Source organism: Pseudomonas sp. B7 (genome assembly GCF_016735645.1).
GTDB classification, from domain to species: domain Bacteria; phylum Pseudomonadota; class Gammaproteobacteria; order Pseudomonadales; family Pseudomonadaceae; genus Aquipseudomonas; species Aquipseudomonas glycinae.
The window spans coordinates 1-111,357 of record NZ_JAERRE010000002.1; the positions used below are offsets into that span (position 1 = coordinate 1).

General features: G+C 61.8%; 112 protein-coding genes, 1 pseudogene and 1 riboswitch (1 of these 114 only partly in view). Of the genes and pseudogenes, 60 read left to right on the forward strand and 53 right to left on the reverse strand.

Going from position 1 to position 111,357, the window contains the following annotated elements; genetic code table 11:
• Positions 1–122: 122 nt before the first annotated feature.
• The gene (locus tag JKA62_RS04745) at positions 123–1,301 is read left to right on the forward strand and encodes an NAD(P)/FAD-dependent oxidoreductase (protein ID WP_011336312.1); all 1,179 of its coding nucleotides are present in this window, start codon (positions 123–125) and stop codon (positions 1,299–1,301) included.
• 156 nt (positions 1,302–1,457) lie between these two features.
• Complete coding sequence (yccS, locus tag JKA62_RS04750) at positions 1,458–3,641, forward strand: YccS family putative transporter (RefSeq protein WP_201816560.1); 2,184 nt, start codon at positions 1,458–1,460, stop codon at positions 3,639–3,641.
• Between the two features lie 6 nt (positions 3,642–3,647).
• Here the strand turns inward: yccS and JKA62_RS04755 are convergent, their stop codons facing one another.
• A complete protein-coding gene (locus tag JKA62_RS04755; RefSeq protein WP_064380188.1) occupies positions 3,648–4,385 on the reverse strand; it encodes a substrate-binding periplasmic protein in 738 nt (245 codons plus the stop codon).
• A gap of 256 nt (positions 4,386–4,641) precedes the next feature.
• On the opposite strand from JKA62_RS04755, the gene JKA62_RS04760 reads away from it, so the two are divergent.
• Positions 4,642–5,094 carry a GNAT family N-acetyltransferase gene (locus JKA62_RS04760; protein WP_011336314.1) on the forward strand — a complete coding sequence of 151 codons (453 nt, stop codon included), beginning with the start codon at positions 4,642–4,644 and terminating at the stop codon, positions 5,092–5,094.
• A gap of 42 nt (positions 5,095–5,136) precedes the next feature.
• Here the strand turns inward: JKA62_RS04760 and JKA62_RS04765 are convergent, their stop codons facing one another.
• Genes JKA62_RS04765 through JKA62_RS04775 form a run of 3 tightly spaced genes read right to left on the reverse strand, consistent with a single transcriptional unit; the run spans position 5,137 to position 8,114 of the window.
• Complete coding sequence (locus tag JKA62_RS04765; protein WP_011336315.1) at positions 5,137–5,433, reverse strand: winged helix-turn-helix domain-containing protein; 297 nt, start codon at positions 5,431–5,433, stop codon at positions 5,137–5,139.
• A 24-nt stretch (positions 5,434–5,457) separates the two neighbouring features.
• Positions 5,458–5,949 carry a M48 metallopeptidase family protein gene (locus tag JKA62_RS04770; RefSeq protein ID WP_064380182.1) on the reverse strand — a complete coding sequence of 164 codons (492 nt, stop codon included), beginning with the start codon at positions 5,947–5,949 and terminating at the stop codon, positions 5,458–5,460.
• Positions 5,950–5,990: 41 nt separating this feature from the next.
• Positions 5,991–8,114 (reverse strand): putative bifunctional diguanylate cyclase/phosphodiesterase, encoded by a 2,124-nt coding sequence (locus JKA62_RS04775; protein ID WP_201816561.1) that lies wholly within the window; start codon positions 8,112–8,114, stop codon positions 5,991–5,993.
• A gap of 351 nt (positions 8,115–8,465) precedes the next feature.
• Between JKA62_RS04775 and JKA62_RS04780 the strand changes: the two genes are divergently transcribed.
• The 3 genes from JKA62_RS04780 to JKA62_RS04790 all read left to right on the forward strand — a co-directional run bounded on the left by JKA62_RS04780 (position 8,466) and on the right by JKA62_RS04790 (position 10,256).
• On the forward strand, positions 8,466–9,134 hold the full coding sequence (locus JKA62_RS04780) for a polysaccharide lyase family 7 protein (protein ID WP_011336318.1): 669 nt from the start codon (positions 8,466–8,468) through the stop codon (positions 9,132–9,134).
• A gap of 413 nt (positions 9,135–9,547) precedes the next feature.
• Positions 9,548–9,907, forward strand: a complete 360-nt coding sequence (locus tag JKA62_RS04785) for a DUF6124 family protein (protein WP_011336319.1) — start codon at positions 9,548–9,550, stop codon at positions 9,905–9,907.
• A 97-nt stretch (positions 9,908–10,004) separates the two neighbouring features.
• The gene (locus tag JKA62_RS04790) at positions 10,005–10,256 is read left to right on the forward strand and encodes a helix-turn-helix domain-containing protein (RefSeq protein ID WP_011336320.1); all 252 of its coding nucleotides are present in this window, start codon (positions 10,005–10,007) and stop codon (positions 10,254–10,256) included.
• Positions 10,257–10,355: 99 nt separating this feature from the next.
• Here the strand turns inward: JKA62_RS04790 and JKA62_RS04795 are convergent.
• Positions 10,356–10,949 (reverse strand): annotated as a pseudogene (locus JKA62_RS04795) (class II fructose-bisphosphate aldolase); the annotation flags it as partial.
• A 280-nt stretch (positions 10,950–11,229) separates the two neighbouring features.
• Between JKA62_RS04795 and JKA62_RS04800 the strand changes: the two are divergent.
• Both JKA62_RS04800 and JKA62_RS04805 read left to right on the forward strand, forming a co-directional pair.
• Entirely contained in the window at positions 11,230–11,748 is a 519-nt protein-coding gene (locus JKA62_RS04800) for a hypothetical protein (RefSeq protein ID WP_011336322.1), read from the forward strand.
• Between the two features lie 75 nt (positions 11,749–11,823).
• Positions 11,824–12,363: a hypothetical protein gene (locus JKA62_RS04805; RefSeq protein ID WP_201816562.1), complete on the forward strand. Its 540-nt coding sequence runs from the start codon at positions 11,824–11,826 to the stop codon at positions 12,361–12,363.
• Between the two features lie 104 nt (positions 12,364–12,467).
• Here JKA62_RS04805 and fba read toward each other — a convergent pair whose 3' ends face one another.
• From fba to tkt, 6 genes are all read right to left on the reverse strand, one after another.
• A complete protein-coding gene (fba, locus tag JKA62_RS04810; RefSeq protein WP_011336324.1) occupies positions 12,468–13,532 on the reverse strand; it encodes a class II fructose-bisphosphate aldolase in 1,065 nt (354 codons plus the stop codon).
• Positions 13,533–13,657: 125 nt separating this feature from the next.
• Positions 13,658–13,990, reverse strand: coding sequence for an MliC family protein (locus JKA62_RS04815; RefSeq protein ID WP_197867243.1), 333 nt, complete (start codon positions 13,988–13,990; stop codon positions 13,658–13,660).
• Positions 13,991–14,046: 56 nt separating this feature from the next.
• On the reverse strand, positions 14,047–14,268 hold the full coding sequence (locus JKA62_RS04820) for a hypothetical protein (protein ID WP_007959706.1): 222 nt from the start codon (positions 14,266–14,268) through the stop codon (positions 14,047–14,049).
• A gap of 34 nt (positions 14,269–14,302) precedes the next feature.
• On the reverse strand, positions 14,303–15,466 hold the full coding sequence (locus JKA62_RS04825; protein WP_201816567.1) for a phosphoglycerate kinase: 1,164 nt from the start codon (positions 15,464–15,466) through the stop codon (positions 14,303–14,305).
• 12 nt (positions 15,467–15,478) lie between these two features.
• Entirely contained in the window at positions 15,479–16,531 is a 1,053-nt protein-coding gene (gene epd / locus JKA62_RS04830; RefSeq protein WP_011336327.1) for an erythrose-4-phosphate dehydrogenase, read from the reverse strand.
• 151 nt (positions 16,532–16,682) lie between these two features.
• Positions 16,683–18,680: a transketolase gene (tkt, locus tag JKA62_RS04835; protein WP_201816570.1), complete on the reverse strand. Its 1,998-nt coding sequence runs from the start codon at positions 18,678–18,680 to the stop codon at positions 16,683–16,685.
• Between the two features lie 271 nt (positions 18,681–18,951).
• Between tkt and JKA62_RS04840 the strand changes: the two genes are divergently transcribed.
• From JKA62_RS04840 to JKA62_RS04855, 4 genes are all read left to right on the forward strand, one after another.
• Positions 18,952–19,947, forward strand: coding sequence for an ArsR/SmtB family transcription factor (locus tag JKA62_RS04840; protein ID WP_201816579.1), 996 nt, complete (start codon positions 18,952–18,954; stop codon positions 19,945–19,947).
• Positions 19,948–19,965: 18 nt separating this feature from the next.
• On the forward strand, positions 19,966–21,156 hold the full coding sequence (gene metK / locus JKA62_RS04845; protein ID WP_011336330.1) for a methionine adenosyltransferase: 1,191 nt from the start codon (positions 19,966–19,968) through the stop codon (positions 21,154–21,156).
• A 143-nt stretch (positions 21,157–21,299) separates the two neighbouring features.
• Complete coding sequence (ligB, locus tag JKA62_RS04850) at positions 21,300–22,976, forward strand: NAD-dependent DNA ligase LigB (RefSeq protein ID WP_011336331.1); 1,677 nt, start codon at positions 21,300–21,302, stop codon at positions 22,974–22,976.
• 98 nt (positions 22,977–23,074) lie between these two features.
• Positions 23,075–23,470, forward strand: a complete 396-nt coding sequence (locus JKA62_RS04855; RefSeq protein ID WP_007959697.1) for a DUF1090 domain-containing protein — start codon at positions 23,075–23,077, stop codon at positions 23,468–23,470.
• Positions 23,471–23,492: 22 nt separating this feature from the next.
• On the opposite strand, the gene JKA62_RS04860 is transcribed toward JKA62_RS04855, so the two are convergent.
• A complete protein-coding gene (locus tag JKA62_RS04860; RefSeq protein WP_011336332.1) occupies positions 23,493–23,942 on the reverse strand; it encodes a c-type cytochrome in 450 nt (149 codons plus the stop codon).
• Positions 23,943–24,070: 128 nt separating this feature from the next.
• Between JKA62_RS04860 and mltA the strand changes: the two genes are divergently transcribed.
• Positions 24,071–25,243, forward strand: a complete 1,173-nt coding sequence (gene mltA / locus JKA62_RS04865; RefSeq protein ID WP_041475449.1) for a murein transglycosylase A — start codon at positions 24,071–24,073, stop codon at positions 25,241–25,243.
• Between the two features lie 49 nt (positions 25,244–25,292).
• On the opposite strand, the gene JKA62_RS04870 is transcribed toward mltA, so the two are convergent.
• Entirely contained in the window at positions 25,293–25,676 is a 384-nt protein-coding gene (locus tag JKA62_RS04870) for an MAPEG family protein (RefSeq protein ID WP_011336334.1), read from the reverse strand.
• 39 nt (positions 25,677–25,715) lie between these two features.
• On the reverse strand, positions 25,716–26,549 hold the full coding sequence (locus JKA62_RS04875) for an EamA family transporter (RefSeq protein WP_011336335.1): 834 nt from the start codon (positions 26,547–26,549) through the stop codon (positions 25,716–25,718).
• 219 nt (positions 26,550–26,768) lie between these two features.
• On the opposite strand from JKA62_RS04875, the gene JKA62_RS04880 reads away from it, so the two are divergent.
• Both JKA62_RS04880 and JKA62_RS04885 read left to right on the forward strand, forming a co-directional pair.
• Positions 26,769–27,938: an MFS transporter gene (locus JKA62_RS04880; RefSeq protein WP_007959692.1), complete on the forward strand. Its 1,170-nt coding sequence runs from the start codon at positions 26,769–26,771 to the stop codon at positions 27,936–27,938.
• A gap of 104 nt (positions 27,939–28,042) precedes the next feature.
• Positions 28,043–29,308 carry a cation:proton antiporter gene (locus JKA62_RS04885; RefSeq protein ID WP_011336336.1) on the forward strand — a complete coding sequence of 422 codons (1,266 nt, stop codon included), beginning with the start codon at positions 28,043–28,045 and terminating at the stop codon, positions 29,306–29,308.
• Here the strand turns inward: JKA62_RS04885 and JKA62_RS04890 are convergent, their stop codons facing one another.
• Both JKA62_RS04890 and JKA62_RS04895 read right to left on the reverse strand, forming a co-directional pair.
• On the reverse strand, positions 29,309–30,196 hold the full coding sequence (locus tag JKA62_RS04890) for a formate/nitrite transporter family protein (RefSeq protein ID WP_011336337.1): 888 nt from the start codon (positions 30,194–30,196) through the stop codon (positions 29,309–29,311).
• A gap of 73 nt (positions 30,197–30,269) precedes the next feature.
• Positions 30,270–30,677, reverse strand: coding sequence for an acyl-CoA thioesterase (locus tag JKA62_RS04895; protein ID WP_011336338.1), 408 nt, complete (start codon positions 30,675–30,677; stop codon positions 30,270–30,272).
• A gap of 197 nt (positions 30,678–30,874) precedes the next feature.
• A riboswitch (S-adenosyl-L-homocysteine riboswitch) is annotated at positions 30,875–30,973 on the forward strand.
• A 22-nt stretch (positions 30,974–30,995) separates the two neighbouring features.
• On the opposite strand from JKA62_RS04895, the gene ahcY reads away from it, so the two are divergent.
• From ahcY to JKA62_RS04915, 4 genes are all read left to right on the forward strand, one after another.
• Positions 30,996–32,405 (forward strand): adenosylhomocysteinase, encoded by a 1,410-nt coding sequence (ahcY, locus tag JKA62_RS04900; RefSeq protein WP_011336339.1) that lies wholly within the window; start codon positions 30,996–30,998, stop codon positions 32,403–32,405.
• 189 nt (positions 32,406–32,594) lie between these two features.
• Positions 32,595–33,440, forward strand: coding sequence for a methylenetetrahydrofolate reductase [NAD(P)H] (gene metF / locus JKA62_RS04905; protein ID WP_011336340.1), 846 nt, complete (start codon positions 32,595–32,597; stop codon positions 33,438–33,440).
• A 147-nt stretch (positions 33,441–33,587) separates the two neighbouring features.
• Positions 33,588–34,400, forward strand: a complete 813-nt coding sequence (locus JKA62_RS04910; RefSeq protein ID WP_011336341.1) for a substrate-binding periplasmic protein — start codon at positions 33,588–33,590, stop codon at positions 34,398–34,400.
• Between the two features lie 222 nt (positions 34,401–34,622).
• Positions 34,623–36,491 carry a DEAD/DEAH box helicase gene (locus JKA62_RS04915; RefSeq protein WP_011336342.1) on the forward strand — a complete coding sequence of 623 codons (1,869 nt, stop codon included), beginning with the start codon at positions 34,623–34,625 and terminating at the stop codon, positions 36,489–36,491.
• A 139-nt stretch (positions 36,492–36,630) separates the two neighbouring features.
• Here the strand turns inward: JKA62_RS04915 and JKA62_RS04920 are convergent, their stop codons facing one another.
• From JKA62_RS04920 to JKA62_RS04930, 3 genes are all read right to left on the reverse strand, one after another.
• Positions 36,631–37,224: a YceI family protein gene (locus tag JKA62_RS04920; RefSeq protein WP_039768113.1), complete on the reverse strand. Its 594-nt coding sequence runs from the start codon at positions 37,222–37,224 to the stop codon at positions 36,631–36,633.
• 32 nt (positions 37,225–37,256) lie between these two features.
• A complete protein-coding gene (locus JKA62_RS04925; protein ID WP_011336344.1) occupies positions 37,257–37,808 on the reverse strand; it encodes a cytochrome b in 552 nt (183 codons plus the stop codon).
• A 277-nt stretch (positions 37,809–38,085) separates the two neighbouring features.
• The gene (locus JKA62_RS04930; RefSeq protein ID WP_201816581.1) at positions 38,086–39,864 is read right to left on the reverse strand and encodes a flavin monoamine oxidase family protein; all 1,779 of its coding nucleotides are present in this window, start codon (positions 39,862–39,864) and stop codon (positions 38,086–38,088) included.
• A gap of 223 nt (positions 39,865–40,087) precedes the next feature.
• Here JKA62_RS04930 and JKA62_RS04935 point away from each other — a divergent pair, with 223 nt between their 5' ends.
• The gene (locus JKA62_RS04935) at positions 40,088–41,494 is read left to right on the forward strand and encodes an adenosylmethionine--8-amino-7-oxononanoate transaminase (protein WP_011336346.1); all 1,407 of its coding nucleotides are present in this window, start codon (positions 40,088–40,090) and stop codon (positions 41,492–41,494) included.
• Between the two features lie 50 nt (positions 41,495–41,544).
• Positions 41,545–42,264 (forward strand): 16S rRNA (uracil(1498)-N(3))-methyltransferase, encoded by a 720-nt coding sequence (locus JKA62_RS04940; protein WP_011336347.1) that lies wholly within the window; start codon positions 41,545–41,547, stop codon positions 42,262–42,264.
• 4 nt (positions 42,265–42,268) lie between these two features.
• On the opposite strand, the gene JKA62_RS04945 is transcribed toward JKA62_RS04940, so the two are convergent.
• Both JKA62_RS04945 and JKA62_RS04950 read right to left on the reverse strand, forming a co-directional pair.
• Positions 42,269–43,171: a transporter substrate-binding domain-containing protein gene (locus tag JKA62_RS04945; RefSeq protein ID WP_011336348.1), complete on the reverse strand. Its 903-nt coding sequence runs from the start codon at positions 43,169–43,171 to the stop codon at positions 42,269–42,271.
• Positions 43,172–43,212: 41 nt separating this feature from the next.
• A complete protein-coding gene (locus JKA62_RS04950) occupies positions 43,213–44,454 on the reverse strand; it encodes a D-amino acid dehydrogenase (protein ID WP_201816582.1) in 1,242 nt (413 codons plus the stop codon).
• Between the two features lie 108 nt (positions 44,455–44,562).
• Between JKA62_RS04950 and JKA62_RS04955 the strand changes: the two genes are divergently transcribed.
• On the forward strand, positions 44,563–45,474 hold the full coding sequence (locus tag JKA62_RS04955; RefSeq protein ID WP_011336350.1) for a LysR family transcriptional regulator: 912 nt from the start codon (positions 44,563–44,565) through the stop codon (positions 45,472–45,474).
• Here the strand turns inward: JKA62_RS04955 and trhA are convergent.
• Positions 45,471–46,088 carry a PAQR family membrane homeostasis protein TrhA gene (gene trhA / locus JKA62_RS04960; RefSeq protein WP_011336351.1) on the reverse strand — a complete coding sequence of 206 codons (618 nt, stop codon included), beginning with the start codon at positions 46,086–46,088 and terminating at the stop codon, positions 45,471–45,473. The two genes, JKA62_RS04955 and trhA, sit on opposite strands and share 4 nt — an antisense overlap.
• A 142-nt stretch (positions 46,089–46,230) precedes the next feature.
• Here trhA and JKA62_RS04965 point away from each other — a divergent pair, with 142 nt between their 5' ends.
• Positions 46,231–47,148, forward strand: coding sequence for a LysR family transcriptional regulator (locus tag JKA62_RS04965; protein ID WP_011336352.1), 918 nt, complete (start codon positions 46,231–46,233; stop codon positions 47,146–47,148).
• 40 nt (positions 47,149–47,188) lie between these two features.
• Here the strand turns inward: JKA62_RS04965 and madM are convergent, their stop codons facing one another.
• The 15 genes from madM to pilG form a co-directional block, all read right to left on the reverse strand.
• Positions 47,189–47,953, reverse strand: coding sequence for a malonate transporter subunit MadM (madM, locus tag JKA62_RS04970; protein ID WP_007953314.1), 765 nt, complete (start codon positions 47,951–47,953; stop codon positions 47,189–47,191).
• Between the two features lies 1 nt (position 47,954).
• Entirely contained in the window at positions 47,955–48,371 is a 417-nt protein-coding gene (gene madL, locus JKA62_RS04975) for a malonate transporter subunit MadL (protein ID WP_007953315.1), read from the reverse strand.
• Positions 48,372–48,435: 64 nt separating this feature from the next.
• The gene (mdcH, locus tag JKA62_RS04980) at positions 48,436–49,356 is read right to left on the reverse strand and encodes a malonate decarboxylase subunit epsilon (RefSeq protein ID WP_201816585.1); all 921 of its coding nucleotides are present in this window, start codon (positions 49,354–49,356) and stop codon (positions 48,436–48,438) included.
• Positions 49,353–49,973 carry a malonate decarboxylase holo-ACP synthase gene (locus tag JKA62_RS04985; RefSeq protein WP_201816587.1) on the reverse strand — a complete coding sequence of 207 codons (621 nt, stop codon included), beginning with the start codon at positions 49,971–49,973 and terminating at the stop codon, positions 49,353–49,355. The genes mdcH and JKA62_RS04985 overlap by 4 nt, the downstream gene beginning before the upstream one ends.
• A complete protein-coding gene (gene mdcE / locus JKA62_RS04990; RefSeq protein ID WP_201816595.1) occupies positions 49,967–50,752 on the reverse strand; it encodes a biotin-independent malonate decarboxylase subunit gamma in 786 nt (261 codons plus the stop codon). The genes JKA62_RS04985 and mdcE overlap by 7 nt, the downstream gene beginning before the upstream one ends.
• Entirely contained in the window at positions 50,749–51,600 is an 852-nt protein-coding gene (locus JKA62_RS04995) for a biotin-independent malonate decarboxylase subunit beta (protein ID WP_201816605.1), read from the reverse strand. Before JKA62_RS04995 ends, mdcE begins: the two co-directional genes overlap by 4 nt.
• On the reverse strand, positions 51,593–51,892 hold the full coding sequence (locus JKA62_RS05000; protein ID WP_201816608.1) for a malonate decarboxylase subunit delta: 300 nt from the start codon (positions 51,890–51,892) through the stop codon (positions 51,593–51,595). Before JKA62_RS05000 ends, JKA62_RS04995 begins: the two co-directional genes overlap by 8 nt.
• A complete protein-coding gene (locus JKA62_RS05005; RefSeq protein ID WP_201816611.1) occupies positions 51,892–52,764 on the reverse strand; it encodes a triphosphoribosyl-dephospho-CoA synthase in 873 nt (290 codons plus the stop codon). Before JKA62_RS05005 ends, JKA62_RS05000 begins: the two co-directional genes overlap by 1 nt.
• Complete coding sequence (gene mdcA / locus JKA62_RS05010; RefSeq protein WP_011336360.1) at positions 52,764–54,434, reverse strand: malonate decarboxylase subunit alpha; 1,671 nt, start codon at positions 54,432–54,434, stop codon at positions 52,764–52,766. The genes JKA62_RS05005 and mdcA overlap by 1 nt, the downstream gene beginning before the upstream one ends.
• A gap of 316 nt (positions 54,435–54,750) precedes the next feature.
• Positions 54,751–55,218: a chemotaxis protein CheW gene (locus JKA62_RS05015; RefSeq protein ID WP_011336361.1), complete on the reverse strand. Its 468-nt coding sequence runs from the start codon at positions 55,216–55,218 to the stop codon at positions 54,751–54,753.
• The gene (locus JKA62_RS05020) at positions 55,211–61,126 is read right to left on the reverse strand and encodes an Hpt domain-containing protein (RefSeq protein ID WP_201816624.1); all 5,916 of its coding nucleotides are present in this window, start codon (positions 61,124–61,126) and stop codon (positions 55,211–55,213) included. The genes JKA62_RS05015 and JKA62_RS05020 overlap by 8 nt, the downstream gene beginning before the upstream one ends.
• A gap of 35 nt (positions 61,127–61,161) precedes the next feature.
• Positions 61,162–63,222 carry a methyl-accepting chemotaxis protein gene (locus JKA62_RS05025; protein ID WP_201816626.1) on the reverse strand — a complete coding sequence of 687 codons (2,061 nt, stop codon included), beginning with the start codon at positions 63,220–63,222 and terminating at the stop codon, positions 61,162–61,164.
• A 13-nt stretch (positions 63,223–63,235) separates the two neighbouring features.
• Positions 63,236–63,775: a chemotaxis protein CheW gene (locus JKA62_RS05030; RefSeq protein WP_201816628.1), complete on the reverse strand. Its 540-nt coding sequence runs from the start codon at positions 63,773–63,775 to the stop codon at positions 63,236–63,238.
• Positions 63,776–63,785: 10 nt separating this feature from the next.
• A complete protein-coding gene (pilH, locus tag JKA62_RS05035; protein WP_011336365.1) occupies positions 63,786–64,151 on the reverse strand; it encodes a twitching motility response regulator PilH in 366 nt (121 codons plus the stop codon).
• A gap of 60 nt (positions 64,152–64,211) precedes the next feature.
• Positions 64,212–64,616, reverse strand: a complete 405-nt coding sequence (gene pilG, locus JKA62_RS05040) for a twitching motility response regulator PilG (RefSeq protein WP_007953330.1) — start codon at positions 64,614–64,616, stop codon at positions 64,212–64,214.
• A 225-nt stretch (positions 64,617–64,841) separates the two neighbouring features.
• Between pilG and gshB the strand changes: the two genes are divergently transcribed.
• The 7 genes from gshB (at position 64,842) to JKA62_RS05075 (ending at position 70,753) form a co-directional block, all read left to right on the forward strand.
• Positions 64,842–65,792 carry a glutathione synthase gene (gene gshB / locus JKA62_RS05045; RefSeq protein WP_201816631.1) on the forward strand — a complete coding sequence of 317 codons (951 nt, stop codon included), beginning with the start codon at positions 64,842–64,844 and terminating at the stop codon, positions 65,790–65,792.
• Between the two features lie 107 nt (positions 65,793–65,899).
• Entirely contained in the window at positions 65,900–66,799 is a 900-nt protein-coding gene (locus JKA62_RS05050) for an energy transducer TonB (RefSeq protein ID WP_011336367.1), read from the forward strand.
• A 59-nt stretch (positions 66,800–66,858) separates the two neighbouring features.
• Positions 66,859–67,431, forward strand: coding sequence for a YqgE/AlgH family protein (locus JKA62_RS05055; RefSeq protein WP_011336368.1), 573 nt, complete (start codon positions 66,859–66,861; stop codon positions 67,429–67,431).
• Entirely contained in the window at positions 67,431–67,868 is a 438-nt protein-coding gene (ruvX, locus tag JKA62_RS05060) for a Holliday junction resolvase RuvX (protein ID WP_007953334.1), read from the forward strand. The genes JKA62_RS05055 and ruvX overlap by 1 nt, the downstream gene beginning before the upstream one ends.
• Before the next feature lie 81 nt (positions 67,869–67,949).
• Positions 67,950–68,453: a bifunctional pyr operon transcriptional regulator/uracil phosphoribosyltransferase PyrR gene (pyrR, locus tag JKA62_RS05065; protein ID WP_011336369.1), complete on the forward strand. Its 504-nt coding sequence runs from the start codon at positions 67,950–67,952 to the stop codon at positions 68,451–68,453.
• A gap of 27 nt (positions 68,454–68,480) precedes the next feature.
• On the forward strand, positions 68,481–69,485 hold the full coding sequence (locus tag JKA62_RS05070) for an aspartate carbamoyltransferase catalytic subunit (RefSeq protein WP_007913665.1): 1,005 nt from the start codon (positions 68,481–68,483) through the stop codon (positions 69,483–69,485).
• Positions 69,482–70,753 carry a dihydroorotase gene (locus JKA62_RS05075; RefSeq protein WP_201816633.1) on the forward strand — a complete coding sequence of 424 codons (1,272 nt, stop codon included), beginning with the start codon at positions 69,482–69,484 and terminating at the stop codon, positions 70,751–70,753. Before JKA62_RS05070 ends, JKA62_RS05075 begins: the two co-directional genes overlap by 4 nt.
• 36 nt (positions 70,754–70,789) lie before the next feature.
• Here the strand turns inward: JKA62_RS05075 and JKA62_RS05080 are convergent, their stop codons facing one another.
• Entirely contained in the window at positions 70,790–71,224 is a 435-nt protein-coding gene (locus JKA62_RS05080) for an NINE protein (protein WP_007953343.1), read from the reverse strand.
• A gap of 249 nt (positions 71,225–71,473) precedes the next feature.
• Here JKA62_RS05080 and JKA62_RS05085 point away from each other — a divergent pair, with 249 nt between their 5' ends.
• A complete protein-coding gene (locus JKA62_RS05085) occupies positions 71,474–72,091 on the forward strand; it encodes a C40 family peptidase (protein WP_039767935.1) in 618 nt (205 codons plus the stop codon).
• A 45-nt stretch (positions 72,092–72,136) separates the two neighbouring features.
• On the opposite strand, the gene JKA62_RS05090 is transcribed toward JKA62_RS05085, so the two are convergent.
• Entirely contained in the window at positions 72,137–73,171 is a 1,035-nt protein-coding gene (locus JKA62_RS05090; RefSeq protein WP_007953348.1) for a type IV pilus twitching motility protein PilT, read from the reverse strand.
• A 56-nt stretch (positions 73,172–73,227) separates the two neighbouring features.
• Here JKA62_RS05090 and JKA62_RS05095 point away from each other — a divergent pair, with 56 nt between their 5' ends.
• The 10 genes from JKA62_RS05095 (at position 73,228) to JKA62_RS05140 (ending at position 80,079) form a co-directional block, all read left to right on the forward strand.
• Entirely contained in the window at positions 73,228–73,914 is a 687-nt protein-coding gene (locus JKA62_RS05095; protein ID WP_108563470.1) for a YggS family pyridoxal phosphate-dependent enzyme, read from the forward strand.
• A gap of 23 nt (positions 73,915–73,937) precedes the next feature.
• Positions 73,938–74,756 carry a pyrroline-5-carboxylate reductase gene (gene proC / locus JKA62_RS05100; protein ID WP_201816636.1) on the forward strand — a complete coding sequence of 273 codons (819 nt, stop codon included), beginning with the start codon at positions 73,938–73,940 and terminating at the stop codon, positions 74,754–74,756.
• Positions 74,757–74,766: 10 nt separating this feature from the next.
• Positions 74,767–75,357: a YggT family protein gene (locus JKA62_RS05105; protein WP_011336374.1), complete on the forward strand. Its 591-nt coding sequence runs from the start codon at positions 74,767–74,769 to the stop codon at positions 75,355–75,357.
• Positions 75,354–75,644, forward strand: coding sequence for a DUF167 domain-containing protein (locus JKA62_RS05110; RefSeq protein WP_011336375.1), 291 nt, complete (start codon positions 75,354–75,356; stop codon positions 75,642–75,644). Before JKA62_RS05105 ends, JKA62_RS05110 begins: the two co-directional genes overlap by 4 nt.
• 65 nt (positions 75,645–75,709) lie before the next feature.
• Positions 75,710–76,849, forward strand: coding sequence for a homoserine O-succinyltransferase MetX (metX, locus tag JKA62_RS05115; protein WP_011336376.1), 1,140 nt, complete (start codon positions 75,710–75,712; stop codon positions 76,847–76,849).
• A gap of 7 nt (positions 76,850–76,856) precedes the next feature.
• Positions 76,857–77,477, forward strand: a complete 621-nt coding sequence (gene metW / locus JKA62_RS05120) for a methionine biosynthesis protein MetW (protein WP_011336377.1) — start codon at positions 76,857–76,859, stop codon at positions 77,475–77,477.
• Positions 77,478–77,503: 26 nt separating this feature from the next.
• Complete coding sequence (locus tag JKA62_RS05125; RefSeq protein WP_011336378.1) at positions 77,504–77,938, forward strand: DUF4426 domain-containing protein; 435 nt, start codon at positions 77,504–77,506, stop codon at positions 77,936–77,938.
• Positions 77,935–78,531 carry an RdgB/HAM1 family non-canonical purine NTP pyrophosphatase gene (gene rdgB, locus JKA62_RS05130; protein WP_011336379.1) on the forward strand — a complete coding sequence of 199 codons (597 nt, stop codon included), beginning with the start codon at positions 77,935–77,937 and terminating at the stop codon, positions 78,529–78,531. Before JKA62_RS05125 ends, rdgB begins: the two co-directional genes overlap by 4 nt.
• Positions 78,528–79,733 carry a radical SAM family heme chaperone HemW gene (gene hemW, locus JKA62_RS05135; protein WP_236676452.1) on the forward strand — a complete coding sequence of 402 codons (1,206 nt, stop codon included), beginning with the start codon at positions 78,528–78,530 and terminating at the stop codon, positions 79,731–79,733. Before rdgB ends, hemW begins: the two co-directional genes overlap by 4 nt.
• A 22-nt stretch (positions 79,734–79,755) precedes the next feature.
• A complete protein-coding gene (locus JKA62_RS05140; protein ID WP_011336381.1) occupies positions 79,756–80,079 on the forward strand; it encodes a DUF3392 domain-containing protein in 324 nt (107 codons plus the stop codon).
• A gap of 66 nt (positions 80,080–80,145) precedes the next feature.
• Here JKA62_RS05140 and trmB read toward each other — a convergent pair whose 3' ends face one another.
• The 4 genes from trmB to JKA62_RS05160 form a co-directional block, all read right to left on the reverse strand.
• On the reverse strand, positions 80,146–80,871 hold the full coding sequence (trmB, locus tag JKA62_RS05145) for a tRNA (guanosine(46)-N7)-methyltransferase TrmB (protein WP_011336382.1): 726 nt from the start codon (positions 80,869–80,871) through the stop codon (positions 80,146–80,148).
• Positions 80,872–80,880: 9 nt separating this feature from the next.
• The gene (locus tag JKA62_RS05150) at positions 80,881–81,675 is read right to left on the reverse strand and encodes a thiazole synthase (protein WP_007953385.1); all 795 of its coding nucleotides are present in this window, start codon (positions 81,673–81,675) and stop codon (positions 80,881–80,883) included.
• A 60-nt stretch (positions 81,676–81,735) separates the two neighbouring features.
• Positions 81,736–81,936 carry a sulfur carrier protein ThiS gene (thiS, locus tag JKA62_RS05155; protein WP_007953386.1) on the reverse strand — a complete coding sequence of 67 codons (201 nt, stop codon included), beginning with the start codon at positions 81,934–81,936 and terminating at the stop codon, positions 81,736–81,738.
• 72 nt (positions 81,937–82,008) lie between these two features.
• Positions 82,009–82,389 carry a DUF423 domain-containing protein gene (locus JKA62_RS05160; RefSeq protein ID WP_011336384.1) on the reverse strand — a complete coding sequence of 127 codons (381 nt, stop codon included), beginning with the start codon at positions 82,387–82,389 and terminating at the stop codon, positions 82,009–82,011.
• Positions 82,390–82,463: 74 nt separating this feature from the next.
• Here JKA62_RS05160 and mtgA point away from each other — a divergent pair, with 74 nt between their 5' ends.
• A complete protein-coding gene (mtgA, locus tag JKA62_RS05165; RefSeq protein ID WP_007953390.1) occupies positions 82,464–83,186 on the forward strand; it encodes a monofunctional biosynthetic peptidoglycan transglycosylase in 723 nt (240 codons plus the stop codon).
• 70 nt (positions 83,187–83,256) lie between these two features.
• On the opposite strand, the gene rpoH is transcribed toward mtgA, so the two are convergent.
• The 4 genes from rpoH to ftsY all read right to left on the reverse strand — a co-directional run bounded on the left by rpoH (position 83,257) and on the right by ftsY (position 87,429).
• Complete coding sequence (rpoH, locus tag JKA62_RS05170; RefSeq protein ID WP_007953393.1) at positions 83,257–84,111, reverse strand: RNA polymerase sigma factor RpoH; 855 nt, start codon at positions 84,109–84,111, stop codon at positions 83,257–83,259.
• 116 nt (positions 84,112–84,227) lie between these two features.
• Positions 84,228–85,253 carry a permease-like cell division protein FtsX gene (ftsX, locus tag JKA62_RS05175; protein ID WP_201816639.1) on the reverse strand — a complete coding sequence of 342 codons (1,026 nt, stop codon included), beginning with the start codon at positions 85,251–85,253 and terminating at the stop codon, positions 84,228–84,230.
• Positions 85,250–85,921 carry a cell division ATP-binding protein FtsE gene (gene ftsE / locus JKA62_RS05180; RefSeq protein ID WP_007953396.1) on the reverse strand — a complete coding sequence of 224 codons (672 nt, stop codon included), beginning with the start codon at positions 85,919–85,921 and terminating at the stop codon, positions 85,250–85,252. The genes ftsX and ftsE overlap by 4 nt, the downstream gene beginning before the upstream one ends.
• Entirely contained in the window at positions 85,918–87,429 is a 1,512-nt protein-coding gene (gene ftsY, locus JKA62_RS05185) for a signal recognition particle-docking protein FtsY (RefSeq protein WP_201816642.1), read from the reverse strand. Before ftsY ends, ftsE begins: the two co-directional genes overlap by 4 nt.
• Between ftsY and JKA62_RS05190 the strand changes: the two genes are divergently transcribed.
• From JKA62_RS05190 to JKA62_RS05215, 6 genes are all read left to right on the forward strand, one after another.
• A complete protein-coding gene (locus JKA62_RS05190; RefSeq protein WP_080511029.1) occupies positions 87,428–87,622 on the forward strand; it encodes a hypothetical protein in 195 nt (64 codons plus the stop codon). The two genes, ftsY and JKA62_RS05190, sit on opposite strands and share 2 nt — an antisense overlap.
• A 151-nt stretch (positions 87,623–87,773) precedes the next feature.
• Positions 87,774–89,129 carry a M16 family metallopeptidase gene (locus JKA62_RS05195; protein ID WP_011336387.1) on the forward strand — a complete coding sequence of 452 codons (1,356 nt, stop codon included), beginning with the start codon at positions 87,774–87,776 and terminating at the stop codon, positions 89,127–89,129.
• Positions 89,122–90,609 carry a M16 family metallopeptidase gene (locus JKA62_RS05200; RefSeq protein WP_011336388.1) on the forward strand — a complete coding sequence of 496 codons (1,488 nt, stop codon included), beginning with the start codon at positions 89,122–89,124 and terminating at the stop codon, positions 90,607–90,609. The genes JKA62_RS05195 and JKA62_RS05200 overlap by 8 nt, the downstream gene beginning before the upstream one ends.
• Positions 90,609–91,217 carry a 16S rRNA (guanine(966)-N(2))-methyltransferase RsmD gene (gene rsmD / locus JKA62_RS05205; protein WP_011336389.1) on the forward strand — a complete coding sequence of 203 codons (609 nt, stop codon included), beginning with the start codon at positions 90,609–90,611 and terminating at the stop codon, positions 91,215–91,217. Before JKA62_RS05200 ends, rsmD begins: the two co-directional genes overlap by 1 nt.
• A gap of 63 nt (positions 91,218–91,280) precedes the next feature.
• On the forward strand, positions 91,281–92,279 hold the full coding sequence (locus JKA62_RS05210; RefSeq protein WP_011336390.1) for a hydrolase: 999 nt from the start codon (positions 91,281–91,283) through the stop codon (positions 92,277–92,279).
• Positions 92,280–92,282: 3 nt separating this feature from the next.
• Positions 92,283–93,113: an AraC family transcriptional regulator gene (locus tag JKA62_RS05215; protein WP_011336391.1), complete on the forward strand. Its 831-nt coding sequence runs from the start codon at positions 92,283–92,285 to the stop codon at positions 93,111–93,113.
• A 4-nt stretch (positions 93,114–93,117) separates the two neighbouring features.
• Here the strand turns inward: JKA62_RS05215 and JKA62_RS05220 are convergent, their stop codons facing one another.
• Positions 93,118–93,972 carry a sulfurtransferase gene (locus tag JKA62_RS05220; RefSeq protein WP_011336392.1) on the reverse strand — a complete coding sequence of 285 codons (855 nt, stop codon included), beginning with the start codon at positions 93,970–93,972 and terminating at the stop codon, positions 93,118–93,120.
• Between the two features lie 27 nt (positions 93,973–93,999).
• Positions 94,000–94,671, reverse strand: a complete 672-nt coding sequence (locus JKA62_RS05225; protein WP_039767914.1) for a TetR/AcrR family transcriptional regulator — start codon at positions 94,669–94,671, stop codon at positions 94,000–94,002.
• A gap of 146 nt (positions 94,672–94,817) precedes the next feature.
• Between JKA62_RS05225 and JKA62_RS05230 the strand changes: the two genes are divergently transcribed.
• The 5 genes from JKA62_RS05230 (at position 94,818) to JKA62_RS05250 (ending at position 99,405) form a co-directional block, all read left to right on the forward strand.
• Positions 94,818–96,248: a coniferyl aldehyde dehydrogenase gene (locus tag JKA62_RS05230; RefSeq protein WP_201816646.1), complete on the forward strand. Its 1,431-nt coding sequence runs from the start codon at positions 94,818–94,820 to the stop codon at positions 96,246–96,248.
• 24 nt (positions 96,249–96,272) lie between these two features.
• Positions 96,273–96,818 (forward strand): hypothetical protein, encoded by a 546-nt coding sequence (locus tag JKA62_RS05235; RefSeq protein WP_011336395.1) that lies wholly within the window; start codon positions 96,273–96,275, stop codon positions 96,816–96,818.
• A 42-nt stretch (positions 96,819–96,860) separates the two neighbouring features.
• Entirely contained in the window at positions 96,861–98,456 is a 1,596-nt protein-coding gene (locus JKA62_RS05240) for a GMC family oxidoreductase (RefSeq protein ID WP_011336396.1), read from the forward strand.
• 115 nt (positions 98,457–98,571) lie between these two features.
• Positions 98,572–99,051, forward strand: a complete 480-nt coding sequence (coaD, locus tag JKA62_RS05245; RefSeq protein WP_003229157.1) for a pantetheine-phosphate adenylyltransferase — start codon at positions 98,572–98,574, stop codon at positions 99,049–99,051.
• 102 nt (positions 99,052–99,153) lie between these two features.
• Positions 99,154–99,405 carry a YfhL family 4Fe-4S dicluster ferredoxin gene (locus JKA62_RS05250; RefSeq protein WP_003195146.1) on the forward strand — a complete coding sequence of 84 codons (252 nt, stop codon included), beginning with the start codon at positions 99,154–99,156 and terminating at the stop codon, positions 99,403–99,405.
• A 38-nt stretch (positions 99,406–99,443) separates the two neighbouring features.
• On the opposite strand, the gene JKA62_RS05255 is transcribed toward JKA62_RS05250, so the two are convergent.
• The 3 genes from JKA62_RS05255 to JKA62_RS05265 form a co-directional block, all read right to left on the reverse strand.
• Complete coding sequence (locus JKA62_RS05255) at positions 99,444–99,767, reverse strand: hypothetical protein (protein WP_011336397.1); 324 nt, start codon at positions 99,765–99,767, stop codon at positions 99,444–99,446.
• 69 nt (positions 99,768–99,836) lie between these two features.
• Entirely contained in the window at positions 99,837–100,649 is an 813-nt protein-coding gene (gene mutM / locus JKA62_RS05260; protein WP_201816647.1) for a bifunctional DNA-formamidopyrimidine glycosylase/DNA-(apurinic or apyrimidinic site) lyase, read from the reverse strand.
• 28 nt (positions 100,650–100,677) lie between these two features.
• Positions 100,678–101,490: an HDOD domain-containing protein gene (locus JKA62_RS05265; protein ID WP_176247728.1), complete on the reverse strand. Its 813-nt coding sequence runs from the start codon at positions 101,488–101,490 to the stop codon at positions 100,678–100,680.
• Between the two features lie 227 nt (positions 101,491–101,717).
• Here JKA62_RS05265 and JKA62_RS05270 point away from each other — a divergent pair, with 227 nt between their 5' ends.
• The 6 genes from JKA62_RS05270 (at position 101,718) to ilvD (ending at position 109,356) form a co-directional block, all read left to right on the forward strand.
• The gene (locus JKA62_RS05270; RefSeq protein WP_201816650.1) at positions 101,718–102,257 is read left to right on the forward strand and encodes a type 1 glutamine amidotransferase domain-containing protein; all 540 of its coding nucleotides are present in this window, start codon (positions 101,718–101,720) and stop codon (positions 102,255–102,257) included.
• 123 nt (positions 102,258–102,380) lie between these two features.
• Complete coding sequence (locus JKA62_RS05275; protein WP_011336401.1) at positions 102,381–103,577, forward strand: class I SAM-dependent rRNA methyltransferase; 1,197 nt, start codon at positions 102,381–102,383, stop codon at positions 103,575–103,577.
• 445 nt (positions 103,578–104,022) lie between these two features.
• On the forward strand, positions 104,023–105,096 hold the full coding sequence (locus tag JKA62_RS05280; protein ID WP_011336402.1) for a SagB family peptide dehydrogenase: 1,074 nt from the start codon (positions 104,023–104,025) through the stop codon (positions 105,094–105,096).
• Entirely contained in the window at positions 105,093–106,049 is a 957-nt protein-coding gene (locus JKA62_RS05285) for a diiron oxygenase (RefSeq protein WP_011336403.1), read from the forward strand. Before JKA62_RS05280 ends, JKA62_RS05285 begins: the two co-directional genes overlap by 4 nt.
• Positions 106,042–107,259: a multidrug effflux MFS transporter gene (locus tag JKA62_RS05290; RefSeq protein ID WP_201816653.1), complete on the forward strand. Its 1,218-nt coding sequence runs from the start codon at positions 106,042–106,044 to the stop codon at positions 107,257–107,259. Before JKA62_RS05285 ends, JKA62_RS05290 begins: the two co-directional genes overlap by 8 nt.
• Positions 107,260–107,514: 255 nt before the next feature.
• Positions 107,515–109,356 (forward strand): dihydroxy-acid dehydratase, encoded by a 1,842-nt coding sequence (gene ilvD, locus JKA62_RS05295; RefSeq protein ID WP_011336405.1) that lies wholly within the window; start codon positions 107,515–107,517, stop codon positions 109,354–109,356.
• Positions 109,357–109,417: 61 nt separating this feature from the next.
• Here ilvD and JKA62_RS05300 read toward each other — a convergent pair whose 3' ends face one another.
• Positions 109,418–110,479 carry a phosphorylcholine phosphatase gene (locus JKA62_RS05300; protein WP_011336406.1) on the reverse strand — a complete coding sequence of 354 codons (1,062 nt, stop codon included), beginning with the start codon at positions 110,477–110,479 and terminating at the stop codon, positions 109,418–109,420.
• A gap of 241 nt (positions 110,480–110,720) precedes the next feature.
• Between JKA62_RS05300 and JKA62_RS05305 the strand changes: the two genes are divergently transcribed.
• Positions 110,721–111,357, forward strand: the beginning of a protein-coding gene (locus JKA62_RS05305; protein ID WP_011336407.1) for an L-cystine transporter. The gene runs 755 nt beyond the window's last position; 637 of the gene's 1,392 nt are visible here — the first part of the coding sequence; its start codon is at positions 110,721–110,723; its stop codon lies beyond the right edge, outside the window.

The window sequence follows — 111,357 nt, forward strand, 5'->3', positions numbered from 1 at the left end:
GAGCCTGCTCGCGATGGCGGACTGTCAGTCAACAACTATGTTGCATGTGCCGACCTCATCGCGAGCAGGCTCGCTCCCACATTGGTTTCCGGTGAATTTGAATTTAGTGTGAGGACACTGTTTTGCGCTCTACCGAAGTCGTGATCATTGGCGCTGGCGCCGCAGGGTTGATGTGTGCACTGACCGCCGCCGGGCGCGGGCGTCAGGTGATGCTGCTCGACCACGCGAACAAGGCCGGCAAGAAAATCCTGATGTCCGGCGGTGGACGCTGCAACTTCACCAACATGTACACCGAACCGAGCAATTTCCTCTCGCAGAACGCGCACTTCTGCAAATCCGCGCTGGCCCGCTACACCCAGTGGGATTTCATCGGCATGGTCGCCAAGCATGGCGTGCCGTATCACGAGAAAAAGCTCGGTCAGCTGTTCTGCGATAACAAATCCAGCGACATCCTCGGCATGCTGCTGGACGAGTGCGATCAGGTCGGCGTCAACCTGCACCTCGACACCTCGATCCAGACCATCGAGAAAGTCGAGGGCGGTTACCTGCTCGACACCACCCTCGGCCAGATCCAGTGCCAGTCGCTGGTGATCGCCACGGGTGGCCTGTCGATCCCGACGTTGGGCGCCACCGGTTTCGGTTATCAGGTCGCCAAACAGTTCGGCCATGAACTGCTGCCGACCCGCGCCGGGCTGGTGCCGTTCACCATCACCGATCAGCTCAAGGAGTTGTGCACCGAACTGTCCGGCACCTCGGTGGATTGCCTGGTCAGCTGCAACGACCAGAGCTTTCGCGAGAACATCCTGTTCACTCACCGTGGCCTCAGCGGTCCGGCGGTTCTGCAGATTTCCTCGTTCTGGGAGCCGGGCGACACGGTGGAGATCAATCTGCTGCCCGATCACGACGCCGCAAGCTGGCTGCAACAGCAAACCGCCGAGCGCCCGAACAGCGAACTGAAAACCCTGCTCGGCGAAATCTTCACCAAGAAAATGGCCAACCTGCTGGCGGACAACTGGTTCGTCTCCAAACCGATGAAGCAGTACACCCATGCCGAACTGGCGGACATCGCCGAGAAGCTGGGCAGCTGGAAAGTCGTGCCGGCCGGCACCGAGGGCTACCGCACCGCCGAGGTAACGCTGGGTGGGGTCGACACCCGCGAAGTGTCGTCCAAGACCATGGAATCGCTGAAAAGCCCGGGCCTGTACTTCGTTGGTGAAGTGCTGGATGTCACCGGGCATTTGGGCGGATTCAACTTCCAGTGGGCGTGGGCCTCTGGCTACGCCGCCGCGCAGTACGTCTGATAAACACAAATCAAACTGTGGGCGAGACTGCTCCCACATTTGTTATCGGTGAAGCTGTAGGGAACACTTTTTGCTGTCAGATGTGATCGGCGCCATTGCGTCGGCGTCATTACTGGCTCAATTTAGCGGCATCGCCTCGGAAGGCCTTCGCACTTCATGTCCTCGACCTCGTTTCGTCAGTCTTTGCGGCGCCTGTGGGCGCTGGATAAATTCAGCTACAGCGTGCGGGTGTTCATCGCCCTGACCGGCAGCATGGCGCTGTGCTGGTATCAGGATGAGATGGGGCTGCTGATCCCGCTGTTCCTCGGGATTATCGCCAGCGCCCTGGCCGAGACCGACGACAGTTGGCAGGGCCGCCTCAACGCACTGGCGGTGACGCTGGTGTGTTTCAGTGTCGCGGCGCTGTCCGTGGAATTGCTGTTCCCCTACCCCATCGTGTTCGTCATCGCTTTGGCACTGGCCAGTTTCGGCCTGACCATGCTCGGTGCGCTCGGCGAGCGTTATGGTGCGATTGCTTCGGCGACCCTGATTCTTTCCGTCTACACCATGATCGGCGTGGATCAGCGCGGCGGCGCGGTCACGGATTTCTGGCATGAGCCTATGCTGCTGGTGGCCGGCGCCGCATGGTACGGCCTGCTGTCGGTGCTGTGGCAGGCGATGTTTTCCAATCAGCCGGTGCAGCAGAGTCTGGCGAGGCTGTTCCGCGAACTGGGCTATTACCTGAAGCTGAAATCCTCGCTGTTCGAGCCGATCCGGCAGATGGACGTCGAAGCACGGCGACTGGAGCTGGCCCAGCAAAACGGCCGGGTCGTCGCAGCCCTGAACAGCGCCAAGGAAATCATCCTGCACCGGGTCGGCAACGGTCGCCCCGGCTCGAAAGTCAGCCGTTACTTGAAGCTGTACTTCCTCGCCCAGGACATTCACGAACGCGCCAGTTCTTCGCACTACCCGTACAACGCCCTGGCCGATGCGTTCTTCCACAGCGACGTGCTGTTCCGCTGCCAGCGCCTGCTGCGCCAGCAAGGCAAGGCCTGTCGGGCGCTGGCCGAATCGATCCAGATGCGTCAGCCATTCATCTACGACGCGAGTTTCGCCGAAGCCCTGAGCGACCTGCACGCCTCCCTCGAACACCTGCGCATCCAAAGCAACCCGGCCTGGCGCGGACTGCTGCGTTCACTGCGGGCACTGGCGGCCAACCTCGGCACCCTCGACCGTTTGCTCAGCGATGCGAGCAACCCCGATGCCCTGGCCGATGCCACCGACAGCAGCCTGCTCGACCGCTCGCCGCGCAACTTCAAGGACGTGTGGATTCGCCTGCGCACCCAGCTGACGCCGACCTCGTTGCTGTTCCGCCACGCCCTGCGCTTGCCGCTGGCGTTGAGCATCGGCTACGGCATGGTGCATTTGATTCACCCGTCGCAGGGTTACTGGATCATCCTCACCACGCTGTTCGTCTGCCAGCCGAACTACGGCGCCACTCGCCGCAAACTCGGCCAGCGTATCTTCGGCACCGCCATCGGTCTGACGATTGCCTGGGCGCTGTTCGATCTGTTCCCGAATCCGCTGGTGCAGTCGTGCTTCACCATCGCCGCCGGCGTGGTGTTCTTTACCAACCGCACCACCCGCTACACTGTGGCCACCGCCGCGATCACGATCATGGTGCTGTTCTGCTTCAACCAGGTCGGTGACGGCTACGGGCTGTTTGTGCCGCGGTTGTTCGATACCTTGCTCGGCAGCCTGATCGCCGGGCTGGCGGTGTTCCTGTTCCTGCCGGACTGGCAGGGTCGGCGTCTGAATAAGGTGCTGGCCAACACCCTCACCTGCAACAGCATTTACCTGCGCCAGATCATGCAGCAATACGCCGCCGGCAAGAGCGACGACCTTGCCTATCGCCTGGCCCGGCGCAACGCACACAACGCCGACGCGGCACTGTCGACCACGCTGGCGAACATGCTGATGGAGCCGGGGCATTTCCGGAAGGAAGCCGACGTCGGTTTCCGCTTCCTGGTGCTGTCGCACACCTTGCTCAGCTATCTGTCAGGCCTCGGCGCGCACCGGGAAACCCAACTGCCGGCGGAAGTGCGCGAACATCTGATCGACGGCGCCGGGGTGAGTCTGGCGGCGAGCATCGATGAAATCGCCCAGGGTCTGGCGAGCAAACAGCCGATTGCGATTCAAAGTGATGAGGAAGAAGCGCTGGCCAATGAGCTTGAGCAGATGCCGGACGAAATCGACGAAGGCCAGCGGCTGGTGCAGACGCAACTGGCGTTGATCTGCCGCCAGCTCGGCCCGTTGCGCACGCTGGCGGCGCACCTGATCAAAGACACAGCCGAAGATTGAGCCGCCTCACATGCCGTGTTGCCTGAGCAGCTTGTCATAGCTGCCATCGGCCTTCATCGACGCAATCGCCTTGTCGAACCCGGCCACGATCTGTTCGTGCTGCGGGTTCTTCAGGCTGACCAGAATATGCAGGCTGTTCTCGCTCAGCGGCTTGGGCAGAAACTCCACCGCGTTGCGCACTTTCGGTGATTCCCGGGCCAGGTAATAGCGAGCGACGTATTCGTCTTCCAGGGTCAGCTTGACCCGGTCCGCCGCCAGCATGCGCACGGCCATGGCAAAGTTATGCACAGGGACTTTCTGCAACGCGGTGTCGGCATCGAACGGCGCCGAATAGGCGTAGCCGCGCACTACCGCAATCGGATAGGTGTGCAGTTCCTGCAGGTTGTTGTATTCGATGGGTGCGTCTTTGCGCTTGAGGAAGCGCACGCGATTGAGCAGGTACTCGGCGGAAAACTGCCCCAGCTTCGTGCGCTCGTCGTTGTACCAGGCGTTGACCAGCACGTCGTAACGTCCTTCGCCAACCCCCATCAACGCCCGCGCCCACGGCACCTGCTCGTAACCGCTGGCATAACCGGCACGGGCCAGGGCCGTGCTGACGATGTCGGTCGCCAGCCCACCGTTGACCAGCGTGTCATCGGTAAAGGGCGGCCAGACGTCGAACACCAGACGCAATTTCTCCGCTGCCGCGCTTTGACCCAGCAACAGCAATCCGATCAAAGCAAAGGCTCGATGCAATCGCGGCATGCTTGAAAATCCTTAGCGGGCGGGCCGCCCGGCGTGTTTTCAGTCAAAACCCCAAGGCCCCTTACCGGCGAATCCCAGGCCCTAACCTTAGCTCATTGAAGCCATCGCACAGCGCTTCCCAGCAGATTACACAAAGTACGGCGGGCCGCGATATTGGAATGATGGCATTTTGGCCTTTGTCACAGATTTCTCAGCCATACAGACATATTTCGGCGCTGCGCTTAGTATCGGGCGATGTAGTTCAAGGAATCGGAAGATGACAATCGAGTGGGTCTGCAAACATCACAGCGATCTGGGACTGGAGCAGCTGTACGCCATTTTGAAATTGCGCTCGGAAGTGTTCGTGGTCGAACAGCGCTGCGCGTATCTGGATCCGGACGGTCAGGATCTGGACGGTGACACCTGCCATTTGATGGGCTGGGACGGTGATCAGTTGGTGGCGTACCTGCGCCTGCTGGACCCGGAATCCCAGGGCGGCGACGTAGTGATCGGCCGCGTGCTCACGGCGCCGGCCGGGCGTGGCAAGGGGTTGGGCCATGAAATGATGGAACAGGCACTGAAACAGGCCGAGAAACGTTGGCCTGAAGTGCCAATCTATCTGTCGGCCCAGGCGCATTTGCAGGGATATTACGGGCGGTACGGGTTTGTGGTGGCGGGTGAGGAATATCTGGAGGATGACATTCCGCACATAGGAATGCGTCGGTCTTGAGATTTCCCCTTCGCGGGCTTGCCCGCGAAGGGACTGCTGAAGTCAGGGATACTCGAGAACAGCCTTGATCTGCCGCAAATTCCGCTCGATCCACCCCCGATCAATCGCCCCCCACTCGCGAATCCGATAGCGCCCCGCATGGTTGCGCGCGCCCTCTTCCTGCTCGAACTCACAGACGATATCCAGATCCGCCAGCGCCGCAATGGTGTCCTGCGCCGTGCGCCGGGGCATGCCGGTGACCTCGGTCAGCGCCGGCACACTGCTGGCCAGGCCGCTGTCGATCAGGTACGCCACGTACAAGCGCCGGTAGAAACTGCTCTTGGTCTTGCTTACTTCCATACCTGCGCTCCGTTGTTTGATGTCTTATTGCATGTCCCGCCACGTCAGGTACACCCGCAGGTCGAACTCGACCTGGTGGTAGCCCGGCAGCATGTGCTCACATAATTTATAGAACGCCTTGTTGTGATCCGACTCCTTGAAGTGCGCCAGTTCATGCACGACGATCATCTTCAGAAACTCAGGCGCGGCCTCCTTGAACAGCGAGGCGATACGAATCTCTTTCTTGGCCTTGAGCTTGCCGCCCTGCACCCGCGACACCGTGGTGTGCAGGCCGAGGGCGCGGTGGGTCAGGTCGAGGCGGTTGTCGAACAGCACCTTGTCGATGGCCGGGGCGTTGCGCAGGTATTCCTGCTTCAAGTCCAGCGCGTAGCCGTACAACGCCTTGTCGCTCTGCACATCGTGGCGGCCCGGATAGCGTTGGCTCAGGTAATCACCGAGGCGGTTGTCAGCGATCAATTGGCGCACCTGATCCTGCAGATTCGCGGGATAGGCCTGGAGGTATTTCAACGCAGTCATGGGGCGGCACGGGTCATGAAAAGGCCGCCAGTGTAGCGAATTCAACCGGCCAACGCGCTCCAGTCGAACGGCTCGGTAAAGCGTGCGGTGTCCTCGGCGACCAACGGCCGCGCCACCAGAAACCCTTGCACGTACTCGCAACCATGAGCTTGCAGCCACTGGTATTGCTCGACGGTTTCCACGCCTTCGGCAATCACCAGTAAGCCGTATTCCTTGCATAAATCGATGACCGTGCGCACCAGCGAAGCATCGCGGGACGAGTCCGGCAATCGGGCGATCAGGTGGCGATCGAGCTTGAGGGTGTCCAGTTCCAGATCGCGCAAATGCGCCAGCGAGCAGGACCCGGAACCGAAATCGTCCAGTGCCACCCGCACCCCGAGATTGCGCAGCAGCTTCAGCTGTTTGCGGGTCTCGTCTGGGTTGATCGTCAGCGCCTCTTCGGTCACTTCCACTTCCATCTGGTGCGGCTGCAATCCATGGCGCTCCAGCACCTGGCGCAATTCGGTGACCAGATTCGGCAGGCCGAACTGGGTGTTGCTCAGGCTCACGCCGATCACCAGATCCTGGGAGAACTCGGATTCCCACGCCTTACGCTGCCCGGCGCTGCGGTGATAGATCCAGCTGCCGAGCCGGCTGATCAACGTTGCCTCTTCCAGCAACGGCAGGAATAGCCCCGGCGGCACATCGCCGACGCTCGGGTGCTGCCAGCGCAGCAGCGCCTCGAAACCTCGAATCCGGCCGTCGCCAATCGCCACCTGCGGCTGATACACCAGATTGAAATCGCGGTTCTCGATGGCGTTGCGCACGCTCTCTTCCAGCATCAACCGCGAGCGCGCGCGGCCGTTCATTTCATGATCGTAGAAGCGATATTGCTGCCGCCCCGCGCGCTTGGCTTCGTACATGGCGATGTCCGAGGCGCGCAGCAAACCATCGAGGTTGTTGCCGCAATCCGGGTAGGTGGCGATGCCGATACTTGCACCCAGAGCGATATCGAGGCCTTCGATCTGCTGACAGATCGACACCCGCTCGATGAGTTTTTCAGCAATCTTCGCCGCTTGTTCGGGGAATTCCAGATCCAGCAGCGCGGTGAACTCATCGCCGCCCATCCGCGCCAGAATGTCGAATGGCCGCAGGCAGGCTTTCAATTGTTCGGAGACCCAGCGCAACACCCGGTCCCCGGCATCATGGCCGAGGGAATCGTTGACCCTTTTGAAGCCGTCGAGATCGAGGTACATCAACACCCAACTGCTGTCCGTGCGCTCGCCGCGCAGCAGCAGGTTTTCCACAGTCTGGTAGAAACCCCGGCGATTGAGCAGCCCGGTCAGCGGGTCGGTGACCGCCTGAAATTCCAGCTGTTGATGCAGATGGCGCACCACCGACATGTCCAGCACCGTCACCACCATCGCGTGCTGTTCACTCGGCAGCGGCGCGCAGGACAAAGCCACTGGCACTTGCTGGCCCGGCGCGGTACGCAGCAACGCGTCGTGTAAGCGCAACGTCTCGCCACGTTTGTAACTGGCATAAAACTCGGAATCGGCCCACAGCGGAATATGCGGTTTCTGCAGGAAATCGAGAAACTCTTGCCCTTCCAGTTCCTTCACCGGCGCATTCAGCAGCCGGGAAATCGCCGGGTTGGCGAAGCGGATCAAGCCATCCTCGGCCAACACCAGAATGCCTTCAGCAGCGTTATCCAGCACCGACGCATTGAAGGCCCGCGCCGATTCCAGATCCTGACTCAAACGCTGCAACGCACGGCGATTGCGCTGGTGCTCCAGCAGCGCCTGGACTTTCGGTTTGAGAATCTGCGGATCGAACGGTTTGAACAGGTAATCCACAGCACCGCTGGCGTAACCCTTTATAACGGCGTCCTGGGACTGCTCGTTGGCGGTGAGAAAAATAATCGGGGTCAGGCGCGTGCGCTGACTGCCGCGCATCAGCCGCGCGACTTCGAAACCGTCCATGCCCGGCATCTGCACATCTAGCAGCACCAGATCGACGTCGTGTTCGAGCAACAGACTGAGGGCTTCGAAACCGGACGCCGCGGTCATCACCTGCCAGTCCTGGCGCTGCAGCAATGCGCGCATGCTGATCAGATTTTCAGGGTAGTCATCAACGATCAAAAGGACTGAGCTGCCTTCACCTGGCTGGGGTTGCGCGCATTCCATGCTGCTTCTCTTGTCGGGACATCTCGTGTCGGGGCATCTCGGATCAGCGTTCCGCGCGGTTCCTCGTGAAAACCGTACAGTCACTGAGCCTTCACTCTAGTCCGGGATCTGTAAAAGCAATAGCTGTCATCCAGCCATCATTTAACCAAACCGGTCATCAGCCGACTAACGGTCACGGCTGCAAGCCCCGAATTCCGGGAAAGGTGGCATTTCGACAGGATGTTGACGCCAATCATCCGCCAGACGGCCGTTAACAAAAAATCCCTCTACGCTTATAAAGGCCGCCCCCAAGAGGCGCGGGCTAGAGCTTCTGGCACGCGCGTGCAAGAGAAACAGAGTGGAAGAACCGACATGATTGATCTCGCAACCTGGAACCTCAGCGTTCCCGTTGGCAGCCCGCCCTACACCGTCGAAACCTCCAAACTGGTGAACGGCTTCAAGGATCAGTACTTCCATTCCGACACCGGCACCCTGTTCTTCTGGTCCCCAGTGACCGGTTCGAAAACTGAAAACGCCATCTACCCGCGCACCGAACTGCGCGAGACCTACAGCAACGGGACATTGCGCAACTGGTATTACCCCGACGCCGACAACCTGCTGCGCGCGACCCTCTCGGTCAACAAGGTGCCCAGCTCCGGCAAGATCGTCATCGGCCAGATCCACGCCTATGAAAGCCAGAAGCCGATGCTCAAGCTTGAATACCAATACAAAGAAAAAACCGAGACCGGCAACCTGGTGATCAAGCTGCGCACCCATCCGGATCAGGACGAAAGCCGGGTCATCACCCTCGCCACCGGGATCAAACTCAATCGCGAGTTCAACTACCTCATTCACCTGAGCCCCGGCGGTGCACTGGGCGTGAGTGCGGCCGGGTATCAGTGGGATTCGCAGATCAGCGCGACGTGGCGCAACAAACCGCTGTATTTCAAGGCGGGCGTGTATGTGCAGGACAACACCGGGTACACCAGCGAGGGTGGGCAGGTGACGTTCTCAAAACTGGACATTGACCACGACAAATAACTTGTGGGAGCTGCGGTGCGACGATTCGACTTGCCAGCGATGGCGCCGGTAGCAGCACCTGAATTAAACGGTCATGTTTAAATCCGCCCGGCGCAACTTCCCGAAGCCTACAACGGCTTGCGTCGCTGCCTACCGGTACGCCAGAATCCGCCGGCTTGTGCGCCTGGAGGGCCATCGGTAACTTGATTCGGGTCACTGATTCGCAGTGATCGGGTTTAGTAGCCCGAGGGTTCGCGAGGCGTATTTGCACTCCAGAAAGTGAGATATCTCGGTATCTGCGCTTGATGGTAGCTGTACGCAGGGCGCTTTCGGGCGCGCCGGTTCGCGTCTCCCCGGTCTACTAACCTGCGTTCAGCTGCCACCCCATCGTTTAGTAGCGATCCGGTGTCGGCTCCATTTCCCGGAGACGAAACATGATTCAATCGACACCTCATCCGCCGGTCACAGACCCGGCCTCCCCCTACGATTCCCTCGACCCCAAAAAACTCAACGAAGCCGCCGAACGCGCCCTCGACCACTACCTCTGCCCCGGCGCCCGCATCATGGCCACGGTCAACGAACCCGACCGCATGTACTTCGCCAACCCCGCCTACAACACCGAATCCCTGCTGGCCAACGCCAGCGAAACCCTCGGCTCCGCCGGCGAAATACTCAACAACTTCGCCGCCACCCTCACTCCCGCCGACCGCAAAACCGCGATTGGCATTGCACAGTTGGTAATGCTTGGAGAACTGGCGGTGAATCAGGCGCTGGATCACGTCGAGCCGAAATAATCCGCTCTATCTAAAAAAACCCGCTTCACGGCGGGTTTCTCGAAGTGAAATGTTGTATTTGCACAACATGAATCTTCAAATGTTGCGGTAGCGGAACATGGACTACGTCTTATTGATCAGCCGTCTAGGTAATCAACTACGCGAAAAACGTATAGCTTGTGGCCTGACGCAAGTACAACTTGCCAAACTCGCGGGGCTGACACGATACAAAATCATCGCTGTAGAGAAAGGCACTCCATCTGTCAGCATGATCGCTTACGCACGCACCTTGGCGGCTCTGGATAGTGAGCTTGTTGTCATTCCAGCGGTTATGCCGACTCTTGAAGAGCTCGCGGAGGTATTCAAATGATCTCCGATTTTTGGATAGTTCTTAATCCACGCAAAAATCATCACCCACAAAAAACCCGCCTCTCGGCGGGTTTCTTTTAAATCAGCTAAACACCCAGTCTCAATTGACCTTGGCGTTCAACTCACCCTTCAGATAACGCTGATACATGCTTTCCAGCGAGATCGGTTTAATCTTCGAAGCGTTGCCGGCAGTGCCGAAAGCTTCATAACGAGCGATACACACATCGCGCATCGCCTTCACGGTTTCGCCGAAGAATTTACGCGGGTCGAACTCGCTCGGGTTGGTGGCCATCAGGCGACGCATGGCGCCGGTGGATGCCAGGCAGCCCAGCTCGCCTTCTACCGAAACGCCGCAGGCGTGAGCCATGGCCACGGTTTGTTGGGTCACGCGGACGTTGTATTCGTAGTCGGTCGGGGTCTTGCCGTCTTCGCCGAGGGAGCCGTCCATCATGACCGAGCTGAAGCCCAGCTGGATCGAGCGCTGGCAGACGTCAGGGCTGGTGCCGTGGTCCTGGTGCATGCACACCGGGATATGCGGGAATTCTTCGATCGCCGCCAGGATCAGGTGACGCAGGAACGGGGCGCCGGCGTATTTGCGGGCACCGGCCGAAGCCTGAACGATCACCGGGGAGTCAGTCTTGTCAGCGGCTTCCATGATGGCGCGCATCTGCTCAAGGTTGTTTACGTTAAAGGAAAACTCTAATCACTTAACTCTTATGGAACAAAAAATAACTTATTGATTTATATATTATATTTAAGGACTAGCTTGCCACCTTTGGCCCATATTCTCCTTGCGTGACAGCGCGGTTGTCGAAGACGGGGCGCCCCCTCCCACGTAGTTCCTCTTTCGGTTTCTTCTAATAAAACAGTATAAAGCTCATAATTTATATTTCAAAAAAAACGCATTACCTGTCAGAAACTACAGTATGCATTTTGTTTCCATTGAAGAACAATAACATCTCAAAACCAATTAAATGGATATTAACATTATGGACATAAATATTATTGTGGTAGCTCACAAAACTTCACAACTTAGCCTTAGTGATGATGCCGGCCCACATAGTAGAGGAACTATTGAAGATATAGACGTAATGAAAAATGTCGTAACCATAAATGACGGATCAGCACTCCAAAAAATCAACTTAGAGACCGTAGTAGGCATAGGACTCTCCCCCGAGGAACTACAAAAATCCACACTTCTCGTCAGATCAAATAACGCAACCGAAATGCCCAACTCCAGCTTTCAGACCCGGCCTTCGACATTAATACAACCGTATACCTGGACGACTGCAAAATTTGAAGGGATATATCCACGCTTCATCCACCATTGGTACTCACCATTACTTGCAAAGTACACCGAATCCGAAATCTCGAAAATCGGTGCCATAGTCCTACTTCCGGTTGATAAAGATAAAATGAATTTACATGAGGATGATCCACATGCGAATACACCCAGCATATACTTTATGGTGACTGCCAGCACACAAACGTAATATATGCTCAAAACCTTGAAGTTAAGAACCCGGATTAAAAGATCAAATAAACGACAGATACGCGAGGAAAAAAACATGAGCAGGCTACCAATTACTAATGGGGCATATTATACAATTACTACCCAGGATGGTAAGACTTTCTCTGGACCTGTGCGAAGTATGAAAGATGGGAAAATATTAATAGGCATTGCGCTTGAGCCGGATCAGATAAACAATATTGAGCCTATATCAGCACGAATTGGCTTTTTTGCAGCTGTAGGAGAGCTTTTCGCTAGCGGGGCAAGCAGTGCTGCCAGTGCTGTCGGAACCGCCGCAAGCGCGGTCGGAACGATTGCTAGTGGTGCTGGAGAGTTATTTGCCAGCGGGGCAAGCGACCTTGGCAATATAATGCATGTTGATGAAGTTGTTGATCTCTATACCAACGGCTGGAACCTTAACAAAGCATTCCAGCGCTCTAAACATGAAGCGTTTTCTCCTCTTGCAACCCCTAAACCACCGCAACCCGATTACTATAAATCGCCAAATAAATTATATTTCCACCCGGCCAAATGCGCTTGTCAAAAGTGCGAAAACCGGACAGAAAATGGGCAATTTCTTTATTCACCAGCTCCTTAACGTTAATTTCCGCTACACCAGAAAAACATGAAACATGAAACAATATTAGTTCAATCATCACAAAAAACCCGCATCGCTGCGGGTTTTTTATAAACGCCTGAGACTTAGTTCACCTTAGCGTTCAACTCACCTTTGAGGTAACGCTGAAACATTGCTTCCAACGAGATCGGTTTGATCTTCGAAGCGTTGCCGGCAGTACCGAAAGCTTCATAACGAGCGATACATACATCGCGCATCGCCTTGACGGTTTCGCCGAAGAACTTACGAGGGTCGAACTCGCTCGGGTTGGTGGCCATCAGGCGACGCATCGCGCCGGTGGATGCCAGACGCAGGTCGGTGTCGATGTTGACCTTGCGCACGCCGTGCTTGATGCCTTCGACGATTTCTTCAACCGGTACGCCGTAGGTTTCTTTGATGTCGCCGCCGTACTGGTTGATGATCGCCAGCCACTCTTGTGGCACCGACGAGGAACCGTGCATCACCAGGTGGGTGTTCGGGATGCGTTTGTGGATTTCCTTGATGCGGTCGATCGCCAGCACGTCACCGGTAGGTGGCTTGGTGAACTTGTAGGCGCCGTGGCTGGTGCCGATGGCGATGGCCAGGGCGTCGACCTGAGTCTTCTTGACGAAGTCAGCCGCTTCTTCCGGGTCGGTCAGCATCTGGCTGTGGTCCAGAACGCCCTCGGCGCCGATGCCGTCTTCTTCACCGGCCATGCCGGTTTCCAGCGAACCCAGGCAGCCCAGCTCGCCTTCTACCGAAACGCCGCAGGCGTGAGCCATGGCCACGGTTTGTTGGGTCACGCGGACGTTGTATTCGTAGTCGGTCGGGGTCTTGCCGTCTTCGCCGAGGGAGCCGTCCATCATGACCGAGCTGAAGCCCAGCTGGATCGAGCGCTGGCAGACGTCAGGGCTGGTGCCGTGGTCCTGGTGCATGCACACCGGGATATGCGGGAATTCTTCGATCGCCGCCAGGATCAGGTGACGCAGGAACGGGGCGCCGGCGTATTTGCGGGCACCGGCCGAAGCCTGAACGATCACCGGGGAGTCAGTCTTGTCAGCGGCTTCCATGATGGCGCGCATCTGCTCAAGGTTGTTGACGTTGAAGGCTGGAACGCCGTAGCCGAACTCGGCTGCGTGGTCCAGCATCTGGCGCATGCTGATAAGTGCCATTGTGTGTCTCTCTCCCGGTTTGGGTCGTTAATCGTGCCAGCCTGCCGGAGCGGCGGCGGCTATTCAAGTGATTGCAGATCGGGGGTTGAGGCCCGACCTGGTGATTCGATAATGCAAATTCTGTTTTATTCGGCTTTGCAGCCCCGGCCGATCAGATCATTGGTGGCGACCCAGTAGACCAGGCCCTCCTCACCTTTGATGTGAAACGCCAGCATGTCGTCGCTGTACAGCGCGCCCGAGGCGCCCGGCTCTTCTTTCAGGCGATAGACCTGATCACCGCCGCCCAGACGCACATCGACTTCCTTGCGGGCGGCATCGGTGTAGCGCCACAGCACCTTGGCCTGGCTGTCGCAGGTCCAGGTGGTCCAGTTATCCACAGGGGCGGAAGACTGGAACGGGTTCCACTGCGCGCAACCACCCAGCAATCCCAGTGCCGCAACGGCGATCAAGCCTTTCATCCGTGTTCCTCGACCGGCAGCGCACGCCGCCGGACTTGAGTAAAGAGTCAGACCGGTCAAGGACAACCATGTTCCTTGGCCGGGGTTTGCGTCTCGTATTTGTCCAGACCGTCCGGGCCCGAGCGCTTGTTCAGCACCGGGTTGGTTTCGGCCTGCCAGTCGGCCTGGTAGCAGCCTTTCTGGGCCTCGCCGGGTGCCGGTGTCGGCTCGGCCTTCGGGTTACTCCCGCAGGCCGCCAGCGTACCGGTCAGCAACAACAGCGCTAACGACTTGACCATCTGAACACTCCTTTGCCTGGCCAATCGGGCGGCCTCAGGCCTTGGCCCGGCTTTCCAGGACTTCAACGGCCGGCAGCACCTTGCCTTCGACGAATTCGAGGAACGCGCCGCCGCCGGTGGAAATGTAGGAGATCTTTTCCGCTACGCCATATTTATCGATGGCCGCCAGGGTGTCGCCACCGCCGGCAATCGAGAACGCCGCGCTTTCTGCGATGGCTTCGGCCAGCACTTTGGTGCCGTTGCCGAACTGGTCGAATTCGAACACGCCGACCGGGCCGTTCCACAGGATGGTTTGCGACGACTTCAGCAGTTCGGCGAAGTTGGCCGCGGTTTGCGGGCCGATGTCGAGGATCATGTCGTCGGCAGCGACGTCAGCGATCAGTTTCACGGTCGCTTCGGCGCTTTCAGCGAATTCCTTGGCAACCACCACGTCGACCGGCAGCGGCACGCTGACCTTGGCGGCGATGGCGCGCGCGGTGTCCAGCAGGTCCGGCTCGTACAGCGACTTGCCGACCGGGTGACCGGCCGCCGCGAGGAAGGTGTTGGCGATGCCGCCGCCGACGATCAGTTGATCGCAGATCTGGCTCAGGCTGTTCAGTACGTCGAGCTTGGTCGAGACCTTGGAGCCGGCAACGATGGCCGCCATCGGCTTGGCCGGGGCGCCGAGGGCTTTGCCCAGTGCGTCGAGCTCAGCAGCCAGCAGCGGGCCGGCAGCGGCGACTTTGGCGAACTTGGCGACGCCGTGGGTCGAACCTTCAGCACGGTGAGCGGTGCCGAAAGCGTCCATCACGAACACGTCGCACAGGGCGGCATATTGCTGGGCCAATTCGTCGGCGTTCTTTTTCTCGCCCTTGTTGAAGCGCACGTTTTCGAACAGCACGATGTCGCCGGCCTTGACGTCAACGCCGCCCAGGTAGTCGGCCACCAGCGGCACTTCGCGGCCCAGGGCCTTGCTCAGGTAGTCGGCGACAGGCTTGAGGCTGTTCTCGGCAGAGAATTCGCCTTCGGTCGGACGACCCAGGTGCGAGCAGACCATCACGGCCGCGCCTTTTTCCAGGGCCAGCTTGATGGTCGGCAGCGAAGCCAGGATACGCGCATCGCTGGTGACAACACCGTCCTTGACTGGGACGTTGAGGTCTTCGCGGATCAATACGCGCTTACCTTGCAGATCGAGGTCGGACATCTTCAACACGGTCATGGGTCGCACTTCCTACGGTTTTTTTGAAGTCGCTGTTTGCAGATAGTGTTCTGCAACATCCAGCATTCGGTTGGCAAAACCCCATTCGTTGTCGAACCAGGCCAGGATGTTCACCAGCCGTGGGCCGGAAACGCGGGTCTGACTGGCATCGACGATGGCCGAATGTGGGTCATGGTTGAAATCACAACTGGCGTGGGGCAGCTCGGTGTAGGCCAACAGGCCTTTGAGCGGGCCGCTGGTGGCAGCGTCGCGCAGGATCCGGTTGACCTCGCCGGCGTCGGTGTCGCTCGCGGTCTGCATCGTGATGTCGAGGCAGGACACGTTGACCGTCGGCACGCGTACGGCTTTGGCCTGAATTCGCCCGGCAAGTTCCGGCAGCAGGCGCTCGATACCACGCGCCAGACCGGTGGACACCGGGATCACCGACTGGAACGCCGAACGGGTGCGGCGCAGGTCTTCGTGGTGATAGGCGTCGATCACCGGCTGATCGTTCATCGCCGAGTGAATCGTAGTGATCGACACGTAATCCAGGCCGACCGCCTGATCCAGCAGACGCAACAGCGGCACGCCGCAGTTGGTGGTGCAGGAGGCGTTGGACACCAGCAGTTCGTCGCCGGTCAGGCAATCCTGATTGACGCCGTAGACGATGGTGGCATCGACATCCGCCTCGCTGGCCATCGGCTGCGAAAACAGCACACGCGGCGCGCCGGCGTCGAGAAAACGCTGGCCGTCTGCGCGGGTGTGCCAGGCGCCGGAGCATTCGAGCACCAGATCGACACCCAGCGACGCCCAATCGATGCCTTCGGGGGTGGCACTGCGCAGGACCTTCACGCAGTGGCCATTAATATGCAGACAATCGCCCTCGACCTTCACCTCGCCCGGGAACCGGCCGTGAGTGGAGTCGAAGCGTGTCAGGTATTCGATGCTGGCCATGTCGGCCAGATCGTTGATCGCGACAATTTCAAACCCTGCCGCCGAGCCTCGCTCGAACAACGCACGCAAGACGCAACGACCGATCCGGCCGTAGCCGTTGAGTGCAACTTTGTAGGGACGCGGTTGAGGCATGGGGTTCTCGATTACCGTGGTGTATCCGTTGATGCGATGGCGCCTGAACCATCGCTATCGCGAGCAAGCTCGCTCCCACATGAGTCATACATAACCCTGTGGGAGCGAGCTTGCTCGCGAAGGCGTCAGTTCAGGCGACACCTTTTCTGGATCAGTCTTCCAGCAGCTCTTCAGCCTGACCCAGGATGTTTTCCAGGGTGAAGCCGAACTCTTCAAACAGTGCCGAAGCCGGAGCCGATTCGCCGTAGGTGGTCATGCCGATCACGCGACCTTCCAGACCCACGTACTTGAACCAGAAGTCGGCGTGGGCCGCTTCGATCGCGATACGCGCGCCAACCTGCAACGGCAGGACCGATTGCTTGTAGCTGGCGTCCTGAGCGTCGAACGCGCTGGTGCATGGCATGGAAACCACGCGCACCTTGCGACCTTGCTCGGTGAGTTTGTCGTAGGCCTGAACCGCCAGGCCAACTTCCGAACCGGTGGCGATCAGGATCAGCTCAGGCTCGCCTGCGCAGTCCTTCAGCACGTAGCCACCACGGCTGATGTCGGCGATCTGGCCGGCATCACGGGTTTGGTGCTGCAGGTTCTGACGCGAGAAGATCAGCGCCGACGGGCCGTCCTTGCGCTCCAGAGCGTTTTTCCAGGCCACGGCCGATTCAACGGCATCGGCTGGACGCCAGGTGTCGAGGTTCGGCGTGCTGCGCAGGCTGGTCAGTTGCTCGATCGGCTGGTGCGTCGGGCCGTCTTCGCCCAGACCGATGGAGTCGTGGGTGTAGACGTGGATCACGCGCAGCTTCATCAGGGCGGACATGCGCACGGCGTTGCGGGCGTATTCCATGAACATCAGGAAGGTCGCGCCGTAAGGCACCAGACCGCCGTGCAGGGCAACGCCGTTCATGATCGCGGTCATGCCGAATTCGCGCACGCCGTAGTACATGTAGTTGCCGCTGGCGTCTTCGGCGCTGACGCCTTTGCAGCCTTTCCACAGGGTCAGGTTGGAACCGGCCAGGTCAGCCGAACCGCCCAGCACTTCCGGCAGCAGCGGGCCGAACGCGTTCAGGGCGTTCTGGCTGGCTTTACGGCTGGCGATGGTTTCGCCTTTGGCCGCGACTTCAGCGATGTAGGCATCGGCCTTCTCGGAGAAGTCGGCCGGCAGCTCGCCGCTCAGGCGACGGATCAGCTCGTTGGCTTCGGTCGGGAACGCGGCGGAGTAGGCAGCGAAACGCTGATCCCACTCGGCTTCGGCGGCGCGGCCTTTTTCCTTGGCATCCCACTCGGCATAGATGTCGGCCGGGATTTCGAACGGGCCGTGGTTCCAGTTCAGCGCCTGACGGGTCAGGGCGATTTCCGCGTCACCCAGCGGGGCGCCGTGGCAATCTTCCTTGCCTTGCTTGTTCGGCGAACCGAAACCGATGGTGGTCTTGCAGCAGATCAGGGTCGGCAGCGGGCTCTTGCGAGCGGTCTCGATGGCGGTCTTGATCTCTTCCGGGTCGTGACCGTCGACGTTGCGGATCACTTGCCAGTTGTACGATTCGAAACGCTTCGGCGTGTCGTCGGTGAACCAGCCTTCGACTTCGCCGTCGATGGAGATGCCGTTGTCATCGTAGAAGGCAATCAGCTTGCCCAGGCCCAACGTGCCGGCCAGGGAAGCGACTTCGTGGGAAATGCCTTCCATCATGCAGCCATCACCCAGGAACACGTAGGTGTGGTGGTCGACGATGTTGTGGCCAGGACGGTTGAACTGCGCGCCCAGGACTTTTTCTGCCAGGGCGAAGCCCACGGCGTTGGCCAGACCCTGACCCAGCGGGCCGGTGGTGGTTTCAACGCCCGGGGTGTAACCGAATTCCGGGTGGCCCGGGGTGCGGCTGTGCAGTTGACGGAACTGCTTCAGGTCGTCGATCGACAGGTCGTAGCCGGTCAGGTGCAGCAGCGAGTAGATCAACATCGAGCCGTGGCCGTTGGACAGCACAAAGCGGTCACGGTCGGCGAACGATGGATTGCTCGGGTTGTGCTTGAGGTAGTCGCGCCAAAGCACTTCGGCGATATCTGCCATACCCATGGGGGCACCGGGATGGCCGCTGTTGGCTTTTTGCACGGCATCCATGCTGAGGGCACGAATGGCGTTGGCACGCTCACGACGGCTAGGCATCGCTGATCTCCTGGGTGTGAATAGATTGAAACGGAAAAAAGGAGGGCATTTTCCCTCACCCGAGCGCCTCGGGGCAATGACAGATAGTCATCCGGAGGCGTTTTTCCCATGGATAACATCGGTTTCGGTTGGTGAAACCTTTCCGCTGTTCGTTTGTAGAGTTAACCGGGCGGTGAGAAGTGCAATCGAATGCGCCATCCATCGAGCAATATCAAAACTTTTTGATATAGACCTTGCGATGCCTTCCGGCCGTCACTAGACTGCCAGCCCTATGAACCTACGCGTGCCTTCCATTCGCCATGACGATTGCGACGAGCTGGCGGCCCTGTGCAAGGCCGGCGGCGATCCGCTGCGGCTGAATGTATTGCGCGCCCTGGCCAACGACTCGTTCGGCGTACTGGAACTGGCGCAGATTTTCGATATCGGCCAGTCCGGCATGAGCCATCACCTGAAGGTGCTGGCGCAGGCGGATCTGGTGGCGACTCGCCGCGAAGGCAATGCGGTGTTCTATCGCCGCGCCCTGCCCCACACCGAGTTGCTGGGCGGCAAGTTGCATGCGGCATTGTTAGAAGAAGTCGACAATCTGGCGCTGCCAGCCGACGTGGAAACCCGGATCGCACAGGTTCACGGGCAACGCGCGGCCAACAGCCAGGACTTTTTCGCAAGGGTTGCAGAGAAATTCCGCGCCCAGCAGGATTTGATTGCCGGCCTGCCGCAGTACCGTGAAAGCGTGCTGGCCCTGCTCGACAAACTGAATTTCAATGGCGCTGCCACGGCCATTGAAGTCGGCCCCGGCGATGGAGCTTTCCTGCCGGAACTGGCGCGTCGCTTCGGCACCGTAACCGCACTGGACAACAGCGCGGCGATGCTCGAACTGGCCCGCCATGTATGTGAACGTGAACAGCTGACTAACGTCAGCCTGCAATTGGCCGATGCATTGAATGGCGTGAGCCTTCAGGCCGATTGCGTGGTGTTGAACATGGTGTTGCACCATTTCGCCGCGCCGGCCGAAGCGCTCAAGCACATGGCCAGCCTGCTGCAACCGGGCGGTAGCCTGCTCGTGACAGAGTTATGTAGCCACAACCAGAGTTGGGCCAGGGAGGCCTGCGGTGATCTGTGGTTGGGGTTTGAACAGGACGATCTGGCCCGTTGGGCCACCGCTGCGGGACTCGTTCCCGGGGAAAGCCTCTATGTAGGCTTACGTAATGGTTTCCAGATCCAGGTCCGCCATTTTCAGCGACCGGCTGGCGACACTCACCATCGGTAAATTCAGGAAAACATCGAGATGAGCGAATACTCCCTCTTCACCTCCGAGTCCGTGTCTGAAGGACATCCGGACAAAATCGCCGACCAGATTTCCGATGCAGTGCTGGACGCCATCATCGCCCAGGACAAGCACGCACGCGTTGCGGTGGAAACCCTGGTCAAGACGGGCGTGGCCATCGTTGCCGGTGAAGTGACCACCAGCGCCTGGGTCGACCTGGAGCAGATCGTTCGTGACGTGATCTGCGACATCGGCTACACCAGCTCCGACGTCGGCTTCGACGGCGCGACCTGCGGCGTGATGAACATCATCGGCAAGCAGTCCCCTGACATCAACCAGGGTGTTGACCGTGCCAAGCCTGAAGATCAGGGCGCCGGCGACCAGGGCCTGATGTTCGGCTACGCCAGCAACGAAACCGACGTGCTGATGCCGGCACCGATCACCTTCTCGCACCAGCTGGTCCAGCGTCAGGCCGAAGCCCGTAAATCGGGTCTGCTGCCTTGGCTGCGTCCGGACGCCAAGTCGCAAGTCACCTGCCGTTACGAAGGCGGCAAGGTTGTCGGTATCGACGCCGTGGTTCTGTCGACCCAGCACAACCCAGAAGTGTCGTACAACGACCTGCGCGAAGGCGTGATGGAGCTGATCGTCAAGCACGTGCTGCCTGCCGAACTGCTGAGCAAGGACACCCAGTTCCACATCAACCCGACCGGCCAGTTCATCATTGGCGGCCCGGTAGGTGACTGCGGTCTGACCGGTCGCAAGATCATTGTCGACAGTTACGGCGGCATGGCCCGTCACGGCGGCGGCGCGTTCTCCGGTAAGGATCCATCCAAGGTTGACCGTTCGGCGGCCTACGCTGGCCGTTACGTTGCCAAGAACATCGTGGCGGCCGGCCTGGCCGAGCGTTGCGAGATTCAGGTTTCCTACGCGATCGGTGTGGCCCAGCCTACCTCGATCTCGCTGAACACCTTCGGCACCGGCAAGATCAGCGACGACAAGATCATCAAACTGGTCCGCGAAGTGTTCGACCTGCGTCCATACGCGATCACCACCATGCTGGATCTGCTGCACCCGATGTACCAGGAAACCGCAGCCTACGGCCACTTCGGCCGTGCTCCGCAGACCAAGACCGTTGGCGAAGACACCTTCTCCACGTTCACCTGGGAAAAAACCGACCGCGCCGACGCTCTGCGTTCCGCTGCCGGCCTGTAATTTTCCTGGCGGTACAAGAAGCCCCGCACGGTTCGCCGTGCGGGGCTTTTTCATGGCCGCGAAACAACCGGCAAAACAGCCGCCCGGCCCGCTTCAAAATCCCGGCTAGCCTTCAGGTATCTCTCTGAGCAAGGACGCTCACGATGCTTGCCACACTGCGCCTGTTTTTGTTTTTCCTGCCGTTTTTCCACCTCCACACCTTCGCTGACGACTGCCCCGACTGGGCCGCCGCCCGGGCATCGAGCGAAGTCGTCGCCCTGCAACAACAGATCGATCGCTGGGACGACGCCTATCATCGCGAAGGCCGCTCGGTGATCGCCGATGAGCTCTACGATCAGTCCCGCCTGCGCCTGAACCAATGGCGCCAGTGCTTCAATCTTCCTTCTCCGCCCGAGCCGTTGCGCACCGCATCAGGCCCGGTTGCGCACCCGGTCGCTCACACCGGTCTGGACAAGCTTCACGACGCGGCGGACATCGCCACCTGGCTGCGCGACCGCCAAAACGTATGGGTGCAACCCAAGGTCGATGGCGTGGCGGTGACCCTGATCTATCGCGACGGCCGATTGCATCAGGCGATCAGTCGCGGGGATGGTGTTCGCGGGCAGGACTGGACGGCATCTGCAAAAAAGATCGGAGCCATTCCGCAACAGCTGACGCAACCGCAGGATCTGCTGGTGCAAGGCGAACTCTACTGGCGCCTGAACGGACACATGCAGGCACGTGCCGGCAGCGCCAACGCCCGCGCCACCGTGGCCGGCCTGCTGGGACGCAAGGATCTCGGCGCGGAACACGCCGCCGGTATCGGGCTGTTTGTCTGGGACTGGCCGCACGGGCCGAGGGACTTGCCGGAGCGAATCACGGCCCTGACACAATTCGGTTTTCCTACCACGGTGCCCTACACCCAGGCCGTCGCCAGCCTGAACGACGCGCAACACTGGCGCGATCACTGGTATCACTCGCCACTGCCATTCGCCACGGACGGCGTGGTTCTGCGCCAGAGCCTGCGACCGCCCGCCGAGCGCTGGCAGGCTCGTCCGCCCTACTGGGCTGTCGCCTGGAAATACCCGTTCGCCCAGGCACTGGCCGATGTGCGCAAGGTGCACTTCAAGATCGGCCGCACCGGGCGCATTACGCCGGTGCTTGAACTGTCGCCGGTGATGCTCGATGACCGGCAGATCAAACGGGTCAGCGTCAGTTCGCTCAGGCGTTGGCAGGAGCTGGACATTCGCCCCGGCGATCAGGTCGCAATCAGCCTGGCCGGGCTGACGATTCCGCGCCTCGACAGCGTGGTACTGCGCAGTACCGAACGCGCCGATCTGAACGTTCCGCTTGCCAGCGATTTTCACGCCCTGAGCTGCTGGCAACCGACACCGGGCTGCGAGAGTCAGTTCCTCGCGCGCCTGACCTGGCTCAGCGGCAAGCAGGGACTGGCCCTGCCGCATGTCGGTCGCGGCACCTGGGAGAAACTTCTCGAAACAGGCCGCCTGAACAGCCTGCTGGATTGGTTGACCCTCGACGGGCCGGAGCTTGCTAACATTGCCGGTCTCGGCGAGCGTAGCAGTGCCCGCCTGCTGCACAGTTTTCACAGCGCCCGCCAACGGCCGTTCGCACAATGGCTCAAAGCCCTGGGGTTGCCACCGACCGGTCAGGCAACACTCGCCGATTCATGGCAGGCGCTGGCACAACGCAACACCGAACAATGGCAGGCAGAAGCCGGGATAGGCCCGGGTCGCGCGGCGCAATTGAGCGCCTTTTTTCGCGACCCGCAGGTACTGACCCTGAGTGAAACCCTGCAAGCCGCCGGCGTCGACGGCTTCTGAACACGCAATCCCCGGCCAGCCGGGAACCCAATGTCCGCCGGAGCGCTCCAACAGCGCAGTGCTTTACCGACCCGATTGCCTTTGCACATGGAGCTTTTATGAAATTTCTCGCACCGCTCGCCCTGTTGTCGTTCTGCGCAGTCCTCGCCGCCCCCGTGATGGCCGACGAAGACGCACCGGGCCTGACCGGTTGTGCTGCCAAGAAGCAGGGCATCATCAATCAGATCGAACAGGCCAAGTCCCGCGGCAACGCCGACCAGCAGGCCGGCCTCGAAACCGCCCTGCGCGAAGTCACCGAGCACTGCACCGACGCAGGCCTGAAGAAAGAGCGCGAAAACAAGGTGCTGGACGCCAAGCACGAAGTGAGCAAGCGTCAGGCCGATCTGGACAAGGCCATGAAGAAAGGCGATCCGGAGAAGATCGACAAGCGCAAGAACAAGCTCGCCGAATCGCGCAAGGAATTGCAGGACGCGCTGGACGAACTCGACAAGTAAGAAAGCCGTGATCCCTTGAACATCAGTGGTCGCGAAACTCTTTATGGCAGGCACTGCAGGCATCTTCGACTTTCTGCACGGCCGGCCCCAGGTTACTGGCCTTGTAGGGTTGAACCTTGCTGGCGATCACCAGTTCACCGGTAGCCGCTTCAAGGCTGCGGGCCATTTCCTGGAAGCGCGCCTGTTTCTGCCATACATCGTCCTTGGCGCTGGTGTGATCTTCTTCGCGCACCTGCGGGAAATGTTTCCACGGCTCATGGGACAACGCATCGAGCTTGACCGCACCTTCCGCAAATTTCGGCCCGTCGAAGGCAATGCGTCCGCGCAGCATGCCGCCCAGGTCTTCGCCGGTCTTGAGCATCTGCTTGAAGATTGCCTTGCGCTGACCCAGCGGGGAATTCGGGTCGACACCGCCACAGGCGGACAAGGTCAGACAGGCCAGCAATACAACAGAAATTCGTTTAAGAGTCATGGTGGCTTCAGGTCACGGAAATCGGCGGCCAGTATCCTCGCGTCACCGCCAAACACCAATAGCCCTATTAACAATAAGGGTTGCTTGAGCGCATGGAGCACTTCAGCAACCGGCACAGGAAATTCTCCATGAACAGCCGCTTCAAGGCCTGGCGTCATCCGCTCCTCGTCACCCTCCCGTTGCTGGCGATCCTCGCCGGATGCACCGGTGGCGACAGCGCCAAGCCGAAAACCCACGCCCTGGCCACGTATTCCAGTGCCACCTGGGAAGCACTGCCAACAGTGTCCGATAGCGATCTGGTGGCCGGTTTCGGTTCCTGGCGCAGCGCCTGCACCCGGCTCAAGGCTGACCCGGTCTGGGGCGCGACCTGTGCGGCAGCCGCCAACGTGCCGCAAAAAGCCGGCGACATCCGCGCGTTCCTCAAGCAGAACCTCGACGTCTTCGGCCTGCGCGCCGAGAACGACAACCCCAACGGTCTGATCACCGGCTATTACGAACCGGTCTATCCCGGCAGCCTGACGCAAACCGCCAGCGCCAACGTGCCGGTGTACGGCGTGCCCGAGGACATGATCATTGTCTCGCTGGACAGCATTTATCCGGAACTGAAAGGCAAGCGCCTGCGCGGCCGCCTCGAAGGTCGCGTGCTCAAGCCTTACGACGACGCGGCGACCATCGAGAGCCAGGGCGTCAAGGCGCCGGTCGTGGCGTGGCTGACCGATCCGATGAACCTGCAATTCCTGCAGATTCAGGGTTCGGGGCGGATTCAGACCGATGACGGCCGACAACTGCGCATCGCCTACGCCGACCAGAATGGTCATCCGTACCGACCGATCGGCCGTTGGCTGGTGGAACAGGGCGAGCTGAAAAAAGAAGAAGTCACCATGGGTGCGATCAGCAACTGGGCCAAGGCCAACCCTTCGCGCATTCCGGAACTGCTGGCGAGCAATCCGAGCTACGTGTTCTTCACCCGCAATCCGGACAGCAACGAAGGGCCACGCGGCTCGCTGAACGTGCCGCTGACCGCCGGTTACAGCGCGGCTGTGGACCGCAAGGTGATTCCGCTAGGCAGCCTGTTGTGGCTGTCGACCACTCGCCCGGACGGCACGCCGCTGGTACGCCCGGTGGCTGCGCAGGACACCGGCGGCGCGATTGCCGGTGAGGTTCGCGCGGATCTGTTCTGGGGCACCGGCGATGCCGCCGGGCAACTGGCTGGCGACATGAAACAGCAGGGGCAGATCTGGATGCTCTGGCCAAAAGGCGCGGCGTTGCCGCAAGTCCCGCAGGTGGCCGACAAGCCGTAAGCGCAACGCAAAAGATCGCAGGCCTCGTCAGCCTGCGATCTTTTCAGGTTCAGATCGAAACGAAGAAGAAGCTGGCAATCAGCACTATCCCGACAAACCACACCAGCGAGCGCAAAGCCGCCCAGTCCGCCAGATAGCAAATGATGTAGAGCAGGCGACTGGTGATGAACAGCACCGCCAGCACATTGACCGTCACCAGCTCTGCCGTGCCCACCAGGTGCGCGACGATCACCGCCGCCGCAAACGCCGGGGTCACTTCAAAACTGTTCAGTTGCGCCGCATGGGCACGACGCGCCACGCCATCCACGCTGTCCAGAAAGTCCCGGGGATCATGATTGTCCCGCAGTCTGAAACCACCCGAGGCCTTGGCCACGACGGTGCACAGATAGGGCAGAAAGATCGCGATCAACACACACCACAAAGCCACCGTCATAACACCGTCCTTCTTTCGAGTTTTAGAGTTGCCGGGCGCTCAGAACTTCATGACCAGCATGCCGATCAGCACCAGCCCACAGGCTAAGAGCCGCGGCCGGCCGAAAGGTTCTTTCAGGTAACGCATGCCGAACAGCACCACCAGGATCACGCTGATTTCACGCAACGCCGCCGCTTCGGCAATCGAGCCCAACTGCATCGCCCACAGCACCAGAGCGTAGCTGAACAACACGCAGAATCCGACCGCCAGCCCCAGCTTCCATTGCTCGCGCCAGAACAGTTTGAACGCCGGCCTTTTCGCTACCCCCGCCAGCAACGGGAATGGCCAGGCACTGAGCAGCGTGACCCAGACCAGGTAATCCAGCGGATGCGACCAGCGCCGCAATGCCTGACCGTCGATGTAGGTGTAGCAACCGATGCACAAGCCGATCAGCGCCACCACCGGCAGCATCGCCCACGGCAAATGTTTCCCGCCGCCGCCCTGCCAGAGCAGGCAAGCCATGCCCAGCGGGATCAGCAGGATTCCGAAGATTTGCTGGGTGGTCAGCACTTCGCCGGCGAAGATCAGGGTCAGCGCCAGTACCACCAGCGGCGACAATCCGCGCATCAACGGATAGACCAACCCCAGATCGCCGACCCGATAGGCCTGGATCAACAGGTAGCGATACAGCAGTTCGAACGCCGCCGACGCCAGAATCCACGGCCAGATTTCCGCCGGCGGCAGGCTGATGAAAGGCATCGCCAGCACCACGAACAACAGCGCCACGCTGTCCATGCAGGCCACCACCAGCAGCCGTTCGGCGCTGAACTTGATCAACGTGTTCCACGCTGCGTGCAACAGCGCCGCCACCAACACCAGAGCTGTCGCCAGCACGTGCCACTCCTTTGTTCTTGTTGTTGAACCTGAGCCAATTAGTCAGATTATTGATTCGCGATGTGTCAGCAGCTGTTTATACTGCAAGCGACCACGCCGCACTCAGTTGCGCACAGACAAATTCCAATAATTCCTGCCTGCCCCGTTCTCGCCCGAGACCGGTCGCCGGCCTGCGTATGCCTGATCAAAGCGTCAAGACTACCGACAGAGACCTTGCGCATGCCACTCGCCTTGCTTGCACTCGCTGTTGCCGCTTTCGGCATCGGCACCACTGAATTCGTCATCATGGGCCTGCTGCCCGATGTCGCTCGCGACCTCGCGGTGAGCATTCCCCATGCGGGCCTGTTGATCACCGGCTACGCCCTGGGCGTGGTGTTCGGTGCGCCGATCCTCGCGATCGGCACCGCCAACATGCCGCGCAAGGCCACGCTGCTGGGCATGACGCTGATGTTCATTCTCGGCAACGTGCTGTGCGCGTTGGCGCCTAACTACGCGACACTGATGGCGGCGCGCGTGGTCACCGCGCTGTGCCATGGGGCGTTCTTCGGCATCGGTTCGGTGGTGGCCGCAGGGCTGGTCGCACCGAACAAACGGGCGCAGGCGATTGCCATGATGTTCACCGGCCTGACCCTGGCCAACGTCCTCGGCGTACCGCTGGGCACAGCACTCGGACAGTACGCCGGCTGGCGCTCGACCTTCTGGGCGGTCTCGGTGATCGGAGTGATCGCGGCCCTCGCCCAATGGCTGTGGTTGCCGAAACACATCCCGATGGACAAGGCCAACCTCGCCAGCGAATTCAAGGTGCTGGGCAAGGTCAACGTGTTGCTGGCGCTGGGTATGAGCGTGCTCGCGTCCACCAGCCTGTTCAGTGTGTTCACCTACATCGCGCCGATTCTGCAGGACATCACCGGCGTCAGCCCTCACGGAGTGACCGTGATGCTACTGTTGTTCGGTGTCGGCCTCACCGGTGGCAGCATGCTCGGCGGACGCCTGGCCGACAGTCGTCTGTTGCCGTCGCTGGTGGGTGTCGCACTGGCGGTGGTGGTGATTCTGGCGGCGTTCAGCCAGACCAGTCGTTCGGTGGTTCCGGCGGCGATCACGCTGGTGCTGTGGGGGATTTTTGCCTTCGCCCTGTGCCCGATCCTGCAACTGCTGATCATCGATCAGGCTCACGAGGCACCGAACCTCGGTTCGACCCTGAACCAGAGCGCGTTCAACCTCGGCAATGCCGCCGGCGCCTGGATCGGCGGGCTGGTGGTGGCCAGTGGCGCGGATCTCGCGGACTTGCCCTGGACCGGCGCGCTGGTGGGCGTGCTGACCGTGCTGACGGCGCTGTTTTTCATCTACCTGCAACGTCGGGGTGTCGCTGCGGTCAATGTGTCCGGCTGATTCCCGGGGGACACCATTGTGTCCCCACCCGGCGTCAGCCCATCCAACCCTTGCGTCCATGAACGGGCGCGATGTCTTTCCACCCCCCATCCAAAGGACCCCGGATGCTTGAACTCGTCGCCGCTTTCATCTGCCTCACCACCCTCCTCACCTTTGTGAATTTCCGCTTCATCGGCCTGCCCCCGACCATCGGCGTGATGGTTACCGCGCTGATGTTTTCCCTGTTGCTGCAAGGCCTGAGCCTGCTCGGCTACCCCGGTCTCGAAGAGCGCGTACAGCAACTGATCGGCCAGATCGACTTCGGCGATCTGCTGATGAACTGGATGCTCTCGTTCCTGCTGTTCGCCGGTGCGTTGCACGTGAACCTCAACGACCTGCGCAGTTACCGCTGGCCCATCGGCCTGCTGGCGACCTTCGGCGTATTGATCGCCACCGCCGTGATCGGCAGCCTCGCCTACTACATCTTCGCCCTGTTCGGCTGGCACGTGAGCTTCCTCTACTGCCTGTTGTTCGGCGCGCTGATTTCCCCGACCGACCCGATCGCGGTACTCGGCGTGCTGCGTACGGCCAATGCCTCGAAGCCGCTGAAGACCACCATCGTCGGCGAATCGCTGTTCAACGACGGCACCGCCGTGGTGGTGTTCACCGTGTTGCTGGGCATCGCGCAACTGGGCGAAACCCCGACCGTCGGCGCCACGGCCATGCTGTTTGCCCATGAAGCCATCGGCGGCGTGCTGTTCGGCGGGCTGATCGGTTATCTGGTGTACCTGATGATCAAGAGCATCGAGCAGCACCAGATCGAAGTCATGCTGACCCTGGCGCTGGTGATCGGCGGTTCGGCGATGGCCACCGAGCTGCACGTCTCGGCGCCGATTGCGATGGTGGTTGCCGGGCTGATCATCGGTAACTTGGGTCGCAACCTGGCGATGAACGACATGACCCGCAAATACCTGGACGGTTTCTGGGAATTGCTCGACGACATGCTCAACGCCCTGCTGTTCGCGCTGATCGGGATGGAGCTGTTGCTGCTGCCGTTCAACTGGCTGCACGTGGCGGCGGCAAGCCTGCTGGCGCTGGCGATTCTGCTGTCGCGCCTGCTCACCGTGGCCCCGGCCATCGTCTTGCTGCGGCGCTGGCGCACCGTGCCGCGCGGCACTATCCGGATCCTGACCTGGGGTGGATTGCGCGGCGGTGTGTCGGTGGCACTGGCACTGGCCCTGCCGTTGGGCCCGGAGCGCGATCTGCTGCTGAGCATCACCTACATCGTGGTGCTGTCATCGATCCTGTTGCAGGGCCTGACCATCGGCAAACTGGTCAAGCACGCAACGCGCGACGAGCCGGCGAGCGCTGCCGAGCCCGCGCACCATTGATCATTTCTTGATCTGCTGCGGATCGGGCTTTTCGGCCTGATCCGCAGACTCTTTCGGCTTTCCGCTTTCACTGCGGATCTGCGCATGACTGATCAGGGCGAAGATGAAACTGCCGCCGATGATGTTCCCCGCCAGGGTCGGCCCGGCGAACACCGCCCAGAAGTCACTCCACGGCAACTCGCCGGCAAACACCAGATACGACACCTCCGCCGACCCCACCACGATGTGCGTGAAATCGCCCAGTGCCATCAGATAGGTGATGAGGATGATGATCCACATCTTCGCGCTCTCCATGGACGGAATCATCCAGACCATGGTGGCAATCATCCAGCCCGAGACGATGCCCTTGGCGAACATCTGACTCGCGTGGTTTTCCATGACCTTGCGGCCGATTTCGAGGAAGGCTACGTCAGTCTTGCTGTCGAAGATCGGCAGTTCGAGCATCACGTAGGCCACCAGAATCGTCCCGCACAGGTTGCCGAACAGCACCACCGTCCACAGCCGGATCAACCGGCCGAAATTGGCCAGGGTCGGTTTGGTCATCACCGGCAGCACAGCAGTCAGGGTGTTTTCGGTAAACAGTTGCTGGCGGGCGAGGATCACCGCGAGAAAGCCTGCGCAGTAGCCGAAACTGGCGATCACCTTGAATTCGTCGCCCTCGGGCAGACGCGAGTTGAGCAGGCCCATGCCCATCAGCGACAGGCCCATGGTCAGCCCGGCCGCGAGCGCCGACCACCACAGCGCGGCGATGCTGCGCTCCAGTTCCTGGTCGCCCTGTTTGCGGATGATTTCATGCAGAACCGCCGCGCGGGGCGGCTGGTTTTTCTCGACTTCGTGCTGTTCCTTGGCCGAGAGATCGGGGGTCTTGCCGTCTGTTGGTGTGGTCATGGCGGGAAACCGGTGGCGGGGTCATAAGGCTACGACACGCGCCGCTCGGCTTCCGTTCGCCGGTGTGACGCGATTACTCGGTAACGGGCACGTCATCCTTGAACTGGTCTTTGACATACCTGATCTCGGTTCGCCCGTGCGGCGCCGGCAAGCCGTCTTCGCCGAGGTTGACGAAGACCATCTTCTCGACGGTCAGGATGCTCTTGCGGGTGATCTTGTTGCGCACTTCACAGGTCAGGGTGATCGAGGTCCGGCCGAACTCGGTGGCGGTGATGCCCAGTTCGATGATGTCGCCCTGGCGCGAGGCGCTGACGAAGTTGATTTCGGAAATGTACTTGGTCACCACGCGCTGGTTGCCAAGTTGCACGATGGCGTAGATCGCCGCTTCTTCGTCGATCCAGCGCAGCAGGCTGCCGCCGAACAGGGTGCCATTGGGGTTGAGGTCTTCGGGTTTTACCCACTTGCGGGTGTGGAAATTCATCTTCACTCCTGAGCGTCTTGCCGAATGATGGGGCCATCTTGGCAGACTGAGCGGTCATGCTCCATGAGGCTTCTACTATGGTCGCGATTGGCGATCTTCATCTGGCCGACAGAAACCCTTTGGAAGATCAGTCTAGACGGCTATAATCGCCCGCGTTTCAAAACGGTAACCTTCACTTGGTACCGTTTTCCCGCCACCTGTCCGAGGGGCGCTGCAGCAGGTTCAACCTGTCAGGCTCGGATGGGGCGTTGACCGGCTCAGGCCGGACACTAAACGCACAACGGCGCCCATTCGCATACATTACGAATGGAGGCTCTCATGAGCGCTGTTATCACGCCTGCCGATTTTAACGATTACAAAGTTGCCGACATATCCCTGGCTGCCTGGGGTCGTCGCGAAACCATCATCGCCGAGTCGGAAATGCCGGCCCTGATGGGTCTGCGCCGCAAGTACGCTTCCGAGCAGCCTTTGAAAGGCGCAAAAATCCTCGGCTGCATCCACATGACCATCCAGACCGCCGTGCTGATCGAAACCCTGGTTGCCCTGGGTGCCGAAGTACGCTGGTCGTCCTGCAACATTTTCTCGACTCAGGATCAGGCCGCTGCTTCCATCGCTGCTGCCGGCATCCCGGTTTTCGCCTGGAAAGGCGAGACTGAAGAAGAGTACGAGTGGTGCCTGGAGCAGACCATCCTGAAGGATGGCCAGCCATGGGACGCCAACATGATCCTCGACGACGGCGGCGACCTGACCGAGCTGCTGCACAAGAAATACCCACAGGTTCTGGACCGTGTTCACGGCGTGACCGAAGAAACCACCACCGGCGTGCACCGTCTGCTGGACATGCTGGCCAAGGGCGAGCTGAAAATCCCGGCCATCAACGTCAACGACTCGGTGACCAAGTCCAAGAACGACAACAAGTACGGCTGCCGTCACAGCCTGAACGATGCCATCAAGCGTGGCACCGACCACCTGCTGTCCGGCAAGCAAGCGCTGGTCATCGGTTACGGTGACGTGGGCAAGGGTTCGGCCCAGTCCCTGCGTCAGGAAGGCATGATCGTCAAAGTCTCCGAAGTTGACCCGATCTGCGCCATGCAAGCCTGCATGGACGGTTTCGAACTGGTTTCGCCGTTCATCGACGGTATCAACGACGGCACCGAAGCGAGCATCGACAAAGCGCTGCTGGGCAAGATCGACCTGATCGTGACCACCACCGGTAACGTCAACGTTTGCGACGCAAACATGCTCAAAGCCCTGAAGAAGCGCGCCGTTGTCTGCAACATCGGTCACTTCGACAACGAAATCGACACCGCTTTCATGCGCAAGAACTGGGCATGGGAAGAAGTGAAGCCACAGGTACACAAGATCCACCGTACCGGCGCTGGCTCGTTCGATCCACAGAACGACGACTACCTGATCCTGCTGGCCGAAGGCCGTCTGGTGAACCTGGGCAACGCTACCGGTCACCCAAGCCGCATCATGGACGGTTCGTTCGCCAACCAGGTTCTGGCGCAGATCTTCCTGTTCGGCCAGAAGTACGCCGACCTGTCGCCAGCCCAGAAAGCCGAGCGCCTGACCGTTGAAGTACTGCCGAAGAAACTCGACGAAGAAGTGGCCCTGGAAATGGTTCGCGGCTTCGGCGGCGTGGTCACTCAACTGACCAAGCAACAGGCTGACTACATCGGCGTGACCGTCGAAGGTCCGTTCAAGCCACACGCTTACCGCTACTAAGAGCAGCTGCGAGCTTCAAGCTTCAAGCGGCAAGCAAGGCCACAAGCCGGGCTTGCCGCGCGAAGCCCGAAAGCTCTGCCCCTATTTGTCAAAACAGTGTCAGGCCGCAAGCTTCAGGCACAAGAGACCAGCGCACCTCCGCTGCTCTTGCAGCTTGAAGCTTGCAGCTTGTAGCTGGAGGTCCCCTCCATGTCCCAAGACCGTCGCTACAGCTTCGAGTTCTTCCCGACCAAGACCGATGCTGGGCATGAAAAACTGCTCGCCACTGCCCGTCAGCTGGCCACCTATAAGCCTGACTTCTTTTCCTGCACCTACGGCGCTGGCGGTTCGACCCGTGACCGCACGCTGAACACCGTTCTGCAGCTGGAAAGCGAAGTCAAAATCCCCGCCGCACCGCACCTGTCGTGCGTCGGCGACAGCAAGGACGACCTGCGCGGCCTGCTGAACGAGTACAAGGCCGCCGGCATCAAGCGCATCGTCGCCCTGCGCGGTGACCTGCCGTCCGGCATGGGCATGACCAGCGGCGAGCTGCGTCACGCCAATGAACTGGTTGAATTCATTCGTGAAGAAACCGGCAATCATTTCCACATCGAAGTCGCCGCCTACCCGGAGATGCATCCGCAAGCGCGCAACTACGAAGACGATCTCGCCAACTTCGTGCGCAAGGCCCGTGCCGGCGCCGACAGCGCGATCACCCAGTACTTCTTCAACGCCGACAGCTACTTCTACTTCGTCGACCGTTTGCAGGCGCTGGGCGTGGACATTCCGGTGGTACCGGGGATCATGCCGATCACCAACTACAGCAAACTCGCGCGCTTCTCCGATGCCTGCGGTGCGGAAATCCCGCGCTGGATCCGCAAGCAGCTGGAAGCCTACGGCGATGACAGCCAAAGCATTCAGCGCTTTGGCGAACAAGTCGTCACGGAAATGTGCGAACGCCTGCTGCAAGGCGGCGCGCCCGGCCTGCACTTCTATTCCATGAACCAGGCCGAACCAAGCCTGGCGATCTGGAACAACCTGAAGCTGCCGCGCTAAAAAGACGTAAACGCAGAACCCGAAGATCGCAGCCACGACGGCGCCTACAGCGCTTTCGCCGCTGCGATCTTTTGCTTTTAACGCCCGAAACAGAGCTTCTGCGGCCAGTTTCTGGCTCTTTCCGGTTTCTCGTCGTAATCTCAAGCCATGCCTTTGATCACGCAGTTATTCGCCGTGCTGGTTTTTGCTTGCCTGAGCTTTGCCGCTCGGGGCGAGAAGCTGCGTATCGTCACCGAGCCGTGGGCGCCGTACGTCTATGAACAAGACGGCAAGAACCTCGGCCTGGACTACGAAACCACCGCCATCGTGTTCAAGCGTTTGGGCATCGAAGTCGAATGGCAGTTTTTGCCATGGAAACGCTGCCTGTCGATGCTCGAAACCGGTCAGGCCGACGGCGCGCTGGACATCTTCCACAGCGACGAACGCGACGCCACCCTGCTCTATCCGAGCGAACCGCTGTCGGACGTCGAGTTCGTGCTGTTCTACGCCAACGAGCGACCACACCCTTTTAGAAGCCTGCAAGACCTCAAAGGCCTGACCGTCGGCACCTCGCCGGGCTATCTGTACAGCCCCGACTTTCGCGAATCGACCCTGTTCACTCGGGAACCGGCCCCGACCCACGAAGCCAATTTCGGCAAACTGGTGCGCGGGCGCATCGACCTGCTGATCACCGATCGCCGCGTGGGTCAGCATTTGCTCGATGAACTGGGCATTCGCGACAAGATTACTGAGAACCCGACCGTCATCAGCCGCCAGAGCCAGTTTCTGGCCGTGCGGCGCAACGCCGGGATGGATTTGCTGGTGCAGCGCTTCGGTGCCGAACTGAAGCGTTTCAAGCGCGAACCGGCCTATGCCGAGCTCAGCGCCCGCTACGGCGCGGCCCCCGCCCTGACGGCGCCGCTGGGCAACGCCACCGCCAGCGGCAAAACCGTTGAGCAGCAGGAAAGCGGCGCGCAGTGATTGCTCTGTTATACTCCGGCGTTCCCGCCAGGCTCACGCCCGGACGCCCGGAACCGTAACAGGCCTCCCGACCCGCTACAGCGCAGCTTTTCAGCCCGCGCGAGCGCTCCGGACGTGCCTTCGGAACCGCAGCAGGACCGGACGGGATTGCGTCCTCTTAAACGCCATTCGCGCCAGGCAAGACTCCCATTGGGCCAAGCCCTAACTAAAACAGGATTACTCATGTCCTTTGCTTCCCTCGGTCTCTCCGAGGCTTTGGTCCGCGCTATCGAAGACGCGGGCTATACCGAGCCTACTCCGGTGCAACAGCGGGCCATTCCCGCCGTGTTGCAAGGTCGCGACCTGATGGTTGCGGCACAGACAGGTACCGGTAAAACCGGCGGTTTCGCCCTTCCGATCCTGGAGCGGCTGTTCCCCAACGGTCACCCGGACAAATCCCAGCGTCACGGCCCGCGCCAACCGCGCGTGCTGGTCTTGACCCCGACCCGCGAACTCGCGGCGCAGGTTCACGACAGTTTCAAGATCTACGCCCGCGACCTGAAATTCGTCAGCGCGTGCATCTTCGGCGGCGTCGGCATGAATCCGCAGGTTCAGGCCATGTCCCGTGGCGTTGACGTGCTGGTGGCGTGCCCCGGTCGTCTGCTCGACCTGTGCGGCCAGGGCAGTGTCGATCTGTCCCACGTCGAAATTCTCGTGCTCGACGAAGCCGACCGCATGCTCGACATGGGCTTCGTCCACGACGTGAAGAAAGTCCTCGCCCGTCTGCCGGCCAAGCGCCAGAACCTGCTGTTCTCGGCGACCTTCTCCAAAGACATCACGGATCTTGCCGGCAAACTGCTGCACAACCCGGAACGCATCGAAGTGACGCCGCCGAACACCACGGTCGAGCGCATCGAACAACGCGTCTTCCGTCTGCCGGCCAGCCACAAGCGTGCACTGCTGGCCCACCTGATCACCGCTGGCGCGTGGGAACAGGTGCTGGTGTTCACCCGCACCAAGCACGGCGCCAACCGTCTGGCCGAGTACCTGGACAAACACGGCCTGCCGGCTGTGGCGATCCACGGCAACAAGAGCCAGAACGCCCGCACCAAAGCCCTGGCCGACTTCAAGGCCGGTGAAGTGCGCATTCTGGTTGCCACCGACATCGCGGCACGCGGTCTGGACATCGACCAGTTGCCACACGTGGTCAACTTCGAACTGCCGAACGTCGATGAAGACTACGTCCACCGCATCGGCCGTACCGGCCGGGCCGGTCGTTCGGGCGAGGCGATCTCGCTGGTCGCACCGGACGAAGAAAAACTGCTGAAAAGCATCGAGCGCATGACCAAGCAGAAAATCGCCGACGGCGACCTGATGGGCTTCGATGCCAGTACCATCGAGGCCGAGAAGCCTGAAGTTCGCGAGCGTCCGGACATGCGCAACCCGCGCAATGCCCGCGGCCCACGCGGTGACGGCCCGAATGGCGGCGGCGGTGGCGGCGGTCGTAAAGACAAAGGCAAAGACAAGGGCAAGGAAAAACCGGCCGGCGAACGTGGCGAGCGTCCAGCCCGTCAACAGAAGCCGCGCGAAGGCACCCCGGCCCGCGAACAACGCCAGCCAAGCCAGCCGCCACGCGCCGCTGCTGATCGCGCTCCGGACGAGTTCCTCGACGACGATATCGATAACTTCGGTAACCGCGTCGACTACGTGCCGAAGCAGGCTCCGACCGGTGGTCGCAACCGTCGTCCAGGCGCTCCGGCGCAAGGCGCAGGTTCAGGCGCACCCCGCGGCGGTCAGTCGCAAGGTCGCCAGAACGGCCCGCGTAACAGCAACGGCTCGAGCACCGGCACGCCGCCAGGCAAACGCAGTGGCCCACGCAACGGTGCACCGCGTGACGGCCAGGGTCGCCGCGACGAAAACTCGCGCAACCGCCGCCCGGCCCGTGATGATCAGCAACGCGCTGAACCGGCCGTGCAGAACCCGCGCAGCAGCGGTCCGAAGATCATGCACAAGGAATCGAAAGCCGACCGCTTCCCGACTCCGGAACAGCTCGATCAACTGCCAAGCCGTCCACGCGGTGAAAAACCGGCCTTGCTGACCCGCAATCGCTAAGTTTTCGACTGCAATGAAAAATGCCCCGGCCTGAAAACCGGGGCATTTTTTTGTGCGCCGCTGAAACGAAAGTGGCGGCAGGCAATAAAAAACGCCCCCGATCGCAAGACCGGGGGCGTTTTTGTATGGTTGGCGAAAATTACTTCGCTTTGACACCTTCGAACGAGATGTACAGGTCGACTTTGTCAGACTGTGGACCCAGGTCCATCATCTTGCCGAAATCAGAACGCTTGATACTGGTAGTGCCTTCGAAGCCGGCACGGTAGCCGCCCCATGGATCCTTGCCTTCACCCAGGAAAGTGGCCTTGACCACGATCGGCTTGGTCACGCCGTGCAGGGTCAGGTCACCGGTCACGTCGGCAGTGTCTTTGCCATCGGCGTTCTTGCCGGTGGACTTGACGCTGGTGGAGACGAACTTGGCATCAGCGTATTTGCCCACGTCCAGGAAGTCTTTGCTGGAGATGTGTTTGTCACGCTCGGCGTGGTTGGTGAACACGCTGGCGGTTTTCACGTCGAACTCGATCTTGCTGTCTTCAGGCTTGGCAGCGTCGAAGCTGAACTTGCCGCTGATGTCCTTGAAGGTACCGGTGATGTAGCTGTAGCCCAGGTGGCTGATCTTGAAGTCGACGAAGGCGTGCTGGCCTTCTTTGTCGACTACGTAGTCAGCGGCCATCACGTTGGCGGACAGGACGGCAGAGCCGATTGCCAGAGCGGCCAGAGTCTTTTTCAACATGCTTTGTTTTCCTTTGGAGTCGAGGTTGAACATCAGGCTTTGCGTCCCAGCATTCGTGTCAGGGTCGCATCACGATCGATAAAGTGGTGCTTCAATGCTGCCAACGCATGAAGGCCGGAAAAAATTACCAGCGCCCATGCCAGGTACAGATGAATCACACCGGCGGTATCTGCCTGATCCGGTAGTCCGGAAACCAGTGCAGGAACTTCAAACAGGCCAAACACCGGAATCCCGACACCGTCTGCGGTGGAAATCAGGTAACCGGCAATCATCACGGCGAACAGCGCAAGGTAGAGAAACCCATGGCCGAACTTGGCGCCGATGCGGGTCATGCGGCTGTAGCTCTGGAGCGTTGGCGGCGGTGGGCTGACAAAGCGCCACAACACCCGCAACACCATCACAGCCAACAGCACCAGACCGATGCTCTTGTGCAGATCCGGCGCGTCTTTGCGCCAGGTGCTGTAGTAATCCAGCCCCACCATCCACAGACCGAGCGCAAACAGCCCGAAGACCGCCAGCGCCACACCCCAGTGCATGAAGATGCTGACCCAACCGTAGCGCGAAGAAGAGTTACGTAGCTGCATTGCCCAAATCCTGTGAGAACTGCGAACCAAGACTAGCGAGTTATCTATCGAATTAAAGCGGAAAATTTCGCTTTGAAATATCGAGAAATACGATCAAGAGTCTTGAACAGGGGAGTTAAGGAAAGATTAAAGACAAAAGTGTGACTGGAGGTTAGCTGAGAGGTCTTCAAATTTCAGTGCCCGCATTGATCCCATCGCGAGCCTGCTCGCGATGGCGATCTTTCAGGCAAAAAAAAGCGCGGCCTGAAAGCCGCGCTTTTTCATTCACCGCAAAGCCTTACTGCGCTTTGGTCTCGGTGGTTGCCGCCGGTTTGGCCGCTGGCTTCTTCGCCGGTTCAGCTTTTTTCGCCGCAGGTTTGGCGGGGGCTTTTTTCGCCTCGGCCTTCGCCGCAGGTTTCTTCGCTGCTGGCTTGGCTGCCGCTTTCTTGGCTGGCTCGGCTTTCGCCGGGGCTGCTGGCTTCGGTGCTTCCACCGGAGCTGGCGCAGGAGCCGGGGTCGGTGCAGGCGCTGGAGCGGCTGGAGCGGGTGCCGGCTCTGGCGCTTTCACTGGCTCTGGTTTCTTGTCGTCGTCCGAACCGCCGAACAGGTTGGTGAAGAAGTTGCCTTTCTTCGCCGCTACTGCCGCGCCCGCACCCGCTGCTGCGGCGGTGGCCGCTGCCGGGCCGACCTTGACCGGCTCAAACGATTTGCCCGCCGCCAGGTCTTCAACCTGACTGGCCGCGCGCTGGCCGGTGCGCAGTGCGCCTTCCAGGGTGCCCGGGTACAAGGTGTCGGTGTGTTCGCCGGCAAACGCTACGCGCTGCAGCGGACGCTCCCACAGGCGCCAGAATTTGCTGATCTGGCCAGGGCCGAAGGCGAGGTAGGAACCGCCGGTCGACGGGTCGGTGCTGTAGCGACGGATTTCATAACCGGTGAATGCGCCACGGGCCTGTGGATAAAACGCGTGCAGACGGATCAGCACCTGATCGACCATCTGCTTGTCGCCGAAGGCCTGCATGACGCGAGCGTTGTCGCCGGACAGGTTGATCACCACATTGGCGCCACCCTTCAGGGCCGGCTCGATCCACAACATGCCAAGGCCGGTGTTGCTGTAGATCTCGCCGGACATCCGCGCCTTGCTTTCCCACACCGGCGTCTTGAACTTCAGCATGATCTGGTCACGCCAGCCGTAGTTGGTGCCCTTGATCGCAGCCAAGTGCTGGGCGTCCAGCGCCGGGGTCAGCTGGATCTTGTTGAGGGCGCGCAACGGCACCGCCAGCACTACATAATCGGCCTGGTAGCCGACGCTGCCGACCTTGACGGTTACGCCGTCCTTGTCCTGAGTGATGGCAGATACTGGCGAGTTGGTCTTGATGGTTTTCAGCTGCTTGACGAAGGCCTGGGCCAGCACCGGGCTGCCACCGACCAGACGCGAAGCGCGCAGGTCACGGTCGGACACGCCGCGGTACACCCGGCTCTGCTGCGCAAAGTACAGCAGCGACAGGCGCGAAGGCTCGTCGTAGTGGGTGCGGATATCCTGGTTGATCAACTGACGCGCGGTGGCCGGCAGGTTCTGCTTGTCGAGCCAGCTCGAGACGTTGATCTGGTCGAGGGCGTGCAGAGTGTTGGTCGCCGCCGGGTTTTGCGGATCGTCGATCGAACGCGCCAGATCGTCACGGGTTTTCTCGTAGCGCTTCAACGCTTCGGCCGTGGCAGGTTGTTTGGTGGTCAGGTCGGCGGCGGAGAAATACTCGCCATCGATCAGGTAACCCGGGGTCCGAACGAATTCAGGCGCCGGCGTGGTGCTCAGCTTGAACGTCGAAACGTACTTGTTCAGCACCGGTTGAGTCTTGTCGTTGCCGATCCACTCGCTGGTGGCCATGCCCGAACGACCGCCCAGGCTCGGTTTGGCTTCGAGCAGCGTGACCTGCCAGCCCTTGTTCTGCAGTTCGTAAGCCGCCGTCAGGCCCGACAGGCCGCCGCCGATCACGATTGCGGTTTTATCCTTGGCCAGCGCCGTAACGCTGAACAGCCCCAACACCACCAGCGCACAGGCGCGCAGCCAACCGACAGACATTCAGCGAACTCCGGAAATACACGTAGGAAAAAGCAGTTTTGCGGGTCAGACGACCCAAAGAACCGCGAAGAATACGTCAGCCATCAAAACGCCGCCAGCGACGTCTATCGGCCCATACAAAGTAGCTCAATCGACACAATGGGTTGTTCCGGCGCGACGCATTGCATAGGCTTGCGCGATTGTTTGCCCGCGCCTGACGCGAGCCGCCTCGAGGAGACTGAACATGGGCCTGAACAACCAGTGGATGCAACGCGATCTCGCGGTGCTGTGGCATCCCTGCACCCAGATGAAAGACCACGAACAGCTGCCGCTGATCCCGATCAAGCGCGGTGAAGGCGTCTGGCTGGAAGACTTCGAAGGCAAGCGTTATCTGGATGCGGTCAGCTCCTGGTGGGTCAACGTGTTCGGCCACGCCAACCCGCGCATCAACCAACGCATCAAGGATCAGGTCGATCAGCTGGAACACGTGATTCTGGCCGGTTTCAGCCATCAGCCGGTGATCGAACTGTCCGAGCGTCTGGTGAAGATGACGCCGGAAGGCCTGAACCGGGTGTTCTACGCCGATAACGGTTCGTCCTGCATCGAAGTCGCGCTGAAAATGAGCTTTCACTACTGGCTCAACCGCGGCCAGCCGAACAAGAAGCGCTTCGTCACCCTGACCAACAGCTACCACGGCGAAACCATGGCGGCGATGGCGGTCGGTGACGTGCCATTGTTCACCGAAACCTACAAAGCCCTGCTGATGGACACCATCAAGGTGCCGAGCCCGGATTGCTACCTGCGCCCGCAGGGCATGAGCTGGGAAGAGCATTCGCGCAACATGTTCGCGGCCATGGAACAGACGCTGGCGGAAAATCATGACAGCGTCGCGGCCGTGATCGTCGAGCCACTGATCCAGGGCGCCGGCGGCATGCGCATGTACCACCCGGTCTATCTCAAGCTGCTGCGCGAAGCCTGCGACCGTTACGGTGTGCACCTGATCCACGACGAAATCGCCGTCGGCTTCGGCCGCACCGGAACGATGTTCGCCTGCGAACAGGCCGGCATCCGCCCGGACTTCCTGTGCCTGTCGAAAGCCCTGACCGGCGGTTATCTGCCGTTGGCCGCGTGCCTGACCACCGACGAGGTGTACAGCGCGTTCTACGACGATTACCCGACCCTGCGTGCGTTCCTGCATTCGCACAGCTACACCGGCAACCCGCTGGCGTGTGCGGCGGCGTTGGCGACCCTGGATATTTTCGAACAGGACAACGTGATCGAGAACAACCGGGCGCTGGCTCAACGCATGGCCTCGGCGACGGCGCATCTGGTGGATCATGCGAATGTTTCGGAAGTCCGTCAGACCGGCATGGTGCTGGCGATCGAGATGGTCAAGGACAAAGCCACGAAAGAGGCCTATCCGTGGCAGGAACGTCGCGGGTTGAAGGTGTTCCAGCATGCGCTGGAGCGCGGCGCGTTGCTGCGCCCGTTGGGCAGCGTGGTGTATTTCCTGCCGCCGTACGTGATCACCCCGGAGCAGATCGACTTCCTCGCCGAAGTCGCCAGCGAAGGCATCGACATTGCTACCCGCGACAGCGTCAGCGTGGCGGTGCCGAAAGATTTCCATCCCGGGTTCCGCGATCCGGGCTAAGCATCACTCGCCACAACAGCGATCCTGATCCAATTTTCTAGAGAACCACCATGAGACTGTCCCGCTTCTTTATCGACGCCCCGCTCAGCACCGGCGAACACGAACTGCCGGAAGCCCAGGCGCATTACATCAGCCGCGTGCTGCGCATGGCCGAGGGCGATGCGGTGCAGTTGTTCGACGGTTCAGGCCACGAGTTTCGCGGCTCCCTGGTGGAAGTCGGCAAGAAACGCGTGGTGGTGCAGATCGACGAGCAGTTCGCCGGTCAGGTCGAATCGCCGCTGAAGATCCACCTCGGCCAGGGCCTGTCCCGCGGCGAACGGATGGACTGGGCAATCCAGAAAGCCACCGAACTGGGCGTGACTGAAATCACCCCGATCTTCAGCGAGCGCTGCGAAGTCCGGCTCAAGGACGAACGCGCCGACAAACGCCTGCTGCACTGGCGCCAAGTGGCGATCAGCGCTTGCGAGCAATGCGGTCGCTCGCGAGTGCCAGTGATTCATCCACCGGTGCTGCTGGCCGACTGGCTGAAGCAGACCGAAGCCGAACTGAAACTGGTGCTGCACCCGGTGGCCGAGCCGCTGGTCAGCCATGCAAAACCATCGACCCTGGCGTTCCTGATCGGCCCGGAAGGCGGTTTGTCCGACGCCGAAGTCGAGCAAGCCAAGGCCGGCGGCTTCCACGCCGCCCGCCTCGGCCCGCGCGTGCTGCGCACCGAAACTGCGCCGGTTGTGGCGCTGGCGGTGGCGCAGCAACTGTGGGGTGATTTCTAACCCGTCACTGCACCGGATCACTGGTTGGTCTGGCGATGATTGCCTTGAGTTCGCGGGTCATCGGGAACTCAAGGTTCAGGCCCTTCGGCGGGATCGGCTGTTCGAACCACTTGCGGTAGATCCCGTTGATCTCCCCCGAGCTGTACAGGTCGGCCAGCACACCGTTGACCAGCGCGAGAAATTGCGGATCATCCTTGCGCACCATGCAGCTGTAGATTTCCCGCGATTGCTCCTCCCCCACCACGACCCAGTTATGCGGGTCGCGCGCCTTGGCCCGCTCGCCGTAAAGCAGCGCATCGTCCATGTAGAACGCCGCCGCGCGCCCTGATTGCAGCATCTGGAACGCCTCGCCGTGATCCTTGGCGCTGATCACGAACATGTTCAGTTTGTGGTCAAGGTTGTAGCTCTTCAGATAACGCTCGTTGGTGGTGCCGGCGGTGGTCACCACGTTCTTGCCACGCAGGTCATCGAAGCTTTGGATGCCGCTGTCCCTGGCGGTCAGCAACTGCCCTTTGACGTAGATGAAACCGTAGGAGAACGCGACCTGCTTCTGCCGTTCGGCGGTCACCCCGGTGGAGCCGCATTCAAGGTCGACCGTGCCGTTCTGCACCAGGGGAATCCGCGTCTGCGACGTCACCAGGTTGTACTTCACCTTCAGCTCCGGCAACGCCAGTTGCTGCTTGATACGCTCGACGATCTTGTCCGCCAGTTCCACCGAATACCCCATTGGCTGGCCGGTGTGATCGCCCACATACGAGAACGGCACCGACGCATCGCGATAACCCAGGGTGATGCTGTTGGCGCTGGCGACCTTGCCGAGCGTACCGGTCAGCGGCACTTCACTGGCCTGCGCCTGAGCGCCGAAAACCAGCGCCAGAGTGCAGCCGAGCAACGTGATTTTTTGCATTGTTATTCTCCGTTGTGGGTGGGGTGTTTTAGCAGAAACCGTCACGCCGCACGGGGATTGAACCCGTGCAGATCAATGGATGTGCGCTGCTCGCCAATCAGCTCGCTGAGCAACTGCCCGCTGCCGCAGGCCAGGGTGAAACCCAGCGCGCCGTGGCCGAGGTTGAGCCACAGGTTGCGATACGCCGTGGCGCCCAGCAGCGGAACGCCGGTGGGCGTGGCCGGGCGCATGCCGGCCCATTCGACGGCCGCATCGTAGTCGCCTGCGTCGGGAAAGGTGCCGCGGGCCTGACGTTTGATCAGCGCCAGCCGCTCGGGATCCACCGCCGGGTCGAAACCGACGATGTCGACCATCGCCGCCACGCGCAGTTGTTCGCCGATACGCGCGTAGACGATCTTGCGGTCGTAGTCGGTGATGCTCACGTCCGGCGCCCGATGCTCGCTGCCGATCGGCACGGTCAGGCTGTAGCCCTTCAGCGGGTACAACGGCAGGCGCAGGCCGGGCAGCGCCAGCAACGGGCTGCGATGGCCGGCGGCGATCACCAGTTGTTCGACCGGCAGGGTTTCGTCGCCAAGTTCAATGGCCGTGACCGCGCCGTGGTTGTGGCGAATGCCGGTGACTGCCTGCCCAAGGCGAAACTCGCAGCGACCCGACGCCTTCAATCGCGCCGCCAGCTGCTGGCAGAAGCCGTGACAGTCGCCGACTTCTTCATCCGGCGTGTAGATCGCGCCCACAAACGGCGCATCGGCCAGTGCCGGTTCCAGTCGTGCACATTCGGTGGCGGACAACACCTGTTGTTGCTGCGGATCGGCCAGACCGTTGCGTGCATGCTCGAAGCTGGCGGGATTGCGGAAGGTCACCAGTTTGCCGTTGCGCCGCCAATTGAAACCGACCAGTCCGTCGTCTTCGCGCCAGCGTTTCAGTGTGCTCTGGCTGAACAGCGCCAGACGCAACAGATGCGCGGCGTTTTCGCGGTTGACCGAGGTGCGGCACGCGGCGAGAAACGAGGCCATCCAGCGCCATTGCGCCGGGTCCAGGCGCGGGCGCAGCTTGAGCGGTGAGTCGCCGCGCAGCATCCAGCCGATTGCCTGCAACGGCACGCCGGCATCGGCCAGCGGCGCAACGTAGCGGTAGGACAACTGGCCGCCGTTGGCGAAGCTGGTTTCGCTGCCCAGCGACTGCCGCGCCTCGACCACCGTCACCTCGAAGCCGTCGCGCACCAGCGCCCAGGCCGTTGCCAGCCCGATCACGCCGCCGCCGATGATGCACACACGCTGAGCCATGTCCGTCCTTAATCGTTCTTGAAGATGAGGCCGAGGTTAGGGTGAGGTGACAGGCGCCGAACAATGAATAAAGATGCCAGACCTATAAACAAAGGTTATGGAATCGTCATGCGCCTTCGTCATATCGAGATTTTCCAGGCCATTCGCCAGACGGGCTCGGTCAGCGCCGCTGCGCAGTTGCTGCACGTCTCGCAACCGGCGGTGACCAAGGTGCTGCAGCACGCCGAGCAGCAGCTGGGCTTTCCGTTGTTTCTGCGGGTGCGCGGCAAGTTGCAGGCGACCCCGGAAGCGCTGGAACTGGAGCGCGAAGTCGATAAGGTCACCGAAAGCCTGCAAGGCGTGCGGCGTCTGGCCCAGAGCCTGCGCCGCGCACCCGGTCACAGCCTGCGGATCGGCGCGACCCCGGCGCTGGCGCTGTCGTTGCTGCCGCCGGCGATCCAGCAGTGGACAGCGCAGTTCCCGGACATCGCCTGCGAACTGTCGAGCGCCCACAGCCGCGAGCTGATGCAGAACCTGCTGATGCGCGAAGTGGACGTGGCCCTGACGTTACAGTTGCCGGATCATCCTGGGCTGAAGGCCCAGGCATTGGCCTCGGGGGTTCTGGTGGCATTGGCGCCGAGAGGTTATTGGCCGGAGGAAGATGCCGGTCAGCCGTTGCCGCTGATGGCGTTGGCCGGGGCGCCGCTGATCGGGCTGTCCAGTGCCGATCCGCTGGCCGCCCGCCTCGATAGTTATCTTGAAGCGGTCGAACCGCCGCCGCGTGTGCGGATTGCCGTGCAGACGTATTCGCTGGCGCGGGCGATGGTGGAATCCGGAGCTGGCGTGGCGGTAATCGATCCGTTCACCGCGCTGGGTGCCTCATCGGCCACCACCTCTATCCGCCCTCTCGCCCCGCCGCTACCGATCACGCTGTACGCCGTGACCCGCGCCACTGAACCTTTGCCGCACACCCTGAATGATTTGCTGCAGATCTTCAGTCAGCGCGCCCGGGAACAACTCGACCGACTGATGCGCCCTTAAAGGACATAAAACAGAATCGCCACAAAGTGCAGCAAGCTTCCGGCGATCACGAATAGATGCCAGATCCCGTGGGCATGCCGCAACCGATGGTCGAGGGCAAAAAAGATGATCCCCACGGTGTACAGCACGCCACCCGACGCCAGCCAGGCAAACCCCGCCGTCCCCAGCGCGGCGATCAGCGGCTTGACCGCCACCAGCACGATCCAGCCCATCACCGCGTAGATCACGATCGACAGGATCCGCGCCTCCGAGCGCGGCTTGATCTCTTGCAGGATGCCGATCAGCGCCAGCCCCCAGACGATCCCGAACAGCGTCCAGCCCCACGGCCCGCGCAGCGTCACCAGGCAGAATGGTGTGTAACTGCCGGCGATCAGCAGGTAGATCGAAAAGTGATCGACCTTCTTCATGATCGCTTTCTTGCGCCCGCGCACGCTGTGGTACACGGTGGATGCGCTGTAGAGCACCAGCAACGTAAAAGCATAAATCGCCACGCTGACAATCTTCCACGGGCTGCCGTCGAGGCTGGCAATCACCAGCATCCACACGCCTCCGACAAACGCCGCCACCGCCCCGACCAGATGCGTCCAGGCGTTCAGTTTTTCTCCGTGATACATGTGTCGCACACCTCGATTTCATTTACCGCAGCGCGCAAGGCTCGGGCCTTGAGCGTAAAAGCGCAATGTTTCCGTTCAACACGGGCCTGCACCTGTCCTGATATTTGGGCACAATCGAGCGATACCAAGAAGAGTCCGCGCCATGCTGATCGACGAAGAGTTGACCCTGAAGAAACTCGAGGTGTTCCTCGCCTTCATGCGTACCGGCAACCTCGCCCGCGCCGCCGCCGAGCTGCAGACCAGCAACGTTAGCGTGCACCGCGCGATCCATTCGCTGGAAAGCGCCCTGCGCTGTCCGCTGTTCAAGCACGAAGGGCGCAACCTGACGCCGCTGGAAAGCGCCTACGTGCTCGAGGAGCGGGCGCAGAAGCTGATTCAGGACGTGGTCGAAAGCGTACGCCTGACCCGCGAAGCCGCCGGGTTCTCGGCTGAACGCTTCAAGCTCGGCTCGCTGTATTCGCTGACGGTGAAAACCGTGCCGCAGCTGATCATGGGCCTGAAGATCCGCCGCAGCGAACTCAATATCGACCTGATCCTCGGCTCGAACATCGACCTGCTCTACAAGCTGAAAAACATGGAAGTCGACGCGATCCTGGTGTCGCTGGACGAAACCGTCAACGACCCGGACTGCGAGCAGATTCCGCTGTTTTCCGACGACATCTTCCTCGCCACCCCGGCGGATTCGCGTTTCGCGCAGCGCAGCGAAGTGGACCTGGCCGAGGTGCGCGACGAAACCTTCATCACCCTGACCCAAGGCTTCGCCACTCATCAGGACGGTATTCGGGTGTTCAGGCAGGCGGGGTTCGAGCCGAAGGTGGCGATGCAGGTCAACGACATCTTCACCCTGCTGAGCATGGTCAGCTCCGGGGTCGGTTATGCGTTGCTGCCGGGGAGGATTGCGGCGGTGTACGAGAACCGGGTGAAGCTGATTCCGTTGCAGGAGAAATACCGGTTGCAGCAGCACATCGGGGTGGTGTTTTTGAAGGCTAAAGAGCGGGATCCGAATCTGCTGGCGTTGTTGGCGGAGTGTCGGATGTATGCCAATCGCCAGTCCACCTAACGATCGTTCCCACGCTCAGCGTGGGAACGAGCTTCAGAACCTAGCCAACGATTCCGCGAACAATGAAGAACAGCAGCGAAGGCCCAAGCAGGCAGCCAAGCCCAGTGTGGAAGGTCGCGGTCAACGCCCCATAAGGCACCAACCGCCGATCCGTCGCCGCCAGCCCCGCCGTCACGCCACTCACGGTCCCGGCCAGCCCGCCAAACACCATCGCCGAGCGCGGGTTATCCAGGCCCATCCAGCGCGCCGCCACCGGCGTGCCGACCATCACCAGAATCGCCTTGATCAATCCGGTGGCAATCGACAGCGCCATCACATCCGACGTCGCGCCAATCGCTGCACCAGTCACTGGCCCGACGATGTAAGTCACCGCACCGGCGCCGATGGTGGTCATGCTCACCGCATCGCGATAACCGAACGCGTAGGCCATGCAAGCACCGACAATGAACGGCAGGATCGTGCCCAGCAGCAGCGCAATCACGCCGATCATCCCGGCCTTCTTCGCCTCGGTCGCCTGCACTTCAAACGCCGTGGCAACGATCGCGAAATCCCGCAGCATCGCGCCGCCCATCAGGCCGATGCCGGAGAACAGCGTCAGGTCCGCCAGGCCTTTCTGCCCGCCCGTCATCGTCCCGCCGACCCAGGCCAGCACCAGACCGATGACGATGGCAATCGCCGAGCCGTGAATTCGCCCGAAGGTCAGGCGTTTGGAGAGAATCACCGAGACCCACATGATCACGCCGACGAAGGCAAAGGCAGTGATCAGACCGTTGTGTTCCAGACCTTTTTCAATGAGATCCCACATGTCAGCGACCTCCTACCGGCGTGCCGACCGGGGAGATTTCCGCCGGCTCGTCGGGCAAAGGCTCGCCTTTATGGGTGCGGCTGATCAAAGCAATCGTGCAGCCACAGACCACCACCGAACCGATCGCCGCCAGCACCGCCACCGGGCCACCGTGCAGGGCGGTGACGACGTTTTGTTGCGCGGCCATCGCCACCACCACCGGAATGTACATGGCGCCCCAGAAGCCGACGCCCATCTCGCAATCCTTGGTCATGCCGCCGCGCTTCTGCATCCACAACCGCGCGCAGATCAACAGGATCATGGCGATGCCGACCCCGCCGACGTTGGATTTGACGCCCAGAAGTACACCGAGCAGGTCACCCATGATCACCCCTGCCAGCGTACAGATCGCCAGCAGCGCCACACCGTAAATAATCATTGTTGTAGTCCTCAAAGTGCATCGTCGAATGTTGTTTTTGTTGTTCGAAGCCTGAGTCGGTGGTCTAGGGTCGTCGGCCCTCCTCTTCACGCAACAGCGCCTGCAAGGTGTCGAGCCGGGCACTGTCGAAGGCAGCGACAGTCCCCTGTTCAAACACCCGGCGCGCCAGCCCGGTCAGCACCGCACCGGGCGGCAGTTCGATCTGTAAACGTACGCCGCGCTCGTAAGCGCTTTGCACGGTGCCGCGCCAGTCCACCACGCGGCACATGTTGAAGGCGAGATCGTCGCGCAGCGCTTCTACCTGGGTCACAGGCCTGGCGCGACTGCCGCTCAGGTAAGCGATTTTTGGTGATTTCAGTTCAACCCTGGTGAACGCTTCGGCGAGGGTTTGCGCGGGTTCATCCAGCAACGGGCAGTGCGACGGCACGCTGACCGCCAGCCGTTTTGCCAGACCGGCGCCACGAGCGCGTGCCAACTCGGCGACCGCTTGCATCGCCTTGTCGCTGCCGGCAATCACCACCTGGTTATCGGCGTTGATGTTGGCCAGGTATACCGGCGTTTCTGCGCCATGCACCTGCGCCAGCAGCGTTTCGACGGTGGATAATTGCAGGCCGATGATCGCGGTCATGCCGAAGCCCTGTGGATAAGCCTGCTGCATCAGCTCGCCGCGCAGGCTGACCAGATGCAGCGCATCGCTGAAGCTCAAGGCTCCGGCAACCACCGCTGCCGGGTAGGCACCGATGGACAGGCCGGCGACGTAGTCCGCTGTGAGTCCGTCCTGCAACAATCGCCGCGAGGCTGCGACCCCTGCGATCAACAGACAGAGCTGAACCGCCCGCGTGCTGCGCAACGCTTCGCTGGAATCCAGCCGCAAGACATCTTCACCGAGGCTATCGCTGGCCTCGATCAGCGTTTCCCGAGGCAAACGCTGGAGCATGCCGGGCTGTTGCGCGCCCTGACCGGGAAACACCAGCAGACTGTTCACGCTGCCTGCTCCTGCGGGTTCCACGGATCAGACACCAGACAGGCTTCACGGGCATTTTTCAACAGCACCCGCGAAGCGTTCCCGGCCCATTCGCGCAGGGCGACGGCACCGAACGGCGTCTGCAATTGCAGATCGACCCGGCAGATCGCCTGTTCAAAATACGCCACCAGTTTGCGCGCCTGGTTACGGGTGATGAGTTGCGGTGTACGCAGAATCAAGTCGAGATCGCTGCGCTCGTGCATTGCCGTAAATCCACTGGCCAGCTCAAACCCGACACTGCCACTGACACCCCAGGTCCAACCGCAATCATCGAGCACCGGCCGCAATTGCCGCAGCGCCTGCATGACCGGCAGATCACGCGCGCTCTCGACCTGACAAAGCGCTTCCGGGCTGACCCGGCAAGCAATCGAATCGACAGACATAAACGCCGCCAGCCGCTGCTCGCGCAACAGACCGCGCACGCCCACCGCCACGCATCCGTCTTCACTCAACGCCCGCCGCACCACCACCGGTTGCCCGGCAGCCAGCGAATCAATCGCCCACTGCGGCGCATCCGCCGGCAACTGCGCCGGCGTCATGCCCCACAGCAGGTCGTGGGCCAGAGGCGTGTTCACCACTGCGCCCTCAGCAATTCACGCACGCGGCTGGAGGCTTCGCGATTTTTCGCGCCGAGACGATTGCTCAAATCAGTCGCCGCAATATCGCTGATCGCTTGCTTCAAGCATTCGCTGACCCGCGCCTGATCCTCCGCCGTCGGCTGTTCGATCTGCTGCACCGACAGGGTTTCCCAGAGCAATCCGAGGCTGGCGTAGCTGTCGATGTCATAGGCCATCGGCGGCACGCTGGACGCCAGGGCTTCCAGTTCTTCGACGCTGCGCAACGTCACCCGCGCCGCCGACGCCTTGCCCATCGCATGCACCATCACCCCCGGATCACGCAGAGCGATCAAGCGGTTGGCCTGGTAGCCGTGAGCCAGAAACGCCCCGGACATGGCCTTGCCCACCAGCAGCGCAATCACCGGATGCCCGGCCAGACGCGCGCGGGCGTAAGCGTCCGCCGCACCGGCCAGGGCCTGGTGAATGCCGAGGGCTTCTTCGCGGCGACCGTAGGCCTGGCTCGGCACATCGACGATGGCGATCAAGGGGCGCTTTTGCGTTTTGTCCTGGTCGGCGGTGATCGCGTCATCCACCGCCTTGGCCAGACCCCAGCCTTCGAGCAATCCGACTTCGCCGTTGCGGGCGCGAGGGAAACGGTTTTGCGGATCGGCGACCACCGCGATAAAGCGCCCGAGTGGGCCGTCGGCGACCTTCAGCGATGGCGGCAAACCTTCAACCGCATTCGCACCAGCGCTCAAGGCGTTGAACCAGTTCAAACCGCGCACGGAATAACCACTCATGAGCGCTCTCCTTGATACAGATCGCGAACCACCGAAGGCTCGATTTGCTTGTCAGTGTCCAGGCTCGTCAGGCGTTGCAGGAACCACTCGGCCCGTTGACTGCGCGGTTGCGCTGGCAGGCCCTGTTGCAGCAACTCGCCGACCTGCCCGCGAATCTGCGCCACGTCATCGGCGACATAGCGATCCACCAGGCCGCTGGCAAACCGTTGCTCGCCACCGGTCAGGCTCCAGATGAAGGGCCGGTCGCGGGAGTCGTATTCCTCGATCCCGGCTTCCTGCTCGATCACCTGCGGGCCGTTCAGGCCGAGGCGTGCTTCCTGGGTCACCAGCAGATAGCTGCATAGCGCGGCGGCAATCGACATCCCGCCAAAGCAACCGACGCTGCCGGCCACCACGCCAACCACCGGTTGGTGCTGCTGCAGATCGACAATCGCCGCGTGGATGTCGGCAATCGCCGCCAAGCCGAGGTTGGCTTCCTGCAAGCGCACGCCGCCGGTTTCCAGCAGCAGGATGGCGCGGGTCGGGATGCCTTTGCGGTTATCTTCGGCGGCCAGCTCCAGCGCGCCGGCGATTTTTGCGCCGCCGACTTCACCGAGGCTGCCGCCCTGAAACGCGCCTTCGATGGCGGCGATCACCACCGGTAAACCGTCGAGGCTGCCCTTGGCGATCACCACGCCGTCATCGGCTTGCGGCACCACGCCCTGACGCTCCAACCATGGCGACATGACGCGCTGGAACGGGTCGAGCAGTTCGCGGAAGGTGCCGGTGTCGAGCAAGGCTTTCGCCCGCTGCCGTGCGCCGAGTTCGACGAACGAATGTTTGTGTAGAAGCGCTGAGGTGTCAGTCATGGCCGATCTCCTCGAAGCCTTGTTCCAGGCGCAGACGCACCACGCCCGGGGTCGCGCCGAAGTCGTGGATATCGATGGCCATCGCCGGTGGCGTGGTGCCGCCGAACATCCGCGCAAACAGATGCTGCCAACGCTGCTGCGCGCCGTTGACCGAGGTCTGCACATTGATCGTCAGCTTGCCGGCCAGGCCCGGTTCGATCAGCACCTCCAGATCGCCCGAGCCGACACAACCGACCAGCGCCCGACCGCGCGGCGGCTGCCCGGCGGGGAATTCAAAGGATAAGGTTTCCATCAAAACGCTCCCTGAAGGATGCCGTCGCGCTCGATTCGATCAAGCAGCAGAGTGGCGGCGAGCAAGTCGGCGGCGCCACCGGGCGAGGCATTCAATGCGATGAGTTGTTGATCCAGTTCGTGCAGGCGACGGCGACCGGTGAGGCTGGCGCTGCCGCCGGCGTCGAGCACTGCCTGGGCGCCGTGCTGCATGGCGTGCAGGCCCTGTTCGCCGGCGCGGTACAGCACGCAGGTGTCGGCGAGGTCGGTCATGATTGCGAGCAACGCATCGAGCCGGGCGTTCTGTTCGCCATGGCCGGCGGCGCGGCTGCGTTGGAGCTGCGGCAGGCCGCGTTGCACCACCGACGGGAAGCCAAGTTGCGCTTCTTCCCGGGCACCGCGAGCGCCGTAGCGTTGAGCGACCTGTGCGCCGTGGCTCAGCGGGCGCGGCGCATAACGGTCATCGAGCAACGCCAAACGCGCAGCGCGCAGGGTGACGGCGCCAGCGCTGGTGGACTTCATATCCAGCGCAGCAGCTGTGACCAACAGGCCCAACGCCCAGATCGCCCCGCGATGGGTGTTCACACCGTGGGTGGTGGCGAGCATCGCTTGCTCGCCTTCCCGGCCGATGCGGCCGATCGCTTCGCGCAGCGGCAAGCCGATCTCGCCGAACTCGAGCGCGGCTTCGGCCATTTCCTTGAACGCCGGCCACAGCGCCAGCGCCGAGGCGTGCATCAATCCCAAATGCAGATCGGTGTGCGCACCGTTGCCGCGCCGGTCGACCAGCGCCGGTTTCGGCGACAGGTCGGCTTCGTCGATCAGCGCGTCCACCGCCAGATCCGCCAGCCGTTCCGCGAGGGTGATGGTTTTCGGTTGCAGGTTGAGTGCGTGCATTACCAGCTCCTGAACTTGGCGGGCGGGTTGTAGAGGCCGCCGGACCACTCGACCAGATCGGCCACGCTCTTCGCCGCGAGCAGTTCGCGGGTGGCGTCGGTGCGACGGATGCCGAGGTCTTCGGGCAAGGCGATCAGGCCTTCGCGGCGCATGCGTTCGGTGTCTTTCGGGTTATGGCGCAGGCCGATGGCGGTGACGCCAGCGACCGCAGCGATCATCGCCTGACGCTCTTCCAGCGAGCGCGCCTTGTACAGGTAGGCGATGCCTTCTTCGGTGAGCAGGTGAGTGACGTCGTCGCCGTAGATCATGATCGGCGCCAGCGGCATCCCGCTTTTCTTCGCCACCTCTACCGCGTCGAGGGTTTCGACGAAGGTCGGTTTGCCGCCCTCCTGGAACGTCTCGACCATCTGCACCACAAGTTTCTTGCCGCGTTCGAGCATCGGTTGCTGCGAGTCGTCGTGGCGCATGTCGAGCCACGCCGGGGTGCCGTGACGGCGACCGCGCGGATCGTGACCCATGTTCGGTGCGCCACCGAAACCGGCGAGGCGGCCTCGGGTGACGGTGGAGGAATGGCCGTCGCCATCGACCTGCAGGGTCGCGCCGATGAACAGGTCCACCGCGTACTGCCCGGCCAGTTGGCAGAACATCCGGTTGGAACGCAGCGAGCCGTCGCGGCCGGTGAAGAACACATCGGGCCGGGCGGCGATGTAGTTTTCCATGCCCAGTTCGGTGCCAAAGCAATGCACGCTTTCGACCCAGCCGCTTTCAATCGCCGGGATCAACGTCGGGTGCGGGTTGAGCGTCCAGTTGCGGCAGATCTTGCCCTTGAGGCCGAGGGATTCGCCGTAGGTCGGCAGGATCAGTTCGATGGCGGCGGTGTTGAAACCGATGCCGTGGTTCAGCGACTGCACGTTGTGTTTTTCGTAGATCCCGCGGATCGCCATCATCGCCATCAGCACGTGCACAGGCTTGATGTGCCGGGGGTCGCGCGTGAACAGCGGTTCGATGTAGAACGGCTTGTCCGCCACCACCACGAAATCCACCCACGATGCCGGAATATCCACACGAGGCAGTTCGCTGACGTCGTCCACCAGTTGATTGACCTGGACGATGACGATGCCGTCGCTGAACGCTGCCGGCTCAATCAGCGCCGGGGTGTCTTCGGTGCTCGGGCCGGTGTATATGTTGCCGGCACGGTCGGCCATGAACCCGGCCGAGAGCACGACGTTGGGGATCAGGTCCACCACCAGCCGGGCGTAGAGTTCGATGTAGGTGTGGATCGCGCCGATCTCCAGTAGACCGTCTTCGAGCAACTGGCTGATGCGCAGGCTCTGGGTACCGGCGAAGGAGAAATCGAGCTTGCGGGCGATGCCGCGTTCGAACAGGTCCAGATGCTCGGAGCGACCGACGCTGGGCATGATCATGTGCAGGTCGTGGAGCTTTTCCGGATCGGCCTTGGCCAGGGCGCGGGAAAGGAAATCCGCCTGCTTCTGGTTATTGCCCTCCAGCACCACACGGTCGCCCGGATGGATCAGCGCTTCGAGTGCCGCGACGATTTTGTCGGTAGGCAACACCGCACCGTCGGCCAGCCCGCGCACCTTGTCGAGGCGCCGCTGCTTCTCGTCACGCCGCCGCGTCCAGCGCGAGTCGGGGGAAATGGTTGTTGTCATGCTCACTCCACGGGGTTCGCTGTTGTGGAGCTACCTTAGGAGTGTCGGGTGGGGGCATCAATCAAGCGCGGTGGTGAATCATTACGGTCAGCGTAATGATCAAGAGCTGCCCTCACCCTAGCCCTCTCCCGGAGGGAGAGGGGACTGACCGTGGGATCTTAGCGAGATGCACCGAAATGAACGATTTGCTCTGAATCCATAATCAACTCGGTGGCTCAGGTCGATGGATGATCCAAGACACCTCGGTCGGCCCCCTCTCCCTCCGGGAGAGGGCTGGGGTGAGGGGGAAACGGGGCAACTCAAAATTCAAGCGAACTCAAACCAGCCCCGCATCCACCAACAACGTCTCCAATGCCAACAAATCCGGCACCTTCGCCACCTGCTCCCCGACCTGCACCGCCGCCTGCTCCAGCGCACACAGCGGCACGTCGACATAACTCAACTGGCTGTCGAGCTTGTACGAGCGCGGAATCCCCTGCACCAGCAGCGCGATGAACTTCAACTCCGGCCGCCCGCCGAGGGCATTGAGGATGACGATCCGCGCCCGTTCGCCAATGACGATCTTGTTGCCGCACGCCGACTCGAAACTCAGCAGCGGAATCTGCCGCTCGCGCCAGGTCACCCGACCGAGATACCACGGCGGTGTATCGAGATCGAAGGCGCTCGACTGGTAGTCGATCAGCTCGGCGACGGCGACGTTGGGCAGGATCAGGTTGCGATCCGCCAGCGGCAGCAGCAGCCCGGTGAGCTGACTGGCGCGTTGACTGTGCTGGCGCTCATGCATGTTTTTTGCTCCACAGGGCGATGCTTTCGAGCAGCACCGATTCCTGGTACGGCTTGCCGAGGTAGTCGTTGACGCCGATGGCCATCGCGCGGTCGCGGTGTTTCTGGCCGGTGCGCGAGGTGATCATGATGATCGGCAGGTGTTGCAGGCGTTCGTCGTGGCGTACCTGGGTCGCCACTTCGAAGCCGTCCATGCGCGGCATTTCGATGTCTAGCAGCATCAGGTCCGGCATGTGTTCTTCCAGCAGCAACATCGCATCGACCCCGTCCTTGGCGGTCAGCACGTTCATGCCGTGGCGTTCGAGCAGGCGGCTGGTGACCTTGCGCACCGTGACCGAGTCGTCGACCACCATCACCAGCAACGGCTTCTGTGGTTCGCTCTCGATTTCGTGACTGGTCGGACGCTGCGGCAACCGCGCCTGCATCGCACGGATCGGCGCCAGCAGGTCGAGAATCAGCACCACCCGGCCATCGCCGAGAATCGTCGCCCCGGACACGCCCTGCACCGATGCGAACTGCGGGCCGAGACTCTTGACCACGATTTCGCGGGTGCCGGCCATCGTGTCGACCTGCACCGCGATGTGCCGGTCGTTGCACTGCACCAGCAAGACCGGCACCGGCAGGCTCTGGCCGGACAGTTTTGGTCGTGGCGCGGTTTTCAGCAGCTCGCCCAGGTAACACAGCTCATAACGCTGGCCGCCGTATTGATAACTCGGCGGATCGAGTCGGAAATGCCCGTCCAGCTCATTCGGCAGCACGCGGACGATGCCGTCGATGGTGTTCAACGGAATCGCATACTGATCCTCACCACACTGCACCATCAGCGCACGGTTGACCGACACGGTGAACGGCAGGCGAATGCGGAAGTGCACGCCCTGCCCCGGCACCGAGTCGATGCTCATGGTTCCGCCCAGTTGCCGGACTTCTTCGTGCACCACGTCCATGCCCACGCCGCGCCCGGAAATCTGGGTGATTTTCTCGGCCGTGGAAAAGCCTGGCTGGAGGATGAACTGCAACACCTCGCGGTCGCTGATCTCGGCGTCCGGCGCCAGCAGACCGCGCTTGATCGCTTTGTGCCGCACGGCGTCCAGCGGCACGCCGGCGCCATCGTCGCGGATGTCGAACACAATATCGCCGCCCTCGCGGGACAGGTCGAGGCTGATCTGCCCCTGCGCCGGTTTGCCCGCCGCCAGCCGGACTTCGGCGGACTCCAGACCATGGTCGACGGCGTTGCGCAGCATGTGCTCCAGCGGTGCGGCCATGCGTTCGAGGACGTTGCGGTCCATCTCGCCTTCGGCGTTGCCGACGCTGAACGCGACGTCCTTGCCCAACTCTTCGGCGACCTGCCGGACGATACGTTTCAGACGCGGCAACATGCGCTCGAACGGCACCATGCGCGTGCGCATCAGGCCTTCCTGAAATTCGGTGTTGATCCGCCCCTGCTGCTGCAACAGGTTCTCGGCGTCGTGAGTGCGCCGGTCGAGGGTTTCCTTCAGATCCAGCAAGTCGGAAGCGGACTCGAACAGCGCCCGTGACAGCTGTTGCAACTGCGAATGGCGGTCCATTTCCAGCGGGTCGAAATCTTCGTAGCCGAGGCGCTCGGCATCCACTTGCTGACGGCTGAGGATCCGCCCCTGGGTTTCGGTGTCGAGCCGGCGCAACTGGTCGCGCATGCGTTCGATGGTGGTTTCCATCTCGTGCAGGGCGGTCTGCGCATCGCTGACCTGCTGCTCGATGCGCCCACGGAAAATCGAGGTTTCGCCGGCAAGGTTGACCAGTTCATCCAGCAGCTCGGCGGAGACCTTGACCATGTCCGCCCCGGCCTCGGGCGCCGGGGCGGCAGGCTCGGCCTTGACCGCAACCGGCGGCACGGGCGCCGGGGTCTGCACAACCAGCGGATGGCTGAAATTCTGGATCGCGCTGATCAGCCGATCCGCCGGAGGACACGGCTGGCCGGCGCGCACCGCGTCGAGCATCTGCGCCAAGCGGTCCTGGCCGCGTTGCAACAACGCAAACAGTTCGGCGCTGCCTTGCAGGGTGCCGGCAGACAGACTTTCGTACAGGTTTTCCAGCTCATGAGCGAGGTCGCCGATCGGGCCGATTTCCACCATCCGCGCACCGCCCTTGAGGGTGTGCAGGTCGCGCAGCAGGGTTTCCACTTCCTGGCGATTGCCGGGTTCGGCCTGCCAGCGCAGCAGCGCGGCGCCGGAGTTTTCGATGATGTCGAAACCTTCTTCGAGGAAGATTTCCAGCAGCTCCGGATCGTGTCCGGGACCGTCCTGCGTGACGGAAGCTGTCGGTGTTTCGGGACTGGCGCTCGGGCCCTGGCGAAAGCGGCGGATCGCTTCGATCAGGTCCTGCGCCGGATCCAGCGTCTGGTGCCGGTGCAATTGTTCGAGGAACTGCGCCAGACGCTCGTGGCTCTGGCGCAACAACCGACCCAGAGCTTCGCTGTGGCTGTAACGACGATCCACCAGTCCTTGATAAAGACCTTCCAGCTCATGGGCCAGATCGCCGACCGCTGCAACCTCGGCCATCCGCGCGCCGCCCTTGAGCGTGTGCAGGTCCCGTTGCAGCGACGACAGCGGTGCGCCGTTCTCCGGATCTTTCAGCCAGCGCTGCAAGGCTTGCCCGGCGCTGTCGAGAATGTCGACCGCCTCTTCGAGGAAGATCTCGACGATCTCGTCGTCCGGCCCGCTGTCGGCGCTGTGTTGTTGCAGTTCGGCGGTGGCGCTGCCCAGTTCACGGATGCTCAGGGTGCGGCTGCCATCGCTGCGGATCAGGCCCATGGCCGACGGATCGAGGCTCTCGTCGAGCAGTTCGTGCAAGGCGCGGATGCGCTGCGGTTGCGGGGTGATTTCCTGGCCGGCGGCCAGTTCGTCGAGCATGTTGATCAGCGCTTCGTGGGCCTGCTGCGCTTCATGGAAAAACCGCTCGCTGACCGCCAGGCTGCTTTCTTCGACCGCGCCGTACAGATCGAGCAAGGCTTCACACAGCACATCCACCGGCAGCAGATCCGCCAGGTGTGCGGCTTCGCCCAGGGTAGTCAGCTCATCCAGCAGCGCGCTGAGTTCCTGACGTTCGCCGGGGTGCTGCTGCCAGCGCTGCAAGAGGTTTTCGGCGTCGAGCAGGATGTCCATGCCCTGGGCCAGGAAGTTGTTGATCAGTTGCGGATCGCGCTTGACCCGCACCGCACTGCTCGGGGCATTGAGGATCGATTCCAGACGCTCGCCGAGCAGGGTTTCGGTGCGTTTGATCAGTGACTGCGCACCGACAATCGGCGCCAGTGGATCGTGTTTGAGCTGACGCAGACCGACACGGAACAGGCCCTCGGCTTCGAGCAGCAGTTCCACTTCATCCAGGTCCAGCGCCAGTTGGTGGGCCTTGAATTCCCGGGCCAGTTTATCCAGCGGCCCCGCCAGTTCGGCAATCGGCGAAACTCCTGCCATCGAGGCGCTGCCCTTGAGGGTGTGCAGGGCTCGCTGCAACTCGTCGCTGGCCTGCAACGGCACATGCTCGGCAGCCTGATCGAGAAAACGATTGAGGCTGGCGAGGTGGGTTTCGGCTTCGTTGCGGAAAATCTCCAGCAACAGCGGATCGAGGGCCGCGACGTCTTCCACGTCTTCGGCCGGCAACGGTGTGTCGCCCTTGGCCAACGCATGGGCGCGGGCCGCCAGTTGATCGACATCGTGGCGCTGACGCTGGCCATTGGTGGCGAATTCGGCGATCAGGTCCGGCAACAGCAGCAGCGTGTCGGCGAGTAACTGGCGCACCGCCGGGCCGGGTTCGACACTGTTTTCCAGCACTCGGTTGAGCAGGTTTTCCACCGCCCAAGCCAGCTCGCCGAGGACCAGCGCCCGCACCATCCGACCGCTGCCCTTCAGCGTATGGAAACCGCGGCGCAGTTCACTGAGGGCGGCGCGGTCATCAGGCTCGGCAGACCAGCCCGGCAGGTATTCGCTCAGCACCTCGAGCACTTCACCGGTCTCTTCCAGGAACACTTCACGCAGCTCGTCGTCCACCGGTTCTTCATCGGCCGGTGGCGGCAGCAGGCTGCCCGGCGTGGTCTGCGCCGGCGGGTTGACCGCTGACACCGGACTGGCCAGCACTTCGGCCAACGACTGCACGATCTGCGGGTCGTCCAGCTCCTGCAAATCCTGCATCACCAGCGCTTCGCTGGGGCTGAGCACATCATCGAGCACCGGTACATGCGGCTCGCCGGGCTGTTCGTCAGGAAAGAAACCGAGACTGGCGAGGCTTTTCTGCGCGATATCCAGCAAGTGCTCGCTGGGTGCCTGCGGGTCGTCGCTCAGGCGCTCGAGGTAGTACTCGAGGCTGGTGATGGCGTCGGCGAGGCTGTCGAGTTGCTGCCAGCCCGGCTCGTGAGGGTCGAGCAACAGATGCTCGCGGATAAATCCATTGCAGGCTTCGAGCAGGCTTGCCGCCCGCGCCAGCGGAATCATCGCCAGCGCGCCGCGCACCTGGGTCAGCAGCGCCGGCAGGCTTTGCAGTTGCTGGCGATCCCAGTCGGCGTCGATGTAGTCGACGATCATGTCCTTGGCCTGTTGCAGGCAGATGCGCGCTTCCTTGATCACGATCTGATGGATCTGCGTCAGGTCGGTGGTCGGCAGCCGCGAGTCTTCCGGGCTCTCCGGTTCCACCGTGCCAACCATCCCGGCCAGGGTCGCTTCGACGTAGAGCAAGGCGCCGGCGACGTCCATCAGCGTAGCGTCGTTCGGTTCGCGCTGGCCTTGCGCGAGGCTGAGCACCACCGCCAGTTGATCGATGATCACCTTGCGCGGCTGGCCGAAACCGAGCACCGCCAGGGTGTCGGCGATCTGCCGCAGTGGCGCCAGCAGGCTGTCCAGATCCGAGGCGTGCTGACGGTCGCTGCGCACGAACAGGTCGAGACGTTCCTTGACCCGCACCAGTTCTTCGCACAGCGCCGCGAGCACCGAGCGCATGGCATCGCGGTCGGGGCCGGCCAGGCGGGCGCGTTCTTCGTCGACCATCGCGCTGTCGGGCAGCGCGTCGTCCAGGGAGTAGCGATCTTTCATGGTCAGCATCTGCCCGGTGGGATGTTCGGCTTTGGCGATATAAAACAGCAGGCTTTTCAGCAGTTCAGGCGGTGGCGGCTGGTTGAGGCCGGGCATGCCCTGTTCGAGCAGGCGCTTGAGTTCCTTGTCGGCGTCCTTGAACAGGCTGCGCAGGGCCGGGCTGTTGGCGATTCGCCCTTCGCGCATGCCCTCGACCAGCGCCGAGGCGACCTGCCACAACGGGCTCAGCGGCGAGTTACCGCTGATTGCTTCCAGCCGGGTAAAGACTTTGGCCAGATAAGCGAGATGCGTCTGGTCATCCTGCTCGCGGAGCAGTCCGACCAGCGCCATTTGCAGCATCTGGCGCAATTTGCGCAGCACATTCGGCAGTTCTGCCGGTTCAAGCAGGGCCAGCGCTTGCGGACTCAGGGGTGACAGCTCGGGCAGTTGCGGGCTGAACAGGCTGGTTTCCGACAACCGGCTTTCGCCCCGGGCGCTGCGCAAGTCGTTGATCAGCGGCAGCACCACCAGCGGCAGGTCGCGGCGGGCGCCCTGCACGCGGTCGAGGTAGATCGGCAATTGGCCCAGCGCCTGCAGCAACAAGTGCAGCGCTTCGTCACGATGGCTGACGCGGTCGTTCTGCAACGCTTCGACCAAGTGTTCCATTTCTTCGGCGAGCAATGCCGCGCCGTAGAACTCGACCATCTGCAGGCTGCCGTGTACCTGATGGATGCAGGCCAGGCATTCGTCCAGCCCGGGCACCGACTGCGGATCGTCGAGCACGGCTTCGATGGCCTGATGCGCCTGCCTCAGCGTCTCGGCGATTTCACCCTTGACCCATTCGAGGGCCACGTAATCGTGCCGGTCACCCATAACCACTCCGCTCGACATTGCCTCGCCCGCAGGCCTCACGCCTTGTCCGCGACGGGCGCAGGCGTCGTCGGCAAGGTGAACCCGGACACCGAACGACGCAACTGGCTGGCCATTTTCGCCAGGTTGCCGATGCTCTCGGCGGTGGCCGTGGAGCCGGACGAGGTCTGCGAGGTGATCTGTTGGATCACGTTCATCGTCAGGGAAATCTGCCCGGCCGAAGACGTCTGCTGCTGCGCCGCGTTGGAAATGCTCTGAATCAGCGCCGCAAGGGTCTTGGACACGCCTTCGATTTCTTCCAGGGCCACACCGGCATCCTGCGCCAGCCGCGCGCCGCGCACCACTTCGGTGGTGGTCTGCTCCATGGAAATCACGGCTTCGTTGGTGTCGGTCTGGATCGCCCGCACCAGCGTCTCGATCTGCCGGGTCGCGGCGGACGAGCGCTCGGCCAGCCGCTGCACTTCGTCGGCCACCACGGCAAAACCGCGCCCGGCATCACCGGCCATCGACGCCTGAATCGCGGCATTGAGGGCGAGGATGTTGGTCTGGTCGGCAATGTCATCGATCAGGCTGACGATGTCGCCGATTTCCTGGGACGACTCGCCCAGGCGCTTGATGCGCTTGGCGGTGTCCTGGATCTGTTCGCGGATGTTGTCCATACCGTGGATGGTGTTGTGCACCACCTCGTTGCCCTTGTTGGCGATCTCCACCGAACGCTCGGCCACCGCCGAGGATTCAGCGGCGTTGGCCGACACCTGATCGATCGATTGGGCCATGTCGCTGATCGCGGTCGAGGCTTCGGAAATCTGCTGGGCCTGATGCTCCGAGGCCTGGGCCAGGTGCATGGCGGTGGCCTGGGTTTCCTGCACCGCAGCGGCGACCTGTCCGGCAGTGAGGTTGATGGTGGCGACCAGATCACGCAACTGGTCGACTGAATAGTTGATCGAGTCGGCGATGGTTCCGGTGAAGTCTTCGGTCACCGAGGCGGTTACGGTCAGGTCGCCGTCGGCGAGGTCTTCGATCTCGTCGAGCAGGCGCATGATCGCGTTCTGGTTGCGCTCGTTTTTCTCGGCGGTCTCGCGCAGTTGACGGTTGGTTTCCCGGACCATGACCATGCCGATCAGAATGATCGAGGCCAGCGCCAGCAGGCCCAGCACATAACCGCCGATGGTGTCGGTGTTGCGCCCGCCAGCGAGGTTTTCGAAACGGCTGGCCAGGTGCGAGGCTTCGTCGAGCAGGGTCTGCGACAGGCTGAAGATGTTGGTGGCCGACTCACGAACCTTGAACAGCTCCGGCGAGGTTTCAAGGATTTCATCCACCGAACCGGACACGAACTGGAACAGCTCGGAAATTTCGCTCAAGCGCGCACGGGCGTCGCGGTCTTCGACCTGGCTGACTTTCAGCGCCGGGTTGCCTTGCAACATGCCGTTGAGCACCTGACCGAAACGCGCGGCATCGCGACCGAACGCGTCGGCGGCCTGCTGGGAGTTTTCATCGCCCGAGAGCACGGTGTTCACCGCGCCGAGAATCCGCTCGGCCAGCAGCGACTGACGCTGGGCCATCGCCACCTGCGCCGCCGGGGCGCCGCGTTGCAGGAGGATTTCCACGACCTTTTCGTATTCGATCTGCAATTGCGGCACGGTTTCGGCCAGGGTCGCGGCCACCTGATGCAGCGACAGCACGGTCTGTTCGCTGGAGAGAATCGCGTCGGTGTTTTTCAGCAGGCGTTCCCAGTCCAGCTGCACGGCGCGCATTTCCGGGCGCACGACGGACGGCGCCGGCGGCAGGCCGGTACTCGGATCGCCCTTCTTGAGATAACCCCAGCGCTGGGCAAAATCATTGCGCGCATCGCTGAGCAGCTTGAACGCGGCAGCCTTGCCGGCGGCGGCTTCGGTGGCGTTCTTGGCGATCCGCTGCGACAGCACCCGCAGCTCGCCGGCGTGGCCGATGTACTGCTTGTCGTAGTTGGCCTGGGTGTTGAGGTAAGCGAAGTTGGCGAACAGCAGCATGATGAACACGATCAGTGCGATGAACAGCACGATGATCTGCGAGCGGCTGCGCGAGCCTTCTGCGGGCTTGCCTGTTTTTGCTTTGATCATCGGTCCTCGCCTGTTAAACCGCGACGTGCATGAAACTCGGTGACTGCGCCAGCGCAAACAGGCTGAACACCCGCCAGTTCTGCTCGCGCCGGAAATACCCTTTGACGAACTCGCCCTTGGAGCCTTGCCGTTTACGGATCGAGACGGATTCGAAACTGTCCTGCTCGAAGTGCTGCAGGCCGAAGACCTCATCGACCAGCAACCCGGCAAACACGTCCTGATGCTCTACCACCAATACCCGCCGCTGTTTGCGCATCGGTGACAGCTCATGGCCGAAAAAGCCGCACAGGTCCATGACCGGCAGCAGCCGTCCGCGCAGATTGGCCACGCCCTTGACCCAAGGCTTGACGCCCGGCAACTGGGTGACGCGCAGTTCAGGCAGCACTTCGCTGACTTCGCCCATCGGCGTGACGTACCAGTGCTCGCCCAGACGAAAGCCGATGCCGCTCCAGCGATCCTGGCGCGCCGGTTGCGACGGCAGGTCCGCCGCCAGCAGGCGACAGCGCTGGTCGATCTGCCACAACAGTTCAAACGCGGTCAGCGACTCGCTCATGGCGGCGCGATCAACCGGCCAGCACGTTGTTCAGGGTCTTGATCAGCGTGTCTTCGTCGACCGGTTTGGTCAGGTAGTCCCTGGCGCCCTGGCGGGTGCCCCAGACCTTGTCGGTCTCCTGATCCTTGGTGGTGATGATGATCACCGGGATGTGGCTGGTTTCCGCATCCTTGGTCAACTGACGGGTAGCCTGGAAGCCGTTGAGGCCGGGCATGACGATGTCCATCAGCACCGCGTCGGGTTTTTCCTGGCGGGCCAGGGCCACGCCGTCGGCGCCGTTTTCGGCTTTCAGCACTTCGTGCCCGTGCTTTTCCAGCATGCCGGTGAGTTTGTACATTTCGGTCGGCGAATCGTCGACGATCAGGATACGTGCCATGGTCTTCCCCATTTTTCTTGTCGACACCGGGCCCGCTGGCCGAGCGTCTCTGTGCGTGTCTTACTGCGGCAAAGCGGCAGCGAAGCCCGGAACATGGGCCGAAATCGCGTCGAGCAGTTCTTCCTTGCTGAAAGGCTTGGTCAAAAATTGATCGGAACCGACAATCCGCCCCTTGGCCTTGTCGAACAGCCCGTCCCGGGACGACAGCATGATCACCGGCGTGCCCTTGAACGCGTTGTTGTTCTTGATTAAAGCGCAGGTCTGATAACCATCCAGACGCGGCATCATGATGTCGACAAAGATGATCCCGGGATGGTGGTCGGCGATCTTCGCCAGGGCGTCAAAACCGTCGATCGCGGTGATGACTTCGCACCCTGCATTTTTCAACAGGGTCTCGGCGGTGCGACGAATCGTTTTCGAGTCGTCGATCACCATGACCTTCAAGGCGCTGGACTGCTGTTCCATAAGGGGGCTCTACCGTCGCCTTTGCGAATCAATTTGTCCGTTTTGCGATGCGTAATGGCTGGAAACCCTTGATGTTCAAGGGCCAGCACGACATGGCAGCCTTTTTAGCACAGTCTCCAGATGCAATCTATCGACGGGTTTTTCCTTGACCGAAAACCCGCCCGGCGCCACTCTGGCGGCACTTTTTTCATACCGATCCGGTAGCCAATTTTCGAGGAAAACCCAATGAGCGTTCGCGTCGGGATTGTCATGGACCCTATCGCCAGCATTTCCTATAAAAAGGATAGCTCGCTGGCCATGCTGCTGGCGGCGCAAAAGCGCGGCTGGGAACTGTTCTATATGGAACAGAAAGACCTTTATCAGGGTGAAGGCCAGGCACGGGCGCGGATGAAGCCGCTGAAAGTCTTCGCCAACCCGGAAAAATGGTTCGAACTGGGCACCGAGCAGGATTCGCCGCTGAGCGACCTGAACGTGATCCTGATGCGCAAGGATCCGCCGTTCGACATGGAGTTCGTCTACTCCACCTACCTGCTCGAACAGGCCGAGTCCGCCGGCGTGCTGGTGGTCAACAAGCCGCAGAGCCTGCGCGACTGCAACGAAAAACTGTTCGCCACCCTGTTCCCGCAGTGCACGCCGCCGACCGTGGTCAGCCGCCGCGCCGACGTGCTGCGTGAATTCGCCGCCAAACATGGCGACGTGATCCTCAAGCCGCTGGACGGCATGGGCGGCACCTCGATCTTCCGTCACCGCGCCGGCGATCCGAACCTGTCGGTGATTCTGGAAACCCTGACCGCCCTCGGCGCCCAGCAGATCATGGGCCAGGCCTACCTGCCGGCGATCAAGGACGGTGACAAGCGCATCCTGATGATCGACGGCGAGCCGGTGGATTACTGCCTGGCGCGGATTCCGGCCCAGGGCGAAACCCGTGGCAACCTCGCGGCCGGCGGCCGTGGCGAAGCCCGTCCGTTGACCGACAAGGATCGCTGGATCGCCGCCCAGGTCGGCCCGACCTTGCGCGCGAAGGGCCTGCTGTTCGTCGGCCTGGACGTGATCGGTGAGCACCTGACCGAAATCAACGTCACCAGCCCGACCTGCATCCGCGAAATCGACAATGCCTTCGGCACCGACATCGGCGGGATGCTGATGGATGCCATCGAGAAAAAGCTGCAAGCTTGATGTGCATCACATGCAGCCTGTCGCTTGATGCTTGAAGCCCAAGGCGTGAAACCAACATTGCGTTATCATGCGCGGCCTGTGAAAAACGCGATGTTGGTTTTCTTGTCATGACACTTCCGTCCGATCTGCCCGCTGAACTCGCCCATAAAGGCGTGCGCCCGGTCGATCGCCTCGGATTTACCCTGTTTCTCGCGGCGCTGATCCATCTGGCGCTGCTGCTCGGCGTGGGTTTCACCATGGTCGAGCCCAAGCAGATCAGCAAAACCCTGGAAATCACCCTCGCCACCTTCAAGAGCGAAAAGAAGCCGGCGAAGGCCGATTTCCTCGCCCAGGAAAACCAGGAAGGCAGCGGTACCCTCGACAAGAAGGCGATCCCCAAGACCACCGAGGTCGCGCCGTTTCAGGCAAACGAAGTCAAGAAAGTCACCCCGCCACCGGCCGCCAAGCCGGAGGTGCAGGAAGCCGCGCCCAAGGCGGCCGTGACCACCGTTGCGCCGAAACCGAAAAAGGCGCCGACCAAGAAAGAAGAAGCCAAGACCGAGACCAAACCGACGGTCGACGCCCCGACTTTCGACAGCTCGCAGCTCTCCAGCGACATTGCCAGCCTCGAAGCCGAACTGGCCAACGAACAACAGCTGTACGCCAAGCGCCCGCGGATCCACCGCCTCAGCGCCGCGTCGACCATGCGCGACAAGGGCGCCTGGTACAAGGACGAGTGGCGCAAAAAGGTCGAGCGCATCGGCAACCTCAATTACCCCGACGAAGCCCGGCGCAAGCAGATCTACGGCAATCTGCGCCTGATGGTGTCGATCAACCGCGACGGCTCGCTGTATGAAGTGCTGGTGCTGGAGTCCTCCGGCCAGCCGCTGCTGGATCAAGCGGCGCAACGCATCGTGCGGCTGGCGGCACCGTTCGCACCGTTTACCGGGGACCTGTCGGACATCGACCGGCTGGAAATCATCCGCACCTGGAAATTCGCCCGGGGCGACCGGCTGTCCAGTAACTGAGTCGATCTTTTGCCCGCTCCAGCTTGTCAGTTCGCCCCCCGAACGCCACACTAGCGCACATGAAAAACGTCAGCCCCAGCTACCTCAAGCATCACTTCCTGATCGCCATGCCACACATGGCCGACCCGAACTTTGCCCACACCTTGACCTACATCGTCGAGCACACGGCCAATGGCGCCATGGGGCTGGTGGTCAACCGACCGCAAGAGCTGAATCTGGCCGACATCCTCGAACAATTGCGCCCGGACATCGATCCGCCAGCGCTGTGCCAGCATGTGCCGATCTTCATCGGCGGCCCGGTGCAGACCGATCGCGGTTTTGTCCTTCACCCGGCGGGCAAGACTTTCCAGGCGACCGTCGAGCTGGAGGGCGATCTGGCCCTGTCCACCTCGCAGGACGTGCTGTTCGCCATCGCCGACGGCGTGGGCCCGGCGAAAAGCGTGATCACCCTCGGTTACGCCGGCTGGGAAGCCGGTCAGCTGGAGGCCGAACTGGCCGACAACGCCTGGCTGACCTGCCCGTACGACGCCGACATCCTGTTCAACACCAGCAGTGAACTGCGCCTGGAAGCGGCGGCCAGGCACCTGGGGATCAACCTCAGCCTGCTGACCAGCCAGGCAGGACACGCCTGATGGCCCTGCGCCTGATCCTCGGCTTCGACTACGGCACCAAACAGATCGGCGTGGCGGTCGGCCAGGTGATTACCGGCCAGGCCCGCGAACTGTGCACCTTGAAGGCGCAGAACGGTGTACCGGACTGGAATCAGGTCGAAGCCCTGATAAAGGAATGGAAACCCGACGCCGTGGTGGTCGGCCTGCCCCTGAACATGGACGGTACGCCCAGCGAGATGTGCGCCCGCGCCGAGAAATTCGCCCGTCGCCTCAATGGCCGCTTCAACCTGCCTTTCTATACCCACGACGAACGCCTGACGACCTTCGAAGCCAAGGGCGAACGACTGGTGCGCGGCGGACAGAAAGGCAGCTACCGCGATAACCCGGTGGACGCCATCGCCGCCGCCCTGCTGTTGCAAGGCTGGCTCGACGAAAACACCGCACTATTTGAATCCTGACAAGCGCTACGGCGCTTTTCTTTTGGTTACAACCCGAGCCCCGGTTCGCGAGAACCGGCTCGACCCCGAGAAGGAGCAACCATGAGCCTGCCCAATCCCGCCGATCTGATCAGCCAGATGGCGACCCGCCTCAAGGCGCACCTTGCCCAGCGTAATATCAGCGAACCGCGTTACATCGGCATCCGCACCGGCGGCGTCTGGGTCGCCCAGGCCCTGCTCGCAGAGCTGGGCAGCGACGCGCCATTGGGCACGCTGGATGTTTCCTTCTACCGCGACGACTTCAGCCAGAACGGCCTGCACCCGCAGGTGCGCCCGTCCGCCCTGCCCTTCGAAATCGAAGGCCAGCATCTGGTGCTGATCGACGACGTACTGATGAGCGGCCGGACCATCCGCGCCGCCATGAACGAACTGTTCGACTACGGCCGCCCGGCCAGCGTGACGCTGGTCTGCCTGCTGGACCTGGATGCCGGCGAACTGCCGATCCGCCCGAACGTGGTCGGCGCGACCCTGTCGCTGGCCGCCCACGAGCGGGTCAAGCTGTCCGGGCCGGAGCTGGCCCTCGAACTGCAAGACCTTGCCCTTTAATCCGCCCTATTGAGAGTCCCCCTCGCGATGACGCCTCTAGATACCAAGCGCCCGCTGCAGCTCAATGATCAGGGCCAGCTGCGCCACTTCCTCTCGCTCGACGGCCTGCGCCGCGAGTTGCTGACGGAAATCCTCGACACCGCCGACTCGTTCCTCGAAGTCGGTGCCCGGGCCGTGAAGAAGGTTCCGTTGCTGCGCGGCAAGACCGTGTGCAACGTGTTCTTCGAAAACTCGACCCGCACCCGTACCACCTTCGAACTGGCGGCCCAGCGCCTGTCGGCGGACGTGATCACCCTGAACGTGTCGACCTCTTCGGCCAGCAAGGGCGAAACCCTGCTCGACACCCTGCGCAACCTCGAGGCCATGGCCGCCGACATGTTCGTCGTGCGCCACGGTGACTCGGGCGCCGCGCACTTCATCGCCGAACATGTCTGCCCGCAAGTGGCGATCATCAACGGCGGCGACGGCCGGCACGCGCACCCGACCCAGGGCATGCTCGACATGCTGACCATCCGCCGTCACAAGGGCGGTTTCGAGAACCTCTCGGTGGCCATCGTCGGCGACATCCTGCACTCGCGGGTGGCGCGCTCGAACATGCTCGCCCTGAAGACCCTCGGCTGCCCGGATATCCGCGTGATCGCACCGAAGACCCTGCTGCCGATCGGCATCGAGCAATACGGTGTGAAGGTCTACACCGACATGACCGAAGGACTGAAAGACGTCGACGTGGTGATCATGCTGCGCCTGCAGCGTGAGCGCATGACTGGCGGTCTGCTGCCGAGCGAAGGCGAGTTCTATCGCCTGTTCGGCCTGACCACCGCGCGCCTGGCCGGCGCCAAGCCCGATTGCATCGTCATGCACCCGGGGCCGATCAACCGCGGCGTGGAGATCGAGTCGGCGGTGGCCGACGGCCCGCACTCGGTGATCCTCAATCAAGTCACCTACGGCATCGCAATCCGTATGGCCGTGCTGTCGATGGCCATGAGCGGACAGACTGCCCAGCGCCAATTCGAGCAGGAGAACGCCCAGTGAAGCTCAGCATTCTCGGCGCCCGCGTCATCGATCCAAGCAGCGGCCTGGATCAAATTACCGATATTCACGTTGAAGCCTGCAAGATCGTCGCCCTCGGCGCTGCACCGGCCGGTTTCACCGCCGTCGAAACCATCGACGCCCAAGGCCTTGTTGCCGCTCCGGGATTGGTCGACCTCAACGTCGCCCTGCGCGAGCCGGGCTACAGCCGCAAAGGCACCATCGCCAGCGAAACCCGCGCTGCGGCGGCCGGCGGCGTGACCAGCCTGTGCTGCCCGCCGAAAACCAGACCGGTGCTCGACACCTCCGCCGTGGCCGAGCTGATCCTCGACCGCGCCCGCGAGGCCGGCAACACCAAGGTGTTCCCGATCGGGGCGCTGAGCAAAGGTCTGGATGGCGAGCAGCTTGCAGAACTCGTTGCCCTGCGCGACGCCGGTTGCGTGGCGTTCGGCAACGGCCTGGAAAGCTTCCGCAACACCCGCACCCTGTGCCGGGCGCTGGATTACGCGGCGACCTTCGACCTGACGGTGATTTTCAACTCGCAGGATCACGACCTGGCCGACGGCGGCCTGGCCCACGAAGGCGCCACCGCCAGTTTCCTCGGCCTGCCGGGCATCCCGGAAACCGCTGAAACCGTGGCCCTGGCCCGGGATCTGCTGCTGGTCGAGCAGACCGGCGTGCGTGCGCACTTCAGCCAGCTGACCAGCGCTCGCGGCGTAGCCCTGATCGCTCAGGCCCAGGCCCGTGGCTTGAAAGTCACGGCGGATGTCGCCCTGTATCAGCTGATCCTCACGGACGAAGCGCTGATCGACTTCAGCAGCCTGTATCACGTGCAACCGCCGCTGCGCACCCGTGCGGATCGCGACGGTCTGCGTGAAGCGGTGAAGTCCGGCGTGGTCTCGGCCATCTCCAGCCATCACCAGCCCCATGAACGCGATGCCAAACTGGCACCGTTCGGCGCGACCGAGCCGGGCATCAGCAGCGTCGAACTGCTGCTGCCGCTGGCAATGACGCTGGTCGAGGATGGTCTGCTGGATCTGCCGACCCTGCTGGCCCGCCTGAGCACCGGCCCGGCCGAAGCCCTGCGCCTGCCGGCGGGCAAACTGGCGGTGGGTGGCGCGGCGGATATCGTGCTGTTCGATCCGAAGGCTTCGACCGTTGCCGGCGAAACCTGGCTGTCGAAAGGCGAGAACTGCCCGTTCCTCGGCCATAGCCTGCCGGGTGTTGTGCGTTACACGCTGGTGGATGGCCGGATCAGCCATCAGGCGTAAAAAAAATGGCGAGGGAGCCAGCTCCCTCGCCATCACTTACTGAAATGCGCCCCGCCCTTCGGCATTACGCACCGACACCTGATCGTTCAGCGTCCAGAAGTCATACAGCACCCCAAGAAAGAACAACCCGCCGGTCAGCAGGTACACCACCCCGCTGATCCACTTGCCCTGATACATCCGGTGCACACCGAGCGCGCCGAGGAAGGTCAGCAGAATCCACGCCACGTTGTACTCGATCGGGCCCGCGGCGAAACGCAGGTCGGCTTCGCGATCCATCGCCGGGATCAGGAACACGTCGATCAGCCAGCCAATCCCCAGCAATCCAAAGGTGAAAAACCAGATCGTGCCAGTCACCGGTTTGCCGTAATAGAAGCGGTGTGAGCCTGTGAAACCGAAAATCCACAACAGGTAGCCGATCACCTTGCTATGGGTGTCTTTTTCCTTCACACGGGGCAGCTGATAGCCGTTCATTAAGACCTCGATACACGCGATAGATAAATATTCTTTAATTCTTTGTGACTTTTTTACAGGTAGCCGACGTATGGCAAATGCTACCGTGTGTCCCGTCAAAGCCTTATAGCACCGGACTTCTGTCCGACAATTGCGTCTTTTTGCCGCTTATTTGGTTCCGTTGGCTCCCGATTGAATCGACCAACGGCCTCGGAAGTGACAAAAAAGCTGTTATAAAGTTGCGCGCTAACACACCAAGAGCCCTGCCTAATGCGTCCATTTTTCAAGACATGGCTAACCATTTGCCTATTAATGCCACTGGCCGCCCACGCCACCAATCGTGAGCAACGTCTTCCCAACGTTAACGGTTTCACCCCTAAATCCCATGCCTCTGCTCCTTCGAACAAAGGCAAACAGGTCAAGCACACCACGCTGAGCAGCACTGGCCGCAGCAAGCTGGTGCCACCGATGGCGACCAAGGAAAGCAGTAACGTCCTGAGTCGCGCGGTAAACGTCCTCGGTACGCCATACCGTTGGGGCGGCAGCAGCCCGAGTAAAGGCTTCGACTGCAGCGGTCTGGTGAAGTATGCGTTCAACGACGCCACGTTCGACCTGCCACGCACCTCGAACGCCATGGCCAGCGGTCACGGCGAGAAAGTCGAACGCAAGGACCTGAAGCCGGGCGACCTGATTTTCTTCAACATCAAGAGCCGTCGGGTCAATCACGTTGCCATCTACCTGGGCAACGACCGTTTCATCCATGCGCCACGGCGCGGCAAAGCGGTGAGCATCGACACACTGAACAAGCCGTACTGGGAAAAGCATTACGTGGTAGCCAAACGCGTATTGCCGAAAGAACAGGGGCAGATGCGCGTCGTTCAGCGCTGATTGTTCAGGTAAAAAAACGCAGCCCACGGGCTGCGTTTTTTTTGCCTAAAAGTTATCCGGCGTGCGCGCCTTCTCCCGCGCATGTTCGCGGCTGATCAAGCCTTTGGTCACCAGATCCTTCAGGCACATGTCGAGTGTCTGCATCCCCAGCGAGCCGCCGGTCTGTATCGCCGAATACATCTGCGCCACCTTGTCCTCGCGGATCAGGTTACGGATCGCCGAAGTGCCCAGCATGATCTCGTGCGCCGCCACCCGACCACCGCCGATCTTCTTGATCAGCGTCTGCGACACCACCGCCAGCAACGACTCCGACAGCATCGAGCGCACCATGGATTTTTCGTCCCCGGGGAACACGTCCACCACCCGGTCGATGGTCTTGGCTGCCGAAGTAGTGTGCAAGGTGCCGAACACCAGGTGCCCGGTCTCGGCCGCCGTCAGCGCCAGGCGAATGGTTTCCAGATCGCGCATCTCGCCCACCAGGATCACGTCCGGGTCTTCGCGCAATGCCGAACGCAATGCGGTGGCGAAACTGCGGGTATCGCGATGGACTTCGCGCTGATTGATCAGGCATTTGCGCGATTCGTGGACAAATTCGATCGGATCTTCAATGGTCAGGATGTGGTGATGGCGATGGGTGTTGAGGTAATCGATCATTGCCGCCAGCGTCGTGGACTTGCCGGAGCCGGTCGGCCCGGTCACCAGCACCAGCCCGCGTGGCGCATCGGTGATCTTGCGAAAGACGTCGCCCATGGCGAGGTCTTCCATGCTCAGCACTTTCGACGGAATGGTCCGGAACACCGCGCCAGCGCCACGGTTCTGGTTGAAGGCATTGACCCGGAAGCGCGCCACGCCGGGGACTTCGAAGGAAAAGTCGGTTTCCAGATGTTTCTCGAAGTCCACCCGCTGGGTGTCGTTCATGATGTCGTAGATCAGCTCGTGCACCTGTTTGTGATCCAGCGCCGGCAGATTGATCCGCCGCACATCGCCATCCACGCGGATCATCGGCGGCAGACCGGCCGACAGGTGCAGGTCGGAAGCGCCCTGTTTGGCGCTGAAGGCCAGCAGTTCAGTGATATCCATAGCGTCCCTCAATTCCAGTAGAATGCCGCGAACCTTCAGACCGCTGGCGCCTCTTGATGTCCACGATAGCAGACAACATTCTCCAGGTTAGTTCGCGTATTCATGCCGCCACCGCTGCCGCCGGACGCGATGAAAACAGCGTCCAGCTGCTGGCCGTGAGCAAGACCAAACCGTCCGAAGCCCTGCGTGAAGCGTATGCCGCCGGCCTGCGTGATTTCGGCGAGAACTACCTGCAGGAAGCCCTGGCCAAACAGCTCGAACTGGCCGACCTGCCCTTGATCTGGCACTTCATCGGCCCCATTCAGTCGAACAAGACCCGCTCGATTGCCGAGCATTTCGCCTGGGTGCACTCCGTGGATCGTCTGAAAATCGCCCAACGCCTGTCCGAACAACGCCCGGCGGATCTGCCGCCACTGAACATCTGCATTCAGGTCAACGTCAGCGGTGAAGCCAGCAAGTCCGGCTGCACCCCGCAAGACCTGCCGGCCCTGGCCCAGGCCATCAGCGCCCTGCCGCGCCTGAAGCTGCGCGGGCTGATGGCAATTCCCGAGCCGACCGAAGATCGCGCCGAGCAGGACGCGGCATTCGCCGCCGTTCAGAAGTTGCAGGCCGGCCTCGATCTGCCGCTCGACACACTTTCCATGGGCATGAGCCACGACCTCGAGTCGGCCATTGCCCAGGGCGCGACCTGGGTCCGTATCGGTACGGCCCTGTTCGGCGCCCGTGACTATTCCCAATCTTGACCATTTCCAGATAAGGACCTGACATGAGCAACACACGTATTGCCTTTATCGGTGCCGGCAACATGGCCGCCAGCCTGATCGGCGGCCTGCGGGCCAAGGGTCTGGAAGCTGCACACATCCGCGCCAGCGATCCGGGTGAAGAAACCCGCGCCAAAGTCAGCGCCGAACACGGCATCGAAACCTTCGCCGACAACGCCCAGGCCATCGACGGCGCCGATGTAGTGGTACTGGCGGTCAAGCCACAAGCCATGAAGCTGGTGTGCGAAGCGATTCGCCCGAGCCTGAAACCGAATCAACTGGTGGTGTCCATCGCCGCCGGCATCACCTGCGCCAGCATGACGGCCTGGCTCGGCGAACAGCCGATCGTGCGCTGCATGCCGAACACCCCGGCGCTGCTGCGCCAGGGCGTGAGCGGCCTGTACGCCACAGGCAAGGTGAGCGCCGAACAACGTCAACAGGCTGAAGAACTGCTGTCCGCCGTGGGCATCGCCCTGTGGCTAAACGAAGAGCAGCAACTGGACGCGGTCACCGCTGTCTCCGGTTCCGGCCCGGCGTACTTCTTCCTGCTGATCGAAGCCATGACCGCCGCCGGCGTCAAACTCGGCCTGCCGAAGGAAACCGCCGAGCAGCTGACCTTGCAGACCGCGCTGGGCGCCGCGCACATGGCGGTATCCAGCGACGTCGACGCGGCCGAACTGCGCCGCCGCGTGACCTCGCCGGCCGGCACCACGGAAGCTGCGATCAAATCGTTCCAGGCCGGCGGCTTCGAAGCCCTGGTGGAAAAAGCACTCGGCGCCGCCGCGCACCGCTCGGCCGAAATGGCCGAACAACTGGGCAAATAAGGAGCCTTACATGATTGGATTGAACACCGCAGCGGTCTACGTGCTGCAAACCCTCGGCAGCCTGTACCTGCTGATCGTGCTGCTGCGCTTTGTCCTGCAACTGGTACGGGCAAACTTCTACAACCCGCTGTGCCAGTTCGTGGTCAAGGCCACCCAGCCGCTGCTCAAGCCACTGCGCCGGATCATCCCGAGCCTGTTCGGCCTCGACATGTCGTCGCTGGTGCTGGCGATCCTCGTGCAACTGGCGCTGATGGCGCTGACCCTGCTGCTGACCTACGGCACCACCGGTAACCCGCTGCAACTGCTGATCTGGTCGCTGATCGGCGTGACGGCGCTGTTCCTGAAGATTTTCTTCTGGGCCATGATCATCAGCATCATCCTGTCCTGGGTCGCACCGGGCAGCCACAATCCGGGCGCCGAACTGGTGAACCAGATCTGTGAACCGGCCCTGGCGCCGTTCCGCCGCATCCTGCCGAACCTCGGTGGTCTGGATCTGTCGCCGATCTTCGCCTTCCTCGTGCTGAAGCTGATCGACATGCTGGTGATCAACAACCTCGCGGCGATGACGATGATGCCGGAAATCCTGCGCCTGCTGATGTGAGCTGGTTTCGCTGGGACGGTGACGACCTGATTCTGGAATGTCACCTGCAACCGGCCGCCCGCAGCGATGATTTCTGCGGGCTGCACGGTGATCGCCTGAAAATCCGCCTGACCGCGCCGCCGGTCGAGGGCAAGGCCAATGCGTACCTGATGGGGTTTCTGGCCAAGGCTTTTGGGGTTTCCAAGAGCCAGGTCAGTTTGCTCAGTGGTGAGCTGAACCGGCAGAAGCGAGTGCGCATCGGCGCACCGAAAAAGCTGCCGGATCTGCCGGGGCTCTGCCGCCCCTGATCGTTGCTTGCCGCTAACCCCACCGGTCTTTAGACTTACGCCTCATTTCAACGAGAGCAGGGTCGATGCCAGCTGCCTTTCCCCCCGATTCTGTTGGTCTGGTGACGCCGCAAACGGCGCACTTCAGCGAACCGCTGGCCCTGGCCTGCGGCCGTTCGCTGGCCGATTATGACCTGATCTACGAAACCTACGGCACGCTGAACGCGCAAGCGAGCAACGCCGTACTGATTTGCCACGCCTTGTCCGGCCACCACCACGCTGCGGGTTACCACAGCGTCGACGACCGCAAGCCCGGTTGGTGGGACAGCTGCATCGGGCCCGGCAAACCGATCGACACCAACAAGTTCTTCGTGGTCAGCCTGAACAACCTCGGCGGTTGCAACGGTTCCACCGGCCCGAGCAGCCTCAACCCGGAAACCGGCAAGCCATTCGGCGCCGACTTCCCGGTGCTGACCGTGGAAGACTGGGTGCACAGCCAGGCACGTCTGGCCGATCTGCTCGGCATCGGCCAGTGGGCCGCGGTGATCGGCGGCAGCCTGGGCGGCATGCAGGCGCTGCAATGGACCATCACCTATCCGGATCGCGTTCGCCACTGCCTGGCCATCGCCTCGGCCCCCAAGCTGTCGGCGCAGAACATCGCCTTCAACGAAGTGGCGCGCCAGGCGATCCTCACCGACCCGGAATTCCACGGCGGCTCGTTCCAGGAACACGGCGTGATCCCCAAGCGCGGCCTGATGCTGGCGCGGATGGTGGGGCACATCACGTACCTGTCCGACGACTCCATGGGCGAGAAATTCGGCCGTGGCCTGAAGAGCGAAAAGCTCAACTACGACTTCCACAGCGTCGAGTTCCAGGTCGAAAGCTACCTGCGCTATCAGGGCGAAGAGTTCTCCGGGCGCTTCGATGCCAACACCTATCTGTTGATGACCAAGGCGCTGGACTACTTCGATCCGGCGGCGAACTTCAACGATAACCTGGCGAAAACCTTCGAAGGTGCAAAAGCCAAGTTCTGCGTGATGTCGTTCACCACCGACTGGCGCTTCTCCCCGGCCCGCTCGCGGGAACTGGTGGATGCGCTGATGGCGGCGCGCAAGGACGTCAGCTACCTGGAAATCGACGCGCCCCAGGGCCACGACGCCTTCCTGATTCCGATCCCGCGCTACTTGCAGGCGTTCGGCAATTACATGAACCGCATTACGTTGTGAGAAAGCCATGAGAGCTGATCTGGAAATCATCCAGGAATGGATCCCCGCCGGCAGCCGCGTGCTCGACCTCGGCTGCGGTGACGGCGAATTGCTGACCTGGCTGCGCGACCACAAGCAGGTCACCGGCTACGGCCTGGAAAACGACCCGGACAACATCGCCGAGTGCGTGGCCAAGGGCATCAACGTCATCGAGCAGGACCTGGACAAGGGCCTGGGCAACTTCGCCAGCAACAGCTTCGACATCGTGGTGATGACCCAGGCCCTGCAAGCCGTGCATTACCCGGACAAGATCCTCGACGAAATGCTGCGGGTCGGTCGCCAGTGCATCATCACCTTCCCCAACTTCGGTCACTGGCGCTGCCGCTGGTACCTGGCGAGCAAGGGTCGGATGCCGGTGTCGGAATTCCTGCCGTACACCTGGTACAACACGCCGAACATCCACTTCTGCACCTTCGAAGACTTTGAAGAACTTTGTCGCGAACGTGAGGCGAAGGTCATTGATCGGCTTGCCGTGGATCAACAGCACCGCCACGGGTGGGCCAGTAAGCTATGGCCTAATCTGTTAGGTGAGATCGGTATCTACCGCGTCAGCAGCCCGGGGCTTGCGGATCACAGAATCGCGGTCTGAACCACGACATTGCGAGGAGAACGAACATGGGACGCTTGATTACCGCGCTATTGGCCGCCTGCCTGAGCCTGTCGGCCGTGGCCGCCGATGCCATCAAGGGCGAACGCAAGGAAGTGTTCGGTGATGTCACCGTGCATTACAACACCTTCAACTCGACCTTCCTGACGCCGGACATCGCCAAGGCGGCCGAGCTGATCCGCAGCAAGAACCAGGGCGTGATCAATGTCTCGGTGATCAAGGACGGCAAGCCGCTGATCGCCCAGGTCACCGGCACCGTCAAGGACTTGACCAGCCAGAGCGTGCCGCTGACTTTCCGCCAGATCACCGAACAGGGCGCGATCTACTACATCGCCCAGTACCCGGTGGAGCAGCAGGAAACCCGCACCTTTGAAATCAAGGTGCAGACCGGCGACAAGATCAACACCCTCAATTTCAACCAAGAGCTTTTCCCTGGCCAATGATCAATCTCAAGCAACTCGTACTGGCCAGCCATAACGCCGGCAAACTCAAGGAACTCCAGGCCATGCTCGGCGACTCGGTGCAATTGCGCTCGATCGGCGAATTCAGCAGCGTGGAGCCGGAAGAAACCGGCCTATCGTTCGTCGAGAACGCGATCCTCAAGGCCCGCAATGCCGCGCGCATTTCCGGTCTGCCGGCGCTGGCCGACGACTCGGGTCTGGCGGTGGATTTCCTCGGCGGTGCGCCGGGCATCTACTCGGCGCGCTACGCCGACGGCAAGGGCGACGCGGCGAACAATGCCAAATTGCTCGACGCCTTGAAGGACGTGCCGGAAGCCGAACGCGGCGCGCAGTTCGTCTGCGTATTGGCGCTGGTACGTCACGCCGACGATCCACTGCCGATCCTCTGCGAAGGCCTGTGGCACGGGCGCATTCTGACCGCCGCCAGCGGTGAGCACGGTTTCGGCTACGACCCATTGTTCTGGGTGCCGGAGCGTAACGTGTCCAGCGCCGAACTGAGCCCGAGCGACAAGAACCAGATCAGCCACCGCGCCCGTGCAATGGATCTGCTGCGCCAGCGTCTGGGCTTGAAATGACCGATAGCTCCTCCGCGTCGTCGCTGATTATCGGCGGCGCCGCCTCCTCGCCTCGGGCGCCGTTGCCGACGCTGCCGCCCCTGGCGCTGTACATCCACATCCCGTGGTGTGTGCGCAAATGCCCCTATTGCGACTTCAACTCCCACACCGCCAGCCCGGTGCTGCCGGAGCAGGAGTATGTCGACGCGATGCTGGCCGACCTTGATCAGGATCTGCACGCGGTGTACGGCCGTGAGTTGAGTTCGATCTTCTTTGGCGGCGGCACGCCGAGCCTGTTCAGTGCCGAAGCCCTTGGTCGCTTGCTGGAAGGCGTCAAACAACGCATCCCGTTTGCCGATGACATCGAAATCACCCTGGAAGCCAACCCCGGGACTTTCGAGCAAGAGAAGTTCGTCGCCTACCGCAAGCTGGGAATCAATCGCCTGTCGATCGGTATCCAGAGCTTCCAGCAGGAAAAGCTCAAGGCCCTCGGGCGAATCCACAACGGCGATGAAGCGGTACGCGCCGCCGGCATGGCGCGCCAGGCCGGGTTCGATAACTTCAACCTCGACTTGATGCACGGCTTGCCGGACCAGTCACTGGACGATGCCCTGAGCGATCTGCGCCAGGCGATCGAACTGAAGCCGATGCATATTTCCTGGTATCAGCTGACACTGGAGCCGAACACCGTGTTCTGGAACCAGCCGCCGGTGCTGCCGGAAGACGACACGCTGTGGGACATTCAAGAGGCCGGGCAGGCGCTGCTGGCCGAGCACGGTTACGCGCAGTACGAAGTTTCGGCCTACGCCCAACCGGGTCGACCGGCGCGGCACAACCTCAATTACTGGAGCTTCGGCGACTTCATCGGCATCGGCGCCGGCGCCCACGGCAAGCTCAGTCACCCGGACGGGCGCATCGTGCGTACCTGGAAGACACGCCTGCCGAAGGACTACCTCAACCCGGCCAAAAGCTTCCAGGCCGGCGAGAAAGCCCTGACCAACGACGAGATGCCGTTCGAGTTCCTGATGAACGCCCTGCGCCTCACCGCCGGCGTCGAATCGCGCCTGTACCCGGAGCGCACCGGCCTGTCGCTGGACACGCTTGCCGAAGGTCGGCGCGAGGCCGAACAAAGCGGTCTGTTGCAGGTCGAACCGTCACGCCTGGCGGCCACAGAGCGCGGACAGCTGTTCCTCAACGACTTGCTGCAACAATTTCTGAACTGACTTCAGTCCCAAGGGAAAACGCATGGATTTGATACTCGACCTGCTCGCCACCGTCTCCCGCTGGAGCCGCAGCAACCTCTCGGAAATCGCCCTGGCGCTGGTGGGCTGCCTGCTGGTGCTGTTCGGCGCCGACTTCAAGGGCTGGGTCGAGCAACGCCTGGGCAGCATCGCCGGCGCCCTGCGCGTGCCGCTGATGGCCCTGCTGTGCATGATCGGTAGCGGCGCAGCGCTGATCTACGCGACACCGTGGGTGGTGAAGGGGCTGAGCCAGTTCAACAACTACAGCCTGGCGCCGGTGTTGTTGGTGGTGCTTGTGTTGATTGGCGTGGTCGCGGATCGCCGCTGATTTTCAGCTACTACCCAAAACAACTGTGGGAGCCATTGGCTCCCACAGTTTTTTATTGCGTAACGTTTAAGCGAGCTTTTCGAACTTCAGATCCCACACGCCATGCCCAAGACGTTCGCCACGGCGTTCGAACTTGGTGATCGGACGCTCGGCCGGGCGTGGCACGCACTTGCCGTCTTCGGCGAGGTTGCGATAGCCCGGGGCGACGTTCATCACTTCCAGCATGTATTCGGCGTACGGTTCCCAGTCGGTGGCCATGTGCAGAATGCCGCCGACCTTCAGCTTGCTGCGCACCAGTTCAGCGAAGGACGCCTGAACGATGCGGCGCTTGTGGTGACGGCTCTTGTGCCACGGATCCGGGAAGAACAGCATCAGGCGATCGAGGCTGTTGTCGGCAATGCAGCGGTTGAGCACTTCGATCGCGTCGCAGTCGTAGACCCGCAGGTTGGTCAGGCCCTGAGTCAGCACGCCGTTGAGCAGTGCGCCGACACCCGGACGGTGAACCTCGACACCGATGAAATCCTGCTCCGGCGCAGCGGCGGCCATCTCCAGCAGCGAGTGGCCCATGCCGAAACCGATCTCCAGCGAACGCGGCGCGGAACGGCCGAACACCTGGTCGAAATCCACCGGCGCATCGGCCAGCGGCAGGACGAACTTCGGCGCGCCCTGATCCAGGCCGCGCTGCTGGCCTTCGGTCATGCGCCCGGCGCGCATCACGAAACTCTTGATGCGGCGGTGTTGGCGCTCGTCGCCTTCTTCCGTCTGGATTGGCGTGTCGTTCGATTCAGTCATCAATAGCTCTTACTTGATCAGACCATCCAGCGGCGAAGAGGCGCTGGCATAGAGTTTTTTCGGCATGCGGCCGGCGAGGTAGGCCAGGCGGCCCGCGACGATCGCGTGTTTCATGGCTTCGGCCATCATGATCGGCTGCTGGGCGTGGGCGATGGCCGAGTTCATCAGCACGGCGTCACAGCCCAGTTCCATGGAGATGGTGGCGTCGGAAGCGGTACCGACACCGGCATCCACCAGCACCGGAATTTTGGCTTCTTCGAGGATGATCTGCAGGTTGTACGGGTTGCAGATCCCCAGGCCCGAACCGATCAGACCGGCCAGCGGCATCACCGCGATGCAGCCGATTTCCGCCAGTTGCCGGGCGATGATCGGGTCGTCGCTGGTGTAAACCATCACGTCGAAGCCTTCCTTGACCAGCACTTCGGCGGCCTTGAGGGTTTCGATCACGTTGGGGAACAGGGTTTTCTGGTCGGCCAGCACTTCCAGCTTCACCAGGTTGTGGCCGTCGAGCAGCTCACGGGCCAGGCGGCAGGTGCGCACGGCCTCGACCGCGTCGTAGCAGCCGGCGGTGTTCGGCAGGAAGGTGTAGCGATCCGGCGACAGCACTTCGAGCAGGTTCGGCTCGCCTTCGATCTGGCCCAGGTTGGTGCGGCGCACCGCGAAGGTGACGATCTCGGCACCCGAGGCTTCGATGGCCAGGCGGGTTTCTTCCATGTCACGGTACTTGCCGGTACCGACCAGCAAACGCGACTGGTAAGTACGGCCGGCCAGAACGAAAGGCTTGTCGCTACGAACGATGCTCATGGGGAATCCTCTGTTGGAGTGAGGGTCTTGCAGAATTGTCGGCCCATGCAGGCCTGGCGACTAGCCGCCGCCGATCGCGTGCACGACTTCGACGTTGTCGCCGTCGTTCAAAGTGGTGTCGGCATGCTGGCTGCGCGGGACGATATCCAGATTGAGTTCGACCGCGACGCGGCGTCCGGTCAGGTCCAGACGGGTCAGCAGGGCCGCAACGGTTTCACCGTCGGGCAGTTCAAAGGATTCACCGTTCAACTGAATGCGCATGCGCAACGCCGCCATCACTTTTTAGGGGGTGGCATTCTAGCCCGATCATGACCTAAAGGTCAGCACCAAGCGTCAAGCGGTTGGCTGCAGGCGCCAGGCGGCGAGTCCGAGGCACAGCCAGCCAATCAGGAACGCCAGGCCACCGAACGGGGTGATGATGCCGAGCTTGCCGATGCCTAGGGTGGTCAACAGGTACAGGCTGCCGGAGAACAGCAGGATGCCGATGGTGAACGAGATGCCGGCCCAGGCGACCAGACGCCCCTGAAGCTGCGTGGCCAGCAGCGCCACGCCGAACAGCGCCAGTGCGTGCACCAGTTGATAAGTGACGCCGGTGTGGAAGATCGCCAGGTATTCGGGTGTCAACCGGTTTTTCAGGCCATGGGCGGCGAATGCGCCGAGGCCGACACCGGTGAAACCAAAGAAGGCGGCCAGCATCAGAAAGCTACGCAGCATGTAGAACTCCAGTCAGACTCGATCGGCAGGGTCTGTATAATGGCCCGCTCAACCGGTTCGGCCAAGCCATCTCTATGCTGCGTTTATTTCTCCGTCGTTTCACGAAGGCCCTGCTCTGGTTCGCGGGCGGCAGCGTATTGCTGGTGTTGGTGTTTCGTTTCGTGCCGCCACCGGGCACGGCGCTGATGGTCGAGCGCAAGATCGAATCCTGGGTCGACGGCGAGCCGATCGATCTGCAACGCACCTGGAAGCCTTGGGACGAGATCTCCGATGACCTGAAGGTCGCGGTGATTGCCGGCGAAGACCAGAAATTCCCCGAGCACTGGGGTTTTGACCTGAGCGCGATCAAGGCAGCACTGGCCCACAACGAACTCGGCGGCTCGATCCGTGGCGCCAGCACCTTGAGCCAACAAGTGTCGAAGAACCTGTTCTTGTGGTCCGGCCGCAGTTATCTGCGCAAGGGCCTGGAGGCCTGGTTTACCGCGCTGATCGAAGTGTTCTGGCCCAAACAGCGGATTCTCGAGGTGTACCTGAACAGCGTCGAGTGGGATGACGGTGTGTTCGGCGCCGAAGCGGCGGCAAGGCATCACTTTGGCGTAGGCGCCAGGTCGCTGTCCCGGCAGCAGGCGAGTTATCTGGCGGCTGTGCTGCCGAATCCCCGGGTCTGGAGCGCCAGTCATCCGACCGCTTACGTGTCGCGCCGGGCCGGCTGGATTCGCCAGCAGATGAGCCAGCTGGGTGGCGACAGCTACCTGCTGACACTCAATGATTCACGTCGGGCGCCCTGGGCCCAATGACGTTCTGACAGGCAAACAAAAACGCCCCGATCATCACTGATCGGGGCGTTTTTTATTGCCGGACTACCGGTTATGCGGCAATCGACAACTTGAGCTTGTTCATCGCACTCTTCTCGAGCTGACGGATCCGCTCGGCCGAGACGTTGTACTTCTGCGCCAGGTCGTGCAGCGTGGCTTTCTCTTCTGCCAGCCAGCGCTGGTAGAGGATGTCGCGGCTGCGTTCGTCCAGCACTTCCAGCGCTTCGTGCAGGTTGTGATTGGAGTTGTCGCTCCAGTCGGCGTCTTCCAGTTGACGCGCCGGGTCGTACCGGTGGTCTTCCAGGTAGTTGGCCGGCGACTGGAAAGCACTGTCGTCGTCCGCTTCCGCAGCCGGGTCGAAGGCCATGTCATGGCCGGTCAGGCGACTTTCCATCTCACGCACTTCACGCGGCTCGACGCCGAGGCTTTCCGCCACACGGTGGACTTCCTCGTTGTTCAGCCAGGCCAGACGTTTCTTCTGGCTGCGCAGGTTGAAGAACAGCTTGCGCTGGGCCTTGGTGGTCGCGACTTTCACGATCCGCCAGTTGCGCAGGATGAACTCGTGAATCTCGGCCTTGATCCAGTGCACCGCGAAGGACACCAGACGCACGCCCATTTCCGGGTTGAAACGCTTCACGGCCTTCATCAGGCCGACGTTACCTTCCTGGATCAGGTCAGCCTGAGCCAGACCGTAGCCGGAATAGCTACGGGCGATGTGTACGACAAACCGCAGGTGGGCGAGCACCATCTGCCGAGCCGCCCCCAGATCCTGCTCATAGTAGAGACTCTCGGCCAGTTCACGCTCCTGCTCCGGCGTCAGCAATGGAATGCTGTTGACGGTGTGCACGTAGGCTTCCAGGTTTGCGCCTGGAACCAATGCATACGCAGGTTGCAAAGAATTGGACATACGGAAAAACCTCCGACTTACATACTCATGCTTTTCAGCATTGCGAAAAATTGACCGGAAACTCAAATGAAAGTTTCCTTAACCACTGAAAGGTCAATCACGCGCAAAAAAAGATTCTACTTCGGCGCCAGCTCCCTGAGATGACGTGCGACTGCAATCCATGCACCGATATAACCCAACAGCACCGCGCCAAGCAAGAGCGACAGACCGTCGGCAACTGGCACGCCGGCCAGTGCGAAATCACTGCCGTACAAGCCGGCCAGCCCGACCACCGCGTCGTTCAGCCAGCTCAGGCCGAACGCCAAAACACCCCAGGACAGCAGCCCCGCACCGAAGCCATACAGCGCGCCCATATAAAGGAAGGGACGACGCACATAACTGTCGGTGCCGCCAACGAGTTTAATCACTTCTATCTCGGTGCGGCGGTTTTCAATATGAAGACGAATGGTATTGCCTATCACCAAAAGTAATGCGGAAACCAGCAACACCGTCAGACCGAACACGAAACGGTCGCCGAGCTTGAGGATGGCGGCCAGACGCTCGACCCAGACTAGATCAAGTTGCGCCTGTTGTACCTTGGGCAGCTCGGAAAGTTTTTGTCTTAATGCTTCCAGGGTCGACTTGTCGACCTCGTTCGGCGTCACCAGCACCACGCCCGGCAGCGGGTTTTCCGGCAGTTCGCGCAGGGCTTCGCCCAGGCCGGACTGCTGCTGGAACTCTTCCAGCGCCTGGTCGCGGCCGACATATTCAGCATCAGCTACGCCCGGCATGCCCTTGATCTGGTCGCGCAATGCTTCGCCCTGAGCCGGAGTCGCCTCGAGCTCCAGGTACAGCGAGATCTGCGCCGCGCGCTGCCACGAGCCGCCCAGGCGCTCGACGTTGCTCAGCAACAGCGAAAGGCCCATCGGCAGACTCAGCGCAACGGCCATCACCATGCAGGTGAAGAAGCTGCCGATCGGCTGTTTGCCGAGACGACGCAGACTGTCGACCCAGCTGGCGCGATGGCTTTCGATCCATGCACGGAACAACGTGGCGAAATCAGGGCCGTCGTCATCGTCGTGCTTTTTCTTCTTTGGCGGTTGCGGATCGGCGGCCTTCGGGGCCACGCGCTCGGAAACCTTCGGACTGCGTGTTGCACTCATACGCCGGCCTCCCCGTCGCCGATCAATCGGCCGCGTTGCAGGGTCAGCATGCGATGGCGCATGCGCGCAATCAGCGCCAAGTCGTGACTGGCGATCAGCACGCTGGTGCCCAGACGGTTGATGTCTTCGAACACGCCCATGATCTCGGCCGCCAGACGCGGGTCGAGGTTACCGGTCGGTTCGTCCGCCAACAGCAGGGCCGGACGGTGAACGATGGCACGGGCAATGCCGACGCGCTGTTGCTGTCCGGTGGACAGGTCGCCCGGATACAGCTCGGCCTTGTCCGACAGCGCCACACGCTCCAGCGCCGAATCGACGCGCTTGGCGATTTCGACCTTGGACAGCCCGAGAATCTGCAACGGCAGCGCGACGTTGTTGAACACCGTGCGATCGAACAGCAGTTGATGGTTCTGGAACACCACGCCGATCTGCCGACGCAGGAACGGAATCTGCGCATTGCTGATGGTGCTCAGGTCTTGTCCGGCGAGCAGCAGCTTGCCACTGGTCGGACGTTCCATCGCCAGCAGCAGGCGTAACAGAGTGGATTTACCGGCACCGGAGTGGCCGGTGACAAACAGGAACTCGCCGCGACGGACTCGAAAGCTCAGCTCATGCAAGCCGACGTGACCGTTCGGGTAGCGCTTACCGACCTGTTCGAAACGAATCATGAACGCTCCCGCTCGGCAAACAGTGCCTGGACAAAGGGTTCGGCTTCAAAGGTACGCAGATCGTCGATGCCTTCACCGACGCCGATATAGCGGATCGGCAGGCCGAACTGCTTGGCCAGGGCGAAAATCACCCCGCCCTTGGCGGTGCCGTCGAGCTTGGTCAGCGCCAGGCCGGTCAGTTCGACGGTCTGGTTGAATTGCTTGGCCTGGTTGATGGCGTTCTGGCCGGTGCCGGCGTCGAGCACCAGCAGCACTTCGTGCGGCGCATCGGCGTCGAGCTTGCCGATCACCCGGCGAACCTTTTTCAGTTCTTCCATCAGGTTGTCTTTGGTGTGCAGACGACCGGCGGTGTCGGCGATCAGCACGTCGATGCCACGAGCCTTGGCGGCCTGCACGGCGTCGAAGATCACCGAAGCCGAGTCCGCGCCCGTGTGCTGGGCGATTACCGGAATCTTGTTGCGCTCGCCCCAGACCTGCAACTGCTCGACAGCCGCAGCACGGAAGGTATCACCGGCGGCCAGCATGACTTTCTTGCCTTCCAGCTGCAGTTTCTTCGCCAGTTTGCCGATGGTGGTGGTCTTGCCGGCGCCGTTGACGCCGACCACCAGAATCACGAACGGCTTGTTCCGGGAAGCGATCTTCAGCGGCTGCTCGACCGGTTTGAGCATTGCGGCCAGCTCGGCCTGCAGGGATTTGTACAGGGCGTCGGAATCGGCCAGCTCTTTACGTGCGACCTTCTGGGTCAGGCGCTGGATGATCACCGAAGTCGCCTCGACGCCAACGTCGGCCGTCAGCAGGCGGGTTTCGAGATCGTCGAGCAGATCGTCATCGATGGCTTTCTTGCCGAGGAACAGGCTGGCCATGCCCTCGCCGATACTGGCGCTGGTCTTGGACAGGCCCTGCTTGAGACGGGCGAAGAAGCCGGCCTTGGTTTCCTCGGTACGCGGAGCCTCGACCTGGGTTTCAACCTGGGATTCCACTGTCGCTACGGCGACAGGTGCAGGTGCAGGTGCAGGTGCAGGTGCAGGTGCAGGTGCAGGTGCAGGCTCGGGCACTTCGACAATCGGAGCAACCGGAGCGGCAACCACAGGTTCTGGAATGAAAGGAGCAGCTTCCACCACCGGCGCCTGAACAGGCTCTGGCGTGAACGCCACCGGCGCAGGAATCGGCGGCGTAACGTGCGGCGCGGCCTCTTCGACCAGCGCCACCGGCTCTTCCGCCACCGGCAATTTCAGCCACGGTTCGCTGGCCGGGGTCAGCGGCAACTCGGCGGCAGCCGGCGCTTCTGGCTCGGCCTCGGCCACCGGTTGCAGCACCGGCTCGGCGATCGGCAGCACGACCGGTGCCGGCGCTTCTTCTAATACGGGAGCAGGCGCTGGGGCCGGCTCAGGAATGGCAGTCGGCTGTTCGACGACGGGTTCCTGCGGTTTCTTGCGCAGCCATCCGAACAGGCTTTTCTTCTCGCCAGCCGCAGCTGGGGTCTTCTTGTCGTCGTTGGAACCAAACATGGAGGACGGCTATCTCACGGTAGCGACGCGCCACAGGGGCGCCCCGGCAAATAAATATTCGATGCAGAACAGACTGTGTTTCACCCAGCTTGTTCACGCGCAACATTTTGTCGAGGCACCAACGGCACCTCAAAGGAATCGTTTTAATGAAGGACTGGCCGGCAAAATCGGCGAAAAAGCGAAGTTTAGCTGATAAACCAAAGCCTTCTGCCGCAAACCCATACAACCTGATCAGGTTTCAAAACCGGATAGGCGTGGTCGCCGGTAAAACGGATCAGTATCCTAGCACCCTCTCGCCCGCCGACGCTAAGACCAAGCGGGCAGCCCAACAGGTTTAAAAACGAATGAATGCTCTAGCCCGCCGCGCCGCAGGCCTGCTGCTCAGCACAGTCTGCCTGCCCCTTTCGGCCCTGGCGGCCGACCCGCAACCGACACACGAATTCACCCTCGACAACGGCCTGAAGGTCGTCGTGCGCGAAGACCATCGCGCGCCGGTGGTAGTGTCGCAGGTCTGGTACAAGGTCGGCTCCAGCTACGAAACTCCGGGCCAGACCGGTCTGTCCCACGCCCTCGAGCACATGATGTTCAAGGGCAGCGAGAAAGTCGGCCCCGGCGAAGCCTCGCTGATCCTGCGCGACCTCGGCGCCGAAGAGAACGCGTTCACCAGCGACGACTTCACCGCTTATTACCAGGTGCTGGCCCGCGACCGTCTGGGCGTGGCCTTCGAACTGGAAGCCGACCGCATGGCCAACCTGCGCCTGCCGGCCGACGAGTTCGCCAAGGAAATCGAAGTCATCAAGGAAGAGCGCCGTCTGCGCACCGACGACAAGCCGATGGCCAAGGCCTACGAGCGCTACAAGGCCATGGCCTACCCGGCCAGCGGTTACCACACGCCGACCATCGGCTGGATGGCCGACCTTGAGCGGATGAAGGTCGAAGAGCTGCGCCACTGGTATCAGTCCTGGTACGTGCCGAACAACGCCACACTGGTGGTGGTCGGCGACGTGACCCCGGACGAGGTGAAGACCCTCGCCCAGCGCTACTTCGGGCCGATCCCGAAACGCGACGTGCCGCCGGCGAAAAAGCCGCTGGAACTGGCCGAACCGGGTGAACGCCAGATCACCCTGCACGTGCAGACTCAACTGCCGAGCCTGATGCTTGGTTTCAACGTCCCGAGCATCGCCACCGCCGAAGACAAACGTTCGGTCAACGCCTTGCGCCTGATTTCGGCGCTGCTGGACGGCGGCTACAGCGGTCGCATCCCGACCCAACTGGAGCGTGGCGAAGAACTGGTGTCCGGCGGTTCGTCGAGCTACGACGCCTACACCCGCGGCGACAGCCTTTTCACCCTGTCGGCCACGCCGAACACCCAGAAGAAAAAGACCATGGCCCAGGCGGAAGCCGGCCTGTGGAAACTGCTGGAGCAGCTGAAAACCAGCGCACCGTCCGCCGAAGAACTGGAACGCGTGCGTGCGCAGGTCATCGCCGGTCTGGTCTTCGAGCGTGATTCGATCACCAGCCAGGCCACCGCCATCGGCCAGCTGGAGACCGTCGGTCTGTCGTGGAAGCTGATGGACACCGAACTGGCCGACCTGGAAAGCGTCACCCCGCAAGACATCCAGAACGCCGCCAAGCTGTATTTCACCCGCGAACGTCTCAGCGTCGCCCACGTCCTGCCACTGGAGACGACTCATGAGTGAGCGCAAAACCCCACGCCTGCTGCTCGGCCTGATCGCCGTGGCCATCATCGGCTCCGCCGCGTTCTATCTGGTGCCGAGCGACAACACCAAGGCCAGCGAAGCGCTGGATAACGCCAAGTCCAGCCAGAAGCTGCAATCGCTGGCCGAACTCGACGGCAAGGCCCCGGCCAGCCGCAAGCTCGACGTGCAGACCTGGAACACCGCCGAAGGCGCCAAGGTGCTGTTCGTCGAGGCTCGCGAACTGCCGATGTTCGACATGCGCCTGATCTTTGCCGCCGGCAGCAGCCAGGACGGCAACGCGCCAGGTCTGGCCCTGCTGACCAACGCCATGCTCAACGAAGGTGTGGCGGGCAAGGATGTCGGTGCCATCGCTCAAGGTTTCGAAGGCCTGGGCGCGGATTTCGGCAACGGCGCCTATAAAGACATGGCCATCGCGTCGCTGCGCAGTCTGAGCGCTGCCGACAAACGCGAGCCGGCGCTGAAACTGTTCTCGGAAGTGGTGGGCAAACCGACCTTCCCGGCCGATTCCTTCGCGCGCATCAAGAACCAGATGCTCGCCGGTTTCGAATACCAGAAACAGAACCCCGGCAAACTCGCCAGCCTCGAGCTGATGAAGCGTCTGTACGGCGATCACCCGTACGCCCATTCCAGCGACGGCAACGCGCAAAGCGTACCGAAGATCACGCTGGCGCAACTGCGTGAGTTCCACGCCAAGGCCTATGCGGCCGGCAACGTGGTGATTGCGCTGGTCGGCGATCTGTCCCGCAGCGAAGCCGAGGCGATTGCCAATCAGGTGTCCGCTGCGCTGCCAAAAGGCCCGGCGCTGGCGAAAGTCGAGCAACCGACCGAGCCGAAAGCCGGCATCGGCCACATCGAGTTTCCGTCGAAGCAGACCAACCTGATGATCGCGCAACTGGGCATCGACCGTGACGACCCGGACTACGCCGCGCTGTCGATGGGCAACCAGATCCTCGGCGGTGGCGGTTTCGGCACCCGGCTGATGAGCGAGGTGCGTGAGAAGCGCGGCCTGACCTACGGCGTGTATTCGGCCTTCAGCCCGATGCAGGCTCGTGGCCCGTTCATGATCAACCTGCAGACCCGCGCGGAAATGAGCGAAGGCACCCTGAAACTGGTGCAGGACGTGCTCGCCGACTACCTCAAGACCGGCCCGACCCAGAAAGAACTGGACGACGCCAAGCGCGAACTGGCCGGCAGCTTCCCGCTGTCCACCGCGAGCAATGCCGATATCGTCGGTCAGCTCGGCGCCATGGGGTTCTACAACCTGCCGCTGAGCTATCTGGACGACTTCATGCGTCAGTCCCAGAGCCTGACGGTCGAGCAGGTTCGCGACGTTCTGAACAAACACTTGAGCACGGATAAACTGGTCATCGTCAGCGCTGGCCCGACCGTGCCGCAAAAGCCGTTACCGGCCCCATCTGATAAACCTGCCGAGCAGCCGCTCGGGGTTCCGGAGCATTAATGGCCAGTCCAAAGAAACCTGTACAAAAACTGCACAACGGTGTGAACCAGTTGCGCATCATCGGCGGCGAATGGCGCAGCCGAAAGCTGAGCTTCCCTGATGCGCCGGGTCTGCGCCCGACGCCGGACCGGGTGCGTGAAACCCTGTTCAACTGGCTCGCGCCGTACGTTGCCGGGGCCAAGATACTCGACCCGTTCGCCGGCAGCGGCGCGCTGTTTCTCGAAGCGCTGTCCCGTGGCGCGGCCATGGGCCAGGCGCTGGATGCCAGCCACGTCGCGGTCTCCAGCCTGAAAGAACACCTCGGCACCCTGCGCTGCACCAACGGCCAGGTGCAGACCGCCGACGCGCTGCGCTACCTGGAAACCCAGACCGCAACCGCGTTCGATCTGGTATTCCTCGACCCCCCGTTCAACCAGAACCTGCTGCCAGCGGTGTGCACGCTGCTGGAAGAGCGCCAATGGCTGGCCGATGATTCGTGGATCTACACTGAAAGCGAAACCGCGCCATCGACCCTCGGCCTGCCGGGCAACTGGCGCCTGCACCGCGAGCAGAAATCCGGGCGGGTGTACTACGCGTTGTGGCAACGTATGGCAGTGATCGCCGGTTAACCGACCGGCCTGAAAAAGCGGCGAGTCTCAGCCGAGGCTCGCTGCGCTGCATCGAGAGCAATCGTGTCCCCTTCGTCAAAAACGTTCATCCCCGCCTTCGGCCTCGGCAATCCGCACCTGCAAACCTTGTGGGGGCCGCTGTGGCGTAAAACCGTGCACCTTGATCGCCAGCGCGAACGGCTGTGGCTGGACGACGGCGACTTTCTGGATCTGGACTGGTATGGCCCGCACAGTGCCGAGGCGCCATTGGTGCTGGTATTGCACGGGCTGACCGGTTCTTCCAATTCGCCTTACGTGGCCGGAATCCAGGCAGCGCTCGCCGCGCAAGGCTGGGCCAGTGTTGCGCTGAACTGGCGCGGCTGCTCCGGCGAGCCGAACCTGTTGCCGCGCAGCTACCATTCCGGCGCCAGCGAAGACCTCGCCGAAACCCTCCGCCACCTGAAGGCCAAGCGGCCACTGGCGCCGTTGTATGCGGTCGGCTATTCCCTCGGCGGCAACGTGCTGCTCAAGCATCTGGGGGAAACCGGCAGCGCCAGCGGCGTGCTCGGTGCGGTGGCGGTGTCGGTGCCGTTTCGCCTGGATCAATGTGCCGACCGTATCGGCCAGGGTTTCTCGAAGGTCTATCAGGCGCACTTCATGCGCGAGATGGTCGCCTACATCAAGAACAAGCAGCGCCAGTTCCAGCACGACGGCCGCGAGGATGGTCTCGCTGCACTGGCGGCCCTCGGCTCGCTGGAAAACATGCGCACCTTCTGGGATTTCGATGGCCGGGTGACCGCGCCTCTGCACGGTTTCGCCGATGCCGAGGATTACTATCGCCGCGCGTCGAGCCGTTACTTTCTCGGCGAGATTCGCACGCCGACCCTGATCATTCAGGCGGCCGACGACCCGTTCGTGTTCCCCCACAGCCTGCCTTCGGCCAATGAGTTGTCGGCCACGACCCAGTTCGAATTGCAGAATAAGGGCGGGCATGTCGGCTTCGTCGACGGCACACTCCGCCAGCCGGGTTATTACCTGGAGCGACGGATTCCACAGTGGCTGGCCGACGCGGGGCGCGAGTGAGTCATGAGCGACCAGGGCGAGTCGATCCGTTTCTGGCAGGCCGCGCCTCTGGCCGGGGTCGAGCTGTTGACCGCGCGCTACATCGAGCATCGTTTTGCCCCGCACGTCCACGACGGTTATGTGATCGGCATGATCATGGCCGGCGCCCAGCGCTACCGTTATCGCGGCGCCGAACACCTGGCGGGCAGCGGTACGCTGGTGCTGATCAATCCGGACGAAGTGCATAACGGCCACAAGGGCACCGAGGATGGCTGGCTATATCGGGCGTTTTACCCCGACACCGGGCAGATCGTCGCGCTGTTGAATGAACTGGAACTGCCGACCGCACCGATGCCGGCCTTCGGTGCGACGCTGTATCGCGATCCGGATCTGGTCAACGGTTTCTGTCAGTTGCATCGCTTGCTGGAAAGCCCCGCCACCGCGTTGCAACAGCAAACCGTGTGGCGGGAAATGATGATGCTGCTGTTGCAGCGTCACGCGGCGGTGCAGATCAACGGCAAGCCCGGCAAAGAGCACCGCGCGGTAGCGATGGCCAAGGAGCTGCTGCACGCGCAACTGGCGGCGCCGCCTTCACTGGAAGAACTCGCGGCGGCGGTGAATCTCTCGCCTTTCCACTTCGCCCGGGTGTTCCGCCGCGCCACCGGCATGCCGCCGCACAGTTGGCTGATGCAGCAGCGGATCGCCTGCGCGCGGGGCTTGCTGCAGAGCGGCTGCCTGCCGGTGGAGGTCGCCACGCAGCTGGGATTTGCCGACCAGAGCCATCTGAGCCGGCAATTCAAACAGGTTTATGGCGTGGGGCCGGCGGCCTATCGCAGCGCGCGGCTGGATCGCTGAGCGATTACTCGCCCGAAGCGATACCGCGCGCAGGATCGTTGATCCATTCGCTCCACGATCCGGCATACAGCGAACCCAACGGGTAACCCGCCAGGCACAGGGCGAACAGGTTGTGACACGCCGTCACCCCGGAGCCGCAGTAAGCCACCAGATCGCTCGGCGAACGCTCGCCGAGTTTCGCGGCGAAACGCTGTTTGAGCTGATCAGCCGGCAGGAAACGCCCGTCGCTGCCCAGGTTGTCGGTAAACGCCGCGCATTGCGCGCCGGGAATGTGCCCGGCGATCGGGTCGATCGGCTCCACTTCGCCCTTGAAGCGCGGCAAGGCGCGGGCATCGAGCAGGGTCAGGGCCGGCTGACCGAGGCGCTGCTGCAATTGCTCGGCGCTGAGCAGCAGGCTCATGTCCGGCTGGCCGCTGAAGCTGCCCCGGGCCGCTGACGGTGGATCAAGACTCAACGGCAGCCCCGCCGCATGCCAGGCCTTGAGCCCGCCATCGAGAATGAACACGCCGTCGCGCTTGCCCAGCCACGCCAGCAACCACCAGGCCCGCGCCGCATAGGCGCCCGGGCCGTCGTCATACAGAACCACGTCACTGTCATTGTTGATGCCGAATGCTTGCAGGCGCTCGATCAGCGCCGCCGGCTCCGGCAGCGGATGGCGACCGGTCACGCCCTTGGTCACCGGGCCGCTGAGGTCGCGTTCAAGATCGGCGAAATGTGCCCCGGCAATGTGCCCCTCGGCGTAGCTGCGCTGGCCGTAATCCGGGTCTTCGAGGGCAAAACGGCAATCGAGAATCACCAGCCCCGGTTGCGCCTTGCGGGCATCCAGTGCGGTCGGGCTGATCAGTTGCGCAATCGGCATAGCGAACGACTCCAGTGAGGAATGGAATTACGGTCTTTCTTCGAGGGCCTGGGCCAGCGGCACGTAGAACTCTTCGAACAAGGCGTTGACCTCATCGCGGGCCTGCTCGGTGACGAACCCTGCTTCCAGTACCAGCACCTGATACACGCCACGTTTGATGGCCTGTTCACTGAGGTAATTGGAGTTCTCCCGGGTCGTGCACAGGAAGCGTACCCACGAGGTGAGGATGATCCACGCGTTGAGGGTCAGGGATTCGATCTGCACCCGGTCCATTTTCAGGATGCCGGCGGCGACGAACCCTTCATAGATCGCCGCGCCCTGGATCACGCAGCGCTGGGAGAAGCGCCGGTAGCGCCCGGCCAGCTCAGGATCGCTGTCGAGCAGATGCTCGAGATCGCGGTGCAGGAAACGGTAGCGCCACATCGCCGACAGCAGCTCCTTGAGATAGAAGCGCTTGTCTTCGACCGTCGCGGCACGGCCCTGGGGAGGACGCAGAAAGCTGTCCACCAGGCTTTCGTACTCACTGAACAGCACGGCGATGATCGCCTGCTTGTTGGGGAAGTGGTAGTACAGATTGCCCGGAGAAATCTCCATGTGGGCGGCGATGTGATTGGTGCTGATGCTGCGCTCGCCCTGCTGATTGAACAGCTCGAGGCTGTTCTGCACGATGCGCTCGCTGGTTTTGATCCGTGGGGCCATGGCTTGAGCTTTAATTCAGAGTGCGTTGGGGGGCATCTTACGACCTAACCGGAACGGGATAAAACCAGGATGCGCAAGGAAGCCATTTGACTTTCTAGAGCATTGACTCTAAAAAGCTCGTCATAACAATACCTACGGAGCTGACAATGACTGCCGATATTGCCTACCTGCAAACGCTGCAACAGCCGCTGGAAGAGCTCAACCGGCTGTTCAACGCGCAGCGCGCCGCCTACGCCGCCAACCCGATGCCGCCTGCAACCCAGCGCCAGCAATGGCTCAAGGCCCTGCGCGATTTGCTGAGCAGCGAACGGCAGGCCCTGATCGACGCCATCAGCTCCGACTTCAGCCACCGCAGCGCCGATGAAACCCTGCTCGCCGAACTGATGCCGAGCCTGCACGGCATTCACTACGCCAGCCGGCACATCAGCCAGTGGATGAAACCTTCGCGGCGCAAAGTCGGCGTCGCTTTCCAACCGGCATCGGCGAAAGTCGTGTACCAGCCGCTGGGCGTGGTCGGCGTCATCGTGCCGTGGAACTACCCGCTGTTCCTGGCCATCGGCCCGTTGACCGGCGCGCTCGCGGCCGGCAACCGGGTGATGCTGAAACTCAGCGAATCGACCCCGGCCACCGGCCTGTTGCTCAAGGAACTGCTGGCGCGGATCTTCCCCGAAGACCTGGTGTGCGTGGTGCTCGGCGAGGCCGATGTCGGCGTGGCGTTTTCGAAAATGCGCTTCGACCACCTGCTGTTCACCGGCTCCACCAGCGTCGGCAGGCACGTGATGCGGGCAGCGGCAGAAAACCTGACACCGGTGACGCTGGAACTGGGCGGCAAATCCCCGGCCATCGTCTCCCACGACGTGCCGCTCAAGGACGCCGCCGAACGCATCGCTTTCGGCAAGACCCTCAACGCCGGCCAGACCTGCGTGGCCCCGGACTACGTGCTGGTGCCGGAAGCGCGCATCGGCGGTTTCGTCGAAGCCTATCGCCAGGCGGTGCGCGGGTTTTATCCGACGCTCGCCGACAACCCGGACTACACCGCCATCATCAACGAGCGCCAACTGGCGCGACTGAACAACTACCTCAGCGACGCCACCAGCAAGGGCGCGCTGCTGATTCCGCTGTTCGACCAGGGCCAGGGCCGGCGCATGCCGCACAGCCTGCTGCTGAATGTCAGCGACGAGATGACGGTGATGCAGGACGAGATCTTCGGCCCGCTGCTGCCGATCGTGCCGTATCAGGATCTGGATCAGGCATTTGCTTACATCAATCAGCGGCCACGTCCTCTGGCTCTTTACTACTTCGGCTACGACAAACGCGAACAGAAACGCGTGCTCAGCGAAACCCATTCCGGTGGCGTCTGCCTCAACGACACGCTGCTGCACGTGGCGCAGGACGACATGCCGTTCGGCGGCATCGGCCCGTCAGGCATGGGCCATTACCACGGGCACGAAGGTTTCCTGACGTTCAGCAAGGCCAAGGGCGTGCTGGTCAAACAGCGCTTCAACGCGGCGAAGCTGATCTACCCGCCCTACGGCAAAACCATTCAGAAACTGATCCAGAAACTGTTCATTCGCTAACGTCACCGCCGGGTAATAACAACAATGCACCCAAGCCTGACCGAAACACCTGCCCTGTCGCGCCGCGGCCTGCTGAAATTCAGCCTGGGCGCCACGGCTTTCCTCGCCACCGCTGGCCTTGGTGCCAGTCTCAGCGGCTGTTCGTCGAGCGTATCGGCCAATGGATTCACCACCCTGCGCAGCGGCGATCTGCTGTTTCTGCGCGCACTGATTCCAGTGATGCTGGAGGGCGCGGTCGCGGTGGAAAAGATCCCCGCCGCTGTCGATGGCACCCTGAAGTCGCTGGATTACAGCCTCGACCACCTGTCGCCGGAAATGCTCAAGCTCACCCGGCAACTGTTCGATGTGCTGGGCATGGCGGTGACGCGCGGACCATTGACCGGGATCTGGGGCAGTTGGGAAAACGCCAGCCCAGAGGCGATCCGCCATTTCCTCGAACGCTGGGAAAACAGCTCGCTGAGCCTGCTGCGCATGGGCCACAGCTCATTGCTGCAAATGGTGATGATGGCCTGGTACACCCGCGCCGAATCCTGGGCCCATTGCGGTTACCCCGGCCCGCCCGCCGTTTGAGCCTGGCGACCCACGCAAAACAATAATAAGAGAACCTGATCGATGCCCGTACCCGACCCGTTTCGCGAAGGCCTTGCCCGTGGCTGGAAAACCTACAACGGCGCGCAACTCACCGATGACCTGACCCTGGAAGCCGATGTCGCCATCATCGGCAGCGGCGCCGGCGGCGGCACCACCGCGGAAATCCTCAGCGCCGCCGGCTACAAGGTGCTGCTGATCGAAGAAGGTCCGCTCAAGACCAGCAGCGATTTCAAACTGCTGGAGGACCAGGCCTACAGCAGCCTCTATCAGGAAGGCATCGGCCGCATGAGCAAGGACGGCGCGATCACCATCCTTCAGGGCCGCGCGGTCGGCGGCACCACGCTGATCAACTGGACATCGAGTTTTCGCACGCCCGAGCCGACCCTCGAACACTGGGCCAAAGAGCACAACGTCAAAGGCCACAGCCCCGCCGACATGGCGCCGTGGTTCGAAAAAATGGAGCAGCGCCTCGGCGTCGCCCCGTGGATGGTGCCGCCCAACGCCAACAACGACGTGATCCGCAAAGGCTGCGAACAACTCGGCTACAGCTGGCACGTGATCCCGCGCAACGTGCGCGGCTGCTGGAACCTCGGCTACTGCGGCATGGGCTGCCCGACCAACGCCAAACAATCGATGATGGTCACGACCATTCCGGCAACCCTGGAAAAGGGTGGCGAGCTGCTTTATCTGGCCCGGGCCGAAAAGCTGTTGATCAACGGCGACAAGGTCACCGGCCTGCAATGCGTGGCGATGGACGAACGTTGCGTCGAGCCGACTGGACGCACGATCACCGTCAAGGCACGGCATTACGTGCTGGCCGGCGGCGGGATCAACAGCCCGGCGCTGCTGATGCGTTCGGACGCACCGGATCCGCACAAACGCCTGGGCAAGCGCACCTTCCTGCATCTGGTGAACATGTCCGCCGGGCGTTTCGACGAGGTCATCAACCCGTTCTACGGTGCGCCGCAGTCGATTTACTCGGACCATTTCCAGTGGAAGGACGGCACCACCGGCCCGATGGCCTACAAACTCGAAGTGCCGCCGCTGCACCCGGCGCTGGCCGCCACGTTGCTCGGCGGTTTCGGTCAGGAAAGCGCGCAACACATGGCGGACCTGCCGCACACCCACGCGATGCTGGCCCTGCTGCGCGACGGTTTTCACCCGGACAGTCAGGGCGGCAGTGTCGAGCTGCGCGGTGACGGCTCGCCGGTGCTCGACTATCAGGTGTCGCCTTACACCTGGGAGGGTCTGCGCCGCTCATTCCACAGCATGGCCGAGATCCAGTTCGCCGGCGGCGCCAAAGCGGTGATGCCGATGCACGCCGATGCACGTTACGTGAACAGCCTGGCCGAGGCCCGCTCATTGATCGACAGCCTGAGTCTGGAGTTGTATCGCACGCGTCTGGGCAGCGCCCACGTCATGGGCGGTTGCGCCATGGGCGAGGACCCGAAAACCGCCGTCACCGACAGCCTCGGCCGCCATCATCAACTGCGCAATCTGTCGATTCATGACGGCTCGCTGTTCCCCACCAGCATCGGCGCCAACCCGCAGTTGTCGGTGTATGGTCTGACGGCGCAACTGGCGACATCCCTCGGCGAACGGTTGAGAAAACCGTGAAAAAGACGAAATTTCTGATCGTCTATAGTGCTTTCTTACCCAACAGGCGACTTTCCCCACCGGGACGGCTGCGATACCATCCGACTCCCCAACGGATTCCCGCCAGGACGACGCGATGAATCGAGTGTTGTACCCAGGTACCTTCGACCCTATTACCAAGGGCCATGGCGATCTGGTCGAACGCGCCTCGCGCCTGTTCGACCATGTGATCATCGCCGTCGCCGCCAGCCCCAAAAAGAATCCGCTGTTCCCGCTGGAACAACGGGTCGAGCTGGCCCGCGAGGTCACCAAACACCTGCCGAACGTGGAAGTGGTCGGCTTCTCGACGCTGCTGGCGCATTTTGCCAAAGAGCAGAACGCCAACGTGTTCCTCCGTGGCCTGCGCGCGGTGTCGGACTTCGAGTACGAATTCCAGCTGGCCAACATGAACCGTCAGTTGGCGCCGGATGTGGAGAGCCTGTTTCTCACCCCGTCCGAGCGTTATTCGTTCATTTCCTCGACCCTGGTGCGGGAAATCGCGGCCCTGGGCGGCGACATCAGCAAGTTCGTCCACCCGGCGGTGGCCGACGCCCTGACCCTGCGCTTCAAGAAGTAACGACCGTTCAAACGGCGCCCGCGTGCACTACGGGCGCCAATGCGGCACAATTGCGCGCATTGATTCATAGCGCCCGGGCTCCCCGCCCCGGCTGGAGTTAGCATGTCCCTGATCATCACCGACGATTGCATCAACTGCGACGTCTGCGAACCCGAGTGCCCGAACGCCGCCATCTCCCAAGGCGAAGAGATCTACGTGATCGACCCGAACCTGTGCACCCAATGCGTCGGCCACTACGACGAGCCGCAGTGCCAGCAGGTCTGTCCGGTGGATTGCATTCCACTGGACGAAGCCCATCCGGAGACTGAAGAACAGTTGATGGAGAAGTACCGCAAGATCACCGGCAAGGCTTGAGCCACTGAATCCGATCGCAGCTCCCGGCTGCGATCGCGTCATTCACGCTGCTCGAATCCCTCTCCGGTGCAGCCCAGGCAACGCACGAACGCCGCTTTCGCCGGCGCCACCACCAGTGCCTCCCCCGCATCGCCAATCCCGCCCCCCAGCGCTGTGAATGGCAACGACACGACAAAAGCCCCGGCACCGATCACTGTCGCCACCACCAGCAATGGTCGGGCAATCAGCAGGTCGCCGAGCATGGCGTAGGCCGGTGGATTCTGGATGGCGTAACGAGGATCACCGCTGCCGCCTTCCGTTGCCTGAACGGTCAGGCTCAAGCACAGCAGCAGTGCAACGATGAGGGTTTGCAAGGACTTCATGGCACGATCCTTCGGGCTGAACAGTGAGACAACTCACTATAGACCGTAGGACTTTTTCGGATGCCTTGCTCAGCTTTGGCAGCGCGGACACCAGACGCTGGCGCGCTGGCCGAGCTTCATTTCCCGCAGGCCCGTACCGCAGACCTTGCAGTGCTCGCCACCGCGACCGTAGACAAACAGCTCCTGCTGGAAATACCCCGGCTGCCCGTCGCCACCAATGAAGTCGCGCAACGTGGTGCCGCCGCGCTCAATGGCCGCCGCGAGGATGCGTTTGATCTCGATCGCCAGCTTCAGATAGCGCGCCCGGGAAATGCCCTTGGCCTCTCGCCGCGGATCGATACCGGCGGCGAACAGCGCCTCGGTCGCGTAGATATTGCCGACCCCCACCACCACCGCGTTGTCCATGATGAACGGCTTGACCGCCATCGAGCGCCCGCGTGACAGCTGATACAACCGCTCGCCATCGAACAGATCGGTCAACGGCTCCGGACCCAGGCGGATCAGCAACTCGTGATTGAGCGGGTCGTTGCTCCAGAGCATCGCCCCGAAGCGCCGTGGATCGGTGTAGCGCAGGGCCAGGCCCGACTCCAGTTCGATATCGACATGCTCATGCTTGGCCGCCGGAATCCCGACCTCAACCAGCCGAAGGTTGCCCGACATGCCCAAGTGGCTGATCAGCGTGCCGACTTCGGCGTTGATCAGCAGATACTTGGCGCGCCGCTCAACCAGCACGATGCGTTGCCCGGACAGGCGCACATCGAGGTCTTCGGGAATCGGCCAGCGCAGCCGCCGGTCACGCACGATCACCCGGCTGACGCGCTGGCCCTCCAGGTGCGGAGCAATACCGCGACGGGTGGTTTCGACTTCCGGCAGTTCAGGCATCAGTTCCTCGAATCATCAGCTTCTTAAATCAGTGCGCGCCAAGTTCGCGAATCGTCTGCTTCAACGTTTCGAAGTCGTAATCCGAGAGGCCGATGTATTCGAGCACCAGCGGCCCGACGGCCTGCCATTCGAAGTCTTCGGTCTGGTTGCCCAGTACCCGGTAGGACGCGCAGATGTGCTCGGCCATTTTCAGGATCGCCAGCAGGTTTTTCATCTGACTGTTGCGCGAAGTCTCATCGCTGAAGATCGCCAGGGCATTGTGGTGATTGGCGATGGCCGCGCTGACGTGTTCCGGCAGGCGCCAGGACTTCGCGGTGTAGTAACCGACCACCGAGTGATTGGTGTTGTAGACGTCGTTCTCGGTGTCCACGACCCGGCGCTCGGCACTCGCGTTGGCGTAGGCCTTTTCGAGCGTCGTCATGTAATCCGGGAAACGCTGAAGCATCAGCGGCACGCCGCAGTCGTGGAACAGACCCAAGGCATAAGCCTCGTCGCTGGCCTCGGTGCCGACGCGCTTGGCCAGGGTCAGGCAGGTCATGGCCACGTCCTGGGCGGTGTCCCAGAAACGGTTGAGGGTGACGATGGTGTCGTCGTTCATTTCACCCTTGATCGACATCGCGTTGATCAGATTGATGATCGAGCGACTGCCCAACAGATTCACCGCGCGCTTGATCGAGGTGATCTTGTTGCTCAGGCCGTAATAGGGCGAATTGACGATTTTCAGCAGCGAGCCGGACAGGCCGGGATCCTGGGAGATCAGCTTGGCGATCGTCTCCAGGTCCGGGTCGGGCATGTACTGCTCCATTTGCAGATCCACCATGATCTGCGGCTGCGCGGGCACGCTGATGCCTTGCAGGGACTGTTGAATCTGTTCGGTGGTCAGCTCTTGGGACATAAGTACACACTCTGGGACAGGCGGCGATTCTAACCTCTAAAAACCGACGGACGACACACCAGCGGGCAATTCGCAGGAACTTTCACTTTCCCCCAGCCTTCGGAATCTGTAGTGCCCGGAACAGATCTGCATCGGTCTCGGGCAGTAATTCCAACAGACTCAGGAGCTTAACGATGGCGACTTCTCTCAGCGGCAAGCGCGTCGCTTTTCTGGTAACCGATGGTTTCGAGCAGGTTGAACTGACTGGCCCCAAACAGGCATTGGAGCAGGCCGGAGCGCAGGTTGACATCCTCTCTGCCGAAGCCGGCAGCGTCAAAGGCTGGAATCACGATAAACCGGCGGACGACTTCAAGGTCGACCAGACCTTCAAGGGCGCAAGCATCGATCAATACGATGCCGTGGTGCTCCCGGGCGGTGTGCAGAACTCTGACACCATCCGCATCGACCAGGACGCCCAGCATCTGGTCAAGACCGGTGCCTCCGCCGGCAAACCGATCGCAGTGATCTGCCATGGCAGCTGGCTGCTGATTTCGGCAGGACTGGTCAATGGCAAGACCATGACCAGCTACAAGACCGTCAAGGACGATCTGGTCAACGCGGGGGCGAACTGGGTTGATCAGGAGGTCGTAAAAGACAGACACCTGATCAGCAGCCGCCAACCAGACGATATTCCGGCGTTCAGCAATGCGCTGATCGACGCGTTGTCGGCATAGGGCATAAACGCGTGGAGACGGGGCGGGCCCGCTCGTGATGAGGTCAGCCGCGTTTCATCGCACGCCAAACCCGGCATAGGGCGCAACACGGTATACTCCCGCTCTTTTTTCCGGAGCGACGTCATGTCCCTGCCTAGCTTGCGCCTCAAAGCCAACGCCGACCGTCGCCTGCGCGCCGGTCACCTGTGGATCTACAGCAACGAAATCGACGTGGCCGCGACCCCGTTGCACGGCTTCAAGGCCGGCGACCAGGCGGTCCTCGAAGCCGCCGGCGGCAAGCCGCTGGGCATCGTCGCCATGAGCCCGAACAACTTGATCTGCGCGCGCCTGCTGTCGCGCGACATCAAGCTGGCGCTGGACAAGTCGCTGCTGGTGCATCGCCTGAACGTGGCCCTGTCGCTGCGCGAGCGTCTGTTCGACAAGCCGTTCTATCGCCTGGTCTACGGTGATTCCGACCTGCTGCCGGGCCTGGTGGTCGATCGTTTCGGCGACATCCTCGTGGTGCAGCTCGCCTCGGCGACCATGGAAGCGCATAAAGATGACGTGATCGCGGCGCTGACCCAAGTGCTCAAGCCAAGCGGCATCCTGTTCAAGAACGACTCCGCCGCCCGCGATGCCGAAGGCCTCGAGCGTTACACCGAAACCGTCTTCGGCCTGGTGCCGGAGTGGGTGGCGCTGGAAGAGAACGGCGTGAAATTCGAAGCGCCGGTGGTTCAAGGTCAGAAAACCGGCTGGTTCTACGACCACCGCATGAACCGTGCCCGCCTGGCCCCTTACGCCAAAGGCAAACGCGTGCTGGACCTGTACAGCTACATCGGTGGCTGGGGCGTGCAAGCCGCCGCATTCGGCGCCAGCGAAGTGTTCTGTGTCGACGCATCGGGTTTCGCCCTCGACGGCGTTGAGCGCAATGCCGCACTGAACGGTTTCGCCGACAAGATGACCTGCATCGAAGGCGACGTCTTCGAAGCCCTGAAGGAACTCAAGGCCAGCGAAGAGCGCTTCGACGTGATCGTTGCCGACCCGCCTGCGTTCATCAAACGCAAGAAAGACCTGAAAAACGGTGAAGGCGCGTACCGTCGCCTGAACGAGCAAGCCATGCGCCTGCTCAACAAGGACGGCATCCTGTTCAGCGCTTCGTGCTCGATGCACCTGCCGGAAGATGACCTGCAGAACATCCTGCTGACCAGCGCCCGTCACCTGGACCGCAACATCCAGCTGCTGGAGCGTGGTGGCCAAGGCCCGGATCACCCGGTACACCCGGCCATCCCGGAAACCCGCTACATCAAGAGCATCACCTGCCGCCTGCTGCCCAACAGCTGACAGACGCACGGCGTTGAAGCTATCGAAAGGGGAGCCCACGGCTCCCCTTCTTTTTGTCCTGAACTTTGCTTTCCTACATTTATCGTCCTGCAGACGTGCAGGATATTTCCGCGAATACTTTATTTACTGAAATTCAACTTACAAACTCAATTCCCACCAAAGATCACTCCGACAAAATTACTGGACAATTCCTACTTAATATTTGCTTGCGATTAATCCATTACAAACTATTATTAAGTCGTCACCACGGAGGTGACACCCACTAACCACGAAGCAACAATGAACAAGGAGTTCAATCATGAAAGCAATTACTCTGGAATCCCGCACCCTTGCAAACCTGGCTTTTCTGGTCGCACCTAAAGCCCGTTAAGTAAGGTGGGCGCTGGGTATAGCCGGCTACCCAGCGCCTCTGACAAAGCACCTATCCAGAGCAGCGTGCCCCAACATGCATATAAACCCTTATTTATTCATACTGCCACGAACGCCCGGCCAGATAGTCTGGAATTACAAAGACCATACTCAACATGAACTTGATCTTGAATATGCATCCCGACTGGCGCAACTTGTCCACGACCCTGACCTATATGACAACAGCAACATAATAGACACACAGTTATTAAATGCCGGAATACTGACTTCTTCAAAAATTCCGACACCTGTCTGGGGCTGGGATGAACTGTCCAGGATCTACCATATCGGGACTCGGAATATTCCGTGCGAACACACGCCCCGAAACATTCAGGAATGGTGCAGGCAATACCTCGAGCACTGCAACACAGTGCTTGCCACTCCACCGTCGGCCGACATCCCTGCGGATACCTGTCCGAACCCACTCATCGCCCTGCCCGAACCGCTGGCACTGAAGGACGACAGCCTGTTGAGTTCACTGACCCGACGAAAGACCTGCCGCTCCTTCACCGGTGCCGCCGTTTCGCTGGATGATGTCGGCACCTTGCTTTACCTGTCACTCGGCTACCTGCGAGAACGCGCAGCCGACCGCGACGACAGCATCGCCGACGGACTTGGAGCGCGACGCAGCAGCCCTTCCGGAGGCGGCCTCAATGCCTGCGCCGGGTTCGTGCTGGTGCAGAACGTCGACGCACTGGCGCCTGGCGTCTACGTCTACCACCCTGCCGAACACGCCCTGAGCTTCATCAGTCCCTTGCCCGACAGCGAATTTGGCAATCTGCTGGGGGGCCAGCACTTCATCAACAACCTGCCATTGGGCCTGTTCATCACCGCCCGCTTCGACCGGCTCTGGTGGAAATACCCGCATTCGCGCGCCTATCGAATGGCGTTCGTCGAAGCCGGGCACCTTTCGCAGACGTTTCAACTGGTGGCCACCGCGCTAGGCATGAACACCTGGCTCACGGGCGCGTTTTCCGATGAGCAGGTCGAAACATTGCTGAAGCTCGAGAACAGTGCGGAACAACCCTTGTTCTTCGTCGGTTGCGGGGAAAGCGATGGCCAAGCGATGTGTCAGGAAATGCGCGACCTGCTGCGTGAGGCACAGTCATGAGCGCCCTCGCCCCGAAGCCGGTCTTTCAGTTCACCCTGAGCGACTGGAACACCCGCGCCTCGGTCCGCACCAGCCCCCACGATTACCACTTGCCGGACAACGTGCAGGAACAACTGGAGACCCGGCACTGGTTTCCGCCGGCGTTCCTGCCCTATCTGGCCCACCCGTCTATTGAAGCAGCGGGCCGTTCGATGCTGCATCGGCTCACGGCCCGACATCTGGTGCATTTTCTCGACTACACCACGTTGCTCGAACACCGGATCGTCAATCGCGCCGTCGAAACCATCGTGCATGGGGAGCTTCCGGTCGCGGTGCCGGCGCCGATGAAAACCGCCGCGCTCCAGCTCTACACCGACGAGGGCTATCACGCCCTGTTTTCCAGTCAGGTGGCGGAGCAGATCGCCAGCCTCTACGCCATCGCCGGGCGCCCGGTCATGCCCAGACGGATCACCCGGATGAACCTGCTGATCGCACGCACCGGGCAGGAGCAACGTCCGCTGGCGTGCTTTCTTCTGGGTTTCGTTTCGGAAACCATCATTGCCCGTGAACTGCTGGATGTCTGCCGCGACAGCCTGGTGTCCGGCGTCAACGACATGTTGCGCGATCACCTCACCGACGAAGCGCGCCACAGCCGCTATTTCACCGAAGTGTTCCACTACCTCTGGTTGCACCTGAACCCGCGACAGCGAACGTTTACCGCGACGACCTTGCTCGACATTCTGGAAATCTTCTTCGACGTGGATGAGCACTGGCTCCAGGAAAGCCTCCGCGGCGCGGGTATTGCAAACACGACGGTGAGGGAGATTCTCGGCACGATGACAACGGCGCAAGCCCGTCGGCAGCGGGCACGGGCCGGCAGCCTCGCCACATTGAGCGCATTGAAAAAAGCCGGATTTTTTACCGAACCTCAAAACCAGACACTATTTGCCAGGGCAGGACTGATCGATGGATGACGGACAATCTGTGGTGACCCGACGACAGCGGCGCGGGGCTGTCAGTCTGTTGCTGGCAATGGTGTTGCTCGGCGTCTTTCCCTTGGATGTCCTGCTGCCTTCGTTCCCGGCCCTGGCCGAACACTTTCGCCGCACCCCGGCGGACATCGCCCTGTCGGTCAGCCTGTTTGCGGTCGGGATTGCCTTCGCCCAGTTGCTGATCGGGCCGCTGTCGGATGTGATCGGACGCAAGGGACTGCTGCTCGCCGGCATGAGCGTTTCCATACTCGGTGCCCTCGGGTGCGTGATGACCTCGGACTATTCGCTGTTTCTGATTTTTCGGGTGGTGCAGGCGCTGGGGTGCGGTTGCTTCGTGCTGTCACAGGCGCTGGTGCAGGACCTGTTTGAAGGCGAGCAACGTGATCGCCTGAGGATCCTGATGGTGACCGCCGGCGGGATTTTCATCTCGGTATCGCCGCTGGCTGGCACCTTTCTTCAGGCGACATTGGGCTGGCGCGGCAGTTTCTGGGTATTCATCGCATTATCAGCCGCAGTGCTGCTCAAGGCCTGGATGTTTCTGGAGAACTCCCGACCGAGCGCCAGCGGCACACGTACGAACTTCCTCACGGCCTATCGACGGGTTCTGGGAGATTTCGACTTCGTCGGTTACTGGCTGATTTCAGCGTTTGCATTCGCCTGCCACTTTTCATTCATCGTGATCTCGCCGCTGATCTTCATGGATCGGCTGCAACTGACCGCTTACGAATTTTCGTTGATCCTGCTGATCTACGGTGCGGCTTACGTCACCGGGGGCATCCTCGCCAGCGTGCTGAGCAGGCGTATCAACAGCGGCCAGCAGATGGTCGTCGGCCTGAGCCTGATCCTGTTCGCCGGCGTGGCCATGCTGTACCTGGCGTCGAACTTTGCACTGGCTCCGGCGACCGTGCTGATCCCGATGCTGATCTGCACCGCCGCCACCACCATTGCCCGGCCGGCGGCCACGTCCCGGGCCATGAGTCTGTTTCCGGAAAACGCCGGCACCTCGGCCTCGGCCGGCAGCACGATCATTTTCATCTGCGGCGGCTTGATCAGTGCCTTGATCAGCCTGAGCCCGACCAATCTGCAATCCACGCTGGGCTACAGCTTCGTGATACTCAGCGGGGTGGCACTGGCAATGAACGCGCGGATCAGCCGGCGCAACGATCTCGAGGGGCAACCGGACAGCGATTAATCCTGCCGGTCGTCATCCCGCACGCTTCGTCAGCACTGGAACAACGCTTTGCGCCATTCCCTCCTGACGCCAGCGGTGTAGAATCGCGAGATTCATCGCCATTCATCCCCGGCGGGTTTATGAGCTCAGGCTGAGACCAGCGGCGATCCCGCAACGTCATCGGCAACATCAGGACACACGGCCATTTCTGAGTGTTCCAGACGTCAATAGAAGCTCACTCCCCTTTGATACCTGATTAGCCGCCCGGAGTGCTCCATGCCAGATTACCGCTCGAAAACATCCACCCACGGCCGCAACATGGCCGGCGCCCGCGCACTGTGGCGCGCCACCGGGATGAAAGATGACGACTTCAAGAAGCCGATCATCGCCATTGCCAACTCCTTCACCCAGTTCGTCCCGGGCCACGTCCACCTGAAGGACCTCGGCCAGCTGGTTGCCCGTGAGATCGAACGCGCTGGCGGCGTTGCAAAAGAATTCAACACCATCGCCGTGGATGACGGCATCGCCATGGGCCACGACGGCATGCTCTATTCGCTGCCGAGCCGCGAGATCATCGCCGACTCCGTCGAGTACATGGTCAACGCCCACTGCGCCGACGCCATCGTCTGCATCTCGAACTGCGACAAGATCACCCCCGGCATGCTGATGGCCGCGCTGCGCCTGAACATCCCGGTGATCTTCGTCTCCGGCGGTCCGATGGAAGCCGGCAAGACCAAACTGGCCAGCCACGGTCTCGACCTCGTCGACGCCATGGTCATCGCCGCCGACTCCAGCGCTTCTGACGAGAAGGTTGCCGAGTACGAGCGCAGCGCCTGCCCGACCTGCGGTTCGTGCTCCGGCATGTTCACCGCCAACTCGATGAACTGCCTGACCGAGGCCCTGGGCCTTGCATTGCCGGGCAACGGTTCGACCCTGGCCACCCACAGCGACCGCGAACAGCTGTTCCTGCAGGCCGGCCGTACCATCGTCGAGCTGTGCAAACGCTACTACGGCGAGAACGACGAGTCGGTACTGCCGCGCAACATCGCCAACTTCAAGGCGTTCGAGAACGCGATGATGCTCGACATCGCCATGGGCGGTTCGACCAACACCATCCTGCACTTGCTGGCCGCAGCCCAGGAAGCAGAGATCGACTTCGACCTGCGTGACATTGATCGTCTGTCGCGCAAGGTGCCGCAACTGTGCAAGGTCGCGCCGAACATCCAGAAGTACCACATGGAAGACGTGCACCGCGCCGGCGGCATCTTCAGCATTCTCGGTTCGCTGGCCCGTGGCGGCCTGCTGCACACCGACCTGCCGACCGTGCACAGTCGCAGCATGGAAGAAGCCATCGCCAAATGGGACATCACCCAGACCGACGATGAAGCCGTGCATCATTTCTTCAAGGCCGGCCCGGCCGGCATTCCGACGCAGACCGCGTTCAGCCAGTCGACCCGCTGGGAAACCCTGGACGACGACCGTGAAAACGGCTGCATCCGCAGCTTTGAACACGCTTATTCGAAAGAAGGCGGCCTGGCCGTGCTGTACGGCAACATCGCCCTGGACGGCTGCGTGGTGAAAACCGCCGGTGTCGACGAGTCGATCCACGTGTTCGAAGGCAACGCGAAGATCTTCGAAAGCCAGGACAGCGCCGTACGCGGCATCCTCGCCGACGAAGTAAAGGAAGGCGACATCGTCATCATTCGCTACGAAGGCCCGAAAGGCGGCCCGGGCATGCAGGAAATGCTCTATCCGACCTCGTACCTGAAATCCAAAGGCCTGGGCAAAGCCTGCGCCCTGCTGACCGACGGTCGTTTCTCCGGCGGTACGTCCGGCTTGTCCATCGGCCACGCTTCACCAGAGGCTGCGGCCGGCGGCGCGATCGGCCTGGTACAGGACGGCGACAAGGTGCTGATCGACATTCCGAACCGTTCGATCAACCTGCTGATCAGCGACGAAGAACTGGCGGCACGCCGGGTCGAGCAGGACAAGAAAGGCTGGAAACCGGTCGAACAGCGTCCACGCAAAGTGACCACCGCCCTCAAGGCCTACGCCCTGCTGGCGACCAGCGCCGACAAGGGTGCTGTGCGTAACAAGGCGATGCTCGACGGGCTGTAAGCGTCAAATCGCAGAAACAAAAATGCCCCGCCAAGTGCGGGGCATTTTTTTGCCTTCAGGTTTACTGAATTTCTTCCGGTTTGACGATCACCCAGTTCTTGTCCGCCGTCACCGGCAAACCTTCTTTCGCCTGGGCCGCCGCGTGCTTGGCCATCATGCCCTGAATCTGGGTCATGTACTTGTCCTTGCGGTTGACCCACAAGTGAATGCCACCCTTGGCCACGTCCACATCGTGGAACAGCATGTAGCCGTCGCTGGTCGGCGTGTCGCCACCCACCAGTACCGGTTTTTTCCACTCGTCGATGTAGGTCAGGATCGCCGCGTGCTTGCCGGCCATCCAGGTCGCCGGGGTCCACAGGTACGGGGTCAGTTCGAGGCCGAGGTTGGCTTTCTCGTCATATTTGCCGGCGGTAATCTGCTTGCGCGCGGTGGTCAGCTCGCCGGTTTCGCGGTTCTTCAGCAAGGTGGTCACGCCGATCACGTTCTGCGGTTTGACGTTGTAGCCGTACTTCGGATCCGCCGCGACCATGCGCACCAGTTCTTCGGAGGCGGCGGTCATCACGTAGACCTCGATGCCGTTCTCCATCAGTTTGTTGTACAGCTCTTTCTGGCCAGTGAAGATCTTCGGCGGATTCACATCCAGGTTCTTGACCACATCACCTTCGTAATAGGTCGCCGGCACCGGTTTGCCCGAGGCCATCAGCTCATCGACGTAGCCCTTGAGTTCCTTGAGGGTGAAGCCGGAAAACACCTGCGCGACCCATGGATAGCAGACCATGTCGTCGACTTCGCAGAGGCGGTAGTAGTAGCTGAACAGGCTTTCCTTGTGGTCGGCGGTGTCCTTGAACGGCATCAGTTTGAGGGAGGGGTCGAGCTTGTCACGGGTGATCAGGCCCTTGTTTTCCATGAACGGCAGCAACGACTCTTCGAGGTCGTAGCGGTAACTGGTGTTGTCCATGTCGAACACCGCGTAGTTACCCTTGTTGGCGTTGGCGGCGATCATCGCGTCCAGCGCCTTGGCCTGATCGGCCGGCCAGTGTTTCAGGTCGGTGGCGAATGCCTGAGTGGCCAGGCCCATCCCCACAGTCAGTGCGACAGCCAGAAATTTCGGTGTGAACTTCATTGGCGCTTTCTCCCTGGGTCAAAGAAATCGACGCTAACAAATATGTGTGACAGTCCTCGTCTGTCAGCGACCGTCCACGTCCGTTTCGCGCCAGTTGCATCCCCGAGAGCGACACCCGCTTATTCCAAAAACGACGGATCACCTTCGATTTCGGTATTAAATCATTGGAAATCAAACTGTTAGGCTTGCCGGTTCGCAACAGCCCCGGAAGGTTGTTGGCACAGTCTTTTCTGGAGTTCTCATGAATCTGCCCCTGATTCTCAACTTGCTGGTGTTCCTCGCCCTGCTCTTCGGTCTGGCGCAAACCCGTCACACCTCGTGGAGCCTGGCGAAAAAAGTCCTGCTCGCGCTGGTGCTGGGCGTGGCATTCGGCATCGCGTTGCACACGATCTACGGTGCCGGCAACCCGGTGTTGAAAGCCTCGATCGGCTGGTTCGATCTGGTCGGCAATGGTTACGTGCAACTGCTGCAAATGATCGTGATCCCGCTGGTGTTCGCCTCGATCCTCAGCGCCGTGGCCCGTCTGCACAACGCTTCGTCGCTGGGCAAGATCAGCTTCCTGACCATCGGCACGCTGCTGTTCACCACCGCGATTGCCGCGCTGATCGGCATCGGCCTGACCAACCTGTTCGGCCTGACCGCCGAAGGTCTGGTTGCCGGCACGCAGGAAATGGCCCGTCTGCAAACCATTCAGACCGACTACGCGGGCAAGGTCGCCGACCTGAATGTGCCGCAACTGCTGCTGTCGTTCATCCCGCAGAACCCGTTCGCCGACCTGGCCCGGGCCAAGCCGACCTCGATCATCAGCGTGGTGATTTTCGCTGCGTTCCTGGGGGTTGCCGCGCTGCAACTGCTCAAGGATGACGTCGAGAAAGGTC

Excerpts from the sequence above, each read along its gene's own strand:
- yccS (WP_201816560.1), top strand. The coding sequence starts at position 1,458 with ATGTCCTCGACCTCGTTTCGTCAGTCTTTGCGGCGCCTGTGGGCGCTG.
- JKA62_RS04755 (WP_064380188.1), bottom strand. The coding sequence starts at position 4,385 with ATGCCGCGATTGCATCGAGCCTTTGCTTTGATCGGATTGCTGTTGCTG.
- JKA62_RS04760 (WP_011336314.1), top strand. The coding sequence starts at position 4,642 with ATGACAATCGAGTGGGTCTGCAAACATCACAGCGATCTGGGACTGGAG.
- JKA62_RS04765 (WP_011336315.1), bottom strand. The coding sequence starts at position 5,433 with ATGGAAGTAAGCAAGACCAAGAGCAGTTTCTACCGGCGCTTGTACGTG.
- JKA62_RS04770 (WP_064380182.1), bottom strand. The coding sequence starts at position 5,949 with ATGACTGCGTTGAAATACCTCCAGGCCTATCCCGCGAATCTGCAGGAT.
- JKA62_RS04775 (WP_201816561.1), bottom strand. The coding sequence starts at position 8,114 with ATGGAATGCGCGCAACCCCAGCCAGGTGAAGGCAGCTCAGTCCTTTTG.
- JKA62_RS04780 (WP_011336318.1), top strand. The coding sequence starts at position 8,466 with ATGATTGATCTCGCAACCTGGAACCTCAGCGTTCCCGTTGGCAGCCCG.
- JKA62_RS04785 (WP_011336319.1), top strand. The coding sequence starts at position 9,548 with ATGATTCAATCGACACCTCATCCGCCGGTCACAGACCCGGCCTCCCCC.
- JKA62_RS04790 (WP_011336320.1), top strand. The coding sequence starts at position 10,005 with ATGGACTACGTCTTATTGATCAGCCGTCTAGGTAATCAACTACGCGAA.
- JKA62_RS04800 (WP_011336322.1), top strand. The coding sequence starts at position 11,230 with ATGGATATTAACATTATGGACATAAATATTATTGTGGTAGCTCACAAA.
- JKA62_RS04805 (WP_201816562.1), top strand. The coding sequence starts at position 11,824 with ATGAGCAGGCTACCAATTACTAATGGGGCATATTATACAATTACTACC.
- fba (WP_011336324.1), bottom strand. The coding sequence starts at position 13,532 with ATGGCACTTATCAGCATGCGCCAGATGCTGGACCACGCAGCCGAGTTC.
- JKA62_RS04815 (WP_197867243.1), bottom strand. The coding sequence starts at position 13,990 with ATGAAAGGCTTGATCGCCGTTGCGGCACTGGGATTGCTGGGTGGTTGC.
- JKA62_RS04820 (WP_007959706.1), bottom strand. The coding sequence starts at position 14,268 with ATGGTCAAGTCGTTAGCGCTGTTGTTGCTGACCGGTACGCTGGCGGCC.
- JKA62_RS04825 (WP_201816567.1), bottom strand. The coding sequence starts at position 15,466 with ATGACCGTGTTGAAGATGTCCGACCTCGATCTGCAAGGTAAGCGCGTA.
- epd (WP_011336327.1), bottom strand. The coding sequence starts at position 16,531 with ATGCCTCAACCGCGTCCCTACAAAGTTGCACTCAACGGCTACGGCCGG.
- tkt (WP_201816570.1), bottom strand. The coding sequence starts at position 18,680 with ATGCCTAGCCGTCGTGAGCGTGCCAACGCCATTCGTGCCCTCAGCATG.
- JKA62_RS04840 (WP_201816579.1), top strand. The coding sequence starts at position 18,952 with ATGAACCTACGCGTGCCTTCCATTCGCCATGACGATTGCGACGAGCTG.
- metK (WP_011336330.1), top strand. The coding sequence starts at position 19,966 with ATGAGCGAATACTCCCTCTTCACCTCCGAGTCCGTGTCTGAAGGACAT.
- ligB (WP_011336331.1), top strand. The coding sequence starts at position 21,300 with ATGCTTGCCACACTGCGCCTGTTTTTGTTTTTCCTGCCGTTTTTCCAC.
- JKA62_RS04855 (WP_007959697.1), top strand. The coding sequence starts at position 23,075 with ATGAAATTTCTCGCACCGCTCGCCCTGTTGTCGTTCTGCGCAGTCCTC.
- JKA62_RS04860 (WP_011336332.1), bottom strand. The coding sequence starts at position 23,942 with ATGACTCTTAAACGAATTTCTGTTGTATTGCTGGCCTGTCTGACCTTG.
- mltA (WP_041475449.1), top strand. The coding sequence starts at position 24,071 with ATGAACAGCCGCTTCAAGGCCTGGCGTCATCCGCTCCTCGTCACCCTC.
- JKA62_RS04870 (WP_011336334.1), bottom strand. The coding sequence starts at position 25,676 with ATGACGGTGGCTTTGTGGTGTGTGTTGATCGCGATCTTTCTGCCCTAT.
- JKA62_RS04880 (WP_007959692.1), top strand. The coding sequence starts at position 26,769 with ATGCCACTCGCCTTGCTTGCACTCGCTGTTGCCGCTTTCGGCATCGGC.
- JKA62_RS04885 (WP_011336336.1), top strand. The coding sequence starts at position 28,043 with ATGCTTGAACTCGTCGCCGCTTTCATCTGCCTCACCACCCTCCTCACC.
- JKA62_RS04890 (WP_011336337.1), bottom strand. The coding sequence starts at position 30,196 with ATGACCACACCAACAGACGGCAAGACCCCCGATCTCTCGGCCAAGGAA.
- JKA62_RS04895 (WP_011336338.1), bottom strand. The coding sequence starts at position 30,677 with ATGAATTTCCACACCCGCAAGTGGGTAAAACCCGAAGACCTCAACCCC.
- ahcY (WP_011336339.1), top strand. The coding sequence starts at position 30,996 with ATGAGCGCTGTTATCACGCCTGCCGATTTTAACGATTACAAAGTTGCC.
- metF (WP_011336340.1), top strand. The coding sequence starts at position 32,595 with ATGTCCCAAGACCGTCGCTACAGCTTCGAGTTCTTCCCGACCAAGACC.
- JKA62_RS04910 (WP_011336341.1), top strand. The coding sequence starts at position 33,588 with ATGCCTTTGATCACGCAGTTATTCGCCGTGCTGGTTTTTGCTTGCCTG.
- JKA62_RS04915 (WP_011336342.1), top strand. The coding sequence starts at position 34,623 with ATGTCCTTTGCTTCCCTCGGTCTCTCCGAGGCTTTGGTCCGCGCTATC.
- JKA62_RS04920 (WP_039768113.1), bottom strand. The coding sequence starts at position 37,224 with ATGTTGAAAAAGACTCTGGCCGCTCTGGCAATCGGCTCTGCCGTCCTG.
- JKA62_RS04925 (WP_011336344.1), bottom strand. The coding sequence starts at position 37,808 with ATGCAGCTACGTAACTCTTCTTCGCGCTACGGTTGGGTCAGCATCTTC.
- JKA62_RS04930 (WP_201816581.1), bottom strand. The coding sequence starts at position 39,864 with ATGTCTGTCGGTTGGCTGCGCGCCTGTGCGCTGGTGGTGTTGGGGCTG.
- JKA62_RS04935 (WP_011336346.1), top strand. The coding sequence starts at position 40,088 with ATGGGCCTGAACAACCAGTGGATGCAACGCGATCTCGCGGTGCTGTGG.
- JKA62_RS04940 (WP_011336347.1), top strand. The coding sequence starts at position 41,545 with ATGAGACTGTCCCGCTTCTTTATCGACGCCCCGCTCAGCACCGGCGAA.
- JKA62_RS04945 (WP_011336348.1), bottom strand. The coding sequence starts at position 43,171 with ATGCAAAAAATCACGTTGCTCGGCTGCACTCTGGCGCTGGTTTTCGGC.
- JKA62_RS04950 (WP_201816582.1), bottom strand. The coding sequence starts at position 44,454 with ATGGCTCAGCGTGTGTGCATCATCGGCGGCGGCGTGATCGGGCTGGCA.
- JKA62_RS04955 (WP_011336350.1), top strand. The coding sequence starts at position 44,563 with ATGCGCCTTCGTCATATCGAGATTTTCCAGGCCATTCGCCAGACGGGC.
- trhA (WP_011336351.1), bottom strand. The coding sequence starts at position 46,088 with ATGTATCACGGAGAAAAACTGAACGCCTGGACGCATCTGGTCGGGGCG.
- JKA62_RS04965 (WP_011336352.1), top strand. The coding sequence starts at position 46,231 with ATGCTGATCGACGAAGAGTTGACCCTGAAGAAACTCGAGGTGTTCCTC.
- madM (WP_007953314.1), bottom strand. The coding sequence starts at position 47,953 with ATGTGGGATCTCATTGAAAAAGGTCTGGAACACAACGGTCTGATCACT.
- madL (WP_007953315.1), bottom strand. The coding sequence starts at position 48,371 with ATGATTATTTACGGTGTGGCGCTGCTGGCGATCTGTACGCTGGCAGGG.
- mdcE (WP_201816595.1), bottom strand. The coding sequence starts at position 50,752 with ATGAGTGGTTATTCCGTGCGCGGTTTGAACTGGTTCAACGCCTTGAGC.
- JKA62_RS04995 (WP_201816605.1), bottom strand. The coding sequence starts at position 51,600 with ATGACTGACACCTCAGCGCTTCTACACAAACATTCGTTCGTCGAACTC.
- JKA62_RS05000 (WP_201816608.1), bottom strand. The coding sequence starts at position 51,892 with ATGGAAACCTTATCCTTTGAATTCCCCGCCGGGCAGCCGCCGCGCGGT.
- JKA62_RS05005 (WP_201816611.1), bottom strand. The coding sequence starts at position 52,764 with ATGCACGCACTCAACCTGCAACCGAAAACCATCACCCTCGCGGAACGG.
- mdcA (WP_011336360.1), bottom strand. The coding sequence starts at position 54,434 with ATGACAACAACCATTTCCCCCGACTCGCGCTGGACGCGGCGGCGTGAC.
- JKA62_RS05015 (WP_011336361.1), bottom strand. The coding sequence starts at position 55,218 with ATGCATGAGCGCCAGCACAGTCAACGCGCCAGTCAGCTCACCGGGCTG.
- JKA62_RS05020 (WP_201816624.1), bottom strand. The coding sequence starts at position 61,126 with ATGGGTGACCGGCACGATTACGTGGCCCTCGAATGGGTCAAGGGTGAA.
- JKA62_RS05025 (WP_201816626.1), bottom strand. The coding sequence starts at position 63,222 with ATGATCAAAGCAAAAACAGGCAAGCCCGCAGAAGGCTCGCGCAGCCGC.
- JKA62_RS05030 (WP_201816628.1), bottom strand. The coding sequence starts at position 63,775 with ATGAGCGAGTCGCTGACCGCGTTTGAACTGTTGTGGCAGATCGACCAG.
- pilH (WP_011336365.1), bottom strand. The coding sequence starts at position 64,151 with ATGGCACGTATCCTGATCGTCGACGATTCGCCGACCGAAATGTACAAA.
- pilG (WP_007953330.1), bottom strand. The coding sequence starts at position 64,616 with ATGGAACAGCAGTCCAGCGCCTTGAAGGTCATGGTGATCGACGACTCG.
- gshB (WP_201816631.1), top strand. The coding sequence starts at position 64,842 with ATGAGCGTTCGCGTCGGGATTGTCATGGACCCTATCGCCAGCATTTCC.
- JKA62_RS05050 (WP_011336367.1), top strand. The coding sequence starts at position 65,900 with ATGACACTTCCGTCCGATCTGCCCGCTGAACTCGCCCATAAAGGCGTG.
- JKA62_RS05055 (WP_011336368.1), top strand. The coding sequence starts at position 66,859 with ATGAAAAACGTCAGCCCCAGCTACCTCAAGCATCACTTCCTGATCGCC.
- ruvX (WP_007953334.1), top strand. The coding sequence starts at position 67,431 with ATGGCCCTGCGCCTGATCCTCGGCTTCGACTACGGCACCAAACAGATC.
- pyrR (WP_011336369.1), top strand. The coding sequence starts at position 67,950 with ATGAGCCTGCCCAATCCCGCCGATCTGATCAGCCAGATGGCGACCCGC.
- JKA62_RS05070 (WP_007913665.1), top strand. The coding sequence starts at position 68,481 with ATGACGCCTCTAGATACCAAGCGCCCGCTGCAGCTCAATGATCAGGGC.
- JKA62_RS05080 (WP_007953343.1), bottom strand. The coding sequence starts at position 71,224 with ATGAACGGCTATCAGCTGCCCCGTGTGAAGGAAAAAGACACCCATAGC.
- JKA62_RS05085 (WP_039767935.1), top strand. The coding sequence starts at position 71,474 with ATGCGTCCATTTTTCAAGACATGGCTAACCATTTGCCTATTAATGCCA.
- JKA62_RS05090 (WP_007953348.1), bottom strand. The coding sequence starts at position 73,171 with ATGGATATCACTGAACTGCTGGCCTTCAGCGCCAAACAGGGCGCTTCC.
- JKA62_RS05095 (WP_108563470.1), top strand. The coding sequence starts at position 73,228 with ATGTCCACGATAGCAGACAACATTCTCCAGGTTAGTTCGCGTATTCAT.
- proC (WP_201816636.1), top strand. The coding sequence starts at position 73,938 with ATGAGCAACACACGTATTGCCTTTATCGGTGCCGGCAACATGGCCGCC.
- JKA62_RS05105 (WP_011336374.1), top strand. The coding sequence starts at position 74,767 with ATGATTGGATTGAACACCGCAGCGGTCTACGTGCTGCAAACCCTCGGC.
- metX (WP_011336376.1), top strand. The coding sequence starts at position 75,710 with ATGCCAGCTGCCTTTCCCCCCGATTCTGTTGGTCTGGTGACGCCGCAA.
- metW (WP_011336377.1), top strand. The coding sequence starts at position 76,857 with ATGAGAGCTGATCTGGAAATCATCCAGGAATGGATCCCCGCCGGCAGC.
- JKA62_RS05125 (WP_011336378.1), top strand. The coding sequence starts at position 77,504 with ATGGGACGCTTGATTACCGCGCTATTGGCCGCCTGCCTGAGCCTGTCG.
- rdgB (WP_011336379.1), top strand. The coding sequence starts at position 77,935 with ATGATCAATCTCAAGCAACTCGTACTGGCCAGCCATAACGCCGGCAAA.
- hemW (WP_236676452.1), top strand. The coding sequence starts at position 78,528 with ATGACCGATAGCTCCTCCGCGTCGTCGCTGATTATCGGCGGCGCCGCC.
- JKA62_RS05140 (WP_011336381.1), top strand. The coding sequence starts at position 79,756 with ATGGATTTGATACTCGACCTGCTCGCCACCGTCTCCCGCTGGAGCCGC.
- trmB (WP_011336382.1), bottom strand. The coding sequence starts at position 80,871 with ATGACTGAATCGAACGACACGCCAATCCAGACGGAAGAAGGCGACGAG.
- JKA62_RS05150 (WP_007953385.1), bottom strand. The coding sequence starts at position 81,675 with ATGAGCATCGTTCGTAGCGACAAGCCTTTCGTTCTGGCCGGCCGTACT.
- thiS (WP_007953386.1), bottom strand. The coding sequence starts at position 81,936 with ATGCGCATTCAGTTGAACGGTGAATCCTTTGAACTGCCCGACGGTGAA.
- JKA62_RS05160 (WP_011336384.1), bottom strand. The coding sequence starts at position 82,389 with ATGCTGCGTAGCTTTCTGATGCTGGCCGCCTTCTTTGGTTTCACCGGT.
- mtgA (WP_007953390.1), top strand. The coding sequence starts at position 82,464 with ATGCTGCGTTTATTTCTCCGTCGTTTCACGAAGGCCCTGCTCTGGTTC.
- rpoH (WP_007953393.1), bottom strand. The coding sequence starts at position 84,111 with ATGTCCAATTCTTTGCAACCTGCGTATGCATTGGTTCCAGGCGCAAAC.
- ftsX (WP_201816639.1), bottom strand. The coding sequence starts at position 85,253 with ATGAGTGCAACACGCAGTCCGAAGGTTTCCGAGCGCGTGGCCCCGAAG.
- ftsE (WP_007953396.1), bottom strand. The coding sequence starts at position 85,921 with ATGATTCGTTTCGAACAGGTCGGTAAGCGCTACCCGAACGGTCACGTC.
- JKA62_RS05190 (WP_080511029.1), top strand. The coding sequence starts at position 87,428 with ATGGAGGACGGCTATCTCACGGTAGCGACGCGCCACAGGGGCGCCCCG.
- ftsY (WP_201816642.1), bottom strand. The coding sequence starts at position 87,429 with ATGTTTGGTTCCAACGACGACAAGAAGACCCCAGCTGCGGCTGGCGAG.
- JKA62_RS05195 (WP_011336387.1), top strand. The coding sequence starts at position 87,774 with ATGAATGCTCTAGCCCGCCGCGCCGCAGGCCTGCTGCTCAGCACAGTC.
- JKA62_RS05200 (WP_011336388.1), top strand. The coding sequence starts at position 89,122 with ATGAGTGAGCGCAAAACCCCACGCCTGCTGCTCGGCCTGATCGCCGTG.
- rsmD (WP_011336389.1), top strand. The coding sequence starts at position 90,609 with ATGGCCAGTCCAAAGAAACCTGTACAAAAACTGCACAACGGTGTGAAC.
- JKA62_RS05215 (WP_011336391.1), top strand. The coding sequence starts at position 92,283 with ATGAGCGACCAGGGCGAGTCGATCCGTTTCTGGCAGGCCGCGCCTCTG.
- JKA62_RS05220 (WP_011336392.1), bottom strand. The coding sequence starts at position 93,972 with ATGCCGATTGCGCAACTGATCAGCCCGACCGCACTGGATGCCCGCAAG.
- JKA62_RS05225 (WP_039767914.1), bottom strand. The coding sequence starts at position 94,671 with ATGGCCCCACGGATCAAAACCAGCGAGCGCATCGTGCAGAACAGCCTC.
- JKA62_RS05230 (WP_201816646.1), top strand. The coding sequence starts at position 94,818 with ATGACTGCCGATATTGCCTACCTGCAAACGCTGCAACAGCCGCTGGAA.
- JKA62_RS05235 (WP_011336395.1), top strand. The coding sequence starts at position 96,273 with ATGCACCCAAGCCTGACCGAAACACCTGCCCTGTCGCGCCGCGGCCTG.
- JKA62_RS05240 (WP_011336396.1), top strand. The coding sequence starts at position 96,861 with ATGCCCGTACCCGACCCGTTTCGCGAAGGCCTTGCCCGTGGCTGGAAA.
- coaD (WP_003229157.1), top strand. The coding sequence starts at position 98,572 with ATGAATCGAGTGTTGTACCCAGGTACCTTCGACCCTATTACCAAGGGC.
- JKA62_RS05250 (WP_003195146.1), top strand. The coding sequence starts at position 99,154 with ATGTCCCTGATCATCACCGACGATTGCATCAACTGCGACGTCTGCGAA.
- JKA62_RS05255 (WP_011336397.1), bottom strand. The coding sequence starts at position 99,767 with ATGAAGTCCTTGCAAACCCTCATCGTTGCACTGCTGCTGTGCTTGAGC.
- mutM (WP_201816647.1), bottom strand. The coding sequence starts at position 100,649 with ATGCCTGAACTGCCGGAAGTCGAAACCACCCGTCGCGGTATTGCTCCG.
- JKA62_RS05270 (WP_201816650.1), top strand. The coding sequence starts at position 101,718 with ATGGCGACTTCTCTCAGCGGCAAGCGCGTCGCTTTTCTGGTAACCGAT.
- JKA62_RS05275 (WP_011336401.1), top strand. The coding sequence starts at position 102,381 with ATGTCCCTGCCTAGCTTGCGCCTCAAAGCCAACGCCGACCGTCGCCTG.
- JKA62_RS05280 (WP_011336402.1), top strand. The coding sequence starts at position 104,023 with ATGCATATAAACCCTTATTTATTCATACTGCCACGAACGCCCGGCCAG.
- JKA62_RS05285 (WP_011336403.1), top strand. The coding sequence starts at position 105,093 with ATGAGCGCCCTCGCCCCGAAGCCGGTCTTTCAGTTCACCCTGAGCGAC.
- JKA62_RS05290 (WP_201816653.1), top strand. The coding sequence starts at position 106,042 with ATGGATGACGGACAATCTGTGGTGACCCGACGACAGCGGCGCGGGGCT.
- ilvD (WP_011336405.1), top strand. The coding sequence starts at position 107,515 with ATGCCAGATTACCGCTCGAAAACATCCACCCACGGCCGCAACATGGCC.
- JKA62_RS05300 (WP_011336406.1), bottom strand. The coding sequence starts at position 110,479 with ATGAAGTTCACACCGAAATTTCTGGCTGTCGCACTGACTGTGGGGATG.